The organism is Paenibacillus sp. FSL R7-0198, from assembly GCF_038000415.1.
Taxonomy (GTDB): Bacteria; Bacillota; Bacilli; order Paenibacillales; family Paenibacillaceae; genus Paenibacillus.
This window is the reverse complement of record NZ_JBBOCB010000001.1, coordinates 692056-807398: the sequence shown is the minus strand read 5'-3', so window position 1 is coordinate 807398 and position 115343 is coordinate 692056. Positions and strand designations below refer to the sequence as shown.

General features: G+C 44.3%; 109 protein-coding genes and 3 riboswitches (1 of these 112 running past the window's edge). Of the genes, 89 read left to right on the top strand and 20 right to left on the bottom strand.

All coding sequences use genetic code 11. The features are described 5' to 3' along the window. The first annotated feature begins 478 nt into the window (after positions 1-478). Positions 479-1780, top strand: a complete 1302-nt coding sequence (locus MKY87_RS03325) for an aldehyde dehydrogenase (RefSeq protein ID WP_340962917.1) — start codon at positions 479-481, stop codon at positions 1778-1780. Between the two features lie 105 nt (positions 1781-1885). Here MKY87_RS03325 and lexA read toward each other — a convergent pair whose 3' ends face one another. Beyond that, positions 1886-2512 (bottom strand): transcriptional repressor LexA, encoded by a 627-nt coding sequence (lexA, locus tag MKY87_RS03320; RefSeq protein WP_017688034.1) that lies wholly within the window; start codon positions 2510-2512, stop codon positions 1886-1888. A 306-nt stretch (positions 2513-2818) separates the two neighbouring features. On the opposite strand from lexA, the gene MKY87_RS03315 reads away from it, so the two are divergent. The 8 genes from MKY87_RS03315 (at position 2819) to MKY87_RS03280 (ending at position 9828) form a co-directional block, all read left to right on the top strand. Then, on the top strand, positions 2819-3196 hold the full coding sequence (locus MKY87_RS03315) for a LysM peptidoglycan-binding domain-containing protein (RefSeq protein ID WP_091020706.1): 378 nt from the start codon (positions 2819-2821) through the stop codon (positions 3194-3196). A gap of 95 nt (positions 3197-3291) precedes the next feature. After that, entirely contained in the window at positions 3292-3501 is a 210-nt protein-coding gene (locus MKY87_RS03310; RefSeq protein ID WP_017688036.1) for a DUF896 domain-containing protein, read from the top strand. A 125-nt stretch (positions 3502-3626) separates the two neighbouring features. Continuing rightward, positions 3627-4136 (top strand): hypothetical protein, encoded by a 510-nt coding sequence (locus MKY87_RS03305; RefSeq protein ID WP_017688037.1) that lies wholly within the window; start codon positions 3627-3629, stop codon positions 4134-4136. Between the two features lie 28 nt (positions 4137-4164). Continuing rightward, positions 4165-4956, top strand: a complete 792-nt coding sequence (locus MKY87_RS03300; protein ID WP_091029314.1) for an HAD family hydrolase — start codon at positions 4165-4167, stop codon at positions 4954-4956. 589 nt (positions 4957-5545) lie between these two features. Continuing rightward, positions 5546-6475, top strand: a complete 930-nt coding sequence (locus MKY87_RS03295; RefSeq protein ID WP_371129062.1) for an ABC transporter permease — start codon at positions 5546-5548, stop codon at positions 6473-6475. Positions 6476-6487: 12 nt separating this feature from the next. Beyond that, positions 6488-7360, top strand: coding sequence for a carbohydrate ABC transporter permease (locus MKY87_RS03290; protein ID WP_036613592.1), 873 nt, complete (start codon positions 6488-6490; stop codon positions 7358-7360). Positions 7361-7416: 56 nt separating this feature from the next. Next, entirely contained in the window at positions 7417-9051 is a 1635-nt protein-coding gene (locus MKY87_RS03285) for an ABC transporter substrate-binding protein (RefSeq protein ID WP_340962915.1), read from the top strand. A 102-nt stretch (positions 9052-9153) separates the two neighbouring features. Beyond that, the gene (locus MKY87_RS03280; protein WP_091020712.1) at positions 9154-9828 is read left to right on the top strand and encodes a GntR family transcriptional regulator; all 675 of its coding nucleotides are present in this window, start codon (positions 9154-9156) and stop codon (positions 9826-9828) included. A 96-nt stretch (positions 9829-9924) separates the two neighbouring features. Here MKY87_RS03280 and MKY87_RS03275 read toward each other — a convergent pair whose 3' ends face one another. Then, positions 9925-10470: a cupin domain-containing protein gene (locus MKY87_RS03275; protein WP_047843398.1), complete on the bottom strand. Its 546-nt coding sequence runs from the start codon at positions 10468-10470 to the stop codon at positions 9925-9927. A gap of 179 nt (positions 10471-10649) precedes the next feature. On the opposite strand from MKY87_RS03275, the gene metH reads away from it, so the two are divergent. The 26 genes from metH to MKY87_RS03145 all read left to right on the top strand — a co-directional run bounded on the left by metH (position 10650) and on the right by MKY87_RS03145 (position 37977). After that, positions 10650-14090, top strand: a complete 3441-nt coding sequence (gene metH / locus MKY87_RS03270) for a methionine synthase (protein WP_340962914.1) — start codon at positions 10650-10652, stop codon at positions 14088-14090. Between the two features lie 77 nt (positions 14091-14167). Next, positions 14168-15106, top strand: coding sequence for a ribonuclease Z (rnz, locus tag MKY87_RS03265; RefSeq protein ID WP_340962913.1), 939 nt, complete (start codon positions 14168-14170; stop codon positions 15104-15106). Between the two features lie 356 nt (positions 15107-15462). Then, positions 15463-16272 (top strand): TIGR01457 family HAD-type hydrolase, encoded by an 810-nt coding sequence (locus tag MKY87_RS03260; protein WP_340962911.1) that lies wholly within the window; start codon positions 15463-15465, stop codon positions 16270-16272. A gap of 6 nt (positions 16273-16278) precedes the next feature. After that, positions 16279-17100 (top strand): Fpg/Nei family DNA glycosylase, encoded by an 822-nt coding sequence (locus MKY87_RS03255; RefSeq protein ID WP_338587270.1) that lies wholly within the window; start codon positions 16279-16281, stop codon positions 17098-17100. Further along, complete coding sequence (locus MKY87_RS03250) at positions 17090-17938, top strand: deoxyribonuclease IV (protein WP_339783253.1); 849 nt, start codon at positions 17090-17092, stop codon at positions 17936-17938. Before MKY87_RS03255 ends, MKY87_RS03250 begins: the two co-directional genes overlap by 11 nt. 19 nt (positions 17939-17957) lie before the next feature. Then, entirely contained in the window at positions 17958-18296 is a 339-nt protein-coding gene (locus tag MKY87_RS03245) for a cyclic-phosphate processing receiver domain-containing protein (RefSeq protein WP_017688046.1), read from the top strand. Further along, positions 18296-18613: a thioredoxin family protein gene (locus tag MKY87_RS03240; RefSeq protein ID WP_338587269.1), complete on the top strand. Its 318-nt coding sequence runs from the start codon at positions 18296-18298 to the stop codon at positions 18611-18613. Before MKY87_RS03245 ends, MKY87_RS03240 begins: the two co-directional genes overlap by 1 nt. 2 nt (positions 18614-18615) lie before the next feature. Continuing rightward, on the top strand, positions 18616-19389 hold the full coding sequence (locus tag MKY87_RS03235; protein WP_338594986.1) for an ABC transporter ATP-binding protein: 774 nt from the start codon (positions 18616-18618) through the stop codon (positions 19387-19389). A gap of 6 nt (positions 19390-19395) precedes the next feature. Continuing rightward, positions 19396-20445 carry an SAM-dependent methyltransferase gene (locus MKY87_RS03230; RefSeq protein ID WP_340962910.1) on the top strand — a complete coding sequence of 350 codons (1050 nt, stop codon included), beginning with the start codon at positions 19396-19398 and terminating at the stop codon, positions 20443-20445. Positions 20446-20672: 227 nt separating this feature from the next. Beyond that, positions 20673-22151, top strand: a complete 1479-nt coding sequence (locus MKY87_RS03225; RefSeq protein WP_340962909.1) for a serine/threonine protein kinase — start codon at positions 20673-20675, stop codon at positions 22149-22151. Between the two features lie 26 nt (positions 22152-22177). Further along, positions 22178-23197, top strand: coding sequence for an SAF domain-containing protein (locus MKY87_RS03220; protein WP_340962907.1), 1020 nt, complete (start codon positions 22178-22180; stop codon positions 23195-23197). A 77-nt stretch (positions 23198-23274) separates the two neighbouring features. Beyond that, entirely contained in the window at positions 23275-23988 is a 714-nt protein-coding gene (locus MKY87_RS03215; protein ID WP_340962905.1) for a hypothetical protein, read from the top strand. Further along, positions 23985-24815: a hypothetical protein gene (locus MKY87_RS03210; RefSeq protein ID WP_340962902.1), complete on the top strand. Its 831-nt coding sequence runs from the start codon at positions 23985-23987 to the stop codon at positions 24813-24815. The genes MKY87_RS03215 and MKY87_RS03210 overlap by 4 nt, the downstream gene beginning before the upstream one ends. Positions 24816-24822: 7 nt before the next feature. Next, complete coding sequence (locus tag MKY87_RS03205; RefSeq protein WP_340962901.1) at positions 24823-26649, top strand: ATPase, T2SS/T4P/T4SS family; 1827 nt, start codon at positions 24823-24825, stop codon at positions 26647-26649. Further along, entirely contained in the window at positions 26639-28705 is a 2067-nt protein-coding gene (locus MKY87_RS03200; protein WP_340962899.1) for a hypothetical protein, read from the top strand. Before MKY87_RS03205 ends, MKY87_RS03200 begins: the two co-directional genes overlap by 11 nt. Positions 28706-28767: 62 nt before the next feature. Beyond that, positions 28768-29253, top strand: a complete 486-nt coding sequence (locus MKY87_RS03195; RefSeq protein ID WP_062834890.1) for a hypothetical protein — start codon at positions 28768-28770, stop codon at positions 29251-29253. Between the two features lie 16 nt (positions 29254-29269). Then, the gene (locus tag MKY87_RS03190; protein WP_339783264.1) at positions 29270-29668 is read left to right on the top strand and encodes a hypothetical protein; all 399 of its coding nucleotides are present in this window, start codon (positions 29270-29272) and stop codon (positions 29666-29668) included. Then, entirely contained in the window at positions 29665-30216 is a 552-nt protein-coding gene (locus MKY87_RS03185; RefSeq protein WP_338587252.1) for a hypothetical protein, read from the top strand. Before MKY87_RS03190 ends, MKY87_RS03185 begins: the two co-directional genes overlap by 4 nt. Then, positions 30203-31186, top strand: a complete 984-nt coding sequence (locus tag MKY87_RS03180; RefSeq protein ID WP_338587250.1) for a hypothetical protein — start codon at positions 30203-30205, stop codon at positions 31184-31186. The genes MKY87_RS03185 and MKY87_RS03180 overlap by 14 nt, the downstream gene beginning before the upstream one ends. Before the next feature lie 138 nt (positions 31187-31324). Continuing rightward, entirely contained in the window at positions 31325-32875 is a 1551-nt protein-coding gene (locus tag MKY87_RS03175) for an ABC-F family ATP-binding cassette domain-containing protein (protein WP_133385194.1), read from the top strand. 75 nt (positions 32876-32950) lie between these two features. Next, positions 32951-33060, top strand: a riboswitch (TPP riboswitch). Positions 33061-33248: 188 nt separating this feature from the next. Then, positions 33249-33944 (top strand): thiamine phosphate synthase, encoded by a 696-nt coding sequence (locus MKY87_RS03170; protein WP_340962897.1) that lies wholly within the window; start codon positions 33249-33251, stop codon positions 33942-33944. A 17-nt stretch (positions 33945-33961) separates the two neighbouring features. After that, positions 33962-35134 carry a glycine oxidase ThiO gene (thiO, locus tag MKY87_RS03165; RefSeq protein WP_340962895.1) on the top strand — a complete coding sequence of 391 codons (1173 nt, stop codon included), beginning with the start codon at positions 33962-33964 and terminating at the stop codon, positions 35132-35134. Beyond that, positions 35131-35334, top strand: a complete 204-nt coding sequence (gene thiS, locus MKY87_RS03160; protein ID WP_091020730.1) for a sulfur carrier protein ThiS — start codon at positions 35131-35133, stop codon at positions 35332-35334. The genes thiO and thiS overlap by 4 nt, the downstream gene beginning before the upstream one ends. Positions 35335-35336: 2 nt before the next feature. Continuing rightward, positions 35337-36104, top strand: a complete 768-nt coding sequence (locus MKY87_RS03155; protein ID WP_340967371.1) for a thiazole synthase — start codon at positions 35337-35339, stop codon at positions 36102-36104. Then, positions 36101-37153: a ThiF family adenylyltransferase gene (locus MKY87_RS03150; RefSeq protein WP_340962893.1), complete on the top strand. Its 1053-nt coding sequence runs from the start codon at positions 36101-36103 to the stop codon at positions 37151-37153. Before MKY87_RS03155 ends, MKY87_RS03150 begins: the two co-directional genes overlap by 4 nt. A 119-nt stretch (positions 37154-37272) precedes the next feature. After that, on the top strand, positions 37273-37977 hold the full coding sequence (locus MKY87_RS03145; RefSeq protein WP_340962892.1) for a response regulator transcription factor: 705 nt from the start codon (positions 37273-37275) through the stop codon (positions 37975-37977). Positions 37978-38087: 110 nt separating this feature from the next. On the opposite strand, the gene MKY87_RS03140 is transcribed toward MKY87_RS03145, so the two are convergent. Then, the gene (locus tag MKY87_RS03140; RefSeq protein WP_340962890.1) at positions 38088-38588 is read right to left on the bottom strand and encodes a C40 family peptidase; all 501 of its coding nucleotides are present in this window, start codon (positions 38586-38588) and stop codon (positions 38088-38090) included. 296 nt (positions 38589-38884) lie between these two features. Then, the gene (locus tag MKY87_RS03135; protein WP_340962888.1) at positions 38885-39526 is read right to left on the bottom strand and encodes a thiamine diphosphokinase; all 642 of its coding nucleotides are present in this window, start codon (positions 39524-39526) and stop codon (positions 38885-38887) included. Positions 39527-39708: 182 nt separating this feature from the next. Between MKY87_RS03135 and MKY87_RS03130 the strand changes: the two genes are divergently transcribed. Together MKY87_RS03130 and MKY87_RS03125 are read left to right on the top strand one after the other, a co-directional pair. Further along, positions 39709-40410 carry a trimeric intracellular cation channel family protein gene (locus MKY87_RS03130; protein WP_074095468.1) on the top strand — a complete coding sequence of 234 codons (702 nt, stop codon included), beginning with the start codon at positions 39709-39711 and terminating at the stop codon, positions 40408-40410. A 1-nt stretch (position 40411) separates the two neighbouring features. After that, positions 40412-40882: a low molecular weight protein-tyrosine-phosphatase gene (locus MKY87_RS03125; RefSeq protein WP_340962886.1), complete on the top strand. Its 471-nt coding sequence runs from the start codon at positions 40412-40414 to the stop codon at positions 40880-40882. A gap of 166 nt (positions 40883-41048) precedes the next feature. Here MKY87_RS03125 and MKY87_RS03120 read toward each other — a convergent pair whose 3' ends face one another. Beyond that, positions 41049-41783: an alpha/beta hydrolase gene (locus tag MKY87_RS03120; protein WP_017688071.1), complete on the bottom strand. Its 735-nt coding sequence runs from the start codon at positions 41781-41783 to the stop codon at positions 41049-41051. Positions 41784-42039: 256 nt separating this feature from the next. Between MKY87_RS03120 and pdhA the strand changes: the two genes are divergently transcribed. From pdhA to MKY87_RS03075, 9 genes are all read left to right on the top strand, one after another. Continuing rightward, positions 42040-43107 (top strand): pyruvate dehydrogenase (acetyl-transferring) E1 component subunit alpha, encoded by a 1068-nt coding sequence (gene pdhA / locus MKY87_RS03115; protein ID WP_017688072.1) that lies wholly within the window; start codon positions 42040-42042, stop codon positions 43105-43107. A gap of 101 nt (positions 43108-43208) precedes the next feature. After that, complete coding sequence (locus MKY87_RS03110) at positions 43209-44186, top strand: alpha-ketoacid dehydrogenase subunit beta (RefSeq protein ID WP_074095465.1); 978 nt, start codon at positions 43209-43211, stop codon at positions 44184-44186. A 176-nt stretch (positions 44187-44362) separates the two neighbouring features. After that, positions 44363-45682 (top strand): dihydrolipoamide acetyltransferase family protein, encoded by a 1320-nt coding sequence (locus MKY87_RS03105; RefSeq protein ID WP_340962885.1) that lies wholly within the window; start codon positions 44363-44365, stop codon positions 45680-45682. Between the two features lie 3 nt (positions 45683-45685). Then, on the top strand, positions 45686-47101 hold the full coding sequence (lpdA, locus tag MKY87_RS03100) for a dihydrolipoyl dehydrogenase (RefSeq protein ID WP_036613658.1): 1416 nt from the start codon (positions 45686-45688) through the stop codon (positions 47099-47101). A gap of 484 nt (positions 47102-47585) precedes the next feature. Beyond that, the gene (gene thyA, locus MKY87_RS03095; protein ID WP_340962884.1) at positions 47586-48380 is read left to right on the top strand and encodes a thymidylate synthase; all 795 of its coding nucleotides are present in this window, start codon (positions 47586-47588) and stop codon (positions 48378-48380) included. 50 nt (positions 48381-48430) lie between these two features. Further along, positions 48431-48919 (top strand): dihydrofolate reductase, encoded by a 489-nt coding sequence (locus MKY87_RS03090; protein WP_340962882.1) that lies wholly within the window; start codon positions 48431-48433, stop codon positions 48917-48919. A gap of 616 nt (positions 48920-49535) precedes the next feature. Further along, complete coding sequence (locus MKY87_RS03085) at positions 49536-51023, top strand: glutamate synthase subunit beta (RefSeq protein ID WP_315935825.1); 1488 nt, start codon at positions 49536-49538, stop codon at positions 51021-51023. A gap of 231 nt (positions 51024-51254) precedes the next feature. Next, positions 51255-51746 carry a ferric iron uptake transcriptional regulator gene (gene fur / locus MKY87_RS03080; protein ID WP_036613667.1) on the top strand — a complete coding sequence of 164 codons (492 nt, stop codon included), beginning with the start codon at positions 51255-51257 and terminating at the stop codon, positions 51744-51746. A 125-nt stretch (positions 51747-51871) separates the two neighbouring features. Then, positions 51872-54211, top strand: a complete 2340-nt coding sequence (locus MKY87_RS03075; RefSeq protein WP_340962881.1) for a type IA DNA topoisomerase — start codon at positions 51872-51874, stop codon at positions 54209-54211. 28 nt (positions 54212-54239) lie between these two features. On the opposite strand, the gene MKY87_RS03070 is transcribed toward MKY87_RS03075, so the two are convergent. Both MKY87_RS03070 and MKY87_RS03065 read right to left on the bottom strand, forming a co-directional pair. Continuing rightward, positions 54240-55004, bottom strand: a complete 765-nt coding sequence (locus tag MKY87_RS03070; RefSeq protein WP_036613669.1) for an HAD family hydrolase — start codon at positions 55002-55004, stop codon at positions 54240-54242. A 49-nt stretch (positions 55005-55053) separates the two neighbouring features. Next, complete coding sequence (locus tag MKY87_RS03065) at positions 55054-55974, bottom strand: ArsR/SmtB family transcription factor (RefSeq protein WP_340962880.1); 921 nt, start codon at positions 55972-55974, stop codon at positions 55054-55056. 305 nt (positions 55975-56279) lie between these two features. On the opposite strand from MKY87_RS03065, the gene MKY87_RS03060 reads away from it, so the two are divergent. From MKY87_RS03060 to MKY87_RS03040, 5 genes are all read left to right on the top strand, one after another. Further along, positions 56280-57470, top strand: coding sequence for an MFS transporter (locus MKY87_RS03060; protein ID WP_338587221.1), 1191 nt, complete (start codon positions 56280-56282; stop codon positions 57468-57470). An 83-nt stretch (positions 57471-57553) separates the two neighbouring features. After that, positions 57554-58279 (top strand): phosphonate ABC transporter ATP-binding protein, encoded by a 726-nt coding sequence (locus MKY87_RS03055; protein ID WP_340962878.1) that lies wholly within the window; start codon positions 57554-57556, stop codon positions 58277-58279. A 16-nt stretch (positions 58280-58295) separates the two neighbouring features. Further along, entirely contained in the window at positions 58296-59621 is a 1326-nt protein-coding gene (locus MKY87_RS03050; protein ID WP_124115250.1) for a hypothetical protein, read from the top strand. Then, entirely contained in the window at positions 59614-60312 is a 699-nt protein-coding gene (locus MKY87_RS03045) for a response regulator transcription factor (protein WP_017688086.1), read from the top strand. The genes MKY87_RS03050 and MKY87_RS03045 overlap by 8 nt, the downstream gene beginning before the upstream one ends. Next, positions 60309-61808, top strand: coding sequence for a sensor histidine kinase (locus MKY87_RS03040; protein WP_338587216.1), 1500 nt, complete (start codon positions 60309-60311; stop codon positions 61806-61808). The genes MKY87_RS03045 and MKY87_RS03040 overlap by 4 nt, the downstream gene beginning before the upstream one ends. A 123-nt stretch (positions 61809-61931) precedes the next feature. Here the strand turns inward: MKY87_RS03040 and MKY87_RS03035 are convergent, their stop codons facing one another. Beyond that, on the bottom strand, positions 61932-63158 hold the full coding sequence (locus MKY87_RS03035; protein WP_340962876.1) for a glucose-1-phosphate adenylyltransferase: 1227 nt from the start codon (positions 63156-63158) through the stop codon (positions 61932-61934). 193 nt (positions 63159-63351) lie between these two features. Between MKY87_RS03035 and glgB the strand changes: the two genes are divergently transcribed. Beyond that, positions 63352-65358: a 1,4-alpha-glucan branching protein GlgB gene (gene glgB, locus MKY87_RS03030; RefSeq protein WP_340962874.1), complete on the top strand. Its 2007-nt coding sequence runs from the start codon at positions 63352-63354 to the stop codon at positions 65356-65358. Then, positions 65355-66797, top strand: coding sequence for a glycogen synthase GlgA (gene glgA, locus MKY87_RS03025; protein ID WP_338587212.1), 1443 nt, complete (start codon positions 65355-65357; stop codon positions 66795-66797). The genes glgB and glgA overlap by 4 nt, the downstream gene beginning before the upstream one ends. Positions 66798-66936: 139 nt before the next feature. Here glgA and MKY87_RS03020 read toward each other — a convergent pair whose 3' ends face one another. Further along, on the bottom strand, positions 66937-68703 hold the full coding sequence (locus MKY87_RS03020; protein ID WP_340962873.1) for an alpha-glycosidase: 1767 nt from the start codon (positions 68701-68703) through the stop codon (positions 66937-66939). Positions 68704-69121: 418 nt separating this feature from the next. Further along, positions 69122-70297 carry a M20 family metallopeptidase gene (locus MKY87_RS03015; RefSeq protein WP_340962871.1) on the bottom strand — a complete coding sequence of 392 codons (1176 nt, stop codon included), beginning with the start codon at positions 70295-70297 and terminating at the stop codon, positions 69122-69124. 185 nt (positions 70298-70482) lie between these two features. On the opposite strand from MKY87_RS03015, the gene MKY87_RS03010 reads away from it, so the two are divergent. The 3 genes from MKY87_RS03010 to MKY87_RS03000 all read left to right on the top strand — a co-directional run bounded on the left by MKY87_RS03010 (position 70483) and on the right by MKY87_RS03000 (position 73745). After that, positions 70483-71946 (top strand): ABC transporter substrate-binding protein/permease, encoded by a 1464-nt coding sequence (locus tag MKY87_RS03010; protein ID WP_340914289.1) that lies wholly within the window; start codon positions 70483-70485, stop codon positions 71944-71946. Continuing rightward, a complete protein-coding gene (locus tag MKY87_RS03005; protein ID WP_091020754.1) occupies positions 71933-72655 on the top strand; it encodes an amino acid ABC transporter ATP-binding protein in 723 nt (240 codons plus the stop codon). The genes MKY87_RS03010 and MKY87_RS03005 overlap by 14 nt, the downstream gene beginning before the upstream one ends. A gap of 216 nt (positions 72656-72871) precedes the next feature. Then, a riboswitch (cyclic di-AMP (ydaO/yuaA leader) is annotated at positions 72872-73068 on the top strand. 2 nt (positions 73069-73070) lie between these two features. Further along, positions 73071-73745: a 3D domain-containing protein gene (locus tag MKY87_RS03000; RefSeq protein WP_340962870.1), complete on the top strand. Its 675-nt coding sequence runs from the start codon at positions 73071-73073 to the stop codon at positions 73743-73745. A 108-nt stretch (positions 73746-73853) separates the two neighbouring features. On the opposite strand, the gene MKY87_RS02995 is transcribed toward MKY87_RS03000, so the two are convergent. Continuing rightward, entirely contained in the window at positions 73854-74645 is a 792-nt protein-coding gene (locus MKY87_RS02995) for a polysaccharide deacetylase family protein (RefSeq protein ID WP_339783288.1), read from the bottom strand. A gap of 154 nt (positions 74646-74799) precedes the next feature. Here MKY87_RS02995 and lpdD point away from each other — a divergent pair, with 154 nt between their 5' ends. From lpdD to MKY87_RS02970, 5 genes are all read left to right on the top strand, one after another. Beyond that, positions 74800-75141: a prenylated flavin chaperone LpdD gene (gene lpdD, locus MKY87_RS02990; RefSeq protein ID WP_051447323.1), complete on the top strand. Its 342-nt coding sequence runs from the start codon at positions 74800-74802 to the stop codon at positions 75139-75141. A 112-nt stretch (positions 75142-75253) separates the two neighbouring features. Beyond that, positions 75254-75925, top strand: coding sequence for a PspA/IM30 family protein (locus tag MKY87_RS02985; protein ID WP_074095448.1), 672 nt, complete (start codon positions 75254-75256; stop codon positions 75923-75925). A gap of 95 nt (positions 75926-76020) precedes the next feature. Next, positions 76021-76422 carry a DUF350 domain-containing protein gene (locus tag MKY87_RS02980; protein WP_036613690.1) on the top strand — a complete coding sequence of 134 codons (402 nt, stop codon included), beginning with the start codon at positions 76021-76023 and terminating at the stop codon, positions 76420-76422. A 23-nt stretch (positions 76423-76445) separates the two neighbouring features. Then, the gene (locus MKY87_RS02975) at positions 76446-76952 is read left to right on the top strand and encodes a DUF4178 domain-containing protein (RefSeq protein WP_076317633.1); all 507 of its coding nucleotides are present in this window, start codon (positions 76446-76448) and stop codon (positions 76950-76952) included. A gap of 11 nt (positions 76953-76963) precedes the next feature. Further along, a complete protein-coding gene (locus tag MKY87_RS02970; RefSeq protein ID WP_338587201.1) occupies positions 76964-77713 on the top strand; it encodes a DUF4247 domain-containing protein in 750 nt (249 codons plus the stop codon). Between the two features lie 112 nt (positions 77714-77825). Here MKY87_RS02970 and MKY87_RS02965 read toward each other — a convergent pair whose 3' ends face one another. Continuing rightward, positions 77826-78116, bottom strand: a complete 291-nt coding sequence (locus MKY87_RS02965; protein WP_091029422.1) for an HNH endonuclease — start codon at positions 78114-78116, stop codon at positions 77826-77828. A 201-nt stretch (positions 78117-78317) separates the two neighbouring features. Between MKY87_RS02965 and MKY87_RS02960 the strand changes: the two genes are divergently transcribed. Both MKY87_RS02960 and mobB read left to right on the top strand, forming a co-directional pair. Beyond that, positions 78318-79607, top strand: coding sequence for a molybdopterin molybdotransferase MoeA (locus tag MKY87_RS02960; RefSeq protein ID WP_340967370.1), 1290 nt, complete (start codon positions 78318-78320; stop codon positions 79605-79607). 7 nt (positions 79608-79614) lie between these two features. Beyond that, complete coding sequence (gene mobB, locus MKY87_RS02955; RefSeq protein ID WP_340914290.1) at positions 79615-80148, top strand: molybdopterin-guanine dinucleotide biosynthesis protein B; 534 nt, start codon at positions 79615-79617, stop codon at positions 80146-80148. A 247-nt stretch (positions 80149-80395) separates the two neighbouring features. Here the strand turns inward: mobB and xerS are convergent, their stop codons facing one another. After that, positions 80396-81502 (bottom strand): tyrosine recombinase XerS, encoded by a 1107-nt coding sequence (gene xerS, locus MKY87_RS02950; RefSeq protein WP_074095445.1) that lies wholly within the window; start codon positions 81500-81502, stop codon positions 80396-80398. A gap of 178 nt (positions 81503-81680) precedes the next feature. On the opposite strand from xerS, the gene MKY87_RS02945 reads away from it, so the two are divergent. The 4 genes from MKY87_RS02945 to MKY87_RS02930 all read left to right on the top strand — a co-directional run bounded on the left by MKY87_RS02945 (position 81681) and on the right by MKY87_RS02930 (position 86016). Beyond that, on the top strand, positions 81681-82169 hold the full coding sequence (locus MKY87_RS02945) for a GNAT family N-acetyltransferase (protein ID WP_340962869.1): 489 nt from the start codon (positions 81681-81683) through the stop codon (positions 82167-82169). Positions 82170-82248: 79 nt separating this feature from the next. Next, positions 82249-83022 (top strand): SDR family NAD(P)-dependent oxidoreductase, encoded by a 774-nt coding sequence (locus MKY87_RS02940; RefSeq protein WP_340962867.1) that lies wholly within the window; start codon positions 82249-82251, stop codon positions 83020-83022. Positions 83023-83149: 127 nt separating this feature from the next. Next, a complete protein-coding gene (locus tag MKY87_RS02935) occupies positions 83150-84043 on the top strand; it encodes an aldo/keto reductase (protein ID WP_340962865.1) in 894 nt (297 codons plus the stop codon). A 626-nt stretch (positions 84044-84669) separates the two neighbouring features. After that, positions 84670-86016, top strand: a complete 1347-nt coding sequence (locus MKY87_RS02930; protein WP_036673805.1) for an amino acid permease — start codon at positions 84670-84672, stop codon at positions 86014-86016. Between the two features lie 56 nt (positions 86017-86072). Here MKY87_RS02930 and MKY87_RS02925 read toward each other — a convergent pair whose 3' ends face one another. The 6 genes from MKY87_RS02925 to MKY87_RS02900 all read right to left on the bottom strand — a co-directional run bounded on the left by MKY87_RS02925 (position 86073) and on the right by MKY87_RS02900 (position 92114). Continuing rightward, positions 86073-86834, bottom strand: a complete 762-nt coding sequence (locus tag MKY87_RS02925) for a YqcI/YcgG family protein (protein ID WP_338587192.1) — start codon at positions 86832-86834, stop codon at positions 86073-86075. Between the two features lie 82 nt (positions 86835-86916). Beyond that, positions 86917-87543 carry a LysE family translocator gene (locus MKY87_RS02920; protein ID WP_017688112.1) on the bottom strand — a complete coding sequence of 209 codons (627 nt, stop codon included), beginning with the start codon at positions 87541-87543 and terminating at the stop codon, positions 86917-86919. 139 nt (positions 87544-87682) lie between these two features. Continuing rightward, positions 87683-88291, bottom strand: coding sequence for an urea carboxylase-associated family protein (locus tag MKY87_RS02915; RefSeq protein WP_339783294.1), 609 nt, complete (start codon positions 88289-88291; stop codon positions 87683-87685). Between the two features lie 132 nt (positions 88292-88423). Next, complete coding sequence (locus MKY87_RS02910; RefSeq protein WP_340967369.1) at positions 88424-89920, bottom strand: amidase; 1497 nt, start codon at positions 89918-89920, stop codon at positions 88424-88426. A gap of 330 nt (positions 89921-90250) precedes the next feature. Continuing rightward, the gene (locus tag MKY87_RS02905; RefSeq protein ID WP_340962864.1) at positions 90251-91231 is read right to left on the bottom strand and encodes a DMT family transporter; all 981 of its coding nucleotides are present in this window, start codon (positions 91229-91231) and stop codon (positions 90251-90253) included. Between the two features lie 144 nt (positions 91232-91375). Further along, a riboswitch (FMN riboswitch) is annotated at positions 91376-91529 on the bottom strand. Between the two features lie 84 nt (positions 91530-91613). Further along, a complete protein-coding gene (locus MKY87_RS02900; RefSeq protein ID WP_340962862.1) occupies positions 91614-92114 on the bottom strand; it encodes a DinB family protein in 501 nt (166 codons plus the stop codon). Positions 92115-92258: 144 nt separating this feature from the next. Between MKY87_RS02900 and MKY87_RS02895 the strand changes: the two genes are divergently transcribed. The 7 genes from MKY87_RS02895 (at position 92259) to MKY87_RS02865 (ending at position 102595) form a co-directional block, all read left to right on the top strand. Beyond that, positions 92259-92810, top strand: a complete 552-nt coding sequence (locus tag MKY87_RS02895; RefSeq protein ID WP_340962860.1) for a CGNR zinc finger domain-containing protein — start codon at positions 92259-92261, stop codon at positions 92808-92810. A 120-nt stretch (positions 92811-92930) separates the two neighbouring features. Beyond that, the gene (locus MKY87_RS02890; RefSeq protein ID WP_445669408.1) at positions 92931-94301 is read left to right on the top strand and encodes an amidohydrolase family protein; all 1371 of its coding nucleotides are present in this window, start codon (positions 92931-92933) and stop codon (positions 94299-94301) included. A 529-nt stretch (positions 94302-94830) separates the two neighbouring features. After that, positions 94831-96267, top strand: coding sequence for an amino acid permease (locus MKY87_RS02885; protein WP_340962856.1), 1437 nt, complete (start codon positions 94831-94833; stop codon positions 96265-96267). A gap of 254 nt (positions 96268-96521) precedes the next feature. Further along, complete coding sequence (locus MKY87_RS02880) at positions 96522-97601, top strand: hypothetical protein (protein ID WP_340962854.1); 1080 nt, start codon at positions 96522-96524, stop codon at positions 97599-97601. A gap of 46 nt (positions 97602-97647) precedes the next feature. Then, entirely contained in the window at positions 97648-98580 is a 933-nt protein-coding gene (locus tag MKY87_RS02875) for a tyrosine-type recombinase/integrase (RefSeq protein ID WP_340962852.1), read from the top strand. Positions 98581-98746: 166 nt separating this feature from the next. Then, positions 98747-101323: a hypothetical protein gene (locus MKY87_RS02870; protein WP_340962851.1), complete on the top strand. Its 2577-nt coding sequence runs from the start codon at positions 98747-98749 to the stop codon at positions 101321-101323. A gap of 63 nt (positions 101324-101386) precedes the next feature. Further along, the gene (locus tag MKY87_RS02865) at positions 101387-102595 is read left to right on the top strand and encodes a hypothetical protein (RefSeq protein ID WP_340962849.1); all 1209 of its coding nucleotides are present in this window, start codon (positions 101387-101389) and stop codon (positions 102593-102595) included. A gap of 185 nt (positions 102596-102780) precedes the next feature. Here the strand turns inward: MKY87_RS02865 and MKY87_RS02860 are convergent, their stop codons facing one another. Continuing rightward, positions 102781-103710, bottom strand: coding sequence for an L-lactate dehydrogenase (locus MKY87_RS02860; RefSeq protein ID WP_338587177.1), 930 nt, complete (start codon positions 103708-103710; stop codon positions 102781-102783). A 336-nt stretch (positions 103711-104046) separates the two neighbouring features. Here MKY87_RS02860 and MKY87_RS02855 point away from each other — a divergent pair, with 336 nt between their 5' ends. From MKY87_RS02855 to MKY87_RS02785, 15 genes are all read left to right on the top strand, one after another. Then, positions 104047-105324, top strand: coding sequence for a WD40/YVTN/BNR-like repeat-containing protein (locus MKY87_RS02855; protein WP_340962848.1), 1278 nt, complete (start codon positions 104047-104049; stop codon positions 105322-105324). Positions 105325-105470: 146 nt separating this feature from the next. Beyond that, positions 105471-105680 carry a hypothetical protein gene (locus tag MKY87_RS02850; RefSeq protein ID WP_340962847.1) on the top strand — a complete coding sequence of 70 codons (210 nt, stop codon included), beginning with the start codon at positions 105471-105473 and terminating at the stop codon, positions 105678-105680. Positions 105681-105894: 214 nt separating this feature from the next. After that, positions 105895-106674, top strand: a complete 780-nt coding sequence (locus MKY87_RS02845; protein WP_340962846.1) for a phosphotransferase family protein — start codon at positions 105895-105897, stop codon at positions 106672-106674. Between the two features lie 208 nt (positions 106675-106882). Beyond that, on the top strand, positions 106883-107518 hold the full coding sequence (locus tag MKY87_RS02840; protein ID WP_340962845.1) for an SMI1/KNR4 family protein: 636 nt from the start codon (positions 106883-106885) through the stop codon (positions 107516-107518). Positions 107519-107581: 63 nt separating this feature from the next. Beyond that, entirely contained in the window at positions 107582-108007 is a 426-nt protein-coding gene (locus MKY87_RS02835; protein WP_340962843.1) for an NUDIX hydrolase, read from the top strand. A 119-nt stretch (positions 108008-108126) separates the two neighbouring features. After that, complete coding sequence (locus MKY87_RS02830; protein ID WP_340962842.1) at positions 108127-109197, top strand: CHAP domain-containing protein; 1071 nt, start codon at positions 108127-108129, stop codon at positions 109195-109197. A gap of 95 nt (positions 109198-109292) precedes the next feature. Beyond that, entirely contained in the window at positions 109293-109715 is a 423-nt protein-coding gene (locus MKY87_RS02825) for an NUDIX hydrolase (protein WP_340962841.1), read from the top strand. Positions 109716-109749: 34 nt separating this feature from the next. Next, positions 109750-110496 carry a class I SAM-dependent methyltransferase gene (locus MKY87_RS02820; RefSeq protein ID WP_340962840.1) on the top strand — a complete coding sequence of 249 codons (747 nt, stop codon included), beginning with the start codon at positions 109750-109752 and terminating at the stop codon, positions 110494-110496. 28 nt (positions 110497-110524) lie between these two features. Continuing rightward, positions 110525-111067 carry a GNAT family N-acetyltransferase gene (locus tag MKY87_RS02815; protein WP_338587172.1) on the top strand — a complete coding sequence of 181 codons (543 nt, stop codon included), beginning with the start codon at positions 110525-110527 and terminating at the stop codon, positions 111065-111067. Between the two features lie 35 nt (positions 111068-111102). Continuing rightward, entirely contained in the window at positions 111103-111597 is a 495-nt protein-coding gene (locus MKY87_RS02810) for an AAA family ATPase (RefSeq protein WP_340962839.1), read from the top strand. 43 nt (positions 111598-111640) lie between these two features. After that, complete coding sequence (locus MKY87_RS02805) at positions 111641-112183, top strand: GNAT family N-acetyltransferase (protein WP_340962838.1); 543 nt, start codon at positions 111641-111643, stop codon at positions 112181-112183. 43 nt (positions 112184-112226) lie between these two features. After that, positions 112227-112820, top strand: coding sequence for a C39 family peptidase (locus MKY87_RS02800; RefSeq protein WP_340962837.1), 594 nt, complete (start codon positions 112227-112229; stop codon positions 112818-112820). A gap of 316 nt (positions 112821-113136) precedes the next feature. After that, entirely contained in the window at positions 113137-114240 is a 1104-nt protein-coding gene (locus MKY87_RS02795) for a collagen-like protein (protein WP_340962836.1), read from the top strand. Between the two features lie 253 nt (positions 114241-114493). Further along, positions 114494-115063 (top strand): hypothetical protein, encoded by a 570-nt coding sequence (locus tag MKY87_RS02790; RefSeq protein WP_340962835.1) that lies wholly within the window; start codon positions 114494-114496, stop codon positions 115061-115063. 207 nt (positions 115064-115270) lie between these two features. Further along, positions 115271-115343 carry the beginning of a DUF2500 domain-containing protein gene (locus MKY87_RS02785; RefSeq protein WP_340962833.1) on the top strand. The gene runs 320 nt beyond the window's last position, so the window shows 73 of its 393 coding nt (coding positions 1-73); the start codon lies at positions 115271-115273; its stop codon lies off the right edge, out of view.

Below are 115343 nucleotides of genomic sequence, written 5' to 3'. Positions count from 1 at the left end.
CTGAATTATTCTTCATCATCCCACATAATATTTCCGTCTGTAACCAAGCTTACATATAACTAACAAAATACATTCGTTTACCGATAGATAATCGTAAAACTCTCTTCTCATCATTGAAAGAGGAGTTTTTTTGTATGGTAACTAAACTCTCTATGAACTTTAACACTTCATGTTAGTAATAAAGCAAGATCATTTTCATCATTTATCTAGTAACCTATGAAAAAGAAACTGAAAATAAAATTCTTTCTACAGTGCATCAAACTGGCGGAGGCAAAAGATCTAAATCAAGCCTCCTTAGAAATTCTAATAGCCACGACATAGTAGCAAGTACTATCATTCATTCTTTCAAAATTCCAACCATCGTCCAATATATACAAATGGATGTTTCATTTGTATGTTGAAAGTTTCATATAGAAGAGGTATACTTTAATTAAATTTTGAGCAATTTAATTTTAAATAATTAATTGGAGATGTTAATATGGATCAAGCAAAACAACTAGTGACAGAACAACGTACATTTTTTTATACAGGACAAACTAAAAATATCGAGTATCGGATTAATGCGCTTCAACAGCTTAGAAAAGGAATTGAAAAGTATCAGCAACGGATTCAAGATGCACTTCGGGCAGATTTGAACAAATCAGAGGCGGAAGCTTACGGTTCAGAGATTCGTATTGTTTTGGGTGAACTGGATTTTGCATTAGAACACCTGCAGGAATGGGCTTCACCTAAACAAGTCCCAACCAATCCGGCTATGCCGGATGGGGTGAGCACCATTTACCCTGAACCATACGGAGTGGCGCTTATTATTGCACCTTGGAACTATCCTTTCCAATTGGCCTTCGGTCCACTGATTGGAGCAATTGCAGCCGGTAACTGTGCAGTTATCAAGCCTTCTGAATTAACACCAGCCGTATCTCGTCTAACGTATGATCTGATTCAGGAGATCTTCCCTCAGGAGTATATCGCCGTTATGGAAGGGGAAGTCGAGGCCAGCACAGCATTGTTGAAAGAGAAGTTTGATTATATTTTCTTCACAGGAAGCACAGGTGTTGGTCGCATTGTTATGAAGGCAGCTGCGGAGCACTTGACTCCTGTAACTCTTGAGTTGGGCGGTAAAAGTCCTGCTATTGTCCATAGTGATGCAGATCTGAAGCTGGTGGCTCAGCGTATTGTTCGTGGTAAGTTCCTGAATGCAGGGCAAACCTGCGTTGCTCCGGATTACTTGCTTGTGCATGAACAAGTTCATGATGAATTGATCAATCTGATTGGCGCAAAGATCAAAGATAAATTTGGAGATGATGTGTTACAGAACACTGATTTCCCGCATATTGTCAATGCTCGTAACTTTGATCGGTTATCGAAATTCCTCACAGATGGCAAAACGCTGATAGGTGGACGATCTGTACGTGAGCAGTTGCTGATTGAGCCAACTGTACTTGGAGATGTGAACTGGGAATCAGCTGTAATGCAAGAAGAGATCTTCGGTCCGATTCTTCCTGTATTTACGTACAGTGACTTGAACACTATGCTGGATGAGATTGTTCGTCGGCCAAAACCATTGGCGTTATATCTCTTCACACAGGATGAGCAACTGCAAGATCAGGTTCTGAATCAAGTATCCTTCGGTGGGGGATGTATTAATGACACACTTTCGCATATGACATCACACTATCTCCCGTTTGGTGGTGTAGGAGAGAGCGGTATGGGCTCATATCACGGGCAACAGAGCTTTGATGTGTTCTCGCATCACAAGAGTGTTCTGAAACGCAGTGAATAATGAGCCGCTAAAATAACATAAACATGAAAAAAAGAGGTTGTCCTGTTCATCAGGACAACCTCTTTCGTATTTCATTACATCTAGTTTTGTTGCTCATGTTAAATATTAATGAATATCTCGGAAAAGGCCAATGACTTTACCCAGAATACTAACGTGTTTCAAACGTAAAGGTTCGAAGGTCGCATTCTCCGGTTGAAGGCGAATGTGATCTTTCTCTTTATAGAACGTTTTCACTGTAGCTTCATCGTCTTCAGTCATTGCAACAACGATATCACCGTTATCAGCAGTTTGCTGTTGACGGACAATAACGTAATCTCCGTTAACGATTCCAGCTTCCACCATACTATCTCCGACTACCGAAAGCATAAACACTTTCTGTTCGCCTACATAATGTGTCGGAAGAGGGAAATAGTCTTCAATGTTCTCGGTTGCAGTGATTGGAACCCCGGCTGTAACCTTACCAACGACAGGAATACGTGCAACGCTATGAGCAAATTGATGAGAATGCTCAGATTCTTCCTGGCTCAAAAGCTCAATGGCTCTTGGCTTGGTAGGGTCGCGTCGGATCAAACCTTTTTTCTCCAAACGATCCAAATGTCCATGTACTGTTGAGCTGGAAGCCAGTCCAACAGCTTCACCAATTTCCCGTACGGAAGGAGGATACCCCTTCAACCGGACTTCATTTCGTATAAACTCCAGAATAGCCTGCTGCCTGCTGGATATCTTCGACATACCGTATCAACCCCATTTTAGTAACGTTTGGGAAAATTATAACATAGAACCTCCGTTCGTACAAACATAAGTTCTAAATAAAATGGCATTAAATCAGTATTTTTTAACTTTTAGAACCGAATTTGTCCAAAAGGCAGAGCATAATACTGCAAATACTTTGCAAATGCTTTGCAAAAGAACTTCATTAAGATATTTCTCCTTCAAAAAAGAAGCGAACAATTGTTCTAAAAATATATTGAACAAAACAAGTGTTCGTGTTATATTGATTTCAACAGATAGGAACAAACGTTTGGAGGCGGGTATTTAATGAGATATTCTACTTATCAAAGCATTTATGAACCAATGAATTCGGAACTGGTGAAGTCTAACATAGGGAACTACAAGAAGGTTTTAGCACGTTTCAAGATTTCTTCATGGATGTTAAAGGTAGCCATTACTTCTTTGATTATATTTATTGGATGCAGCACTGTTTTAACTGTATTTGCTGGCAATGAGAATGATGTTCTACCTGGAGGAAAGATAGCCGTTTCACAAGGGGAAACATTATGGAGTATTTCTTTGGAACATAAACCGACGAATATGGATACACGTATTTATATAGAAGCAATTAAGAAAGTGAATCAACTTCATACAACTTCCATCCAAGTGGGACAAGTACTAGCTCTACCGCAATTTGCAGAATAAAATGCACATCAATGAGTGTTAACGCGTGTCAGCTTGACAAGCTGCCTTTATCATGGCAAAGTTAATATGACTTTGTATTTTTGGAGGGGACAAGCTTGGATATAGATAGTCTGGTAGCACGCATTAACGAATTGGCTCGTAAGCAAAAGTCCACTGGATTGTCGGAGGAAGAACTTGCTGAACGTGCCGAGCTAAGAGAGATTTATTTGAGTAATATTCGCAGCAATTTCAGACAACAACTGGATACCATTGAGATTGTTGATGATGAGAATGACAAAGGCCACCAAGGCAAACTCAAACACTAACGAAACCTAATGATATCATTATGATATTTAGGTTTCTTCCTGTTATTTTGAGTGTGCAATTTATAGGGGGAAATGTTGGTTTGCAATTATGTAAGCCGATACAAAGACACATAAGGGGGATTCTCATGTCGCGTTCGTTCGAGAGAACGGTTAAGAAAAATTCCAAGCAGTTAAATCAGCAACGCAAAAAAAGTGGTCAACCAATCACAGGTACACCAGGTGAAGAAGTCTTTAAGGGACGCAGTTTGTTGTTCCCAATATTTTTGATTGGTCTCGCCTTTTTGTATCTGTTTATGAGCACGTTCCTTGTGCAAGCTCCAATGACAACTTGGGACTGGGTGACCATGCTGCTTTATGTATTTTTGGCAGTCATCTTCATGCTTCGTCGTCCATACATCAAGATTAGCAGTAATCGGATTATAACGACGAAGGGTAATCGTGAACGTTCAATCGGGGTTGACGATATTGTCAAATTCAGAATTGAACCAGGTACAGTTGTTATCGAACATAACAGTCGCGGGAAAAGATGGGTGTTTACCAAGTTATTGAACCGTTACGATACAGATGCGATTGCAGAACGTTTGCTGAAGTTTGCAAAAGCACACCAGATCACCGTGGAAACCGTCGAAAAGTAATTATTGCATAAAGGGGTAGATGATCGGAATGGCATTAAAAGCGATTTTGTTCGACCTAGATGATACTTTATTATGGGATGAGCGTAGTGTTCGAGAAGCTTTTCATGAGACTTGTCTAATCGCAGCGAAAGAGACTGGGGTCAAACCAGAAGAACTTGAAGAAGCTGTTCGTAATGAGGCACGTGGACTGTATGAATCATATGAAACCTTTCCTTTTACCAAAATGATTGGAATCAATCCGTTTGAAGGCCTTTGGGCTAACTTTACTGGTGGGGATCAACCTGAGTTCCGTCAGTTGGAACAGCTTGCTCCAGTTTACCGTAAAGAATCCTGGCGTCGTGGCTTGTTGAAGTTGGGTATAGATCGGGAAGATCTTGCTGAACAACTGGCCGCACAGTTTGGAGTAGAACGGAGATCCAGACCACATGTATACGAAGAAACGATGGATACCTTGCGCCAGTTACAAGGAAAGTACAAACTTTTGTTGTTAACGAACGGTTGTCCTGCTTTGCAACAAGAGAAGTTGGATGGTGTACCTGAATTGACTCCTTTCTTTGATGAGATTATTATCTCGGGTAACTTCGGAAAAGGAAAACCAGATCCGTCGATATTTGAACATGCTTTGAATAAACTGGGTGTTAAACCCGAAGAGAGCATGATGGTTGGAGACAAGTTAACGACTGATATTCGTGGTGCTTTATCATCTGGTATCCAATCCGTATGGATTAACCGTGAGCATAAGACCAACAATGAAACGTATGCGCCAGACCATGAAATAACGCATTTATCGGAATTAAATCAGCTTATTGCTAATTTCTAAGCAGATCAGCTATAACATCTTTCCTCAGCACCCTGAAACATTGGAAGCTTCAATGAACGATGATGTCGTTCTTGAAGTTACCAATGTTTTTTTATTTGAGCTTGTTGACTGAATTACCTTGTTAAAAGAGATCTCCATTTTTTTTACTAAAAGTTATTGAAATTAGGGGGAAGCTGGATTAGAATATAACTAACATACTAGTATGACTAGTATTTAGATTGTCCTAAAGGAATTTCTTTTTGACTTACTTCATTAAAATGGAAGCAGGGAGTTATTGCTAATTATTTTATATTGATTGTAAGCGCTTAATATTTTGAAAAAGCTTCTTTTGATTTGGAGATCACACCACTTAGTAAGTGCTAATTAATGATGTGAAGCACCTTGGATTGTGTGATTCTACATAATACATCAAATTGATATCGCTTACATTTGGTAATTGTCTATTTCGTAGTGGGGGTGAAGTTGAAGGATTGGTTGTCTTCTACAAGAGGAGAAACGATGGGAGTTGTACATGAATTACTCTTACTTATCAAGTCCTGGATCGGAGTGAAAACACATGGAGTCGGAAACCGCTAAAACAACGTTAACCATGACATCTTTACGTAAAGAGAGCAGATTACGAACGGCAGCAACATTGTTCCGCAAAGACTGGCAGTTGTATTCACTATTAATCCTTCCCATCATCTATCTACTTATCTTTAAATATGGGCCGATGATAGGTAATGTGATTGCGTTCAGACGTTTTGTTCCAGGGGGAAGTATATTTGGAGAAACGTGGGTTGGATTAAGATACTTCAAAATGTTCATTGAGGACCCTACCTTCTGGAGAGTATTTGGTAATACGCTGATGTTAGGCGGACTTGCGTTGCTCTTTACATTCCCGGTTCCAATCATTTTTGCCTTGATGCTTAACGAAGTGAAGAGTAAACGATTCAAAAAGTTTGTACAAACCGCGTCTTATCTGCCTCATTTTCTGTCCATCGTTATCGTTGCGGGTATGATCCTGCAGCTGACAGCAGTGAATGGTTCCATTAATGGACTGGTGGCTTTCTTCACCGGAGATAATATTCCTTTTATGCAGCGGGCTGAGTGGTTCAGAACAATCTATATCACTTCTGAGGTATGGCAGGGTATGGGTTGGGGAGCGATTCTGTATCTGGCTGCACTGACAACCATTGATGATTCTTTGTATGAAGCTGCGCGTATTGATGGTGCCAATCGATGGAAGCAAACGATTCATGTAACGATACCAGGGATCTTGCCCACGATTGTGACGTTATTGATTTTGAACATGGGTAATTTCCTGGCTGTTGGATTTGAAAAAATCTTACTCTTGTACAATCCGCTGATCTACGAGACATCTGATGTGATCTCCACTTACCTGTATCGGGTCGGACTGGAATCCAGTAACTTCAGTTATGCTACCGCAATTGGCTTGTTCGAATCGCTGATCGGTCTGATTCTGGTGTTCTCCGTAAATGCCATCTCACGCAGACTGACACAAAGAAGCTTATGGTAAAGGAGGAGCATCATGCAGGAATCCAGATCTTACAAGGTATTTAAAGTATTCAATGTTATCTTTCTACTGTTCGTGGTATTTATAACGCTCTATCCATTTTTAAATGTCGTGGCACAATCCTTCAGCAGTGAGTCCTATATTAATTCGGGTAAGGTTAGTTTGTTCCCAAGAGGATTCAATGTGGAGACATACAAAACCATCTCACGTGACAGCATGTTCTGGACGAATTATAAAAATACGATTATCTACACTGTAGTAGGTACGTTAATCTCAATGTTCATGACGACCATTTTCGCATATGCCCTATCCAAAAAGAGGTTGATGGGTCGCAAGTTTCTGACGATGTTTGCCGTATTCACCATGTTCTTCAGTGGTGGATTGATTCCAAACTATGTGTTGATTAATTCCCTTGGGTTCAACAACACCATGTGGGCACTTGTTGTTCCTGGCGCAATTAGCATATACAACATGCTGATCATGAAGTCATTTTTTGAAAATATGCCTGAAGAACTGGAGGAAGCTGCCTCCATTGACGGTTTGAACACATACGGGATTTTGTTACGCATTATATTGCCGCTTAGTAAAGCAGTTATGGCAACCATGGTGCTGTTCTACGCAGTAGGTCATTGGAATTCCTGGTTCCCAGCCTTTCTGTATTTGGACAAAAAAGAACTGTTCCCGGTCACCATTTATTTGCGCAATATGATTGCAGGAGCGACAAGCGGGGCGTCTGCCGGTGCAACCTCAGCTGATAACCTGACACAGATTGCTGCCAATATTAAGTCAGTAACGATGGTATTAACCATCTTGCCGATACTCACCATCTATCCATTTGTCCAAAGATACTTTGTAACCGGTATCATGTTAGGGTCTGTTAAACAGTAATACGTAGCAGTTCTATGGCAAAGTCAACCTAAACCAAATTCAGGGGGATAACCTAAATGAATCAAAAGCCACGTAAGTTTGTTGGTAAAATGGTGTTGGCATCAATGATGACCGTTGTTCTGGCAGCATGTAGCAGCGGTACCGGAGCTGGAGGTGACGTCACAGAAGTTCAAACCAAGGCAGCGATGGAGACGTACAATGTAGGGGATACATTCAAGGCGACTGAGCCATTTAATCTCTCCATACTATATAGTGATCAACCTAGTTATCCGTATAAAAAAGACTGGTTACTTTTTAATAAAATTACCGAACTGACGGGTGTTACGCTTGAGCCAACGATTGTACCGATGAGTGATTACCCTCAGAAGAGATCTCTGTTGATTAGCTCCGGTGATGCACCTCTGGTTATTCCTAAAACGTACCCTGGTGAAGAGTCTGCATTTGTGTCCTCCGGTGCGATTTTGCCAATTAGCGATTATATCGATTTGATGCCGAACTTCAAGGATAAAGTGGAAAAATGGGGTTTGGAAGATGAACTTGAAGGACTTCGACAGGAAGATGGGAAGTACTATGTACTCCCGGGTCTGCATGAAGAAGTATGGCCAGATTACACACTACTCGTAAGAACGGATGTTTTTGAAGAAAATAACATCTCGATTCCAACCACATGGGACGAATTGTATGATGCAGCCAAAAAACTAAAAGAGATTTACCCGGATTCCATTCCGTTTTCGGACCGATTCCAATTTAATAGTACGTTGAACATCGCTGCTACTGGCTTTGGTACCAAGGCTGGATGGGGTTTTGGTAACGGATTGACGTATAAGGAAGATCAGGATGAATTTGTGTACACGGCTACAACACCAGAATATAAAGAGATGCTAACGTATTTTAACAAGTTGGTATCCGAAGGGCTGCTCGACAAGGAGAGCTTTACACAGGATGATGATCAGGCTGTACAGAAATTTGTATCCGGCAAATCATTCATGATTAATGGTAATTCCCAAACGGTGGTGCTGCACCGAAATGATATGAACAAAACGCTGGGAGAAGGTAAATACTCAGTTGCAAAGATTACAGTACCTGGTGGACCAAAAGGGCAATTAATGTCCGGCTCCAGACTTGAAAACGGTGTTATGATCTCCGGGAAAATTCAAAAAAGCGAAAACTTCAAAGCTATTATGCAATTTATTGATTGGTTATACTACAGCGATGAGGGTCAAGAGTTTGCCAAATGGGGCGTTGAAGGCGAAACATTTACCAAAGAGGGCGGAAAACGTAAATTGGTAGAAGACGTGAACTACAATGGCTTGAATCCGAAAGGAACGAAAGACTTGCGTATTGACTATGGATTCTCTGGTGGTGTATTTGCCTACGGGGGTACCACAGATCTGCTGCAATCGATGTTTAGTGAAGAAGAGTTGAAATTCCAGCAAGACATGAAGGATACCAAGGAAGTGATCCCGGCAGAACCACCGATTCCTTACTCTTCAGAGGACCGTGAACGGGTGACACTTCTGAGTACACCACTGAAAGACTATTCGGATCAAAATACACTTAAATTTATTTTGGGTGAGCGGAACTTGTCTGAATTCGATACATTTGCCAAAGAGCTGGAGAGTCAAGGTTTATCTAATTATCTGAAGCTGGCAAATGATACGTACAAAACCTACAAAGAAAACAAGCAATAATATAGTTGATGTTGGCCAGATTACCGTTTCACACCGATATATAAGTGGAACGGTAATTTGTGCTAAGATGAATGAATACGGCTGATAGAAAGAGGTCTATGCATGTCACTTAATCAAAAAATTAGAGGCTCGACCCGGGCATATTCATATAACCTGTTAAAAGAACGAATTCTTCACCTGGAACTTAAGCCGGGTACCAAGATTTCAGAGAAAGAGATTGCAGATGAACTGCAGGTGAGCAGAACACCCGTTAGAGAAGCATTCATGAAGCTTGCTGAAGAAGAACTGCTGGACATTATTCCCCAGAGTGGAACGATCGTCTCTCATATTAATCTGGAGCATGTGGAAGAAGGCAGGTTTATGCGGGAGAAGATGGAGAAGGAAATCGTGACTTTGGCTTGTGTTTCTTTTCCTGAAGAGTTCAGATTTCGACTTGAAACCAACATTGCAATGCAGGAAGTCTGTATAGGAAAAAACAATTTCTATCGGCTTTTTGAACTGGATGAAGAGTTTCATCAGATTTTGTTCCAGGGCACGGGTAAGCTGAGAACATGGAAAATGTTGCAACAACTGAATATTCCGTTTAATCGGTTGCGTTTATTACGTCTTGCGGAGGACTCCAACCTGGAGGTCATTATTTCCCAGCACAAAGAGATTTATCGGCTTATCACAGAGCGGCAGACTGAGCAAGCTGTTCAGGTGATGGAAGCTCATCTTAGACTAGTTGTTATTGAACAGGAATCGATTAAGGCGAAATACCCGCATTATTTTATATAATGCAACGATGCTGTATAATACTCTCCATATGCATATGCGAAAACCCCTGTTCAATTGAACAGGGGTTTTGGTTAAGCAAGTTGTAACACGAGAGTGTTAGGCTTGTTTGATAAAAGTAGGATCAGGGTATGGATCTGCAATCCAGCCATCTTTTTCGATGAACAGACGTACAGCAATAATTTGTTTATTCTCCATTAAAGTGAAGAAGTGCGGTGTATTTTCAGGTACAGAGATAACGTCTCCTGGAGACAATTCTACATTAAAGTAGCCTACATCGTCTGTAGCTTTGATAACAAAGATTCCTTTACCAGCGACAATTGCACGAATCTCATCTTCAGCGTGGGTGTGGATCTCTTCGAACTTGGCCAGCTTTTCTTCGATATCTGGTGTTTGTTCGGACAGCGTGATGACATCCCAGATCTGGTATCCACGACGTGCAGCCAAATCTCTGATTTCATAATCGTAAGTTTCCAAAACCTCGGTTTTCTGTTCATCAGTTAATCCAAAGTTATTTTGCAGATCAGTGTTCAGTTTGGATGCGTCCCACTTCTCATATAATACTTCGTATTTGTTCAAGAAATTTCGAACATTTTCGTCACCAGTGATGCGTTCGTTCGTATTTCGGATAACAATTTCAGCCATGTTCTTTCCCTCTTTTCCACTTGGTTTAATTGAATTATATCGGATTGCTCTGTTTTTGTCGATTCTCAAATTCCGTTCATATTCGTGCAAACCCGCCATCTTTCGGGACCAAACCCGATCTTTCACATTAAGTTAGTTTCTGTTAAACTAAGATTTAACGTTTTGCGGGGGTGAAGATATTGGATAAGATTAGTCTACACGATGCATTAAAACAACGAATATTAATCCTCGACGGTGCAATGGGGACCATGATTCAACAAGTTGATCTGACTGGCGAAGATTTTGGCGGCGAAGATTTGGATGGATGTAATGAAATGTTAGTGCTTACTCGTCCAGAGCTGATCCAGCGCATTCATGAAGAATATCTGGAGGCTGGCGCTGATTTAATTGAAACCAATACATTTGGTGCCACATCCGTCGTGCTTGCTGAATACGATATTCAGGATCGGGCACGTGAGATCAACCTGGAAGCAGCCAGAATTGCGAAAGCTGCGGTTGATCGTTTCTCCACACCTGAATCTCCACGTTATGTGGTAGGTGCGATGGGACCAACAACCAAAACACTGTCTGTAACTGGGGGAGTAACGTTCCAGGAACTTATCGACAGTTATTTGGAGCAAGCGCTTGCTTTAATAGAGGGAGGCGTTGATGCGCTACTACTCGAAACCTCACAGGATACCCTCAATGTAAAAGCAGGCAGCATTGGAATTCAGCAGGCCTTCGAACAGAGTGGCGTTACACTGCCCCTGATGATATCAGGAACGATAGAACCGATGGGTACGACCCTTGCGGGTCAGAACATCGAATCCTTTTATATATCCTTAGAACACCTTAACCCAATTTCGGTAGGACTAAACTGTGCTACGGGTCCAGAGTTCATGCGTGATCACATTCGTTCACTGTCCGGAATGGCATCGGTTGCCGTTAGTTGTTACCCGAACGCAGGGCTTCCGGATGAGAACGGTAATTACCATGAGTCACCAGACTCGCTTGCTCAGAAGATTGGTGCTTTTGCCGAACAGGGCTGGTTGAATATTGCTGGTGGATGTTGCGGGACAACCCCTGCACATATTCGGGCGATGCGCGATAAACTTGCCCAGTACCCCCCAAGAGAAATGAACGGAACACATCCACCTGCATTGTCTGGTATAGAACCAATCTACATTGAACAGGACAATCGTCCATACATGGTTGGTGAGCGTACGAATGTGCTGGGATCACGGAAATTCAAACGACTCATTGTAGAAGGCAAATATGAAGAAGCTTCGGAAATTGCTCGTGCTCAAGTGAAAAATGGAGCGCACATTGTTGACGTGTGTGTACAAGATCCGGACCGTGAAGAGTCTGAAGACATGGTGAAGTTCCTTGAACTGGTTGTGAAAAAAGTTAAGGTTCCTCTCATGATTGATACGACGGATGCTTCAGTAATTGATCTGGCCCTTCAGTACTCACAAGGTAAAGCGATAATTAACTCCATTAACCTTGAGGATGGCGAAGAGAAATTTGAGCTGATTACGCCGTTGCTTCATAAATATGGTGGTGCGGTTGTTGTCGGAACGATTGACGAACGAGGTCAGGCGATTAGTCGGGAAGACAAGCTTGACGTAGCCAAGCGCTCTTACGATTTGCTAGTGAACAAATATGGACTCAAACCAGAAGACCTGATTTTTGATACGTTGGTGTTCCCGGTTGGTACCGGAGATGAACAGTACATCGGTTCAGCCAAAGAAACCATTGAAGGTATAAGAGTTATTAAGGAAGCGATGCCTGAATGTCATACGATACTCGGTATCAGTAACATTTCATTCGGACTGCCTGAAGCAGGTCGTGAAGTGCTGAACTCTGTGTTCTTGTATGAATGTACCAAAGCAGGTCTCGACTATGCCATCGTGAACACAGAGAAACTGGAGCGTTATGCGTCCATTCCAGAAGAAGAGCGCAGGCTCTCGGAAGAGCTTTTATATAACACGAATGATGACACACTGGCGGCGTTCGTAGCGGCGTTCCGTAACAAAAAGGTTGAGAAGAAGGAAAAAATCTCGAACCTTTCATTAGAAGAGCGTCTCGCTTCATATGTAGTAGAAGGAAGTAAAGAAGGATTGCTGCCAGATCTCGAACAGGCACTTGCCAAATACACAGCACTTCAAGTGATTAACGGTCCACTGATGCGGGGTATGGAGGAAGTAGGTCGTCTCTTTAACAACAATGAGTTAATTGTAGCTGAGGTGTTGCAGAGTGCGGAGGTTATGAAGGCTTCTGTAGCATATCTGGAGCAATTCATGGAGAAGAACGAGACTTCGGTTAAAGGCAAGATCATTCTGGCCACGGTCAAGGGCGATGTGCATGACATCGGTAAAAACTTGGTTGAGATCATCCTGTCCAATAACGGTTACCGGATCATTAATTTGGGTATAAAAGTACCACCAGAACGTATCATTGAGGCATACCGAGAAGAAAAAGTCGATGCGATCGGTCTCTCGGGTCTATTGGTAAAATCAGCGCAGCAGATGATTCTTACCGCTCAGGATTTGCGAACAGCAGGTATTGATGTGCCTATTATGGTTGGCGGAGCGGCGCTAACACGTAAATTCACCAAAAATCGTATCCGTCCTGAATATAACGGAATGGTTGTATATGCGAAAGATGCGATGGATGGTCTGGATCTGGCGAACAAATTGATGAATCCCGTTACACGTGAAGTGATGCAACTGGAGATGGAAGCAGAAAAAGAAGCTGATGCTTCAGGTGCTGTAGCTGTTCAGGCTCTTCCAGAGCTTACGCGAGTGGAGCGTTCGGATATTGCTGTAGATAATCCGGTTCTTGTACCGCCTGATCTGGAGCGGCATACGATGCGTAACTATCCTTTATCACATATCCTGCCATACGTGAACATGCAGATGTTGCTTGGACATCATCTGGGGTTGCGCGGTTCAGTAGAACAACTGCTTGCTTCAGGTGATAAGAAGGCTACCGACCTGAAAGCAGTCGTGGATGATATTATGCAAGAAGCTGTTCGTGACGGGATTATTCAGGCGCATGCCATGTATCGTTTCTTCCCGGCTCAGTCCAGTGGTAACAGCGTCATTATCTATGATCCAAAGGACACCAGTAATATTTTGCATACATTTACGTTCCCACGTCAAAAAGTCGAGCCGTTCCTGTGCCTGTCCGACTTCCTGAAACCTGTTGAATCCGGTCAGATGGATTACGTTGGTTTCATGGTTGTTACGGCCGGACACGGTGTGCGTGAACTATCCACTGCGTGGAAAGATCAAGGGGATTACCTTCGCTCGCATGCTCTGCAATCCGTAGCGCTTGAAGTAGCAGAGGGATTAGCTGAACGTGTGCATCATATGATGAGAGATATTTGGGGATTCCCGGATTCTGCCCAGATGACCATGAAGCAACGTCACGGTGCACGTTATCAAGGGATCAGAGTATCTTTTGGATATCCGGCTTGTCCGGATCTGGAAGACCAAGGGCCGTTGTTCAAGTTACTACAGCCTGAGGATATCGGTGTGGAATTGACGGAAGGTTTCATGATGGAACCTGAAGCTTCCGTATCAGCTATGGTATTCAGCCATCCGCAAGCTAAGTATTTTAATGTAGAGAAGGCATAAATTCAGTAGAGTGTCAGGCAAAGCCCTCCGCATTGTCGGAGGTTTTTTGCTGGCAACAGAAAGAGGTGCGATCCAGAATGGAACTATATTTCCTGGGAACTAATGCTGGTGTACCTACGCTTCAACGGAATGTAACTTCCATTGGGCTACGCATGTTGGATGAGCGCAGAGCTTTGTGGTTGTTTGACTGCGGGGAAGGAACGCAGCACCAGATTTTAAGTTCTCCGCTTAAACTGAGCAAATTGGAGAAAATATTCATTACTCACCTGCATGGTGATCATGTATTTGGACTTCCAGGACTGCTTTCGAGCAGAGCCTATCAAGGTGGCACCACACCATTAACCGTGTATGGTCCGCCAGGTACGGAACGAATGATCAGTACAACAATGGAGCTGAGCCAATCCCGGGTTAACTATGATTTGAATATCGTGGAACATACGGGTGGCGTCCTGTTCGAGGATGACAGTTTTATGGTGGAAGCTGCTTTGCTTGAGCATCGGATTGATAGCTATGGATACCGGATCACAGAAAAAGATCGTCCAGGAAGCCTGGACCCAGCCAAACTGGCGGAATACGGTTTGAAACCAGGCCCATTGTTCGGCCGGCTGAAACGTGGAGAAACCATTACGCTGGATAACGGTGATTCGCTTCGTCCAGAAGATGTATTGGGAGCGCCAAAACGAGGCATGGTGATCACCATATTGGGTGATACACGTCCATGTGACAATGTACAGCCTCTTTCCATCAATGCAGATGTACTTGTGCATGAAGCTACATTCATGCATGATCTGGCCGATACAGCGCATGAGTACTATCATAGTACTTCTAAACAAGCGGCAGAAGCGGCTAGAGCAGCCAATGTAGGGCAACTAATCATGACTCACTTCAGTTCACGCTATAAGGATGAGGATCAACTTCAGCCACTTTTGGAAGAGGCGCAGTCCGTATTCCCGAATACCAGACTTGCAAACGAACACCAGCTTATTCCTGTCGTGCATCGCAAGCAAGAATCTTAACCCGGATTGCGAACCAGTGCACGGTTAAACACGTCATATAAAGATCCGGGTAATTGCACGGGACTGAGGGAGAGGAACTCCCGCGGTCCCTTTTGCAATCTGGTCAGAAAGCGTGTAGGATGGGCAATATGAAGAGGGAAATGATTCAAATTATTTTCCGGGAAAGCGCAGGAAATGACAAGCTTGTACAGAAGACGCGCGAGTTAAACCGTCGGTGTTCGATCCGGTTCGACTTGTTGCGTGCATATGTCAGCAAGCCATTATTTTTTGCCTGAATACATAGGTTCGCGGTCAAGTTCGAGGTAAATGATTAAGGGCATGAAACGTTAATGGAATGAAGAAAGGAAGTGCTATGTGTGATTAAGGCCTATCTGATTGACTTGGATGGTACGCTCTATCATGGCAGACATCGTATCGAAGGAGCCGATCAGCTTATTCGAACACTGCAAGAGCTAGGAAAGCCGTATTTATTCGTAACAAATAATTCTTCCCGTACACCACAAGGTGTGGCAGATCATCTGAACGGGATGGGCATACCTGCCGACGCGTTTCAAGTATGTACTTCTGCTGTGGCGGCTGCTGAATATGTTGCTGAAGAGTCCCCAGGTGCAAAAGTGGCATGTATTGGAGAAGCAGGACTGCTGGAAGCCATAGAAAAAGCAGGACTACAGCTGACGGAAGATGCACCAGATTACGTGATACAGGGGATTGACCGTGAATTTTCCTATCATAAGCTGACTAAGGCGCTAAGGTGGATTAATGCGGGATCAAAATTCATCATGACCAACCCGGATCTGCAGCTTCCTTCCGATGATGGACTGACACCTGGGGCGGGGACTATTGGAGCAGCAATTGAAGCAGCAACCGGAGTTCATCCTACCGTTATTGGCAAGCCATCGAGTGTTATAATGAAGTCAGCCATTAGCCGACTAAACCTGGCGTCTCATGAAGTGGCAGTGATCGGAGATAATATGCGAACCGATATTGCAGCTGGAGTGGCAGCAGGGTGTGAGACGCTGTTGGTACTTACCGGTGTGACAACACGGGATAATATGGATGGACACATTCAAGCAGCTAAGGCTCGACCTGATCATGTGTTTGAAGATTTGCATAAATTGATGGAGTGGCTGTCGCAAGAGGCAGACCAAGCTTCCAAAAAGGGGTAATGTACGATGCCGGAACTACCGGAAATGGAAAATTACCGGACCTTGCTGTCCGAGAAAATACTTGATCTACTGATTACAGGTGTTGTGATTAATCGCGATAAAACGATAAATACGGAGCCTGATCTGTTTATCAATGAACTTACAGGTAATCGCATCATATTTGTTGAGCGCCGAGCGAAGCATCTGATTTTCCACTTGGCTAATGGCAAACGTCTGGTGCTGCACCTCATGTTGGGCGGTATGATTTTCTGGGGTACGGAAGAGGAGCGCCCTAATCGTTCCACACAGGTGGAAATCCAGTTTGGGGATCACATTTTATTTTTTATTGGACTGCGCTTGGGTTATTTACATCTGCTTACTTCAAAAGAAACCGAAGAGGCGATGTCTGATCTTGGACCTGAACCTTTGGATCGACGGATGAACGTGGAACGTTTTGCTTCCCTGTTGAAAGGTCGTCGGGGTACCCTTAAGACAACGTTGGTGAACCAGCATATCATTGCAGGGATTGGCAACTGTTATTCGGATGAGATTGCCTTTGCTGCTGGTCTGAGACCAAGCTCCAAAACGCAGAACATCGCGACTTCACCTGAGTTGACGGAGCGCTTGTTCCATTCGATGCAGTCCGTGTTGCGCGAAGCAGCTTCTGAGGGTGGTTATATGGAAATGCCACTGATGCAAGGGGATACGAAGACCGGAAGTTTTGACGAGCAATGTCGAGTGTACGATCGGGAAGGCGAGACTTGTCCGCGCTGCGGGGGAACAATTGAACGAGTGGAAATTACGGGCAAGAAGGCGTTCTTCTGTCCGAAATGCCAGCATGAGGCCTAAAACCGGTATCGGGGCACATGTTAGCACCAGAGGTGGATTTCTTCAGGCAGCCAAGAGAGCGTATGAGATGGGGGCAACGGCGTTTCAGTATTTTCCGAAAAACCCGCGCAGTCTCAGCCTGAAAAGTCTGGATCTTAAGGATGCTGAGCAGTGCAGGGATTGGTGTGAACAGCATGGACTGGCTTCGATTGCACATTCACCCTATCCTACGAATCCGGCGTTGGGCGTGACCCGTGGAGAGGCGGGGTTTCATGCTACAATAGCTTCTATTCGCAATGATCTTGAAATTTCGAATGCTTGCGGTTCTGTTGGGACGGTAGTCCATTTTGGACATATCAAAACAAACGATCCGCTGGAGGGTTATCAGAACCTCATTCATTGTCTGGATACCGCCTTGGAGAATTGGAATGGACATTCGAAGGTGCTGATTGAAAATCAGGCAGGTGATCATGGCCCGATGGGCACGACAATGGAAGAAATGATACAAATTCGCAAATTAAGCCGATATCCGGAGCATATTGCTTTTTGTTTTGACACATGCCATGCTTTTGCTTCAGGTTTGTGGTTGTCAGGCAACGAAGCGGCGATGCTTGATAAGGGCAGGATGCTCGGATACTGGGATAATGTTGCTGCTGTACATTTTAATGATTCCAAATATGCATCTGGTTCGTGTAAGGATAGACATGCGAGGATTGGACAGGGATATATTGGAAATGAATCAATGAAAGTATTGTTAACTGCGCCTGAGTTCCAAAAAGCGGTTGTTGTGCTCGAGACAGAAACGGGCGAAGATGGAACGCACCGTGATGATATAGCGCTCATGCGTTCCTGGCTATAATGGGGAGAGGAGCGATTGTATGCATGTTTTTTTGGATGACTATCGGGCATGTCCGAAAGGATTTGTTCTGGCAACGAATGCAGAAGAGTGCCTTATGCTGCTAAGAGAAGGCGACGTGGACATTTTGTCTCTGGATTATGAGCTTGGTCCGGATTCGCCTAATGGCGGAGAGGTTGCGGCATCCATTGTACGAGAAGGTTTATTTCCGCGTGAGATTTATTTGCATACGTCCAGTATGTTTGGGAAACGCCAGATGTACGAGATGTTATATAGCAATAAACCAGATTCGGTAACCATTCATAATGGTCCTATGACGGGTGAGGTCATGCTGCGTGTTGCTGCGGGAGAAGAAAGTTAATGAAGCCAATTACATCCAAAATGTTAATGCGCGGCGTATGGGAAGGCATGCCACAGGCTGTGTTCATATATACCCCTTTATGTGGGACATGTGCGGCAGCACGGCGTATGTTGGAAGTAGTAGAGCACATGCTGCCAGAAGGTATTTTATCCGAAATGAACATCCATGACATTCCTGAACTTGTACAGCAATTTAAAATTTCAAGCGTACCAGCAGTGATGCTATTTGACGGCCAGCAAGATGTTCCAAAGATGGTTTATCGGATGAGCTCTGTGGAGCATTTGCTCTCGGAGATCCGGAAGGCGGTGCTGAAATGAGTATAATCTCGATGGAACATGTCTCACTTAGACGAGAAGAGAATCAGATTTTGGATAACGTGCATTTGCGCATTGAACAAGGCGAACATTGGGTTATTCTTGGTCGGAATGGTTCTGGCAAAACAACGTTGTTGGAAATGATGAACGGATATATGTTTCCAAGCCAGGGACGCATTGAAGTACTCGGTAATCTGTATGGACAATGTGACGTCAGGGAAGTACGTAAGGAAATCGGTTATATCAGCCAAACGTTGATTGAGAAACTTACACCCAGGGATCCGGTATGGGAGGTCGTCGCTACAGGAGCTTATGCTTTTTTGCGTTTTTATCAGACAATTCCGGATGAAGTCAAAGCAAAGGCAATGAGTTTGTTAGATGACATGGGCTTTGCCAATCTGGCTAACAACCCGCTTGGAACGTTATCCCAAGGGGAGCGCAAAAAAGTCATGCTTGCTCGTTCATTAATGGCTGAGCCTAAATTGCTGATTATGGACGAGCCTTGTGCCGGGCTAGACTTATATGAACGTGAGAAGATGCTGGCTGAGATTGATCGTCTGCGCCAGCGTAACATTACAGTTGTATATGTAACACATCATGTTGAAGAGATCGTACCTTTATTTACGCATGTGGCTTTGATCCGCGATGGACGTATTGCGGCGGCTGGCCCCAAGCATGAAGTTTTGACACAAGATACAATTAAGCATACGTACGATGTCCCGGTCGATATCCAGTGGGATGACGGTCGTCCGTGGATACGCGTACGTTCTGGAGGGTAACACAATTTGAGTACACAATCGTCTTGGGAAGAAGGCAACTTCTCCCGTTTTATCTGCACAGCCAATCATGGCTTTGCCCCTTATGCACAAGAAGAATTACGCCGTACGTTTGGTGCGGTTAAGAGCACAGTACTCGTACCAGGAGAAATTTTGCTTGCGGGTCTGCCTGTAGCAGAGGAAGAAGTTGCAGGTAAACTGTTGGAAGAGTATCCAACGTTTTTACGTCATATCCAACCTGTTCAGTTTCAAGAGAATACAGAAGATTCGGAGCAATCTATCGAGAGATTGATTGCATTTGTGTTGAATCATAAGGAACTGACCGGTGCCTCTGTCGTGCTACAGGTACGGAAGACAGAAGGGGCATTTTGGCAAGAAAATGCAGCCTCATTGAAGCAACTGGTGACTGAAAAGCTGGATGAACTGGGATGTGAATGGGTTGTACGTGATGCTGAATATGTCATTTCCGTATTTGCTGCGAATGATATGTTGTATGCGGGCGTATCCAGACCTGAACAGAACCTGTCAGACTGGAGCGGGGGAGCCGTACGTTTTCAAAAAGAAGATGGACAGATCTCACGTGCTAAGTTCAAATTGCTTGAAGCCGAGCAAACGTTTGGTATTGACTTTACTTCATTTCATAAAGCACTTGATATTGGTGCAGCACCAGGTGGATGGACCTCGTTCCTGCTTGAACGCGGGCTTGAAGTAACGGCGGTAGATCCGGCGAAGATGGATGCAACACTGCTGGCATCATCAAAACTGACTTTCTTGAAGAAAAACGCAGGGGATGTGCGCTTCCGCGAAGGAGAATTCGATCTGCTCGTATGTGATATGAGTTGGAGTCCGAAGCTGATGAGCCGACTTGTATCGGATCTTCTATATAGCCTTCAGCCTGGGGGGACAGCAATTGTTACCGTGAAATTATTGCATAAAAAACCGCTCGCGCTCATTAAAGATGTTATCGATACGTTTGAACGTTCGCGGATGCAGATTCAACGGTCCAAGCAGTTATTCCATAACAGGGAAGAGATTACGCTTTATATGGTCAAATATTAAGAGATCTATTCTTGATTAAAGCAGCTAAAGATATTATGAAATTGATTCGATGAAGCTCATTAAATTTTGTGCTTTACAATCTATTCCTGCCTGTACTATAATGATACCAATATTAACCATAACAAACCTGAGGGAAAGCATCCCGAAGTGAACGAAACCGGATATCCGGTCTGTTCTTCTTCGGTGAAGCTTTCCCTTTTTTGTTGTGTATTGAAGGAGGAATTGGTATGAGACATCCGGCCAGGCTGGAACGAGGAAGCCTGCTGGGAGGTAGATATCGTATCGTATCCATTCTGGGAACAGGCGGAATGAGCCATGTATACGAGGCGGAGGATTTGAAGTTACCGGGCAAGATATGGGCAATTAAAGAAAGCGTAACGATTATGCCATATGAAGGCAGTATGGAGAGCGAGGCCGCACTTCTGACATCACTTCGCCATCCAAGATTGCCGCAAATTGTTGATTTTTTTGTCCCGGATGAAGATGGGTACACATACTTGGTGATGGAATATATCGACGGGTTAACGCTCAGTGAGTATTTCAAGCAGTGTCGTGGGAAGATCCCGATGGAGCAGTTGACGGAGCTGATGCTTCAATTGCTGGATGTGTTGAGTTATTTGCATAATCTGAATCCACCTGTGATCTATAGGGATCTGAAACCATCAAACATCATGATCACGCCGGAACATGAAGTAAGATTAATTGATTTTGGCATCGCCAGAAGTTACAAACCGCAAAGTGCTGAAGATACTGTTAAGTTGGGAACAGCTGGTTTCGCCGCTCCAGAACAATATGGCTCGGGTCAGACTGATGCGCGTTCAGATCTATACGGACTCGGAGCATTGCTGCTGTATCTTATGACAAGTGGGGCCTATACGGAATGGATTCAGGGTGTGGAAAGCTCTATTCGGAGTGATGTTCCACGGACTTACATTCCTGTGGCAAGGAGACTGTTGAGATATAATGCCGAGGAGCGATTCCAATCTGCCGATGAGGTACGGAAAGAACTGCTCCGAATACCCGGTGGAATAACGCCTGGTGGAGATGCAACCATGACCTTGAATGGCGGAACAAGAGTTATTGCCTTGACTGGTGCTTCATCTGGTGTAGGGGTTACGCACACTGCTATAGCTATCAGTCATTATCTCGAAAGGCAAAACTTCAAAGTAGCTGTGATTGAAATGTCACCTCGCTCTCAATCCTTTGCAAGAATTCAACAAATCGCTCAAGCGGGTAAACCGGTGCCGGCAGGCAGACAGTTTGCAGTGGATGGTGTGCATTATTGGAAACAATCCGGGCGAGCGGATATTTTGTCTTTGCTTGGGGGGAGTTATCAGTTCATTGTGATGGATCTCGGTAGTGGTCAGGACCAGAACCGGCTGGAAGAATTCCTTCGTGCAGATCTGCCTATTGTGATAGGCTCAGGTGCCGAATGGAGACAGGCGGAGATTGGCGCTTTTGTTCGATCACATCATCGGTATCCACAAGAGAAATGGATATATTGTCTACCCCTGGCAGCAAGTGAAGCAGTTCAGCGCATTCGTAAAGCTTTGGATACATCGAGTGTATATAGTCTGCCGTTACATATCGACCCTTTTGACAAGGACGCACAGATGGATAAAGTGTTTTCTCATATTTTAATGCATATGATGGCACAGCAGCCCAAGAAACGTTCGTTCTTTTCACGAAGGAAAGTACATGATTAGAAGAGATTACGAAAGGAGAGCCTCTTTTGTCTAAATTAAGAAAACAAAGCCGTCAACTGATCTATGCCGGACTTATCGGAGCAGGAGCTGTAGGGTTGGTGTTCGGAGGATATGTTATTTACAATGTCAAAACGATGGGTGATGTCAGGTCAGCCGTAGAAGCCCGGTATTTATCGGCATATGAGGAAAAGGAAGCTGAGTTAAAGCAACAATGGGATTCGGGCGCACAAGGATGGGTTACGATTCGGGATATTGAAGCAGGTGAACCGATATTACCGGAGGATCTGAAGCTCATTGCTGTTCCGGATGCACAAGCACCACGAAATCTCTGGTCCAGTACCAAGCAAATGGAAGGCCAAATGGCCAAAATAGAGTTAAAAAAAGGAACAGCCATTACCACCGAGATGGTATATGAGGATACACCGGCTCCGCCCGATTTAAGAAATCGAGAGCTGCAAGTTGTATTACTGCCATCCTCACTCGTTAAGGGAGATATTATTGATGTTCGTATCCAATTCCCTACCGGACAAGACTATGTTCTTTTATCGAAGAAGAAAGTGGAACGACTCAATGCAGCTACCTTATGGATTACGATGACGGAGGAAGAGATTCTGTCACTCTCAAGTGCAATTGTAGATGCCTATTTACATAAAGCTTCAATCTATGCCTTAACCTATGTAGAACCACAGTTTCAGACACCTGCAATCGCGACGTATCCTGCCAATTCAGAAGTGTTAAAACTGCTGGAGAGTGATCCGAATATTGTTCGACGAGCCGAACAGGAGTTATCCAGACAGGTGCGAAGTTCGCTTGAAAGTTCACTGGCCGCCTCCGTGACAGCACCGTCAAAAGGAGTGGAACAGGATGTGGCCCAATCCTCAGTTACTTATAACAGTCGTCCATCTGCAAATAATCCGGTAACATCGGATGGAGTGATGTGGAATGATGGTTCAGGAAACGGGGCAGGAGCTAATTCTGGAAGCGTAAATGATCCTGCTGAAGCTTCACAAACAGAACAGCAGAGCTTGCTAACGGGTGGAGAGTAGAGATTAATCTAAGGTTTTCACATTAAGATAATTCAGATAACAAAGGTTTAAAGAAACAGAAAGGAGTTGTAACATCTATGCATACATGGATCTTTGCGGGTTTATGTGAGAAGAATGATCTGATGTTATATCTTTGCAAGATATTGGCTTCGACAGGCAACAAGGTCTTGCTCGTAGATGGAACCTTACAACAGAAGTATGGGTACGGTGTAGGTGACGGTCAGCAGTCTTTGCGAATTACGGAATTTGAAGGATTTGATATCGCTTGTCATTTTGTCACTTCGGCAGCTGTAGAGAATCATCTTGAAGTAAATGGAGAGCGATTGGACAGTTATGATTATGTGTTATATGACATGGAGACTTCACATTTTGCTTCACGTAATCTCTGGCTAACCGCTGATGTAAGAGTCTGGGTGAGTGATTATGAGCGTTACAATCTGGAACGTGGCAAGGGCTGGTTGAAGCGGTTGCTTGAAGAACAGTCATTGCCGGGTGAGCTGTCATTTCAGCGGCTCTTAATTAACGGGGTTGACTGCAAGCTTGAAGCTCGTTATCTGTGGGCGTATCTGGAGGGCAGTCCGTTTGTATGGACAGGAGAATTCTTAGTGCTTCCATGGGATGAGTTAACAGCGGCGGTTAAGCTTGAGAATGAGCATCATCGCCGAGTTCATCTTGGACCTTTGTCACGAAATTACAAAAAATCGTTGTGTCGCGTGGTCGAGCAGTTAACAGGTTGGGAAAATGTTCGTAGTCGCCGTGCGATGAAAGAAGCAGAGAGGATGAGAGCATGAGCACCATTACCTTTTGGAGTCCTTTTGCAGGAACAGGTTGCACATCAAATACATTAATTAGTGCTTATGCAATGGCACTTCACTACAGGACAAGAGTGTTACTTGTTAATGCAGGCCTTGCCGGAACTGGCACAGAAGCTGCCCTACCATCCAAAGATACGGATACAGCGGATTTTATGTTCTCCTTCGAAGAGGGTGGCTGGGATGCGATTGCACGGCTGCATTCGAGCGGAAGTCTGAATAAGCACAATCTCAGGGATTATACCAAGCCCCTTCTGAAAGAAAGACTTGATTTCCTAACCGGAAGAATGGATGAGATGGAACGTTCCCCGCAGGAACATGGTGAGACTGTGAAAAAGCTGCTAAATGTAGCTAACGAGTATTATGATCTGGTTCTTCTGGATGCGGATCATGCTGGTGTCGATTCACAGCTCAAGCTGCAACAGGCGGACTATGTTGTCATTAATCTCGATCAAAATATGCGAAATCTGGAGTTGTTCTTTGAAGAGATCCTGCCAAAACGAATGAACAATAAGAATATACATGTTGTAATTAACAAATACGATTTGCATTCCCGTGCAACGCTTTCCAATATTCGGCGCCAGTTCAAATACAAAGGCACGATATCTGCGATCCCGTACACAACCGGATACCTGGATGCAATGAATCGGCGAGATGTTGCTAGATACTTGCAGTTGGAAAGTTTGACTGAGGATAAGGATATTCGTAAAGGGAGCTTTGCTGCAAGCATGAGTGAACTCGCTCGCCTGATTATGGACGGTGCAGGTATGCGCACAGTTCTGAAGAGGCTGGAAAGGGGAGCCTGAACCTCCGATGCTCTGGAATACCATATGGATAAGTTTAATTTTGATTCTATGCCTGACTTATATCTGGTTCAAGTATAGAACGTTTCTTCGTGAAAAGAATGCTCGTGTTCCTGAACAGGAATCATTCACGATAGACATGTTGATTGAGAAGGTGAAGAACTCACTTCATGAGCTTAGTCATAGTCAGCTCGCGGATGCGGGTCTGCACGAAGAAGAATATCGTCGAAGAATTAATCAACGTGCCGAGATGAGAAAAGCACTGAAGGGCTGTGTCTCAGGCAGCATCAGCGACAAAACGTATGTCAAAAATCTGATAGGGGACCTGCTGACCCGAAGCATAGGACTGAACAAATCAAATGTAGATGAAGTTATTTTGTTTGCAGAACCAGATTTGTTGACGATCCAGGACCGATTCGAAATTGTGTTTTATCTGTACCGACAGCAATTCGGTGTAGATGCACTCTCCCGCATGATTGATACCTACGATCTTGACAGATTAAGAATGGAGGAAGGTACGGACGATGGAGGAAGTTATTATATCTCTGAGGAGGATATTCAGTATGTTTTTGAGTGCGAATATCGAGAGCTTGGATTCAGAGAAAAGACGGATATCATCGTGCAACGTATTTACCAACATTATAAAGGATTCTCGGTTGTTGATGAGATAAGGGACCAGCGTATTGATGGTGTTAGTGGTGGTGTCAGCGGTATGCTTGATGCTGTTCATAATATGGGACTTCGAAAACCGGCATCATGGAATGATTTGCTGGATCAAGGACTGGAGGATGATGCACATGAAGAACCGCTTAGCGGCATGGAAAGTGTCTGGATTTTCTATAAAGGTAAGTCCATTCATCTATCCTTTCTGTCATTCGGAAGCATCCGTGAACTAAAAAGGGTATGCCAGAATATATACAAATACAATTATCCCGGACAGTTGTCGGAAGCAAGTGGATACAAGGTGAACGAGATGAAAGACGGCTCCCGTGTCGTTGTTGTTCGTCCTCCTTTTGCAGAATCATGGGCGTTCTTCGTCCGGAAGTTCGATATTCCGAATGCTTCACTTGAACAGTTGATTACGGGTAACAACGCAGATCTGCCAATAACACTGCTTCAATACCTGATGAAAGGAAGCCGGATCACAGCTGTAACCGGGGCACAAGGTTCTGGTAAAACAACGTTGCTTATGGCTATGGTCAAACACATCTATGCATCGTACACCCTTCGGGTACAGGAGATGGCGTTTGAACTTCAATTAAGACGGATCTATAGCCGACGTAATATTTTGAGTTTCCGAGAGACTGAACACATTTCAGGTCAACAAGGACTTGATTTGCAGAAAAAAACGGATGGTACTGTCAATATTCTTGGTGAGGTTGCGAGTGATGAAGTGGCTGCGTGGATGATTCAAATGTCTCAGGTTGCCAGTCTGTTCACCCTGTTTACCCACCATGCCAAAACGTTCCGTGATCTGGTTTTCTCCCTGCGTAATTCCTTGCTCAAGACAGGTATGTTCCAGCATGAGCATATTGCTGAGGAGCAGGTTGTGAGTGTCATCAATTTCGATGTTCACATGAAAAAAGATGCTGAGGGACGAAGATATATCGAACGTATTACGGAATGTCTTCCTCGTGCGAATCAAGGTGATAGCGTGGAAGAGAGGGCAGGTTTTACATTTCATAATGTTGTGGAGTACAGAGATGGAGCGTATGTTGCAACAGCTCCAATCTCCTCTGGAAGCATGATGGATATGCGAGAACAGATGACATTACAGGATGCTGAGAGATTTGAACAGTTTATGAAGCAACACTGGGGTGATCAGCATGACAATTAAATGGATTTTGCTCCTCGTATTAAGTATTTGTGCAGGAGGTTTGCTGATCACACTTCTGGTTTTAAGTGTGTTACGTCACAGAGGAGGTGGTTCAACAAGTCAATCCGGCGTGATTTTTGCTCCTAGCGGGAAGGGATTCAAGGGACTGGGATCAATCTTGTTGCAGTCCTACCGTCTTGGAATGAAAGTGCCACTGCTATCAGCTTATATTCTACAGGTGCAGAAACGTATTTCATTCCGCCATGTTGGGGATGAACCTTCACTTCGCAGACTAACGATGACAGTGGTTCTGATTATTCTTGGAGGTTATGGAGGCATTAGTGTCATTCTGTTTTTTCTGCAGCCCGGTATCGCTTTTGTAATACTATCCATTCTCTGTGCTGTGGTGTTAAACAGTCTGGTATTGGATATGTGCCTCAGTCGTATGGAGAAAAGGTTGCTGGTGCAGATGTTGGATCTCTTTGCGGATGTAAGGCATAGGTATCATCAACATGGCATGGTTGAGGAAGCGCTCTATGAAGCTGCTGAAGCAGGTACAGGAGAAGCAGCAGAACAAGTAAGACTGATCTACGAAGCTCTAACTTCTCCAGATCCGAATGAAGCACTTGAGCGTTATTATGAGGTGGCTCCCAACCGTTTTCTCAAAGGATTTGCCGGCGTTTCCTATATGGTCATGGAGTTCGGGGATAAGGACAGAGCACAAGGTTCTATTTATCTCAAAGGACTTGGTAACCTAACTCAGGAGATTCATTTGGAGATTTTGCGGCGTGATAAATTGGATTACCTGCTCAAAGGGCTTAATATTATCGCTCTTGCTCCGGTATTGTTCACCGCTCCAATCGAACGTTGGGCCAGAGTCAGTTTCCCAACGATGGATGAATTTTATCGCAGCAAAATCGGTTTTGTTACCAAAATATCGATCTATGTCATCATCATCCTTGCCTATTTGCTTCTGCAAAGGCTCCAGCAATACGATGAGACCCGTTACCGGTCAGGGCATAAGCATTCATGGTTGGATCAGTTTCTGTACAGGCAGACCTTCATACGGAAATTGGCGATGTTGTTTGCAGCGAAACCTGGCAGTGCACAGTACAGTCAAACGATACGGCTCATGAGGGAGAGCAGCTCGGAGTTGAAATATGAATGGCTTGCCATTCGTAGAGTGATGTTATTCGCAGGTTGTTTGGTCCTTACAATGGGTTGCATCTTGCTGTTGCATCAGGTTGAACGTAACCACATCTTGTATGATCCAATTCGCGATGATCGAATGTTTGGTGCAATGGCTGAAGCGGATCTCAGGAAAGCTGAGGAAAAAACAGCATTGGATCAATCCGTGCTGGAAAGTGTAGAAATGAACCGAGGAGCTACATACGAAGAAGTCGCCAACGCGTTACAGCAGTTATCTCCCGTTCAGATGGACCTTGATACCCAGAATGAGACCATCACGCGCATTATGCAGAAACTTGAGGTGTATAACAAGCAATATGTACGTTGGTGGGAAATGATTATAGCCATTCTTATGGGTGGAGCTGGGTACTACATGCCCGTATGGCTCATGTTATTTCAGCGGAAAATGCGAAGGTTGGATATGCGACATGAAATCTACCAATTCCAGACAGTGATTTCCATTTTGCGTGAGATGGACCGGATGTCAGTCGAGGAGATATTGGAGTGGCTTAATCGATTTGCCGTCATTTTCAAACGCCCGCTGCAAAAATGTTTGTTGCATTTTGAACATGGACCAGAGCTTGCACTTGAACAATTAAAGGAAGAGGCGGGCTTGCCCGAGTTCCAGCGACTGGTTGATAAATTACAGCTTGCCCTTGGCAAAATCTCAATACGTGAAGCCTTCGATGATCTCGAGAGCATGATGGAATTTTATTTTGAACAACGCAAGCAGGAGTACAGCAAAATGATTGATGTCAAAGCATCATGGGGCAGAACCATCGGATTTACACCCATGTATGCCCTTATCTTTCTGTATCTGGTCATTCCATTGGTTGGTATGAGCTTCTTGCAGATGAACATTTATTATGAGCAAATTCAGAAACTGTAGCACAATTTATCTGTGTGACAGTCTGAAATAGTTTAATAACTTATAACTTGGGAGGATTTATCATGAACAATGCATCAAGCGCTTTAAAGGTGGCAGCAGGGATATTCTTAACAATCGCTCTGATCACAATTGTAGTTCTGTTGTTTATTTCGGCTCAGGAGGCAACCAAGACGGCCCAGAACAATTTTGCTGATATCCAAACCGAGTTGTCCCAAGCCGCATTTACGGTGTATGACGGAACAACCATCAGTGGATCACAGGTAACGAATGCGCTGCGTAAATACGCGGACAAAGATCAGTTCGGTATTCAAGTTATTACAGGTAAAAATAAAGCGGGTCAATGGTATGGCAATCAATTGAACATTTCACAGGATCTCAATAATGCCGACTACGGCTCGGTTATTGCTCCTGACGATAAAGTGGGGATTATTAACCAGACCATGAGTGAAAAAGACAATCAATATGTCAATCCAAGTGGTAAATTCAAAGCCATTATCGTAAAAGACCGTTCCAACGTGGTAAGAGGGCTGATCTTCCAGCAATCCTGACAGGAGTTGGTTTAACATGTCCCGGAATACCCAGCATCTCATGTTGTTTTGTACGGCGGTTGTCCTGTTTGTGACAGCCTGCCTGTACGGGCAACAGAATGTTAAGATCTTGTCTGCGGCCTTGACCGACAGAGTACAGACAACAGCAGGCATGGAAGGTCGGCTGACAACAACACTGCATACCAGCAATTCCTATCAATATAGTGGTGCGGAAGTGTTGCATACCGTGAGGCAGATGACAGGCACAGACATCCCTGTGGAGGTAGATGGAACTTCGTATGTGATCGATCCACTTGTCAGCAAAACAGCGACGATTCCTGTCCAGCTCGATGCCACCTACAGACCGGAGTTTATACGAAATGAAACTGGAGAACTGCTCAAGATTGTTTTTTGGAAGGAGACCAGTGTGAATTGATTAATGCCGCATCCAAGCTGCTTGCCGTATTGCTCGCAGTCCTTTTGCTCTATGTGTACCCAGCTGCTGAAACAGCCGATCGGCAGGATGATATAGCACGTATGACGGCTGTTCAGAATGTAACACGCTTTGTTGATGCTGTCCGAACGAAAGGATATATTTCACCTCGAATGTTGGCTGAGTTTGAGGAGCAACTGGCCCAGACGGGCAATCTGTATGAGGTGTCGATGGAACATTTGCATAAGAAATATGTACCTCATTATACAGACCCGATGGACCATAACAGTTTTAACGGGACCTATGAGGTAGTGCAGGATGGATATTATGCAGCTCAGATTCGAGAAAGACTATTCCCATCCTCAGGTGTGATACCGGTTGATGATCCTGGCCGAAGATATACGTTGACGACAGGGGATTTTTTCACCGTGACGCTCCAAAATACAAATCGTACACCTTCCATGCTCATCCGTGAATGGTTAAGTGGTACGGCTCAGGCTTCAGCGGTATTTGTAACATACGGAGGTATGGTCCTCAATGAAGATTACTGAGCTATCCATTGTATTCGTGCTGATCTTCTTCCCGCTCTTCTGGATCATCTCACTCCATACCCAAGATGCCGAAGAGGCTCAATATCTTGGTCATCGATACAGATCTGCACTTCAAACTGCAGTCATGGATGCAGGTGCAGTGATGCATCAGAATGAGAAACAAAATGATGAAGCAGGTTACGATTCAACCAAGTTTGTTAAAGCCGATAAGGAGCTTGCCTTGTTGACATTTACGCAGACGATGGCTTTGAATATGGGCATTCAGGATGATCCCGCAGCTATTCGAAACATGTTTAATTACATTCCTGCCGTAGTTATTCTGGATTATGATGGCTATTATATGTTTTCCACGGAAACAGAGATGACGGGTAACCTTGAAGATTCTTTCCGGCAAGTATGGAGCCCCAAGAAACCTTATACATATTCAGATTCTAATGGTAACAGTATTAACTTTACACTGGACGACTACGTATATGCCTATGACGCAAGCGCAGGGAAATGGATTGAAGGATTTCAAAAAGAACTGGCTTCAACCACACAGATTCCTTTACTTCAGGATACCCACGTATTTGAACAAGTTAGACGAAGTCGGATTGTGACTACTGTGCAGGATAATCTGGCTGATGTGATTAACCGCCATAATGAGTTTGCCAGAAAGAACGGTATTTCCTATACATTTACGATGCCCCTGATTGCCCAGGAAGATTGGTACAACTCCATAAATGATACAGGGATTATGGCTTTTATCCAAGGTATAGGTGTGGGTGACCAGAAGATCAACAATTACGCAATTGGTGGAGGCAGACTTGTGAAGAAAACGGCGATAGTAGGTGGGGTAGATCCTTTAACGGGTATCAAGTACTACTACCCCTCCACATGTGGTAATGGTTACCGTGCTGAAGAGGTGTTCACAGACGCGAGACAAGCAGCTGCACAAGGCTATTTCGAATATAAATGCTCTAACCGTTAGGGTACCCTGTATGACAAAATTATGGAAGAGGTTCCTGATATGTTTACATTACTTTCAGAAAAGACGGGACCTGTGCTAGAATAGGGTTTCGGAACAATCACAAAAGTAATGTCTAATAGATAGGAGCAACCTCATCTTATGAGTTTATTGTCAGTAGAGAACGTAAGTCACAATTTTGGAGATCGCACGTTATTTAAAAATGTATCGTTTCGTTTACTTGCCGGAGAGCGCGTAGGGCTTGTTGGTGCCAATGGTGTAGGTAAATCCACATTAATGAACATCCTTACCGGTAAATTGCTTAAAGATAGTGGAAAAGTGGAATGGACACCTAAGGTCCGTTATGGATATCTGGATCAGCACACGAAGCTTACGCCAGGTAAAACCATTCGTGACGTGCTTAAAGATGCATTCCTTCCGTTGCTTGAATTGGAAAAAGAAATGATGAATATTACGGACCAGATGGCAGATGCAGATCCAGATAAGCTGGAGCAGTTGCTGGAAGAGATGGGCGATATTCAGGAACAACTGGAACAGGGCGACTTTTATCTGATTGACGTAAAAGTGGAAGAGATGGCTAATGGTCTTGGTTTGTCCGCAATTGGTCTTGATCGGGATGTCGCAGCTCTAAGTGGTGGACAACGTACCAAGGTGCTGCTTGCCAAGCTTCTGCTCGAGAAACCTACAGCTCTGTTACTGGATGAGCCGACCAACTATCTGGATGTAGAGCATATTGAATGGCTGTCACGTTACCTGAAGGACTACCCGCACGCGTTCCTCTTAATCTCCCATGACACGGAATTCATGAATGAAGTCGTAAATGTCATTTATCATTTGGAATTTGCCAAATTAACGAGATATGCAGCGAACTATAACAAGTTCCTCGAGATGGCTGATATGAATAAAGCCCAGCATATTGATGCATACGAGAAGCAGCAAGAGTACATCAAGAAGCAGGAAGATTTCATTCAGCGTAACAAGGCACGTGCTTCAACTTCAGGTCGAGCGAAGAGTCGGGAGAAGCAGTTGGACAGAATTGAACGTATTGATCGCCCAGATGAAGCGGCCAAACCAACGTTCAAATTTAAGGATGCCCGTGCGAGCAGCAAAACGGTCTTTGAGGGCATTGATTTTGAAATTGGATATACGTATCCTTTGCTGCCTAAGATGACAATGACAATCGAACGTGGTGAGAAAATTGCCATCGTAGGTTGTAATGGTGTGGGTAAATCGACGCTGTTGAAAACCATCCTGGGAAAAATATCTCCACTCAGTGGAAAGACTTTCTTAGGAGATTATCTCGAAACGGCATATTTTGAGCAGGAGGTTCGTGCTGGGAATATCACGCCGATTGAGGATGTCTGGAATGAGTTTTCACATTTGACCCAAAATGAGGTCCGAGGTCATCTCGCTCGCTGTGGGTTGAAAAATGAGCACATTACTCGTCCGCTTAATATGCTGAGTGGTGGAGAACAAGCCAAGGTTCGTTTATGCAAACTCTTGATGCGTGAAAGCAACTGGATTCTATTTGATGAGCCGACGAACCATCTGGATGTCACAGCTAAAGCGGAGTTGCAGCGTGCTTTGAAAGAATTCAAGGGAACGGTGTTACTGGTATCTCATGAACCTGATTTCTACGAGGGTTGGGTTACCAAAACATGGAATGTCGAAGAATGGTCTGAGAAAAACTAGACGATTTAAGACAATGTTTAACAGAAATGACGGTGACAAAAAAATCCGTCTATGGTAACATAGGCTACAACTTCATATGAACACTAGGGGGGCCGCACGATGCGGCTGAGATGGAAGAATGCGATTCCGGACCCTTTGCACCTGATCTGGATCATACCAGCGTAGGGAAGTGGCGAGCGCGTTTCAGTGAATGACGTGAGCAAACGGCAACTCAAAAGGACCGTCTGCTTAACGAATTGAAACATGCAGTTGCGTGTATAACGTTATGGCTATAAGGTCTATAGCTTTATTGCACGAAATGAACTGTATGCTTCAGTCAGTCATCTGGTTCAATAATTAATACGCAGCCACTCCCCTACGGGAGTGGCTTTTTTTGTGTTTTCATAGCATTCACGCATGGAAGGAGAGGGATGGTACGGTAATTTCTCATGAACATGTACACAGATCATTTGAATTGCATGTTGTATCTACGGGTGCAGGGGATCAAGCATCTTTTGTAAAAGCTGCAAAGGACGTTTGGCCATCAGTGGACTATATTCATATACGAGAAAAACAACTCACATGGCAAGACAAGATCGATTGGGCTGAAAGTCTGCGCAGCGTTGGCGTTCCATCTTGTCGCATCGTTATCAATGGTTCAGAACTGCCTTTACAGAATGACATCTGTGGCGGTGTACATTGGGGGCAAGATGCGATACGCAACTGTAACCCTGCTGTCATGAGCAATGTGCAGCGCCTTCGTCTGGGTGTATCTGTTCATTCAATCGATGAGGCAAAAATCGCTGAAGAACGGGGAGCCGATTATCTTTTCTTCGGGCATGTCTACTCAACCAACAGTAAGCCTGATCTTGACCCCAGAGGATTACATGCTCTTGCTGAAGTGTGCAGGCGTGTCTCCATTCCTGTCATGGCGATTGGGGGTATCGGACCGGGAAACATTCACGTTATTCGCTCTGCAGGGGCACAGGGAGTCGCCGTGATCTCTAATGTATGGGCGAGCGAGTCACCGGATCGGGCGGCTGCATTATTAAGGCAGGCTATCGTTGCTACAGAAAGTCTGAGTCCCTGAATCAAGGAGATGAGAGGATGAAAGAGATCGTTATTGATAAACCGGATAAGTTTCATGCAGAAACGATTATTGTAGGTGGAGGCGTTGTTGGTTGTGCTATCGCTTATGAGCTTGCTTCCCGTGGACAGGATGTGCTGTTGCTGGAGCGTTCGGCGATTGCAGGAGGCACTTCTTGCGCGGCGGCTGGAATGCTGGCGGCAGACAGTGAGGATTTTGCTCATCCTTTGATGGCTAAGCTTGCCAGACAGAGTAGACAGTTACTTATCGAGCAACAGGTGCTAATGGCTACACTCAGTGAGGTAGAGACTGGCCTGCAATGCCAGGGATTCCTAACTCCTTTTCGTTCATACAGTGAATTAAGTAGTTATAAGGACAATCGGAAGTCTGCGTTGTCTGCTTCTGCTGATGAGGTATGGTGGGATCGTTCCGTTGTGCAACAGGAGGCATCATGGCTTAACAGAGATACGTATGGAGCCTACTACAGACCTTACGAGAGTGAGATTCTTCCAGTCCATCTAACGAAGGCATATGCTGAATCCGCTCAAGCATTTGGAGCACGGGTTATGGAGGACATACAGGATATACGTGTGCAAGCAAACGAACATGGCGTGCAGGGAATCACCACATCGATCGGTGAGATGAGATGTAAACATGTCATTATAGCGGCTGGATTACAGAGTGAAGAGTTGATGAGACATGTGAATCTGAGCATGCCTGTGTGGTCGGTAAAAGGAGAAATAGCCGCCGTTCAGTTCTCAGATGAACATGCTGGGTACAGACCTGACAGAACGGTGTATGCAGAGGATATCTATATTGTTCCCAAAGCTAATGGCGAAGTTTGGCTCGGGGCAACCAGTCTGCCAGGCAGAACCGATCTGAACGTTTCTGTACAGGGTGTTCAGAAGCTGCTAACAGCAGCTACCCACTGGGTGCCTGGGATGAAAGAAGCACAATTTATACGAGCGTGGGCAGGCGTAAGACCGGCAACTCCAGATGGATTGCCTTATATAGGTGCTTGCAAGAGTATAACAGGGCTGTTCGCCGCCTTTGGGCATTACCGCAACGGTATCTTGCTTAGTGCGATAACAGGAAGACTTATCGCTGAGTTGCTCGCTGGCAAAAGCTCAGAAGAACTCGGAATTGAGGCGCTGAGTCCGGAGCGATTGAACAGAAAGGGAGTGGTGCAGTGAATATCATCGTTAATGGTCAACGGATGGAGATTGAAGACAGATTGAATCGTGTGGATAAACTGCTTAAATCTTTTGATCTGCAAGTCAAGACTGTAGTTGTAGAGCTGAACAAGCATATTTTAACCCGTGAGTATCATGAAACGACGGCATTAAGAGAAGGCGATCGAATCGAGATTGTACATTTTGTAGGAGGCGGTTGATGATGTTGAACATTGGTAAATATACGTTTGAGTCCAGATTGTTGCTCGGAACAGGCAAGTTTTCGGATCTGGAAGTGCAAAGTCAGGCTGTGGAAGCATCTGAAACGGAAGTTTTAACCTTTGCTGTTCGTCGTCTGAATCTGGAGGAGCGCAACCAGAAGCATTTCCTGGATACATTGGATCTGGACAAATACACTCTTCTTCCGAATACGGCTGGAGCTTCCAATGCGGAAGAGGCGGTGCGAATTGCCGAGCTTGCGCGGGCTTCAGGACTTTGTGATATGATAAAAGTCGAAGTCATCGGAGATGGAATTACGCTACTCCCAGATCCGATTGAAACGTACAAGGCTTGCGAAAGTTTGCTTGAAAAGGGCTTCACGGTATTGCCTTATATTTCAGATGATGTCATTCTGGCCAAAAGGCTGCAATTGCTTGGCGTACATGCTGTAATGCCTGGCGCTTCTCCCATCGGAGCTGGCAGAGGCATCATCAATCCCTATAACCTTGAGATCATCATTGAGCAGGCCGTTGTACCTGTGATTGTGGACGCAGGATTGCGCTCCCCCAAAGATGCTGCTTATGCGATGGAACTTGGTGCCGATGGCGTATTGTTAAATACAGCCGTATCCGGATCAGGGGATCCAGTGAGCATGGCTAAGGCGATGAAATTGGGGGTAGAGGCAGGTAGGCTGGCTTATGAGGCAGGCATGATTCCCGTAAAGCGTTATGCAGCAGCCAGTAGTCCGGTGGAAGGAATGGTTCATACATGATAAATCAACAATCAACATCCTCGGAGCAGGCCGATCGGTATTCCAGACAGGAACGTTATGCGCCGCTGGGCAAGGAAGGTCAGGCGAGATTAAAGGGCAGCAGAGTTTTAATCGTTGGTGCTGGCGCACTGGGAACAGGGATCGCAGAAACGTTAGTTCGTTCAGGAGTCGGACACTTGACGATTGTGGATCGTGATTATGTGGAGTGGAGTAACCTGCAGCGACAGCAATTATATGTAGAACAGGACGCGATTGAACGGATGCCGAAGGCGATGGCGGCGGAAAAACGGTTATCTGCCATTAATTCCACGGTTCATGTGGAAGGGAAAGTGTTGGATGTCAGAGTAGATGAGTTGGAAGAACTCGTTCAGCATGCAGACTTGATTATGGATGCAACGGATAATTTTGATACCCGACTACTCATTAATGATATGGCACAGAAGCACCGTATTCCCTGGATTTATGGTGGATGCGTAGGTAGTTACGGCATCACCTATACGTTTATGCCCGGAGATACGCCATGTTTAAATTGTTTGTTGGGTGAAGTCCCTCTGGGTGGAGATACTTGTGATACATCTGGCATCATACCCCAAGCGGTACAGATGGTAACGGCGAATCAGACAGCAGAGGCGATGAAATTGCTTAGTGGCAATGCAAATGCATTGAGACGTAAGTTGTTGTCATTTGACGTTTGGAGGAACGAATACATATCCATCAATGTGGATGGTGCGAAAAAGCAAGACTGCCCTTCCTGCAGCGATTCGGCAACGTATCCATATCTTTCTGCGTCCAATCTGGAGAAAACCGATGTGTTATGTGGCAGGGATACCGTTCAGATCCGGCCTGCACGGCGTATGAATCTGGATCTTCAACAAACGGCGGATCGTCTGGATAGACTTCAAGAAGGAAAAGTGGAATCCAATCCGTTTTTGGTTTCTTTTACAACAGGAGTCCATAGAATGGTTATTTTCCAAGATGGACGTGTCCTCGTACACGGAACAAACGACACAGCTGAAGCACGTACGCTCGTCCATCGCTACTTTGGTTAAAGCAAGAAAGAAGCAAAGTCTGTTCCCTTGAGGGAATGGACTTTTTCATTTTACGGCATGCTATCTGTACCAACCATTGCTGCGAGCAGTGGGGATAGAGACAGGCCGGGTGAAAAAGAGTGAAAACAGCCATTTTGCTGATTGGAGCAGGAGAGCAGGTCAGCCTTATTCAGGATGTTTTATGTAGCGAAGGGTATGAGGTGCAACGAAAGGAAGGACCTGAACTAGACCAATTCGCCAAGAATTTGTTATCACACATCAACCTGATCATTCTGGTAGACCGAAGTGAGGGGGAAGCACATCATGACCAGGATCAGAAATTAGAGTTGAAACGATGGATAGATAAAGGTCAGGTTGTACCTCTACTGGTTATCACGTCTAACGCATCTCCTCAATTCATCGTAGAATGGCTGGATTACGGAGCTAATGATGTAATGGAGGAACCTGTTCACCTGAACGTGATGCTCGCCAGAATACGAAACTTATTGCGTGTTTTTGCGAATGCAACACAAGAGGGTGAAGAAGTAATTATAGTTCATGATCTTAAAGTGAATTTACGTTCAAGGCGGGTAAATCGTGCGGGTGAATACCTGACATTAACGCCAAAAGAGTACGAATTGCTGGAATTTCTGGCCTTGCATGTGAATGAAGCATGTACAAGGAGTGATATTTTGCGGGAGGTATGGGGATATGAGTATGCGATGGATACCAACGTTGTGGACGTATACATCAAACATCTGCGGGTTAAGGTGGATAAGGGAAGAAGTGTGAAACTGATTCATACTGTGCGTGGGATCGGTTATATGCTTCATGATAAAAATTAGATTACTAAAGTTAGTTCCATGAATCACCAGTTTAGAGTGTGGCAAAAAGAGGGTAAAAATAAAAGACCGGATAGTAACCTCCGGTCCTTACTGATTAGCAATATATAATTCTAAAGTACACGACGAGCTTTAACATACGTTCTCTTCCAAGTACCAGAGTCCAGATCAGAGAGGGTTACGCCTGGAGATCCGTACGTATGCAGAATCTTACCATTTCCCGCATAAACGCCTACGTGAGTGACATTGGAACCGGTAGAACGGCTACCGCTGGAGAAGAATACCAGATCTCCGACACGCAGATTAGCTTTGGATACAGCTGTACCTTCTTTGGATTGGTTCACGGAAGTGCGCGGCAAGTCTACACCATACTTTTTGAAAATATATTTCATAAAAGAAGAGCAGTCAAAAACTTTGGTTGTTGAGGTTGAAGCACCAAATTTATATGGAGTTCCAGTAAATTGTTTACCATAGTTAACAATCTGTTGACCTGTGGATACAGAAGCAGTTGCTGCCTGTGCAACAGGTGCGTTAGTCATTAATACAGCTCCAAAACCTAGTGTAGCGCACAACCCGACGGTTACGGCCTTTTGGACAAAGATGTTTGTTTTCATGTTAGTTAGTACCTCCAAAATTCGTTTTCGTTAAGTTGCTAGAGCGAGTATAACAGCTTTGTAACAACCTAGAAATTGGATAGGGAAGTGTAATCCCTTGGGCCACAATGGTTTGGGGATGTTTATTAAAATATGATTAAAAATGTCAAAAAATTAATCATTGACGGATGGACAATAAAGATGAAATAGCAAAGACCCTTGAATATCAAGGGTCTTTATTATGTGTGAACCTATTTTCTTCGTTGAATCACTGGTTACAAAAACGTAATAAATAATTATGAAGCATACGAATGGATTCAATCTTTGCTCTGAATAATCAGTAATAAGCCGCTATCGATAGTGACTGTACCGGAGGAGCCTAAGAGCTGGTTGCTTACACCCAAGGATTGTCCCATGCGAATGGTGGCTTGATCTAGCGGATACATAAAACCATCTAAAGTTATTCCTGCAACTTCATGAGTCAAGGGAAGCAGAGAAACATATTTATAGTCACGGTGCTCAACCACAGCTTTGGATGTGGTCAGTGTCATGTAGTTGTGCTTGTCCTGAATGGCACAGGAGATATGATGCTGCATCGCGCGAACCATGATATGTACATTAGCGAGGGTGTGATCCATACGTGTACCTGTAGCACCTAACATTAAGATGTGAGAAGGTTCGTAATCTAGCGCTGTCTCAAAAGCCATTTCTGTATCAGTAAGATCCTTATGAACAGGGTCACATGTAATGAACCGAATGCTATTGTTGCTTACAATGATACGTTCATCTTCGGTAATGGAGTCGAAGTCTCCAACTGCAATGTGAGGCTGAATGCCGTGTTCAATTAAAAATAATGCACCGCGATCGGCCGCGATGATCATATCATCTTCTCGTATTTCCTGAAGTAATTCTACAGATAAGTTTCCGCCTGTAAAAATAACAATCCGTTTCACCGTCATTTTATTTCATCCTTCCTAATTCAGAGAAAAATAGTTCATTGTTCAAATATAATGTTGGAACCTGTACAAATATATTCACCAAACCAGTATAATCCACAAAATGTGGTTGCACAATTTCAGTCCTCGCGGATACAATGGGTAGAGCGACATGGAGATGACTTGAAAAGTGAGGTTTGAACAGGTTGGACTTACACATTTTTGAAGTATTCAGCATTATAGGCACTATCGCATTTGCAATGTCCGGTGCCTTCGTGGCAATGGAAGAGGAGTATGACATTTTGGGTGTACTGGTGCTTGGACTTGTCACTGCATTCGGAGGCGGAATTATCCGGAATGTACTTATAGGTATACCTGTAACGACATTATGGAGTCAGGGATCACTTATTATGTTAGCCTTAGTATCTGTAGCAGTTGCGTTTATATTGCCTCTCAAGTGGATTAGTCACTGGAAGCGAACAGAGGCGTTATTTGATGCAATCGGACTTGCAGCATTTGCAATTCAAGGGGCACTGTACGCGGCGAACATGGGACATCCTATTAGCGCAGTTATCGTTGCAGCAGTAATGACCGGTATTGGTGGAGGCGTTATTCGTGATGTGCTCGCTGGACGTAAACCGCTTGTATTGCGTGATGAAATCTATGCTGTATGGGCAATGACAGCCGGTTTTGTCATAGGTATGGGCTGGTTAACAACGAATACCGGATTATTGCTAGGTTTCGCGGCCGTTGTGTTTTTCCGGATGTGTTCTGTACATTATAAATGGAAACTGCCACGTCGTTCGTTGGTGCCATCTGAGACGGGCAACGTCAGTCCTCAGCCGGAGAGCATTGTGACACAGCCAACATCGTCGGTACTTCAAGGTACGTTAAGCAAGGGGGATTAATATGATTAATGTTTTGTTTGTATGTCTGGGCAATATATGTAGATCACCAATGGCTGAAGCCGTTTTGCGTCACAAAGTCCTGGAGAAGGGGCTTGAACACCAGATTCGTGTGGACTCAGCGGGAACAGGGGACTGGCACGTGGGTAAACCTCCGCATGAAGGGACTCGAAAATTGCTGGATTCGTACCAGATTTCTTATGCCAACATGGCAGCGAGACAATTCGCCAGCGAAGACTTTACTCAATTTGATTACATTGTATGTATGGATAATTCAAATGCAGATAATGTACGCAACGTTCCAGGCGGAGCTGAGGCGGACATCATCAAGTTTATGGACATGCTTCCAGAGGAAAAACTCAGGGAAGTACCTGACCCGTATTACACAGGCAATTTTGAAGAGGTATATGAGTTGGTTAACGCAGGCTGCGATGTTCTGTTGAGAAAGATTGAATCGGAACATTCCTTATCCTAGTAAATAAACATGATCTGATATGTAATTTGTAACCGGGCAAAGAAGCAGGATTAGAGCACTTAAAGCAAGCAGGATATCCTGCTTCTTTTTCAGGTTACAATTGTAAGCGGTATCATTGGAATGAAAAACAATAGCGGCATTTCAGCCGCCTGTTAATGTGGTCCTTTTATCTTTCCTGGAGAAAATAAAGTAATGCTTCGGGCAATTCCTTCTGCCAAAAACCCCATTGGTGCTTCCCGTCTTTCTCTTGATAGGAGACGAGGGCACCACGTTTTTCCAGCAATTCTCGAGTATCCCGATTTAATTGAACAAAATTATACGTACCCGTGTCTGCCTCGAAATCAGTCTCCTGCAAACCAACGATCATCCAGATCGAGAGCCAAGACAGATCTTCAGCTGCGGCATAGATTTCCTGAGAAGCAGAGTAGAAGGCGCCAGACATGCTAATAACACGTGTGAACAGATCCGGATATAACAGAGCAAGATGAAGTGAAACACTGCCACCGAGCGAGTCTCCGGCAAGAATACGTTCCTGCGGAGAACGGCGCACAGGATATTTCTCTTCTATATAGGGAATAATCTCTTCAGCGAAGCAAGCGGTATATGCCTTGAACCGATCTCCAAATGGAGCATATTCCTGTGTTCTCACAGACACATCGACCTGAACCCCTACAATAATGAAAGGTTCGGCTCCTTCGTCCAGAATAATTTGGTTAGCTGTTGTAGCAATTCGTCCGAAATTAAAAAATTCTTCGCCATCCTGACAATAAACGACAGGGTAGCTAAGTAATTCGTTATAGCCTGGAGGAAGGTAAATACGGAGCGTTCGCTTCTCTCCAAGATAGCGACTTTCAATCTCTTCCTTCACAATCGTGCGTTTCAAATAGCGGGAATCCGTCATAAAACGTCACCTTTCTCGGTTAATTTTTTGCATTCGACCGCGCAATACGGTAAGATTACCCTTGTGCGGGGTTAGGTCAAACACGCAATCATGTATTATGCTGTTATACCAATATTAAGCCCCTGTTATACATACAATCCGGCAGGAAACATAAAAAAATTACGGATTTCTTTGACGTATGGAGTGAAACAGGTGTATAATAATATTATAACAGCGGAACTTGATATTCAAATTTTTTGTTGAGGTGAAGAAAAAAATGAGCAAGGTTCCTTATGAAGTGTATACAGAGGATGTAGAAGCTCTGTCCGTGCTGTCTCCTGACGGCGAAATTGTTAACAAAGACATGATGCCTACACTTTCCGATGATCAATTAAAAGAAATTATGTACCGCATGGTATTTACCCGTACTTGGGATGACCGTGCAGTAAACCTGGGCCGTCAAGGTCGTCTTGGTTTCTATGCTCCAGTATCTGGTCAAGAAGCTACAATGGTTGGTAGTGAATTTGCAATTGAAAAAGAAGACTTTGTATGTCCTGGCTATCGTGACATTCCGCAACTCGTATGGCATGGACTTCCTCTTTATCAAGCATTCTTGTACTCCCGTGGACACCAACATGGTGGACAAATTCCAGATGGCGTTAATGTATTGATGCCACAAATCATCATTGGTGCACAAATTCTGCATGCAATGGGTATCGCTATGGGTTACAAATTGAAGAAACAAAAACAAGTTGTTATCACGTACACAGGTGATGGCGGTTCTTCTGAAGGTGACTTCTATGAAGGTCTGAACTACGCTGGTGTATACAAACTGCCTGTTATCTTCTTCGTACAAAACAATGGTTATGCCATCACAACTCCTTTTGCTAAACAAACAGCAGCTCTGTCCATCGCTCACAAAGCGGTAGCAGCAGGTATCAAAGGTGTTAAAGTTGACGGTATGGACATCTTCGCTGTTATCAAAGCTGTTCAGGAAGCTGCTGAGCGCGGACGTAACGGAGAAGGCGCAACATTGATCGAAGCAGTAACATACCGTTTCCGTCCTCACTCCCTTTCGGATGATGCTTCCAAGTATCGTACAAAAGAAGAAGAGGCGGAATGGTCTGCTAAAGATCCTATCGCACGTTTCGCTAAATATCTGGAGAAAAAAGGTCTTTGGACTGAAGAAGATACAGCACGTGTGAAAGAAGAAGCAAAAGCTAAAGTAAATGAAGAAATCAAAAAAGCGGAAAAAACCGAGAAAATGACGATTTCAGGCTTGATCGACAGCATGTTCGAACAAACGCCTAAGCACTTGGAAGAGCAAAAAGCTGATTTCCAATAAGTTTTTTCCGATAAAGCATAAACATCCGCGACTTTAATGTCCCGGTATACATGTACGAATTCAAATGTGAACTGTCAATGTTTAAGGAGGAAATGAAGCAAATGGCACAAATGAACATGAAAGAAGCAATCCGTGATGCGCTTCGCGTGGAGTTGAAACGTGATCCTAACGTTCTGCTCTTCGGTGAAGACGTAGGTAATGTAGGCGGCGTTTTCCGTGTAACGGAAGGTCTGCAAAAAGAGTTTGGCGAAGAGCGTGTATTTGATACACCACTGGCTGAGTCCGCTATTGGTGGTCTGGCTGTAGGTCTGGGTGTACAAGGCTTCCGTCCGGTTGCTGAGATCCAATTCGTTGGTTTTATCTTCGAAGCCCTTGACCAAATGGTAGTGCAAGCTGCTCGTATGCGTTTCCGCTCTGGTGGAAAATACAATTCTCCAATCGTATTCCGTACACCATTCGGTGGCGGTGTAAAAGCGGCAGAATTGCATACAGATTCCCTGGAAGGTCTGCTCACGCAAACACCAGGTATCAAAGTCGTTGTTCCTTCTAACCCTTACGATGCAAAAGGTCTGATGATCGCTTCTATTCGCGATAACGATCCTGTATTCTTCATGGAGCACTTGAACCTGTACCATGCTTTCCGTGCAGAAGTGCCTGAAGAAGATTATGTTGTTGAATTGGGCAAAGCGAACGTTGTTCGTGAAGGTTCCGATGTAACGATCATTACTTACGGTATGATGGTTCACACTTCTGTGAAAGCAGCAGAAGAACTCGAAAAACAAGGAATCAAAGTTGAAGTTATCGACCTTCGTACGGTTAGCCCGATCGACATCGATACCATCGTTGCTTCCATTAAGAAAACAAACCGTGCAATTGTTGTACAGGAAGCTCAAAAGAGCGCAGGTGTTGCAGCTGAAGTCATTGCCCAAATCAATGAAAAAGCAATCCTGCACTTGGAAGCACCGGTTCTGCGTGTAGCTGGTCCGGATACTGTATATCCTTTTGCACAAATCGAAGATTCTTGGCTGCCTAACCCAGCACGTATCGTTGCTGCGGTTAATAAAGTCGTAAATTTCTAATTTAATCATCTGACATGCCGCAAGGCGCAGTATGGTGATTCACACCGCAGCGCAAGCTGCACTGTAAACAGCCATTAGCCCCTTGAGTAACAGTTATTTGCATTAGCAGTAACAGTTGTTTCTTGGAGTTAAGGGTTGTTTTCAGGATTGAGCACATAATCAAGGAGGTTTTTCAGTTGGCTAAATTTGAATATAAATTCCCTGAATTGGGCGAAGGCCTGCACGAAGGCGAAATCATCAAGATGCACATCAAAGTCGGTGACAAAGTAACTGACGATGACATCATCATGGAAGTACAGAATGACAAAGCGGTTGTAGAAGTACCTTGTCCGGTTAACGGAACAGTTACAGAAGTATTCGCTAAAGACGGTCAAGTCTGCCACGTTGGTGAAGTTGTAGCGATCATCGATGCAGAAGGCGAACTTCCTGAGCAAGACGACGCTCCTGCTGGCGATCAAGGCGAGCAAGAGAAAGATGCAGCTCAAGGCGGAGCTGACACAAGCGGTTCTTCTGCAGCAGCTTCCAGCACGGATGCAGCTAAAGAAGGCGGCAATAACAGCGTTCCGGCAGTACCTGCCAAAGACGTTCTGGCAACACCAAGCGTGCGCAAATTTGCTCGCGAACAAGGTGTAGACATCGCTCGAGTTAACGGCACTGGCAACAACGGTAAAGTAACCAAAGAAGATGTTGAATCCTTCAAAAACGGTGGCGGTTCTTCCGCAGCGGCATCTTCCGAAGCTCCGGCTCAAGAAGAGAAAAAATCCGCAGCACCAGCAGCAGCAGCTGATCAATACCTTGAAGAAGAGCGCGTACCATTCAAAGGTATCCGTAAAGCGATCTCTAATGCAATGGTTAAATCGGCTTACACAGCACCTCACGTTACAATCATGGACGAAGTGGACGTAACTGAATTGGTTGCTTTCCGTACTCGCATGAAACCAATTGCAGAGAAAAAAGGAACAAAAGTTACTTATCTGCCATTCATCGTTAAAGCACTGGTTGCGGCTTCCCGCCAATTCCCGGCTCTGAACGCTATGATTGATGAAGAAGCTAACGAAATTGTTTACAAAAAATACTACAACATCGGTATCGCTACAGATACAGACAACGGCTTGATCGTTCCTGTTATCAAAGATGCTGATCGTAAATCCATCTGGATGATTGCTGATTCTATCCGTGATCTGGCTGCTCGTGGTCGTGAGGGCAAATTGAGCGCGAATGAAATGAGAGGAAGTACAATCTCCATCAGTAACATCGGTTCTGCTGGCGGTATGTTCTTCACTCCAATCATCAACTTCCCTGAAGTTGCTATTCTCGGAACAGGACGCATCAGCGAAAAAGCAGTGATCAAAAACGGCGAAGTAGTTGCAGCACCTGTAATGGCTCTTTCCCTGAGCTTTGACCACCGTATCATCGATGGCGCAACAGCACAAAACTTTATGAATTACATTAAACAGCTGCTCGCTAACCCTGAGCTGCTTGTTATGGAGGTGTAAGATATGGTAGTAGGCGACGCTTCTCTCAATATCGACACATTAGTAATTGGTGCGGGTCCTGGCGGCTATGTAGCTGCCATCCGCGCTGCTCAACTGGGCCAAAGCGTATTGATCGTAGACAAATCCGAACTGGGCGGTGTTTGTTTGAACCGTGGATGTATTCCATCCAAAGCCCTGATCTCTGCTGCACACCAATATGAGTCTGCACTTCACGGTGAAGCTTTTGGTATCTCTGCTGAGAACGTAAAAGTGGACTTCAGCAAAACTCAAGAGTTCAAAAACGGCGTTGTTAAGAAAATGACTGGCGGCGTAGCTGGTTTGCTTAAAGGCAACAAAGTTGAAGTTTTCAACGGTGAGTGCATGTTCATCAACGAAAACGAAGCTCGTGTATTCAATGACCACGAGTCTCCGCGTTACAAATTTAAAAATGCAATTATTGCAACAGGTTCCCGTCCAATCGAACTGAAACCTTTCCCGTTTGGCGGACGCATTCTGTCTTCGACAGAAGCTCTGAACTTGCCTGAAGTACCAAAAAGCATGATCGTTATCGGTGGCGGATATATCGGTGCTGAGCTTGGTCAAATGTACTCCAAATTCGGTGCAAAAGTAACAATCATCGAAGGTTTGGATACAGTACTGCCAGGTTTCGATAAAGACATGACTAGCCTTGTGGCTAAAAACATGAAGAAAACAGGCATCGAAATCGTAACGGGTGCAAAAGCTGAAAGTGCTGAGCAAACGGACAAAGATGTAACTGTTAAGTACTCTGTAAATGGTGAGTCCAAAGAAGTAACTGCAGATTACCTGCTGGTAACTGTTGGACGTCGTCCAAACACGGATGGAGAACTTGGTCTTGACATGATTGGTGTTGACGTTGACGAGCGTGGCTTCGTTAAAGTTGACCACCAAGGTCGCACAAGCATTCCGCACATCTTCGCTATCGGTGACATCGTATCTGGCTTGGCTCTGGCACACAAAGCTTCTTATGAAGGTAAAGTGGCTGCTGAAGCAATCGCAGGACAACCATCTGTAGTTGACTACAAATGTATGCCAGCTGTTGTGTTCACAGATCCAGAGTGTTCCAGCGTAGGTTACACTGAAAAAGAAGCTAAAGAAAAAGGTTACAAAGTAAAAGCAGGCAAGTTCCCTTATGCGGGTAACGGCCGTGCTGTATCTTTGAACCACGCTGAAGGCTTCGTGAAAATCGTAGCTGACGAAGAAAGCGGCCTTGTATTGGGTTGCCAAATCGTAGGTCTGGAAGCTTCCAACTTGATTGCTGAGCTTGGTTTGGCAATTGAGATGGGCGCAACTTTGGAAGATCTGGCTCTCACAATTCACGCTCACCCAACTTTGGGCGAAATCGTGATGGAAGCTGCGGAATTGGTTATGGGTCACCCGATCCACATCATCTCCCGTTAAGATTCTCTAAGCTTCGGATCCGTCCGGCATTATACGTATATCAGAAGAGACGAATGACGTTAACGCGTTATTCGTCTCTTTTTTCTGAGCAAGAGCCGAGAAATTAAGATGCTCGTGTATGTGACATGATGAAAAGTTACACGCTCATAAGTTTTAGTGAATTGATTTTATCCAACAACTCAATTGTGGTACACTGTAGTAATGATCAGTCATGATGTGGCTCCAAGCCAATCACGGTCTATGTATTTAGTATTTAAGTTAAACTAATCTTTTACACGAGAACGTAGAGGACAGAAAGAACCTGAAGAAGCGGAGCTAAAAGCTTTCTGAAGGAAAGCTGCATCGGAAGCATACGCTTCGCCTTTATCCCCGGATTTTACCTTTGGAAAAGGAAATCAAAAAAATCTGGGGATAACAGCGATCGGAAGGTTGTTCTGTCATCGGAGTGGTAAGTGTAAATATTCTTTAGTGAGGGGATATCAACATGAAAAACTATCTCGATTTATTACAGGATATTCTGAACAACGGCGTGCATAAAGGAGACCGTACAGGAACAGGAACACAATCTGTATTTGGCAGACAGCTCCGTTATGATCTGTCCGAAGGATTTCCGCTGGTAACAACGAAACGAATTCATCTCAAATCGGTTATTCATGAACTGTTGTGGTTTTTGAGTGGCGATACCAATATATCTTATCTGAAAGAAAACGGTGTGAAGATCTGGGACGACTGGGCGGACGAAAATGGAGATCTTGGACCGGTATATGGCTCGCAGTGGCGCACATGGGAAGCACCAAACGGAGAAAAAATTGATCAGATCGCCGCAGTTATTGATTCGATCAAAAATAATCCGGATTCACGTCGTCACCTTGTCAGCGCATGGAATGTGGCTGAGATTAATAATATGAAGCTTCCACCTTGTCATTTTGCGTTTCAGTTTTACGTTGCAGAGGGTAAATTATCATGTATGCTTACGATGCGTTCCGTGGATACGTTCCTCGGGTTACCGTTTAACATCGCGAGTTATGCGCTCTTAACTCATATGATCGCTCAGCAATGTAATCTTGAGGTGGGTGACTTCATTTGGTCTGGAGGGGATGTTCACATCTACTCTAACCATGTTGATCAGGTTAAAACTCAGCTGGAGCGTGAACCTTATGCTTTACCTAAGCTGGTAATCAAGCGTAAGCCGGATTCTATTTTTGATTATAAGTTTGAAGATTTTGAGTTTGAGAACTACCAGCATCATCCGGGCATTAAAGCTCCAATTGCAGTCTAATTATGTGTTCAATCTCGATAAGAGACTTGGATTGAAGGAGTGGATTACCCTTGAGTATTGAACTAGTATGGGCAATGGGGGAGAACGGTGTGATCGGATTAAACAATTCGATTCCATGGCGTTTACCCAAGGATATGGCCTTTTTCAAACAACGTACGTTAAATAAAACGATTATCATGGGACGTAATACGTGGGAATCCTTTGGTGGTAAGCCGCTTCCTCAGCGCCGTAATATTGTGGTGACTAGAGATCTGAACTACAAGGTGAAACAAGCTGAAATCGTACATACGATTGAAGAGGGTCTGAGTGTAACCAAAGGTGAGGAACTGTGTGTAATTGGGGGTTCCCAAGTGTATCGCGAATTTTTGCCACTTGCAGATCGTCTAGTGGTGACCAAAATTCATGAGAATTTTGAAGGAGATACGTTTTTCCCCGAAGTGGATTGGTCCGAATGGCAACTGATTGAACAGATTGAAGGCGAACAGGATGAAAAAAATGTTCATGCGTATACATTCGAATTTTATGAACGTAAACGGTAAATATGGCATAAGAAATTCCTGACTTCGGTCGTATTTGTATGATAAGAGACGCTGATTGCGAAATATTCGTGAACAGCGTCTTTTTTTATATAAAAAAATGAGTCACTTGTTTAGATTGGGATACATATAACATAAATATAACATGAGTAATTGGTATTTATGTATAATATACATGTGGGCAAGCATTAAACAGTAAAAAAGTGTAAAAGTTTTGAGGTTTTAACGTTGTGAAGCCCTAAAACAAGTCTGATATTCGAAATTAAGAACGATTTATAGCAGAATATGCTGGATTTCATGACAAATTATCTAACATTCACTTAACGTTTCGACCTTTTATTTCTTCAACACACACCAGATTTCGCAGTTCAAAACCACATTTAACACCAAAATAAGGGTATTGACCATGGGTAGACTTGAAAGATATGATGTATAAAATACAAATAATTATGCGGATAATCCATTTAATATTCAGTACAGTAAATGCTACTATAATTGAAATATCTTCGAGAAGATTTTGTGATACAATAGACAAAAACTCAAGTAATGAGTAATCCATTTCATATAGAACCATGCACATGAAGGGATTAAGACAAGAACGGATGGGGGAAAACGTAAGATGTCTACACCTACTGGATTTATGGAATACAAACGTCAACTGCCAGCAGATCGTGAGCCAGCGGAGCGGATTAAGGATTGGGAAGAGTTTCATAAACATATGGCTGAAGAAGAGCTCAGAACACAAGGTGCACGATGCATGGATTGTGGTACCCCGTATTGCCATACAGGTATAGATATGATTGGCGGCACGTCAGGTTGCCCCGTGCATAACCTGATTCCAGAATGGAATAATCTTGTATATCGCGGACTGTGGAGAGAAGCACTTGAGCGCCTTCACAAAACGAATAATTTCCCAGAGTTTACAGGTCGCGTCTGTCCAGCTCCTTGCGAAGGTTCTTGTACAGTTGGCTTAATCGGTCAGCCTGTAACCATCAAAACGATTGAAGAAGCAATTATTGAAAAAGGTTTCGAAGAAGGATGGGTAGTTCCCCAACCTCCTGAAAAACGTACGGGTAAACGTGTAGCTGTGGTAGGTTCAGGTCCAGCGGGATTGGCTACTGCGGCTCAGTTGAATAAAGCAGGCCACTCGGTAACCGTATATGAGCGTTCGGACCGTGTCGGTGGATTGTTGATGTACGGTATCCCAACGATGAAATTGGATAAAAAGGTAGTTCAACGTCGTGTTGATCTGCTTGAAGCAGAAGGCGTTCAATTCATCACGAATACCGAGATCGGTAAGGATATTGCAGCACAACAACTCGTAGATGATTATGATGCTGTTGTATTGTGTGGTGGTGCAACGAAGCCGCGTGAATTCAATATTGAAGGCAGTGACTTGAAAGGCGTTCATTACGCCATGGATTTCCTGAATGGTAGCATTAAGAGTTATCTGGATTCCAATCTGGAAGATGGTCAATATCTGTCCGCTAAGGATAAAGATATCATCGTCATTGGTGGCGGTGATACAGGATCTGACTGTGTAGCTACATCGCTGCGTCATGGTTGTCGTACGATTACTCAATTCGGTACGCATACACAAGCGCCTATGGAACGTGATCGTATTAACAACCCTTGGCCGCAATTCCCGAACGTATACACACTTGATTATGCGCAAGAGGAAGCCAAAGCGTTGTTTGGTCAAGATCCGCGTGAATTCTCCATCATGACAACAAAATTTGTCGGAGACGATGAGGGGAACCTCAAAGAATTGCATACCGTACAGATCGAGCGTATTGTGGATGAGACTGGTCGCAAGATTTATCAGCCGATTCCAGGTACAGAGCGTGTATTCCCGGCTCAGATGGCCATGATTGCCATTGGTTTTGATGGACCGGAACAAACGTTGGTAGAGCAACTGGGACTTGCAACAGATCGTCGCACAAATGTTAAGGCACGTTACGGCAAATACAACACCAATGTGGATAAAGTATTTGCAGCAGGTGACATGCGTCGTGGTCAAAGCTTGGTTGTATGGGCAATTAATGAAGGTCGTGAGGCTGCTCGTGAAGTGGACAAATACTTGATGGGTGCTTCGGTTCTGGTGTAAAAGTATAGAACAAGATATAAACGACAACCTTCGCGATCAGCGAGGGTTGTTTGCTGTTATTTTAACCAATTTGACTACATATTTCATGTAAGTGTGAGCAATATCATTGCTTTTTAAGTGATAAAGATTTATTATTATATTATAATAATTATAAATAAGGATTAACTGAAACCATGAATCCGTACGATAAAAGTAAATTTCAATGAATATAAATCGGAGGTGCGACCTGCTATGGCAAGTAACCGGGACAAGTCCATTTCAGAACAGATCTTTCACATTAAAAATCAATTGGTTGAAAAAGGATATAAGTTAACACAACAACGGGAAGTTACTGTACGTGTATTACTTGAACATGAAAAGGATCATTTTAGCGCAGAGGAAGTATTTCTCCTGGTTAAGGAGCAGTTCCCTGAGATTGGATTGGCTACCGTATACCGCACTCTCGAACTGCTGAGTGACCTTCAGGTCGTTGAAAAAATTAACTTTGGTGACGGCGCTGCACGCTTTGATCTGCGAAGTACAGACGGTTCCCATCACCACCATCATTTGATCTGTACCGAATGTGGTAAAGTGGAAGAGATTATGGAAGATGGGCTGCTTCGTTTGGAACAACAAATCGAGCGTCAGTATGGCTTTGCTGTTACGGATCATCGTCTGGATTTCCAGGGTGTATGCAAAGAGTGCAGACAAAAACATGTATTAAAGGAACAGGCAGCAGGATAATTCATTTCGGGAAGGTGCTCCCGAATCCAAAATCTGATATAATGAGTTTCAGAAGCAAGGGGCTTCCGTCGGCGGAATGCCCCTTTTTGCCGTCATGCGGACGGTGAAGGAGGAGAGATGGACGGATGAAGACACTGGTTATAGCGGAAAAACCCGACATGGGTCGAACCATTGCCGCCGTCATAGAACCAAAGGCCAAGAACAATCGCACGTATCTGGAGGGTGAGCATTACATCATCACTTGGGCGATAGGGCATTTGCTTGGACTGGCTGAACCGGATGCCTATGATACGAAGTACAAGCGCTGGAATATAGCGGACCTGCCGATCATACCCGATCAGTTCAAGATTGTACCCAATCCGAGGACAAAAGATCAGCTTAAAATGATTGGAGAACTGGCGAAACGGGCTTCAGCGATCGTTAATGCTTGTGATGCAGGGAGAGAAGGGCAGTACATCTTCGCCCTCATACAACAGCAATTGAAGCTGCGTCAGCCTGTAAAGCGATTATGGATATCGGATTTGACGGCAGAGAGCATTAGACGTGGTTTTGATGGTCTGAAGGATGCCTCTGAATTTGAAAATCTGACCCATGCTGCTCGCGCCAGAAGTGAAGCCGATTGGCTGATCGGCATGAATGCCTCACGGGCGTTTACAACCCGCCATAATGCATTGTTGTCTGTAGGCCGTGTGCAGACGCCGGTACTCGCGCTAATCTACGATCGGGAAATAGAGATTGAAGCGTTCCAGTCACAGACCTTTTATGAAGTAGCCGCCTGGTTTCGGCAGGAAGGTGTCGAGTACCGAGGACTGCGTCAGGGAGATAAGTTGACCGATGCGGAGGCAGCAGAGGCCATTGCAGCCAGTGTGAAGGGCAAGACAGGGCAGATTACCAAATACGAAGCGAAGCAGACGAAAGAGTATCCGTATCGTTTGTATGACCTGACCCTTTTACAGCGTGAAGCCAATGCCAAGTTCGGATATGGTGCCAAAAAAACACTGGATATCGCACAGGCCTTGTATGAAAAACACAAGGTAATTTCGTATCCGCGGACAAACTCCAACTATGTTACTGAACAGAATATTGAAGGTATGCACAAAACGCTAAACCTGCTTAAAAATGGTACCTATAGTGAGCTTGCGCAAGGGGCCAAGCCGGAGCTTGTTCATAAGAATAATAAAGGGGTATGTAATCCGAGCAGGGTTGAGGATCACCATGCGATCTTACCTACATTAAAGCGACCAGGTACCTTATCCAAGGATGAGCAGAACATCTATGATTTGATTGTAAGACGTTTCTTGTCTCACTTTTATCCTCCGGCGGAGTATAAGCAACATACCGTGCTCACCGAAGTGGAGAAACATCAGTTTAAGACATCTGTCAAAGAGCTGCTGTCCCTCGGATGGAAAGTGGTTCTCGGTTCTGGAGATCAGGAACAGGGCGGTGCAGGCAAGAAGAAGAGCAAGAAAAACGGCAATGAGGAAGAGGAAGCTGAAGAGTGGACGGACAAGGCTTTTAGTGTACAACCTGAATTGCCTGTTCAATGTACGAAAAGTGAGTTCAAAGAGAAGGCGACTCAGCCTCCCAAAAGTTATACCGAGGGAACATTGCTCAAAGCGATGGAAAGTGCAGGCAAGCAGATCGAGAATGAAGAGCTGCGAGATGCGATGAAAGACAGTGGTTTGGGTACTCCGGCTACACGTGCTGCTACGATTGAGCGCCTCAAAAACGTAGGTTACATTACGCTACAGGGAAAAAAAATGCAGTTAACGCTCAAAGGCAGAACGGCTATTGAGTTGATTCGTCGCGCGGGTGTAGATCTGTTAACCTCACCTGAGATGACCGGGCAATGGGAAAGAAGGTTATATCAGATTTCCAAAGGTGAGGCGGGGCAGGACAAGTTCATGGAGAACGTTAAGAAATTCACGTTGTCCATCATTGAGAAAGTACGTGTGCAAGCTCCGGCGCCGGCAGATGCTTTTGGAGAAGACTCACGGGCAGGCAGGGGGAAAGGCAAGGGAGCCAGAACCCAAGCAGGGAATACAAGGACATCTGCCAAGGCATCCAGTGGCAGTTCGGCTGTAAAAACGTCCCGTCAGACTTCGGCATCTTCATCGAGAGCTGGCAGTGGGAAAAGCACGACCACCAAGACGCCATCTTCAACTGCGAGCTCATCTGGAGTGAGAGAGTTACTGGCACCCTGTCCTTCCCCCGGCTGTACAGGCCAGATCATAGAGGGCAAGAAGGGTTATGGATGCTCACGTTTCAAGGAAGGCTGTTCATTTGTGGTCTGGAAAGAGTATGCGGGCAAAAAAATCACCAGTACGATGTTAAAATCATTGATTGAGAAGGGGAGTACTCAAGTTCTGTCTTTCAAACGAAAAGACGGGAGTACGGTGAAGGCACGTATTATTTTGCAAGACGTGGTAACAGGCAAGTTATCTGGTGAGAAACAGGATGCTTGATCTTATTCATCATAAAGTAAAAGGACCCTTATCCAAGGGTCCTTTTCTGTTGCTGCTGTTGTATATTTTCGTGTATTACTTTTGGTACCTCTTCCAGTGCAGTGATGGTATACATCGACGTTTCCGGATTAGGCTGAAGTTCTACGATGTTGTATTGCCATTCATTCGGTTGTTTGATGTAGATGCTGTGAATTCCGGCTTTTACCGCGGGCATAATATCTGTCCGCAGTGAGTTGCCAATCATCCATGTTGCACGACGATCAAACGGACCATTAGACAGAATGCCTTCCAGTGCCTCGACGTTTTTGTGTTGTCGGATATAGATCCGATCATCAAAATAAGCCGAGAGTTTCATCTGATCAATCTTACGTTGCTGTATCACGGTTTCGCCGCCGGTATATAAGTAGAGGGAATGTCCAGCACCTTTGAGGTTCTCAAGCGTTTCAACCATATGAGGATAGGGTTCAACCTCCTGATCGTACACACTCATACCCAACTTGCTCAGATAAGACTCTTCTCTGGGAGAGGTTAACCTGGCGAACTTGCCGGAAAAATAACGATAGGTATCAATCAGAGATTGCGGGAAATGATGACTTGCAAAACCAAGCTTGTTCACTCCGGTTACATCGATCTCCAGCTGTTTTTCGCGAATCTCTTGCGTTGTCAAAGAATGTCCATCAAACCACTCTTGCATATTCTCAAAGAATTCACCCAAAATCAGGTTGAAGTACTTGTTGCAATATACGAGTGTATCATCAAGGTCAAATAAAATATGTTGTTTCATTATTTTCATGATCTAACTCACTCCTTGTAGCCAGTAACTCCACAATGGTTCAACTAAATTAAATGCGAATGTAGGATTCCAGGAACATATTCAATTCAGATACGCCATCCGGCCGAATACTGTATTTCTCTTTACGGTTACTTCCAAGCAGATGGGTCCGTAGCAGACCTGCGATGCGTAGCGCCATTACCTGATCTTTGACGGTGTCTTCGTCTTTACCCAATTCTTCACACATCTCAGCAAGGGATTTGGGTTCATCCGAAACGTAACGAAGCAGGCGAAGTCTTTCGGGATCAGCCAGTGCATGGGTGAAACGTAAAAGACATGTTGGCGGCTGGTCTTCGTTCTCTTCTGGTGCATCTACGGGATACTGCATGATCATCATACCCTCATAGAAGCAGTACATATTAATAGGGCGATTGTGTACCGTTGGAAACAGGATGACTTCGTTCAGTCCAGGCATCGGTTCAACAAGAACGCCCGCTGTAGCATATTCAATAAGCAGTTCTGGGCCCATTTTATCAAGCAAAATGCGTTTTTCTTCGGCATCTTCTTCCAGCCAAACACGCTGATCTTCGCTCATATTCTGACAGTAGTGTTCATCCCATAGTCGCAATAATGGGACATAACTGTTCCGAATGCGCGTAGATTCTTCTATTGAAAGAGCGGGCAGAAGAGGAGACACACGCGCAAACAGGTCTTCCGCTGTCGTTCCGGCAAGCATGTCCAGGAAATCACGATTCTCCGATGTATCATTTTGATATGCTGCCCATGCAAACAAAACATCAAAATCATCAAAAGGCCAAGTGGCAGCAGGTGCGAGCGCAGCTCGTACATTGGAACTTAGTTTGCCTTCCACTTCAACGATCCATTCAGGACCAATATCCAGATGCTGAATCCATTTTTTCGTGACATAAACCAGAAAGCTGTTAAGCATTTCATATATCGGTGAAACATCAATTTTCACATGATAAGCCATAATGTTGCAGAATCCTCCCGTCACATCTAAATGTACGCAGCGACTTAAGTACGATTAGTGCGTGTTCAAAAAGTCTGGTTTTCATCTTCGAAGCTGATGATGCCACTAGGCATGATTCGTAATCAAAAGTGAACTTTTTGAACAACCTCTATTATGGCTTGTTTTGCAGGGCGTTGTCCACTATAATGTTCAAGTCCGGGGCAAAGCCCCGATCTTTAAATAGCAGTTTAAAACCATATGTATAACATACAAAAGTCGTCAGCGATGGCGATTTTTCTTTGTGTGCTCGCAGGAGGAATGAATTCGTGTCATTGATTACTCGCCTCAAACTATCACACTCGACAGCCAACTATCTCATTTTGATTGCGGTTATTGTGGTGGCGGGAATAAGTCAGGGGCTTTTGCTGCCTGTGCTTTCGATTTTTTTGGAGCAAAAAGGGGTTTCACCAGGTTTAAACGGATTAAACGCCGCCGCGTTGTACATTGGCTCTTTTGGCATGACTCTCGTTGCGGAGCGACTACTGGGTGCATTCGGGTTCAAAAAGCTGATTGTAGGTGGCCTGATATTAGTCATGGTCCCTTTAATACTATTTCCGTATTTACCAGATATTAAAATATGGTTCATTTTGCGTCTAATCGTTGGAATAGGAGACAGTGCACTTCATTATGCGGCCCAGCTCTGGGTACTGCTTGTAACCGCACCTGAAAAACGTGGACGCTACATATCACTATATGGCATGTCCTACGGGCTGGGATTCAGTATTGGACCGCTGGGAATCAAGCTGCTTGGTTTCGGTGATGCTGTCCCTTTCTGGGTCTTGTTCATCTGTATTGCAGCAGTGCTTATGCTGGTATTAATGAAGCTTCCGGATACAAAACCGGAAAAAGCAGAGCATGGCCAACTGCCGGAACGTCGCTTCCGTCGTAGTCTGGCATGGGCCTGGTATGCACTTTTACCAGCACTCTTATACGGATATATGGAAGCAGGTATGAATAGTAACTTCCCTGTGTATGGGCTGCGGATTGGATTCGATACCAATCAGATTTCGTCGTTGCTTCCTTTTATCGGGATTGGAGGTTTGTTCCTTCAATTGCCTCTCGGAATGTTGAGTGACCGGTATGGGCGTAAGAAGATATTGATGTTTGCGGGTATCAGCGGGGGAATAATCTTCATGCTGGTTCCAGTCTCAGGTACACATTTCTGGTGGACGCTTGTATTGTTAACCATCGCAGGTGGCCTGGTCGGTTCCTTTTTCTCACTGGGCCTGGCCTATGCCGCAGACATTTTGCCTAAAGTGTTGCTGCCTGCAGCCAACGTTGTGGCATCCTTCCATTTCACGATTGGAAGTATTATTGGACCGAATCTGGGTGGTCAGATGATCAACTGGATTTCACCCGGAAGCATGTTCACCTTGCTCGGAATCCTGTACCTTCTTTTCGGCGTGGCAGGTATATTATTTCGTCGTAAACCTGAGTTCGAATCTGTGTTAAAATAGAAGCTGGTGTTCGCATGGAAATTGATGTCCATTTCCGAGTACACTAGTGGTAGGGAAAAACATGGACAAGAGGAGACATCGCGATGATCAGAGTAGAGAACTTGAGTAAATCCGTTGGCGTGGACCGCGTTCCTGTTCTACGGGATATTCGATTTGATATGCAACAGGGTGAAATGATAGCTGTAGTTGGCTCAAGCGGTAGCGGTAAAAGCATGTTGCTTAAATGTTTGGCCATGATGGAAAAATGGGATTCCGGCCGGTTTACGGTGGATGGTGCCGAGATTTTGAAAGAAGGCTGGTCCGGAAAACGGAAAATTAAACGGGAATGGGCATACTTGGAACAGAATCCAGAATTATTTCCCAGACGTACGGCTCTTAAAAATGTATTAATCGGACGATCGGGTCAGACTCCCGTATGGAGAATGATAACCGGTATGGTACGTTCCGATGATTATATGGGTGCGATGGATTATCTCGAAGGATTGGGATTACTTGATAAAGCACATCAAATAGCAGAGAAGCTCAGCGGTGGCGAGAAGCAGCGTGTTGCTATTGCAAGAGCACTTGCTCATGGTGCCAAAGTGGTTTTGGCTGATGAACCAGTGATTGGTCTTGACCCTCACACAGCAGATTCGGTGCTGGAAACGCTGCGCAAATTATGTGAAGAAGAACGCGCAACTGTCATTGCAGTATTGCCTATTGAACTTGCCGAGAAACATGCCACACGGATCTGGGGATTGGCAGAAGGCAAGATTGCTTTTGATATTCGTGGACGAAGACTTACACAGCAAGAAAAAAACCAGATTTAAACTATTGAAAAGAGTGATGAGATTGTTTAATTCACGGTGGGGACGCTTTGTAGCAGCAGGAACTATGGCGATTATGCTTGGTTCTGTTCTAAGCGGATGCACAGTCATAAGTGACCCCAAGGGTTTGATGAGAAAACCAATGATGTCCACCGATAAGGAGAAACTGTACAACGTGGTTCAGGTTAAACTGCCGCCAGAGAGCACGTTGATTCGTCCCAAGGATATGAATAATACCAGCATGATTCGGGTGGAAGACCTGAACGGGGATGGAACTCGGGAAGCGATTGTTTTTTATGAGACGCCAAATGAGAATGTGCGAATCCATGGCATGATTTTGGAAGAGCAGGGAGGCACATGGGTTAAAAAGCTTACATTTGATGTGCCGGGAAATGAGCTGCAATCCTTTAAAGTATTGGATATTACGAATGACGGAAATCCGGATATTATTCTTGGTGTAAGTCTGCAGGAGCAGAAAGCCCTGACTGCATATTCCTACAAGGGCGGGGCACTGGAGCAGGTATTGGGTGGAGTTCCGTATAATCAATATATCATTGATGATGCGCAGGGGAACACGCTGGATTTGAGCGGAGATGGTAAGAGTGATTTTGTTATCATTTCGCTGAACAACAGCGGCTTTGCAACGATTGCGTTATACCAGTACGAAGATGGCAGCTTCAAGGAAGTTGATCGGGTGCAGACCGATTATACCGTTAAAGAAGTTTATAATGCTCTGGGCGGAGAGATCGCCAAAGGACAGATGGGCATTGTACTGGATGCCGAGCTGGATGATCGGAGTTCCTTCTCGCAAATTATGTATGTTAAAGATAACAAGTTAGTCAATGCTTTCAAATCACCGGATCAAACGTATAGAGATGACAAAATTTTAAGCGGTGATGTTGATAATGATGGTATTATTGAGTTTGGACTTAAAGAGACTCCAAAAGGTTGGGAGCATTACGTATTTGACTCTCGGTTGTGGTTTTACACCTATTATCAGTGGGATGGCAAAGACAGTAAGAAATTTGTCTCATTCCAATTCCGGGATGATGCTGATTTATTTCACCTAAATCTCAAACCAGAGTGGTACGGTAAGATCACTATTGACACCAAATCGGAGAAGGAAAAATATATTCGATTTAAAATGATTGATACGGACGAAACCGTGGCAGAGATCAAATATTTCACCCTTTCCAAGTGGGAACAGGAGAAGGGTAAAAGCTGGAAGGAAATTACGCGTACCAAAGATCGGGTTATTGCTTCACGAGTAGCACAATCAGAGGCGGGTAAAGATGCACTGAGCAATACTTCCCAGCTGAATAGAAAGGGAGAACTTAATGAGTAAAGTACTTATTCTTGAGGATGAAGAATCCATCCGCAGTTTTATAGTGATTAATTTAAAGAGAAACGGATTCGAAGTGCTTGAAGCGGGTGACGGTCATGAAGCGCTTCGCATACTACAGACGGTACCGGATATTGATCTGGCTCTGCTGGATGTTATGGTACCAGGTATTGATGGATTCGAGGTGTGTCGACGGATCCGTGAAACCAATGAACGTCTGGGCATTATCTTTTTGACCGCGAAAGTTCAGGAACAGGATAAAGTGTACGCACTCTCCGTTGGTGCAGATGATCACGTTAGCAAGCCTTTCAGCCCAACAGAGTTGATTGCACGTATTCAGTCATTGTTACGCCGTGTGAACGTGCATCGGGAAACTGCGGCGAAGGTTACGTTCCAGTCTGGGCCATTTTCACTGGATCTGATCTCGAAGCAATTCAAGAAACAGAATGAAGCCATTGAGTTGACTCCAACGGAATTTTCCCTGATTCAGTTTTTCCTGGAAAAAGAAAATACACCGCTTAGCCGCGATGTGTTGTTAGATCACGTATGGGGAAAAGAGTACATGGGTGATCCCAAAATTGTGGATGTCAACATTCGTCGTTTGCGTCAAAAAATTGAGAACAATCCTTCCGAGCCCGAATACCTGCAGACAGTTTGGGGTCACGGGTACAAATGGAAGGGCCGGGAGCAATGATTAAAAAAGGCATTACTCGGCAGATCGTACTACATTATTTCTTTGTAGTTTTTCTCGCTCTGCTGTTGGTCGAATTCGTATTTATGTTGGCAGTACAAAGGTATTATTATGAAAGTATCTACAATACGATCAGTACCCACATTTCTAATTCAAAGGACTTTTTCGAGCCGATTGCCCGTGAAAATAATACGGAGGATGGCAATAATCTGTCCAGACTTCTTGTGAACTTGGCATTGTCCAATACTGAATTGGAAATTTTGGATCTGAACGGGCGCGTATTGGCGAGTTCGACTGCTTTTGAATCTGACCGTGCTGTGCTGCAAACCAGTGATATTATGCAGGCTCTGAATGGGGATATGGGACGCTGGATTGGAAGACAACCAGGTACTGGAGAATCCGTCATGGCCGTTTCACACAAGTTTGATCTGGGCGGCGAAAATACTTATGTTATTCGATATCTGACTTCACTCGAAGATGTGAATTCAAAGCTGTTGAATATGGGACTACTCGCCGCTGCGGTCGGTGTTGGCGTGCTTGCTATAGTGTTGATCATCAGTATTGGTATGGCAAATTCCATTGTACGTCCAATCAACAACATCACGGCAGTATCTGCCCAAATGGCCAGAGGACGGCTGGATGTCAGGGTTAAGGGGAATTATAAGCACGAACTGGGCGAATTGGCATCAACACTTAACTTCATGGCACATGAGATTGTGCGCAGTAATCAGATCAAAGATGATTTTATCTCTTCGATCTCACATGAATTAAGAACACCTCTGACCAGTATTAAGGGATGGAGCGAGACACTGGATTCAGGCGGTTATGATCCGGAAGAAACCCGTATCGGTATGGGTATCATTTCCAAGGAAACCGAACGACTGATTGGACTTGTTGAAGAGATGCTGGATTTCTCCAAATTGCAGCAGAATCAGATGAAGCTGGTCAAAGGAACGGTCAACATTCGTGAAATTGTACAGGAAACGATGTTGAATGTCTGGGCCAAAGCGGAACAAAAACAGGTCCATCTCAAGTTGGAAACGGACGAGACTCGTGCTTATAATGTCCATGGAGACGGCAATAGACTAAAACAAGTCTTCTTAAACGTTGTGGATAATGCGATCAAATTTTCACATGAGAATTCCTGGATCTTCTTGTCCGTCAAAGAGGAGAATGGTCAGATCATTGTAGCTGTTCAGGACACCGGTATCGGAATTAGTGAAGAACACCTAATTAAAGTACGGGACCGCTTCTTCCAGGTAAATCATCAAAATGGGGGAACGGGATTGGGTCTTGCGATTACGCAAGAACTGGTAGAACTGCATGAGGGAACGATCACGATGCAGAGTGAACTTGGATCTGGTACAACCGTTACGGTTACATTACCAGCTGTGTCTGAGGAGATGGTTCCAGAAGAATCTGTAACACAATCTGGGGATGCTGAAGTCACAGATGAGCGAACAGCAAGCGAGGCAAAATCGGATTTAGAAAAGTCTTAAGGTTTTATAAAATAAGAGACTTTTCTAACTGATGATCGAGCATGTACGCTTTATAACATCCATATCAACACCAAAAAAGGCGAGCCATCTGAGGCTCGCCTTTTTCATATTATGTTTACTTCATTATGAAGACAGTTCACCAGCGCGCAAGCGCCCACTTTTCTCATATACTTCTTTCAACATACGAACAGGTTGCGTACGGACAGCCGGTTTGGCAGAGACGATCTCGTTAGGTCCAACGACCACAATTTCATCTGCCGTACCTTTAACGATTGCACCGTCCTTGATTATTGCACCTTCACCGATGATGGCGCGTTCGATGTGAACCCCACGGCCTATGCGTGCGTTAGGCATAACGACACTGTCTTTAACTTCAGAGCCTTTACCCACTTCTGCGCCGCAGAAGATAACGGAACGTTCTGAACGACCTTCGATTGCACAAGAGTCGTGAATCATGGAAGTAACATGTTCGATCTTTGTATTTCTTGCTTTGTAAGCACTTGGTTTGGAGCGCCAGTCGCGAGTAAACATCGGCCAGTTTTCTTTTTGAAGACTCCAGTCTTCATCGTTATAGAGCAGATCCATATGTGCATCCCACAGACTTTTAACTGTACCTACATCTTTCCAATAACCATTAAAGTTATAGACAAAGAGGGGATTGTTTTCATTCAACATCTGTGGAATAACATCTTTACCGAAGTCATGGCTGGACTCAGGATTAGCAGCATCTTCCAAAAGATGGCGCTTCAGATACTCCCATTTGAACATGTAAATGCCCATTGAAGCCAGATTACTTTTTGGTTCAGCCGGTTTCTCGGCAAACTCCGTTACACGCAGATCAGCATCGGCAGCCATAATCCCAAAGCGATGTGCTTCGTCCCATGGAACTTCCATAACTGAAATCGTTGCTGCTGCGTTATTAGCCTGATGAGCCTCCAACATATCACGATAATTCATATGATAAATATGGTCACCCGACAAAATTAGAACATTTTCGGGGTTTTGTTGATCAATATAGTCGATATTTTTATAAATAGCATCCGCCGTTCCCAAGTATTCGTCATTTCCTGTATGATAAGATGGAAGTAAGGAAATTCCTGCCTCACTTGAGTTGCCATGTCCCCATGGTTCTCCTCCACCGATATGATCGTGTAACGATTCCGCTTGGTACTGCGTCAATACTCCTACAGTATCGATCCCTGAGTTTACGCAGTTACTGAGAGGAAAATCGATGATCCGGTAGTGCCCGCCAAACGGTACAGCGGGTTTTGCGATACTCGAGGTTAAAGGGGCTAATCGCTTCCCTTCTCCTCCCGCCAACAGCATAGCGATGCAATCTTTATTAAACATAATCGTTTCCCTCCCAAAATATTGTGCATTGTAGTACATCATTAACGCAAAGTAGAGCAAATGAAACTATTGTTACTGTAAAAATTCAGAAAAAAGACAACATTTTCTAAACCACCGCATTTTTCTTTTCAACTTGGCTAGAATGGGGTAATGGTAACTGTTATATCTATTTTCTTGAGAAGAAGGTGATCTCTTGGCCATTCAACCGTTAGCACACCCGGACTTATTGCCGGAGCATATTTATTTATTTCATGAAGGTAACCTTCATCACAGTTATCGAATGTTGGGCGCGCAACCTGAGACTTGCGATGGCCGTCAGGGGTATCGCTTTACCGTATGGGCACCAAATGCCGCAGAAGTAGGACTGGCTCTGGACCGCAATGAATGGAAAGGCGAAAAGGAACCTTTATATAAGATACCCGAATCAGGATTTTGGAGTCGTTTTTTTCCGGAAATCAGTGAAGGAACTTTATACAAGTTCCGTATACTAACGGAAGATGGTACAGAATTGCTCAAAGCGGACCCATATGCGTTTCAAGCGGAGGTTCGACCTCAGACAGCTTCTGTCACCAGTTCAATCGAAGGGTATAAATGGAATGATGGAGCCTGGAGACGCAAACAACGTGCCATGTATAACAAACCTCTACATATTTACGAAATGCACATTGGAACCTGGAAGCGCAAAGAAGATGGAAGCCTCTATAGTTATCGCGAGATAGCTGATTTGCTTATTCCTTACTTATTAGAAATGAAATATACACATGTTGAGATGATGCCCCTCAGTGAGCATCCCTATGACCTTTCGTGGGGATACCAAAACACAGGCTTTTACGCGCCAACCAGTCGTTATGGGCATCCAAAAGATCTGATGTACCTGGTGGATACACTACATCAGGCTGGAATTGGCGTATTGCTGGATTGGGTTCCTGCACATTTTGCCAAAGACGCTCATGGGTTGCGTATGTTTGATGGTACGCCTTTGTATGAGTATGCAGACCCGATGTTAGCAGAGAAGCCGGGTTGGGGTACACTCAGCTTTGATTACTCGAAACCTGAGATTCGTTCATTTCTGATCTCCAATGCGTTATATTGGATGGAGATGTATCATTTTGACGGACTCCGTGTTGATGCGGTTACGAGTATGCTTCGGCTTGACTTTGAGAAGCAGCCAGGACAATATCGTACCAATGATGAAGGAGGTCTTGAGAACAAGGAAGCCGTAGCCTTTTTGCAGCAGCTGAATGAGACGGTGTTCAAGTATTTCCCTTATGCATTGATGATGGCTGAAGAATCCAGTGCATGGCCAATGGTGACTTTACCTGTAGATGAAGGTGGTCTGGGTTTCAATTACAAATGGAACATGGGCTGGATGAACGATACGCTTGATTACATGGAATCTGATTTTCATGAGCGTCCTTCCAAACATCATTTGCTGACTTTCCCGGTCGTATACTCCTTTGCTGAAAATTATGTGCTACCTCTGTCACATGACGAGGTTGTTCATGGCAAAAAGTCGCTCCTCGACAAGATGCCAGGAACCTATGAGCAGAAATTTGCCGGCATGCGTGCTTTTCTGGGCTATTTTATGACTTTCCCAGGGAAAAAGCTGTTGTTTATGGGTGGAGACTTTGGCCAGTTCATCGAATGGAAAGATGAGGATCAACTGGATTGGTTCTTGCTGGATTATGACAGTCACCGCAATTTGCATAAGTTTGAGCGTGAGCTGTCTAACCTTTACTTGAGTGAAAAAGCTTTGTGGGAGCTTGATCATTCCTTGGACGGTTATGAATGGATCACTCCGGATGATCAGGACCAGAGTGTCATTTCATACGTACGCAAAGGAAAAAAACCTGCGGATACACTCCTTGTGCTCATTAACTTTCAGCCGGTCAAGCGGGAGCGTTACCGGATTGGTGTCATGCGTCCCGGTATGTATACCGAAGTACTGAACAGTGACCATTCCGTTTACGGCGGTTCAGGCATTACTAATGATATGCAACTGCCTACCGAAAAGATTCCTTTTCATGGGCATCCGCATAGTCTCGAATTGGTTTTGCCTCCGCTGAGCATCGTGATTCTAAAAAAGAACACGCGTCGGAAAACGGATGAATCACCTGCGAGTATCACTTCCGTCAGTTCAAAAACGAAGAATAAAAATGAAAGCAACACGCTCAAACCGAAGAGGAGGACAAAGGCATGAATATTCTATTTGCTGCTGCTGAAGTACATCCATTTATCAAAACAGGAGGCCTTGCTGACGTAATCGGTGCTCTCCCGTTTGCATTGAAGAAGAGCGGGGCAGATGTGCGGGTGATTATGCCTAAGTACAAGGGGATTCCCGATGAGTATAAAGACGCGTTACAGCCTGTAATTACAACGGATGTGCCTCTTGGCTGGCGCAGACCCTATTGTGGGATTGAAATGCTGGTTCATGATGGAATTCCAGTGTATTTTGTGGATAATGAGTATTATTTTGGGCGTGATGGAGTGTACGGGTATATGGATGATGGCGAGCGTTTCGCCTTCTTCAACCGTGCGGTTCTCGAAGTGTTGCCACAGATTGAGTTCAAACCTGACGTGCTGCACAGTCATGACTGGCATGCAGGAATGATTCCTTTGGTGCTTGAAGCCCATTACAGACACGATTCATTCTACAGTGATATTCGTACGGTATTCACCATACATAACTTGTTGTACCAAGGGGTATTCCCGCATGAGTTATTCAGTGAAATCCTTGAGCTGGACGATCGATATTTCACCGTGGATGGAGCCGAATATTATGGTAATGTCAATTTCTTAAAAGCAGGAATTGTGTATGCTGACCATGTGACAACCGTAAGCCCAACATACGCACAGGAAGTGCAAACGTCTTATTATGGATACGGCCTGGACGGACTGCTCAGTTCACTTGGAGATCGTTTCAGCGGGATTGTGAACGGAATTGATACCAAGAGTTACAACCCGGCAACGGACACCAAAATTCCAGTGAAATACAGAACAAGTCTGTCCAAGAAAACGGAGAACAAAATTGAGCTGCAAAAGGAACTTGGACTTCCTGTTCGTCCTGATGTACCACTCATGGTGATGGTGACAAGGCTCGTGGACTCTAAGGGGCTTGATCTGGTCTGCCGTATCCTTGATGAATTGCTGTACTATGATGACATTCAATTCGCGGTACTGGGAACAGGAGAGCCTATGTATGAACACTGGTTCCGTGAAGCCGCTAATCGTTATCCGCTCAAAATGTCTGCCCAGATCACCTTTAACGATGGATTATCCCGCCGTTTCTATGCAGGCAGTGATATCTTCCTGATGCCATCGAGGTTCGAACCTTGTGGTATTAGTCAGCTGCTGGCTCTGCGATACGGTAGTGTGCCTCTCGTAAGGGAAACAGGCGGTCTGAACGATACTGTGCAGGCATACAATGAGTTTACTGGAGAAGGGAATGGTTTCTCATTCACAAGCTTTAATGCACATGACATGATGAATACCATTCGGCGTGCTGAGGAGATCTACAAACAGCCAGAACACTGGAAGAAAATTGTGAAAAATGCAATGGGCGGAGAATACAGCTGGAATGTCTCAGCTGAAGAATATATGGACATTTATCGTCGGATCACACTTGAGCCTGTAAACTGATGGACTTCTGAATAAGTCGCAGCATATTATGCTGTGGCTTTTTTTTATCAAATAAACAAAACACTTCCAAAGTTCAGAATGAAGTATCATCTGAGACGGTGGAAGTGTTTTTCTTTTATATGACTGCTGAATTTAAACCTCAGTTGTGTTGGATAGTTGCCGGATCAAGTTGTCTGTACAAAATGCGGTACCCATAGGGGTCAAGCTTAATATTCATCATTCCATCGGTTGGAAACACAGGATCTTCAGTTAATGCATCCTTCCAGTCTTTTGTTTCCATGGGATGAGAAAGCGTTCGATCTTGAGGTGTATTGTTCATCCATACGGTAAAGTGGAGGTTGTCATCTACACGTTCGTAAACGATACAAGGATCATTATGATCAGCCTTGAGGAAACGGAAGCGTCCTTTGCGCAGCGCTTCATTGCTTTTGCGTAAATCGATCATCAGACGATAAAAATCATAAAGTTCTCTGTCTTGCTTGGCCGGGTCCCATTCCATACATTTTCGACAATCCGGGTCAGCATCACCACTAATCCCAACTTCGTCGCCGTAGAAGATACAAGGTGTTCCGATATAGGTGAAAAGAAATACAACCGACAACTTTAATCGGCGTTTGTCTTCCCCTAACCGGGTGAGCAGGCGAGGGGTATCATGGCTGCACAGCATATTAAAGATGACCTCATTCGTTTGTTGTGGGTATCGCATAATCAATGAACCCATCTCGTTGGCAAAATGATAACCATCCATTGATCCACAAAAGAACTGAAGCACTTTGTCGGCAAATGGATAATTCATGACCGAATCGAATTGATCTCCCATAAGCCAGGTCAAGGAGTCGCTCCATACTTCACCAACAATATAGGCTTCGGGATTGGCTGCTTTCACAACCTTGCGAAAATCACGCCAGAAATGGTTGTCCACTTCATTCGCTACATCCAGCCGCCAGCCGTCCAGCTTGATTTCCTTAATCCAGTACTCTGCTACATCGAGCAGGTAAGCCTTAACCTCAGGGTTCGCTGTATTAAACTTGGGCATGTTGCCATAGAAACCAAATGTATCGTAGGTAGGTATACCGTCCTTTATCTGAACCGGGTATTCATTGATGTGGAACCAACCGGCATACTTTGAGTTTTTTCCATTATGGAGCACGTCTTGAAAAGGAGGGAAGTCTTCACTGCAATGGTTAAACACAGCATCCAGCATTACTCGGATACCCAGGCGATGACATTCTTCTGTCAAATGTTTGAGCAGGGCATTATCACCGAAATGGGGGTCGACTTTTTTATAGTCAATCGTGTCGTATTTGTGGTAGGAATTGGCCTGGAATAACGGGGTAAAGTAAATGGCGTTCACGCCAAGTTCAGTTAGGTCATACAAATGATCCAGCACACCTTGCAGATCTCCTCCAAAATAATTGTCCAACTCCGGTTTGCCACCCCAGTCATGGGTTTCTTGTGGATTCAGCTTGGGATCTCCATTAGCAAACCGTTCAGTCATGATCTGATAAAAGACGGCTTCTTTGGCCCACTCGGGTACCTTAAACACATCGATTTCATGTATATACGAGAACTCATAATATCCTCCGGTTGGATAGGGGGCCTCATAATGAATTCCGTTATCCGCAAGAAAAACATCTTCCGAACCAGCGGTTATTCGAAATATATAAGTGAGACGTTTAAATTGTGGCTTGACGGCAGCTTCCCAATAATCAAACATGTTATCTGAAGCAGCCTTCTCCAATTGAATTTCCTTGTACGTTCCATTCCAATCGTACTTATCTCCGGTCAGTGCAGTCACGTATTGCACATCATTACGTTTGGTTCGTACGCGCAGATGTATGGTAGAAGAATTATAGGCATAAGCCCACTTGTCACGAGGAACATGATACATGGCTTCGAGCAGCATGACAGCACCTCCTGAATATAGGATAAGTTATAAAGGTTGTTCAAAAGCCCGCTTTTGATTACAAGTGATGCCTATCGGCATCATTGGCATCGAATATGGAATTCAGCCGAAATGTCCGTTGCTCACGTAGTTTTGACTACGCTCCGCTACTCCATTTCTAGCTTCATCCCATCTTCTCGGTACTGAAAACCGGTCTTTAGAACACGTACTTATAGTTATATTTAACCAAGTTAGCCAGCAAAGAATCATATTTACTGTAATAAAATGCATTATTTTCATCGTTTTCAAAGGTTTCTTTCACAGCATTTCCAGCTTTGTGCTGATTATACTTACTGCTAATTTAGAAAAAGGGTGCCCTGAACAACTTGAAATTCAAGATTGTTCAGGGCACCCCTATATAACATGTTGAAAGTGAATTTTAGCGAATAGCTTGCTCGAACTCCGTGCGGATGGTTTGAAGCAGCTCTGGCTGGCTCAGTACGTCATAGGCTGTTGTAGCAAGTGCCTTTGCTCCCAGAATCATGCCATCCAGCGCGCTCTCCTGTAATGCAAGGTCACGGAAGGCTATGGAGTGCAGGGTATGCACCTCGTCTACAACACGAATGTAGGGATGGATTGCAGGGCATTTCAGGGAAACGTTACCGATGTCCATGGAGCCATGATCATTACCACTTACAATCTCTTCTTGCGGGATGCCAAGTTCCATCAGATTCTGACTAAACGCAGCTGAGAATGTTTCATTGGTAACCATCTCATCATAGGACGTTTCATAGTTGGATGTCACGAGCTTGCATCCTGTCTGCAAAGCAGAGCCTTCAGCGATCTGAATCACACGTTCTGTGAGGATATTCAGTTCTTTGCGAGTTGCTGCCCGTACATAAAATTGCGCAGAAGCATAGTCAGGAATGATATTTGCTGCCTGACCTCCGTTGTTGATCACACCATGAATCCGAACGGTGCTTTTCACTTGTTGCCGGAATGCGTTGATTCCGTTAAACGTTTGAATGACGGCATCAAGAGCATTAATACCTTCGTGCGGACTTGCAGCAGCATGTGAAGATCGGCCATGGAATTCAAATTGCACTGCATCAATAGCCAGTGAGCTGCCGGACTTTTCGTAGGCATAATACGGATGCGCCATGAGAGCGACATCACAGTCATCGAACAAACCTGCTTCCGCCATCGGTACTTTGGCACCACGTGTCTCTTCAGCGGGGGTACCAAACACTTTAATGGTTCCACCTACTTCATCCAGAATGGATTTCAGCCCAACAGCAGCTCCAAGACTCATCATACAGATCAGATGGTGACCACAAGCGTGACCGATCTCCGGCAAGGCGTCATATTCACACAATAAAGCAATGGTAGGGCCGGGTTTGGCGGCTGAATAGGTTCCGATAAAGGCTGTCTCCAGTCCAAGGATTGGAGCCTCTACAGTGAAACCGTGGTAGACCAGTTCTTCTTTTAGACGAGCAGAAGCAAGGAACTCTTCATTTCCCAGTTCGGGATTGGCACCGATATATGATGAAATGGCTTTAAAACGGGAAGCATATTGATCAATAACCGTCAGTATCTGTGATTTGTTAGATGTCATTAGTAAACTCCTTATGCAAAAATGAAAATAATTCATTGATTATATCATGTTTGCTTTATTTTTTCAGAAACAAGTCAAGATTTGTAATGTCAAAATGCATTGCATAATCATGCATTGTACTTTATAATGACTCAGTCATCAACATGAGAGAAGCATACAAAGTATTGTAAGGGGAGAGAAAAAGGTTGAAATTAATAAGTCGTTACACCATGATGCTGTTGACCTTTGTTATTCTGCTGACGACTGCCGTTCCTGTGGCACTTGCAAGTGGAACTACAGATAATTCAAGCAGTAAAAAACTGGTGCTCGGTACAAGTGCCGATTTTGCACCATACGAATTCCATAAAGTGATTAATGGCAAAGATGAAATTGTGGGCTTCGATATTGAGATCGCCAAAGAGATTGCCAAAGATCTTGGCGCTGAGCTTGTGATTGAGGATATGGGCTTTGACGGTCTTCTGCCTTCATTGCAGAGCGGGCGTGTTGATCTGGTGATTTCAGGTATGACGCCGACGGATGAGCGGAAGAAAAGTATCGATTTTTCCGACACCTATTATAAATCAAAACAAGTGATTATGGTTCGCAATGTGGATAAAGACAAATATCCAACCATGGCAGAACTTGAAAATGCGAAGATTGGCGTTCAGAAAGGCTCCATTCAGGAAACGATCGGACAGAGTATTCCAGGAGCGAAGCTTACTGCGCTGGATAAAATCTCGGATATCGTGCTTCAACTGCAAACAAAACGCATTGACGCGGCAATCGTTGAAGATACCGTTGCTGCAGGTTATCTGGACGATATCATTGGACTTGCTGCTGCTGTTCCGGACGAAGAGCAAGCAGAAGCGGCAATCGGGATTCGTAAAGGTAATACCGAGCTGCTAGCTGCAGTAAATGGAACACTGGAGCGACTGAAAAGTGAAGATAAAATCAATCAGATGGTGACGGACGCCAGCCTCTTGATGGCGGATAAAGCGAACAAATCACAAAATATTTTCCAAGTATTCTGGGAGTACAAAAGTTTCTATGCTACAGGTGTAGGATACACACTTCTGTTGTCTGCACTTGGGGTTATCTTCGGGGTAATTATTGGATTGATCATCTGTTTGTTCCGTTTGCATGACGCCGCAATCTTGCGCTGGATTGGTACAGCTTACGTTGAAGTGATTCGTGGCACACCGATGCTGGTACAATTAATGATTATTTACTATGGTTTTTCTCTGAGCTTTGGCATTAACTTTACTGCACTTCAGGCAGGTATCATTACACTTTCAATCAATAGTGGTGCCTATCTGGCGGAGATTTTCCGTGCAGGTATCCAAGGTGTGGATCGTGGTCAGTTGGAGGCAGCTCGTTCCTTAGGTATGGGAAGAGGCGATGCGATGCGTTATATCATATTGCCACAGGCCTTCAAAGCTGTATTACCTGCGATCGGTAATGAATTCATTACCATCATCAAAGAATCCTCCATTATCTCGGTTATCGGTATGGTGGACATTATGTATCAGGCAAGTGTGGTCAAAAACATTACGTATCAAGGCTTGAGTCCATTTTTGATTGCGGCAGCCATCTACTTTGTATTAACGTTCATTTTGTCCAAGCTGCTGGGACGACTGGAAAGGAAGTTGAGTGCAAGTGATAGACGTTAGACAATTACACAAATCTTATGGAAATAACGATGTGCTTAAGGGCATTAACGTGACGATTGGTAAAGGTGAGGTAGTCGTCGTCATCGGTCCTTCCGGTTCAGGTAAAAGTACTTTCTTGCGTTGTTTGAACCTGCTGGAGAAGCCCACCTCAGGAGAGATTGATTTTGAAGGCGTGTCAATCACGGACCCCAAGCACAACATTAACGCAACTCGTGAGAAAATGGGCATGGTGTTTCAGCACTTCAACCTGTTCCCGCACAAAACGGTACAGCAAAACATTACGATTGCCCCGATTAAAGTAAAGAAACAATCCACTCAGGAAGCGGAGAAAATTGCTGCTGATCTGCTGAACACCGTGGGCTTGTACGATAAAAAAGATACATTCCCGAATCAGCTGTCCGGTGGACAGAAGCAGCGGATCGCCATTGCTAGAGCATTGGCCATGCAGCCGCATGTCATGCTGTTTGACGAGCCTACTTCGGCACTGGACCCCGAGATGGTCGGCGAAGTGCTGGATGTCATGAAACGTCTTGCAGAAGGCGGGATGACGATGGTCATCGTAACACATGAGATGGGTTTTGCACGTGAAGTGGGAGACCGAATCCTGTTCATGGATGGCGGGGTTATTGTGGAAGAGGGAACACCTGATGAGGTATTTGGAGCTCCAAAAAATTCACGTACACGTGATTTTCTTGCCAAAGTACTCTAAATGAAGTGTCAAATAGCGTTACTGACTTAGAGTCGGTAACGCTATTTTTTTGTGCGCATTAATCACTTATAGATTTGAAAAGTAACTTTTCTGTTACCAAATGTAAAGGAATCAGGTCGTCCAACATTTCTAAAGTATCCTGTATTCTTACATATGCTTACATGTTAAAACCATTTGGTAAGAATTACTACAAGTTAAGGTTACAAAATTGTGATATATTGAACTCTGCCGAAACTTCCGGACAGGGAGTGCGGGGGATGTAACGATGCAGATTGTGCAGGGGGAAGATCTACAGCACACTGCTTGGGGTGAATTAGGGGTACATAACGTTTCAAATGTAATGAAGAACCTATAGGGTGGGCTCCTCATCCGAATCCGACAACTAACTTCGCAGGCACAATGAGGGAGGAAGACCATGATTAACAAGAAACGTATAGCCAAAACAGCAGTAGCATTATTGACAACAGCAATGCTCATTCAAGCCGTTCCGGCTCACGCCGATTCAGTTCATGTGGCCAAAGAAGGGGATACCTTCTACACCTTATCAAAACAATATGGAGTAGCAATCAACACGTTGGTTAAAGCAAACAACGACATTTCGCCTTACAACATTTATGATGGTTTGAAAATTACGATTCCCGGTAAGGCAAACAATGTAGCAGCAGCTGCGGCAACGGAGAGCAAGACCCAAGCGAAGACTGTTACTACAGCAAGCTTGGACGTTAACACAGATAACAAAGTTGTTCAGGCTTGGGGTAAAACATTCGATTACAGCAAAGCTGTGAACGTAAAAGCAACGGCATACTCTGCAGATCCGTCTGAAAATGGAGGATGGGGTGCTGTGGATTACTTCGGCAATGATCTTGAACTGGGTACGATCGCAGTTGATCCAAGTGTGATTCCACTCGGAACCAAAGTACTGGTAACCGGTCACAGCCATCCGGGATTGCCAAAACAGGCTTTTGTAGCTACAGCTCGTGATGTGGGCGGTGCAATCAAGGGTCACCGGATTGATATCTTTATCCCGGGTAGCAAACAGTCTGTAAGCACATTTGGTTTTCAGGATATCGAGCTGTACATTCTGAAGTAGAGAGATCATAACATTTAAAATGAATTCAAACAGGGTGTCTGCCAGTCGCTAATCTGCGATTGAACAGCACCCTTTTAATATTCGCATTTATTTGTTATCACGGTCATCCTAATCTTTGGCCTTTGGCAATCCCAACATCTCGTCCAAGGTGACCAGTTCATATCCCCGGTTACGCAGTTCTTCAATGATTTCAGGCAATGCCTCAATCGTACCGTTCAGGTTAGATCCCACACCGCCTCCTGCATGTTGCAGAACGATGGAGCCAGGTTTCACGGCAGATAGGATGTTATCCTTCACCTCTTCCTTGGAGAGGCCTTTCCAGTCCAGTGAGTCAACGTTCCAGTTCACAATGCTATAGTGTTGTCTAGCTGCCCATTGCAGCTGTTCTTCATTAATGTCTCCATAAGGCGGCCGAATCATCTTGGGCGTATATCCCGCTAAATGTCGAATAATATCCCCGGTATGTAAAATTTGTTTGCGAAAGGCATTCATCGACAGCTTACTGAATTCAGGATGATTGTAGCTGTGATTACCAACCAAATGCCCTTCCTTAACGATGCGTTTCACCAGATCCGGATGTTTCTCAGCACGACTACCCACGATGAAGAATGTAGCTCTGACATTGTATTTCTTCAATACATCCAGCACTTGTGGAGTAAACCGTGGATCAGGTACATCATCAAAAGTCAGTGCAACCTTCTTTGTTGAAGGACCATTGGTTTTGAACGTATCGGCATATTTTTGACGTAACTGTCCCAATGTCAGTTGTTCTTCTTCAGCAGAATCCGAACCTGATACTGATTCAATTGACGGGCTTGAGACATCCCGCGATGAAACTGGAGCATGATATCCCCCGAGAAAAATAACGATAACCATCAGCATAATGAGGCGTACGCGCATAATAACGGCCTCCTTTTCCAAAATGACGTTCTCCTTGGTATGCCCGGGGGTTCCATAAAATATGCGTAGTGTGAGAAGTTTCATTGCGGATTTAGCTTATGACAGCCATAATTCCTCCATATATAACATATAGAAAAGGATAGGTGGATAGGATATGAGTACATATGATTTGAAATCCATACGTTTACAGGTGATTGAAGCAGGAGAGGATAAGGTTTTTCTCGTTACCGGAGGAAAGGCGCATATTGGCGCCGTAGCCACGTTCTACGTGGATCATGAGCGCGTAAGCGGGACGACGGTACATATTCCTGGGCATAAGGAACAAGAGCTGTGTGAGCGACTTGCCCGAAAGGCTGCCCTGCAGCTGAAAGTAACCGTTACGGTGATCATGGGTATCCATTTTGATTCCATCACGCGGATGCAGATCGACGAAATCGTGCAGACTGCAGAGAGGCTGATGGAGGATCATCTGAACAAGGATAAACGATCTTCCTAACATAAAGAGCAATCGCATGTTTTGATTTTATTTGCTAAAATTGAAACGAGTTGTAGATTGTTACGTATGTATGTTTATATACGATGTAATATCGACTAGGAGGAATAACATAATGTCCATTTTCAAACGATTGCGTGATTTAACAATGTCTAACGTTAACGCCATTATTGACAAGGCGGAAGATCCAATCAAGATGACGGACCAATATATCCGTGACATGCAAGAGGACCTGGAAGATGCGGAGAAAGCAGTAGCTCAACAGATCGCCATTGAGAAGAAATTCAAGCAGTTATTCGAAGAGCAGGAAGCACTTGTGAAGAAACGTGAAGAGCAGGCGCATACGGCGGCACGTGCTCAGAATCTGGATTTGGCTCGACGTGCTCTGGAAGAGAAAAAGGCTGCTGAAGAGAAGATGGCTGAGTACAAAACCAGCTATGACCAAAACAAGGCTTCTGCAGATAACCTGCGTGGCAAGCTCGACGAGATGCGTAAGCAACTGACTCAAATGAAGAACAAACGCGAAACACTGGTAGCCCGCTACAATGCAGCAAAAGCCCAAACGGAAATCAACAAAGCGTTGAATGGGTTTGGCTCTGATACTGCAAGTGCTGGTATGAAGCGTATGGAAGAGAAAATGATGCAGATGGAAGCACAGGCAGAAGCAAGCAACGAAATGTCTTCCAAAGGCAAGTCTTTGGATGAAGAGTTCGAGAAGTTGGGTAAAGATCAGGCTGTTGAAGATGAACTCGCAGCATTGATGAAACAGTACGATAATAAGAACTAATACCTTGGTTGTCAGCAGGGTTAACCAGCGGAGGAGAAGAGTATTTCTCCTTCGCTTTTAAATGCGGTTCATGTTGATATGTGGGGGCTGTGTAAATGGATTTGAATATTTTGGCGATGCTGGTCTGGACCGGTTCTGGTTCGGTTTTGCTGTTTGTCTTGATGTATGTAGATTCACTGTTCACGAAATATAAGGATTTTGCTGAAGTTAAGGCTGGCAATATGGCAGTAACCACACGTATGGTGATGAAATTATTTGCACAAGGGTATGTACTCGCTACGTCCATTTCTACGGCTGGTCATCTTGGAGAAGCATTGCTGGTCTCCGTTGTATCCTTTATCATTTTGTTGATTCTGGAGAGTGTTGTACACTTTATGATTCGCAAATGGGCCAATCTGGATCTGGATACGGGAATTCAGCAAGGGAAGACAGGATACGGGTTGTTCTCTGGCGCTTTACATATCGTGGGCGCACTGATTATTGCAGCTTGTTTATAAGATAAGGAACAGGAGTAATTCTCATGAGTGTATGGAAACGAATTAAAGGAATACTAACGAAACCTGAACCACCGCAGGCAGAGAAAACGATGCTTCAGCTTGCACCTGGTGATATCTGTGAGGTTTCTCTGGTCACTTATGAAGTTGTTGGTCGGGTACAAAATCGTGCTCGAAATGCAGTTGTGCTCACGCTGCAGGATGGTACCGCATTTCGATATTTGCATATCGAAGAACGGGAACTCACACGTTACGCTCTATATACACCAATTGATGGCAGGCTTGATGCACCTGATGAGGTGCCCACATTGCTGGACCTGGATGGACGCGCATATCATCTGGAGGAAGAGTATGGAGGCATGGTATCAACGGCAGGTAGAACTCCATATGGCCAGGCTGGAGAACAATTGGTATGGCAGTATCAGTCGGATGATAATATGCTTCTTCGGGTGGAGTGGCAAGACAGAAGATTTACACTGTATGAGGGTGAGTCCATTCTTCCTGCGGATATCAAAGTGATTCGTTCGAGCTAGGAGAGGTTCCAATGAAAAAACGCTTGGCACATGGATTAAAATTAATGCTGGTCCTCAGCCTTGTGATGTCTCTATTGTCCGCGTGCGGAGCAGCACCTTCTGTTCAGGACACATATCCGCTTGAATCGGTTAACGGGAGTGGTAACTCAACGTCCTATGTGTACCGGGCTTCGGACCGTACCGTTCCGGAAGTGGCTCAGGATTTGTCTGACCAGCGGCAACCGGATCAGATCTCGGCAGAGAACACAGAGCGTATGTTCCTCGTGTATCAGGACGAGTATTATCACCTGCAACAAGACCCGAACAAGCCGGAGGATACATTGGTTGAGGTGGACTCCAAGGAATATGTTCGGCAGAACTACGATTCATCTTTTTTACAAGGTTACCTCACTGCTACATTAATTGGTAATCTGTTCGATTCTTTTGGCGGGCGAGGTTATGGCAACTATCGAGGATATACCAATAAAGATACGTATAAACCGAGTGCAGGATCTTATCGTACACCAACAAGTAATGACAAGAAGCTTGCTCCGCCTATTACTGTTGATCGGAAAGGTACGATTACAAGGCGCGGAAGCGATAAAGATTCAAGCGTGGGATCTGGCGGAGGATTATTCAACCGCAACAAGGATCAGAGCAAGGGAACCATTGATCGTAACAAAAGCAGTGGTGGCCTGGGCGGGTTGTTTGATTCACCTAAGAAATCCTACAAAAAACCAAAAACCAGAGTGGGCGGCGGCCGAATTAAGAGGCGAAGATAATAAACATCTAATCATAAGGATGGCTGCCAATCGCATAGTTCATTTAAGAACAGTGAAAAGGGAAGGCGGATTCACCTCGTCGGCACATGACCTTGGAACTGTTCTTTTTGGTTTACGATTTTCGAACATGATTGGATTTGCGTACACGGGGAATCGTTGAAGCAGGCTGTTTACGAATCCAGCGGATAAATGGAATCATTCGTTCATCCTGTCTCAAGGATTGCAGGTCCGTGAGTCCAAGCGTTACAATGTCGCGATTAGTATATAGCGAATGAATCTGTTTGTGACAGGGGATGCACAGGTTGGCCGTTGGCAGAAATGTTCCTCCCATTTCTTTGGGTGTCAGATGATGAACAGTCGTATTCACAGGTTCTCTTCCGCATAATTCACATCGTTTACTCATGATCATCGCCTCCCTTTGTCAATTATATTATGGGCAGACAAGATGCCTTTCATGTTGAACAAAGGTCAAGGAATGTTACACCTGTAAGGAATAAGATTTTGTCACAGGATTCAATAAGTGATGTACTTGTTATCTTACAGTATTCGGGCTACACTTTCTTAAAAGATGATATGTCTCTAGGAGGTAAGAATACTTTTGAAAATGAACTCACATTCACATGATATGACAACTGCCAAATTCAATCGTACAGCTGTACAGGTACCGGATGCCCAGGCCAAAATAGCTGCAAGAGTTACTGTTGGCTCCATAGAGAAAGTTCATCTTGAATCTGCTTATGGCCGCACACTTGCAGAGACCATTCAGGCACCTCATCCGTATCCATTCTTTCGGAGATCGGGTATGGATGGATTCGCGATTATAAGTACAGATACCATAGATGCTTCGAGCGATCATCAAGTTTGGTTTCGAGTAATTGACGAAATTCCATGTGGCTACACCTCGGACCACACCATTGTTTCAGGTACGACGGCTCGAATAATGACCGGTGCACAGGTTCCAGAAGGTGCAGATGCGGTAGTCATGATGGAGATGACCGAGAGCAAGGTAGAGAACGGAGAACAATGGATTGCATTGAAACGGCACATATTGTCGGGTGCTAACATCACCCCAATCGGACTGGAAGTCCAAGGGGGACAGCAACTGCTCGAAGCAGGAACGATCATCAGGGCAGGAGAGCAGTCCGTGTTAGCTACTTTTGGCATAGCAGAAGTTCCCGTATTTCAACGTCCAAAGGTGGCGATATTCGCAACCGGCACGGAATTGCTTGATGTAGATGAGCCATTGCAACCAGGTCGGATTCGAAACAGCAACAGTTACATGCTGCGCTCTCTGGTTGTTGAAGCAGGAGGAGAGCCTGTGATGTATGGTTCCATTGCAGACGATGTGAATACAGCAAGGGCCAAACTGGAAGAAGCCATTCAAGATAATGATATCGTGGTGACCACAGGTGGTGTATCCGTCGGGGATTATGATATTATGGGCGAACTTGTGCTGGAAGAACATGTGGAGATGTTGTTTAACAAAGTGACGATGCGACCAGGCAGTGTGACCACAGCTGCTGTATATAAAGATAAATTGCTATTTGCACTTTCCGGTAACCCTGGGGCTTGTTTTGTGGGCTTTAGTTTGTTTGTTCGTCCAACCATTCGTTCCATGCAGGCGGATGCTCATCCTTATTTGGAAGAATGGACTGCGATCTTGGAAGAAGAGTACACCAAAGTGAACAATTTTACACGGTTCGTACGTGGACGCACAGAGATCCGCAACGGCATGGTGTACGCGATACCGGCTGCCGCCCGTGTAGATGAATCCAGCGTGATGATCACCATTAAGGACAGTGATTGCCTGATTGTTGTTCCACCTGAGAAAAAAGGTATTCCTGCGGGTGAGCAGGTACGTATTATTAAACTCCCCACAGGTCATGTGAGGTAGTTGGTAGATGACTACAATGAGTGATACAAAACCACATATCATACAGATTGTTGGATACAAGAACACGGGCAAGACAACCCTGACAGCCGCGTTGATCGGGCACTTTTCTTCCTTGGGACTTAAGGTAGCTGCGATTAAGCATGATGGACATGACCATTTTGAGATGGATCAAGAAGGAACGGATTCGTATCAATTTGGAGAGGCTGGAGCCTCGGCGGTGGTTGTCATGTCAGAGAAACGTACTGCGATTATGGAGCGACAGGCAACCAAGTTGGAGGATATGTTAAGTCATCTGTCCGGTTATGATTGGATTGTCATTGAAGGATTTAAGGATGCTTCTTATCCCAAATTCGTGATGGTTCGAGAAGAGGAAGATCTGACCTTGATTGATCAGCTTGAAGGGGTAGTGGGGATGATCTCATGGTTACCATCAGAGCAGTTTATAGAGCGGAGCACCGTAAGCAGAGATATAACATGGTACTCGGTTCATGAAACGGAGGATATAGCCAAAGCGTTGTTAGCAATGGTTGCGAGCGAGTGAAGGCAGAATCGTGAATTCGAATCGTAGAAACGTCAAGAAGTGGGATATTATGGTGGCTAGACATGATTGAATGTACAGAGAGCGTAATTGATTCTTTTTTAAATATAACGTAATATTTATTATGTAAACTATAATCTTTTCTACTTATGCTTTTCTTCTTGAATGATGCAAAAAAACAAAAAAGCAGCAGACCTTTCTCGGATCGAAATCCTTGATGTGGCTTGCTGCTTTTATTCTGTTCGGGATGTTACATCCCGTCATCAGTACGACGTTCGATGGCTTCGGACATCGTTTTGTCGGTAAGGTGAGCATAGATCTCGGTTGTTTCCGTAGAAGCGTGTCCAAGCTGCTCCTTCGTTTTGTAAATATCATTTTGCAAATAATAGTCGGTTGCAAATGAATGGCGTAATTTGTGCACGGTCAAGTAGGGTTTGCCAAAGCGCTTGGCGTATTTCATGATCATGGCCTGGATCGCTCTTTTGGTCATTCGACTTCCTTCTGAATCTCCGTTACGCAAAGCAATGAACAGACCTTTCTCACGCTTGGGCGTACGGTAACGTGATTGCCGCAGGTTCATATAAGTTGCGAGTTCATCCTTGGCTTGCTCCCTGAAATAAACGGGTGTTTTGTACGTCTCATCATTGTTACCTTTGCGATAAACATACAGGAGTTTGTTGTTCAGATCGAGATCATCGACGTTCAGGTTCACAACTTCCGACACCCGTAAGCCGGAATTCAGAATCAGGCTGGCAATACAGGCGTCCCGTTCTTTGTTGATTTCATGGGAGTACAGTGCCTGTTTGTTCTTCTCCATATCAACAGCGTAACCTTCAAGGATATAGCCGATAAATTCCAGCAGTTCCTCTTCCTCCAGAATTTTACCTTTGAGTTTGGCAGCGGTGTCCTTGGGTTTATGGGTACGCTTGATCTCGATTTTGGCCATAATATTCCGCTTCAGCAAAGGATAAAAGTCTTCATCTTCCGCAATCTGGCTCAGGTAATGGAAAAGAGAGCGAAGGGAAGAGAGTTTGCGAGAGACGGTAATTCTGGAGTTTGTTCCTTCCCGTTTGGTTGTGAGAAATAACCGATAGGCGGTAACTGAATCCATGCGTAGGACTTCCAGTTCATTCAACGTTACTTCTTTATTAGAACTTGCCTCGGACAGCCCTTCTGCTCGCAACCAACCGAAGAAAGCTTCGTAATCTCTCAGATATTCGAGCAGGGTAGAGGGGGACAGGTCAGGCAGCTTGTAGTCCATGAATTGCTGAACGAACCAAGGCATGGAAGGTAGTTTGTCATCCAGCTTGCGTCGATCAATCTCTTTTTGCACGTTGGTCAAGTTCGACACCTCCATGTGAAAAACATATAAAATTAATATTTAATGAATTAGTATTCTATGCTCTAGTGTACCATAATTTACATGCTCACAGCTTGTTCACCAAAGCAGGCAGTAAGTAGGGTATGCTTCCTTGCCCTTCGGCGCGTAAACCTTTAAAGTAATCAGTATACGTAGAGCAGAGGAGGTGAACCGGATGAATATGAAAATAGAACTGGTTCCCCGGGAACGCAGTCAGGTGATTCGGCATTTAATGCAATTTTATCTATATGATTTTACCAAATACCTGAATATTGATGTGGACAGTAACGGCATTTTTCCGGAATATCCGGGTCTGGAGGCATTCTGGGCAGAAGAGGACCGCAAGTTTCCTTTTTTGATTACAAGTGAAGGGGCACCTGCAGGGTTTGCTCTGGTGGAGAAATTGGAGCCTGGAAGTAAGGATAACGATTACTATTTGACTGAATTTTTTGTAATGCAAAAATATCGGCGCAGTGGCGTGGGCACTCGGGCAGCCTATGAGCTGTTTAAACGTTTTCCAGGAAGATGGAAAGTGACCCAGGTTCGTAACAATGTCATTGCCCAAGCGTTCTGGCGAAAAATTATAGGGGACTATACCGGAGGCCGTTTTCGAGAGAAGTTCCATCCGGAACTGGGCAATCCAAGCCAGTATTTTGTAACCTGATTCCAATCGGGGCCTCACTTACATATAAAGCATTCTGCTTGAATACTGAAATAAAGAATCTGATGAAGGAGTGAGTAGCATGAACGTACCCACATTCCATCTCGATGGACAGACAGCACTGGTGACAGGTGCAGGGAGAGGGATCGGAAAAGCAATTGCCATTGGAATTGCCCAGTCAGGCAGTGACGTTGTACTTGTATCCCGAACAATGAAAGAAATTGAGGAGACAGCCGCCTATATCTATGAACAGACAGGGCGTAAAGCGCTAGCTCTGACGGCGGATGTGACATCAAAAGAACAAATGGAAGAGACGTTTCAAGAGGCGATATCGGAGATGGGTAGTCTGGACATTCTGGTGAATAACGCAGGTATGAACATACGGACACCAGCACTTGAAGTAACGGACGAGCAGTGGGAGACCATCATGCAGACAAACTTAAAATCGGCTTTCTTCGCTTCGCAATTGGCGGGTCAGCATATGAAAGAACGTGGGACTGGGAAGATCATCAATATCTCTTCGGTAGGCGGACACACGGCTCTTCGGACAGGGGTTGTATATGGTGCGACCAAAGCTGCGTTAATTCATATGACCAAAGTGCTCGCATTGGAATGGGGCAAGTATGGAATCCGTGTCAATTCAGTAGGGCCATGGTATTTCCGAACCCCTCTGACTGAAAAGCTGTTGGATGATCCCCAGTATTTGCAGGAAATTGTAAGCCGCACACCGCTTCAGCGCGTTGGAGAACTGGAGGAAGTGGTAGGACCGGTCGTGTTCCTGGCATCGAATGCAGCCGGATACATAACGGGTCAGACATTACTGGTTGACGGTGGAATGTCCATTTATGGCTTCTAAATAAATGAAGTTGGTTGCAGTGGAAAAGTGGGTGGCATAACCAACTCTTTGGTAATAACATAGGGAAAAGTTAATCTGTATTTCTATTTATCTGTACCCAATTCACCGAACTTGGAGGAAGATAACCATGGAAACGCGCAAGTACGGTAATACTGGCATGAACGTAAGTACACTTGGATTTGGCGGAGCGGAAATAGGCAAAAATGTATCCAAAACGGATGTAGCGACATTGCTGAATAGTGCCCTGGATGCGGGATTAAACGTAATTGACACGGCTGAATGTTACGGTGACAGCGAGGAATTAATCGGTGAGGTGCTGTCACATCGGCGTGATGACTACTATTTGTTCACCAAATGTGGACATGCTGCCGGGGTCGAAGGTCCGGATTGGGATGCCAAAGTACTGGAGCAAACAATTGACCGTAGTCTGAAACGGCTGAAAACGGACTATGTGGATGTTATCCATTTGCATAGCTGCTCCGAAGAAGTACTCCGACAAGGAGCAGTAATCGAAGTACTACAGCGTGCCAAGGAAGCAGGAAAGACCAGATTTATCGGATATAGTGGTGATACAACAGATGCGCTATATGCGATTCAGACCGGAGTATTTGACAGCCTGGAGACTTCATTAAATATCGCAGATCAGGAAGCAATTGATCTTACGTTGCCTGAGGCAAGAAAAAGAAACATGGGGGTAATCGCCAAAAGACCTATTGCCAATGCGGCCTGGACGTATGAAACACTTTCGGAAGAGGCTTATCCCTTTATATACTGGAAGCGCTTAAGCGAACTTAACTATGGTTTTCTGGGTGAAGATGCCCAGGCAGCAGTGGAGACAGCACTGCGATTTACACTAAGTACCGAAGGTGTAGATACGGCTATTGTAGGAACAGCCAAGCCCAATCGCTGGCAGCAAAATGCCGACCTTGTGGCTAAAGGGCCACTTCCGCAGGAACTGTATGATGAGATTAGAGCACGATGGAAAGAAATCGCCGGAGCAGATTGGACTGGCCGGACTTAATTTGGAAATATTAGCGAAGCCGCCATATGGCGGTTTTTTTTACGACAACATAAAATATTTTCAACATATGAAAAATTCACAACAACGATTGGAAAAGAGGCTGTGAAAAATACTAGAGAATAATGCCTATACGTCAGCCTAGTCCGAAAACGGGCGAAAAAAGATGAAAGAGGAAAAATCCCAGGAAGTAGCCCTTCTTTAAAACAACTAAATTTATAAAAAATGACGAAGCTATTGAGATAATACGAAAAAGAGGCATTCTACGTTCAATTTAAAAGAAATAACGACTTATTTTATAATATTTCAATATATGAAAAATTCACAATAGAAAGATCATTTTCTCACCCTAGTTACCATCTCTTATATAGTCACATTGACGCACCACCAAGTTTAAAAGGAAAACCATTTTAAGCAATTGAAGTCAATACTTTTTTGTGCGGATTTTAAATAGGATTGGGAATATATCTTTATGAATGATGCGTAAAAGCATACAGCTTAAATTCATTATCAGAATAATATTAACATATTAATTATTATGTAAACCAATAACAATTCTTTTGGCAATACAGACATAAAACCTCCATGACCTGTAAATCGTAAGGGGATAAGGCAGAAGGAGGAGCTTCATGAAAAGTCAGCAACACCGTAAAAACGACGACGAAAAACTAAGTTGGGTCAGTCTATCCTTGTTTGGCGCGGGTTGCACACTGGGAACGGGATTTTTTCTAGGGACCAGTCTGGCGATCCATTGGGCCGGCATATCCGTACTTATATTGTTGGTGCTGGCGGCAGCAGGTACTTACTTTGTATTTGGTGCGCTGGCACAGATGACCGCAGATGATCCTAAGGAAGGCGCTTTTCGAACGTACGCGGGCGAAGCATTCGGACCTTGGGCTGGTTTTGGTAGTGGATGGATGTACTGGTTCTCTGAAATGCTCATCATGGGCAGCTCATTAACGGCACTTGGGCTGTTCTCTCAATTCTGGTTTCCCAAGTTTCCGCTTTGGGCATTTGTCGCGATCTATGCCGCTATAGGTCTGTTCATTGCTGCACTGGGAGCGAAGGGATTAACCAAAACGGAGAATATTCTTGCTGTAATCAAACTTGCTGCAACGGTTGCATTTATAGCTATAGCAGGAGCGGCTTGTCTGGGTTGGTTACCTGTAAAAGTGACACCAGAGCAATTGAAGAATGAATGGTTCCCGCATGGAGGTAAAGGGGTATGGACCGGTTTCATCTATGCATTTTTTGCTTTTGCCGGGATCGAGGTTATGGGCTTGATGGCTGCTAACCTGAAAGAACCAAAAGATGCAGTGAAATCAGGTCGAGTGATGCTATTATCGGTGAGTACACTCTACGTCATTTCAATTGCGTTGATCCTGTTGCTTGTGCCTTCAGCTCAGTTAACTCCAGATGAAAGTCCGCTTGTCAAAGCCATGTCAACTATTGGATTCACCGTTGTGGTCCACATTCTCAATGGAATTCTGATTATAGCCGGATTCTCGACGATGGTGGCTTCGTTATATGCCATTACGTCCATGTTGGTGAAACTCGCAGAAGATGGAGATGCACCAAAGCTGTTCACGAAGACCTGGGGGAAAAAGGACATGCCACTTCAGGCATTGTGTTGCACAGCGGCCGGATTACTCCTGTCTACGTTGATGGCATTATGGATGCCCAAGAGTCTGTTTGAATATGTGACGACAGCAGGTAGTCTGGTATTAATGTATACATGGCTACTCATCTGCATCACGTACATTAAGAAAATGAAGCCCGTGAAGTGGAATCGCATCAAAGTGTGGATTGCCATAGTATTAATTGTGGCTGCTGTGGCTGGGACAGCGATGGAAAAAGCCAGCAGAACGGGTCTGCTGGCAAGTGTGGGACTTTTGGTGTTCCTTGGGATCATCACGTATGTTGTTCATAAGGTACGTGGCTCGAAACCACCGCAGTCAGCACCATCCAAACCATAAGCAACTCTCAGCAACTTTTGTGGAGGTAGTACAACGGATTAATGAGTGCTTTAAGATTATTTCGTCAACTTGCCTAAGGCTTGCTTCATCCGCATGAATGGACATTTGGAAGGTGTCTGCTCATCATCAGGCAGGAAATACTGTTTCCATTCCAGATTATCCTGCTGACCATACCACATCAGCGAAGGGTGAGCAGGTACAGCATCATACGCAGCGAGACGTTTGCGAATCAAGGTTTTCATTTTACGGCCAAGAGGGGTGTTATCATTAATGGATTCGAATACCCAACGTGGTTGAAAGGCAAACATGAGATATGGAAAATGTCGGCTGGCTCGGAGTTCATGTGCAGGAGTAGCACAGAAACAAAAGTAAGGCTCTCCGCCAAAGCAAAACTCCCATGTTGAATCATGAGGATCCGTTGAAATATGTTCCGGCCACGGCTCGGTATCGTGTGAAGTCACCCGATTAAGCATTTGCCAGAATAACGTCTGATATTGCTCTACCGTTGTGTGATCTTTCAGATCGCTTGGTGTCTCACAGATTACCACCATGGAAGCGTAATGACCGGTGTCTCTGGATACAGGACCATATTGTCTAAGCAGATCCGCCATATCTTCGGCAGCCTGTTCTGATCGGGGGTCACACGTAAAGCCATACCTTAAATGTCCTGACAGAAACCCCATTCGTCCAGGTACACATGGATACGTATTATCTTCGTCGGCGATCATTTTACCAAATTGCGAATAAGCGTCCTGCTGCCAAGATGGAAGACGCTCAAACAAGGTGTTTATTTCGTCGGCACTATACAGCTCCGCCATTGATTCCCAACTCCATTCCACATGATACCGTTACAGTATTAATGTGGGGGAAGTTGGGTGACTGTCCAGCCTGATTTTGTTGTCAGAAAAAAATGGAACGTACAGCTTCGTACCCAAAATACAAACCAAATCCGATCAGGCAGATTCCCGAAATGATAGAGATCCAGCGCAATACATTCTCACTGCTATGTTTGTGGAATCGACTGGCCATGCCAGCCATAATGACATCCCACACCAGAATACCAATGAATATGCCTGAACTGTAGAGCAGCAAATGAGCCGTGTCCGTATGTTTCACAGTTGTCGCGAGAATAGAGCCATAGATCCCAAGCCAAAATAAAATATTCAGTGGATTGGACAGGGCCATCAAAAATCCGGATATAAATGATTTTCGAACAGTCGCTTCCGCAGTAGATGTACCTTGAATGCCTTGCTTCAGCTTCGAGAGCGTTTCCACTCCCGTGTAAATCAGAATAAAACTGCCAAATGACCAGAGAAAAGAGCGCATGAACGGCGTGTCCAGAAAATGGGCAACTCCAAAATAAATCAGCAGCATATACACCAAATCTGCAAACATAGCGCCGAGTCCTAGAATCCAGGCATGCATGAATCCGTGGCGGGCTCCACGGTCGAGTTGGGCGGCGTTAATCGGACCGATTGGAGCGGACAATGATATTCCCAGAATGATATAACTGAACAGTACAGACATAAACACGTTCACTCCTTAACGGGTTCGATGAATTGTACCAGTTGTCACAGAAAATGGGTACAAGTCATCGTATTCCCGCAAGGAGTGAATTAGAACAAACTACTTTTATCTCATACTGCGTCAAGGCCTTGTTATTCTGTTAAAGTTCCACATCCAATTGAATTGGGGTGCAGTTGTAGCCGTTGCATGAGCTTTCTTCACAAGGACAGGCGGAGAGCCCAATTGTGAGATCCATTAATGCCTCCATCTCGATATAATCACCTGCTCGAGAGTCGGGAGCTACAACATCAATTTTGCCTTCACTGTCTACAACGGACTTCATAAACAGGTTAAATGGGTAGTGTTGATCTGGTGGTAGAATCCCGAAGGGTTCCAGTGCCGTGTTCAGATTGTGATAACAACTGGCGTGATCCTTTTTGTCGTATAACACCTCATACATCTCTGGACGACAAGCGGAGTTGAAGAAATCATGTACCCCAACGGTGTCACGGACAATCTTGAGTAAAGGTTGATATTGATTGGAATACACAAACTGTCCCGGTTTAATTCGGTAAGTACGCAATACGTCCATTGTCACGCCGGGGTCCAAGCGATGGTTAGCATCTCTAGCATCGTATGCCACAAAATCAATGACTTGCTGTCCCTCCAAATCCGTTATGCGTAGTAAAGAACCTTTGCTTACTTTCAAGGCATATCCCGTTTTGGCTGGGATACGATAAGACTGTTTATGGCGCTGATTCGTATTCATCTGTCACATTCCTCCGCTACTGTTTGCTTTCAGTATGCGGAGCAGATGAAGCTTTCATGCACGGTTATGGCGACGCACTCTACTCAGGCAGGAACATCCAATGGTAAATTTAACACACCACATAATACGCCTTTATGCTGGAAATAGTGGATTACCTCTCATCCCAATCCAGAGGTCTGATTGTTCAAGCTGTGCAGCCAGATGTAATAACCAATCTTCGCGTCCTTTGGTTGCCATCACTTGAACACCCATTGGCAAACCTTCAGGTGTCATATGCAGAGGTACACTTATCGCAGGCTGGCCTGTCAGATTTGCAAGCTGGGTGAAAGGTGTAAACGTAAGACTTGGCTCAAACATTTCATAGATGAGTTGCTGCTGCTGGGTCTTGTCCAATTCACTAATTCGCAACAGATTACGGATCTGTTCGTCATGAGGTGTTAATTCACCAATCTTAGGCGCAGGAAAAGCATTAACAGGTGTGACGTAGAAGTCATAACGCTCGAACAAAGTGGACATCTGAGCTGCAGCTACATCCCATTCAGCTAAGCTATGTACAAATTCCGCAGCGGACACCTTTTTGCCTGCTTCAGCCAGAACCCAAGATTCAATCTCCATATCATCGGAGGTCGGAGCCCGGCCCATGGATCGTTCCATGGAAGAGATCATCGCGGCCATCTCACCACTGTTCATCATGTAATAGTTCTCCATCAACCGAACTCCATTGACTGGACTAAGTTTTTCTTCAACATGATGTCCTTGATCTTCCAACCAGCGAACGAGCTTGTATACAGACTCTTTGGCTTCTGCGCTGACAGGTGTTCCCACGGGCGAATCCGTTGTGTATGCAATTTTCAGTTTGCGTTGATGTGGATAGCTCATATCAGCCAAGTAACTGCCTGGAAAGAGTGGAGCATGGAACGCAGCTTCGGGCTGAATGACTTGTAACGTATCAAGCAATGCAGCACTGTCCCGAACCGAGCGAGAGAGGGCAAAATCAATCGATGCGCCTTGCCATTGACGACCAACTCCCGGTCCTACAGGTGTGCGCCCGCGGGTTGGCTTTAATCCAAACAATCCGCTAAAGGAAGCGGGGATACGAATCGAACCTCCTCCGTCACTGGCTCCGGCAAGAGGAACAATACCCGAAGCTACAGCGGCAGCGGCACCCCCACTTGAACCACCCGGGGAGTGATTGATATTCCATGGATTGCGAGTTGGACCATGAAGACGGGGCTCGGTAATATTTTTCAAACCAAATTCAGGCGTATTGGTATGTCCTATGAAGATAAAACCTGCATCACGGAGTCGAGTGACAAAATTGGAATTGCGTAATGCACGATGCTCGCTGAACAAACGGGAGCCTGAAGTCAGAAATTCACCTTCCAAGGATTGCGAGATATCTTTCAGGAGCAGGGGCACACCGGCAAAAGGTTGTTCTCCAGGGCGAACCAAACCGGCTTCCTCACGTGCGCGAGATTCATATGTACGAATAACCGCATTAAGTTGCGGATTCACTTCTTCAAGGCGTGCAAACGCCGCTTCCAGCATTTCAACCGGGGATACTTCCCGGGATCGGATCAGTTCAGCCAAACCTACGGCGTCGTAGGAGGTATATGAGAATGAAGACATCATGATCGTTCCTCTCTGAATATAATTCATCTGTTTATTCCATATGTCATCGTACCACCGGATTAGACAAAAGACAAAACATAGAAGAGACTTAGCGCGATGATTTTGATATTCGGTGTGAGAGGAGGGAAAAGAGGGGCATTTGCATTTGCGATATAGAAATAAAGCACAGGGTTAATAGCTCATATTGCATATTGAGAAAATGATCGAGTAATATCGAGTAAATTGTGTAATGGAAATAAAAAAACCACTGCTCATCTAATTTGATGTGCAATGGTTTTATTTTTATATTTGACTATTGGTTTATATGTGAGCCTCAGATATATCCACTTACTCTGTACGCAGCTTTGGTGCCGCATCGGCCGCAGTTGATGATCTTTCCTGTTGTCTGGAAATGGCGAAGAGGGCCACCCAGATCAGGATAAAACCAAGCAGCTGCTCCCATGTAATCAGTGTACGGAAAGCAATCCAGTTCACCAACACACCCGCCATCGGGAAGCTAAGTTCTGCAAGTGTTGCAACAGATGCTTTGGTTGACGACAGACCTTTGTAATACAACAGAAGACTGAGCAAACCTGGTAACAATGCCTGACCGAGAATGTTGAGGATGACAGCAGTCTGTTCACCCGTTCCGGACGGAAACGTCCATGCCGCACCTTCGTTCCACGTCATAAAGATCAGGAGCGGGAGAGCAACGACAAAGCGCAGGGAGGTGACCGTTTCATAACGCGCCTGCCCCAGCATTAATCGGCCCATAACGGTTGAACCTCCCCATAAGGCAGCGGCCCCAAGGGATAACAAGCTTCCAGCATGAATCCAGTTGTCCCAGTTACCTAATGGCAATGTGAAGCCAAATGTAAGCAGGTAGGTTCCTGCTAATGCTATGAAGAACAATCCACCGAAGCGACGTGGTAATGTTTCTTTCAATAACAGTTTAGCCAGCACGATAGCGAAGAGTGGTTGCATTTTTTGCAATAATAGCACCGTATTCGGATCGTTATGTGTAAGCGCCATGGTGAACAATACCGTTGCGAGTGCTGATCCTCCCCATGAGATAAAAATCACGGCAATCCAGTGGCGAGCGCGCAGGTTTTTCAGATCAGCCCGAAATTTCCACAGCACGGGTATGGCAATAAGACTGACGATGATGTGTTCCACCAGTACAATCTGCGTGGATGTCATCGTGTTTAGCAAAATAATGCGGAAGAGTGGGTCTACACCCCATAAGGCGGCGCCGAGAACTACAAGCCAGAATCCGGTATTACTTCGTTCCTTGCGGTAAACAGGTGCTGCTGCTGATGTCTTTTCCATATTCAGGACTCCTTCGTCAGAACACGGAATCTTCAGTTGGCAAAATCGACAAAAGCCCCCGTTTTGGTATATACCAAATAAACGGGGGCTCATCCAAGGACATGCGTCAGGAAAGAGGCCTTCCCGTGAACGGCATGTCAATGTGTTGATCTTCTCTCATCCGGACTGTACCGTCGGCCTTGGATTCACACCAAGTCAGTCGCTAGATGTCCTTCGTTAAGAACAAATAGCGAGTCGCGGGCTGGTTCCGAAGAACATCACCGCCGGTTGGGAATTGCACCCTACCCCGAAGATCCTATTCAATTATATAGTGTGTTGAACAAGCTGTAACATTAATAAGTTCATCTTATTCCTGTAAGCGCTAGCAGTTCAAGCATTTTTTTTAGAAAACGATTTTCCAGCTTCCTTGCTGTCTGCGAAGGAGCACGATCTGACCTGCGTGATACGCATCATGGAGTACCCAGCGAGCCAGTTCGTGTGCCCATTTCTCTTCGGAGTCCATATATGCGGCTTCAAGATCTGACTCTTGTAGTGCAGCCAATTGATCTCGCAACTGTTGGGCTAATCGAGTTGTACCCTGTAGCAGTGTATTCCATCCGACTGCGTCCGTTGGATCTCCGGAATTCCCAAATGTGTATTCATTGGAGTCTACAGAAGGAAGGGTAGGCTCTTTACCTTGCATGCGACATAATAAGCGATGGTTGTAATAATACATATGGTTAACCAACTGCCAGATGCTTAATCCCCCTGAAGGTGGAATCCAGGCTGCTTGATCTGCTGTAAGACCCTCCAAGGATTTCGACAAAGGTACAATCCAATTACATTGATCCCAGGTATCATCCTTTTGAATAAGTAACACATCTAGTGCTGTTGTTTTTGTCATTGCCGTTTTCCTCCTAGCGTAAAATTGTGATTTTTGATGTAACTAGCTAAAACTGATTAATAAGGTTACACTCAATATAACACATCAAAGATGAGTTGTAACCTTCTTTATACAATTAGATGGTTACACTGAACGGAGGTATATATGGACAGGTTATGGACCGATTTTGTAAACAGCGATTATCACGACTGGCGTGGGGGAGATCGATCGGAGGACAGACTGGGGAAGGCGAGCTGGCAGCAAGACTTTCTGGAACGATGGCAACTTAACGCTTCTGTTCCTGCATCTCCGGAAGATGAGTTGTCGATGAGAAACTTCAGGAATGAATTGATGGCTCTTGGAGCCCGCTTGTCTTCTGGAGCATCATTAACAGATATAGAAAAACAATGGTTGAACGGCGTTATGGAAGCAGGGCATGTGAGAAGAACATTGACTACAATTGATCAGGAACTGAAACTCCAACTGGTAGCTGTAGAAGCACATTGGCATCAGGTTATGGCTGAGGTGGCTGCTGACTTTGCTTTGACTTTGGTGGAGGGAGAAGCGGGGAGGATTCGGGTCTGTGATAATTCGGATTGTCGCTGGATGTTCTATGATGATACCAGAAGCAGAACACAGAAGTACTGTGATGATAAGATGTGTGGCAATCTGATGAAGGTTAGAAGATTTCGGGCGAAACGCAAATCCCAAAATTGATAAATACTAACAATAACTATATAATGTATATATACTAGTGAAAAAATAGTCAGAAGCAGTACAGATTCGTAAGCAGGATGTGATCGTCTTTCAAACCAAATTAGATGGGAGATGTGTCTTGTGCGGACAAGTTATCTGTTGAAAAATGGCTGTGTGTTGTCGATGGATGCTCGAATTGGACAGTATAAGCGGGCGGACGTTCTGATTCAGGATTCGCTGATCATGGCGATCCAGCCCGACCTGGATATTCCGGATGCGGAGGTCATTGATGCTTCATCGATGATTATTATGCCTGGGCTGGTGGACACGCATCGGCATATGTGGGAATCACTGGTCAAAACAGCGGGAACCAACTGGTCGTTACCAGTTTATTTGCAAAATCTCTATTATGGTGCGATGGGAAGCAAGCTCCGTCCACAAGATAGTTATATTGCCAACCTGCTCGGTTCCTTGGAAGCGCTTAACGCAGGAGTGACGACAGTAATGGATTGGAGCATGCCGTATTCCCCTGACCATACGGATGAACTGATTCGCGGACTTCAGGATGCTGGCATTCGGGCGGTATTTGCTCATGGAGTCCCTGGTGAGACGGACTACTGGAATCGGGATAGTCAACTCACGTATTCGAATAATGATGTGAGAAGAGTCAAAGAACGTTATTTTTCATCACGGGATCAATTACTTACCTATGGGCTTGCCATTCGTGGCCCAGAATTCAGTCATTGGGATACAACCGTGAAAGAGATCGAACTAGCACAAGAACTGGATGCGATCTGTTCCATGCATGCCGGATTTGGCAGTTGGGGATCTGTGGATCGCTCGATTAGTCACTTGTACGAAGCGGGACTGTTAAGTCCACGGGTGAATATCGTTCATGGTAACACCATGGGCATGGATGAATACAAAATGCTGGCAGATAGTGGCGCTTCCTTGTCGGTAACACCTGAGATTGAAATGATGATGGGTCATGGATATCCAGCCACCGGCTATTTTCTTGAACATGGGGGAACCCCTACACTTGGTGTAGATGTAGTGACGTCCACAGGCGGAGATATGTTCTCGCAGATGAAGTTTGCACTTCAGGCTGAACGATCCAGAGCTAATGAACAACTTTTGCAGCAGGGTGAGATGCCTGGTGAGTTGAACTTGCAGTCCAGCCAAGTGCTGAGATTTGCTACTTCAGCTGGTGCCCAAGCATTGGGATTGGAGCAGAAGGTGGGTACGTTGACCCCAGGGAAGGAAGCGGATCTGATCATGATTCGTACCACCGATCTGAATATGTTCCCCGTTCATGATCCAATCGGCGCTGTTGTGCAATTTGCCAATCCATCCAATGTGGATACGGTCTTTGTGGCAGGTAGACTCGTGAAGCGAGAGGGTAAGCTGTTGAATGTTGATCTGGATGCGATTCGTCATGCGGCGATGCAGAGCAAAGATTATTTGTTATCCCAATACCGGATGTCAGATGCAGAGAGAATTGCTTTCGCATAATTTACTTTTTCATAAAAGCCTATATAAGATCAGTTCGTATTTTCATATACACCTCTAGCTGTATAAAGAGGAAAGGAAGAGCCATATCATGCGATGTGGCTCTTTACATGCTTGAATATAGTCCAATTAGACAGGATAACGGATGAAGGGACAGCGGAAAAAGACGAAAAGAGCTCTCTTTTTCTAAACTTCGGATAACAAGGATGATAAGGTGTTTTTCACGAAAATTAAGGCTCATAAAAACTGCGCATAATATAAATTATACGCAGTTTTGTTTTAAATCCATTTTCATATTCAACCACGTGCAACAGATCATGATAATTTTCGCGATAAAAGAACAAAATAAGTGATCTCTAAAAATAAATTTAACCAAGCAACGCGATAACGTGTAGAATTCGATAGGTTTTTATAGGTGATCGATAAGATAGAACAAATGACTTTTTCATAGAACAGATGGGAAGCCATCAATCTCTGCTACATCCATAGCACATATTGCACATTCAAGATTCATGACGAGAGGAACATGACTATGCGTGAGAACGAACAACGATCTTCATTATTTCGTAAAAAACCAATTGCCTCCGGGGGCGATAACAACAGTGCATTGAAACGGGCGCTTGGTCCATTGGACTTAACCACACTTGGCGTAGGAGCTATTATTGGTACCGGGATTTTTGTGCTGACCGGTGTAGCTGCCGCAACGTATGCTGGCCCTGGCCTTGTACTGTCATTTTTACTGGCAGGTATCATATGTGCATTCGCAGCATTGTGTTACTCGGAATTTGCATCAAGCATACCGGCATCGGGTAGTGCGTACACGTATAGTTATACGGCTTTTGGCGAAGTGATTGCCTGGATTCTGGGATGGGATCTGATATTGGAGTATGGATTCGCAAGTGCGGCGGTAGCCAGTGGGTGGTCAGGATATTTCCAGACGTTATTGTCCGGATTCGGGCTGGAGTTACCCCATGCGCTTACGAGTGCATTCAGCCCGGAAAAGGGAACCTATTTTGATATCACGGCTGCGGTCATTACGTTAATTATTACCTTCCTGCTAACCCGAGGGGTGAAGGAGGCGGCTCGTGCGAACGGCATCATGGTAGCGATTAAAATTATCGTGGTGTTGATCTTTATTGGTGTAGGTGTCTTCTATGTAGAGCCAACCAACTGGCAGCCATTCTTGCCTTTTGGTATCTCAGGTGTAACAGCTGGAGCAGCAACCGTATTTTTTGCTTACATTGGATTTGATGCGGTCTCCACTGCGGCAGAAGAGGTTAAGCGGCCACAACGGGATTTGCCGATTGGAATTATTGCGTCACTGGCGATCTGTACTGTTCTATACATCGTTGTATCATCGATCCTCACAGGGATCGTGCCGTATAACATGTTGAATGTAAGTGATCCGGTTGCGTTTGCATTTGAATTTGTCCAGTTGAAGGGATTGTCCTGGATTGTATCTCTTGGAGCGATTGCCGGCATTACGACCGTATTGCTGGTCATGATGTATGGTCAGACACGTTTGCTCTATTCCATGTCTCGTGACGGACTGCTGTCACCTGTCTTCTCCAAGGTTAGTGGCAAAAGTCAGACACCAGCGGTAGGGACTTGGGTTGCGGGCATTATCGTGGCTTTGTTCTCCGGGTTCATCTCGTTGGGACATTTGGCGGAGCTTACGAACATCGGAACGTTGTTCGCTTTTGCAGTTGTAAGTCTGGGCATTATTGTGTTGCGTAAAAATAACCCGGATCTCAAACGCGGATTCCGCGTTCCACTTGTGCCACTGATTCCGATTCTGAGTGCATTGGGTTGTGTATACTTGATGACACGCCTTGCGGCTCTGACATGGATTACGTTTTTTGCTTGGTTGATCATCGGATTGATCATTTACTTTGCGTATGGACGGCATTACAGTCATCTGAATCCGGCACGCCGGATCTCGAGTGCTTTCAGAGCGAAGGATAAATAGATTAGTCGAGTCTTTAACCGAGACATCTTCATTTTTCCTCATTTCGTATCGCTTAGGCGAAGCGGGATGGGGATTTTTTTTATATAGAAAGATAAAGGATGATAACAGCAGGGGAAGGTTGGAATTTTCTTCATATATGGGTAAGTAATAAGGGGCGTGACGAACTTAATCACGGGGCGGGGTTGCGGCTAAGACAAATATGAAATATATTTGGGGATGTGACATGCCATCAGACATAAGAGAGGGGATGTATCATGAACACACCATTACATACGAATTCAGATCATCAAAATGCAGCTTTTGGATTTGCACTCGCTGACTCAGCTGTACTTGCCGAGGCGCAATTAATTGTTTCACAATCAGGAGGTGCTGGTGACCTACAGTTGGATATTGATCCGCAGCGCCTTCTGAAGGATGGACGTAAAGTATCGGTCATTGCACAACAGTTGGATTCACCCGTCAATCGTCAGGATGCCGATATCATCTATGGTCAGGAGCTCGCTTATGTACAATATGCTGTTAACCTGAAACCGGATAGCACAATCTCCATTGCATCTATTGAAGGCGTTGAACAGTCTGTTAATCTTGGTTGGGCAGCATTTCCAGAGGGGGAATACGAACTTCGAATTTCCCTGCATATGAAAACACCTCGTATTGCCGAAGGCACACTCGAACCTGAACAACTTGCAATGGTTAAGTATGCGCAAGTTATCACCGTATATATATCGCTTTTCCCGGCAGAAGCAGCGTCGTTGAGTTCACCATCTCAAGCTGTGTGGAGCAGAAACCATCATGTATTTGACTCCTATGGCAGAGGGGGATTCATTCTCGCTGACCTGCCTCGTCTCGCTAAGCGTGTGGAGGAACTGATGGGACCAGGTAACCATAATCTGATCGAACAATTTGCGGAAGGAGAGCTGTCGGATACGTTGCTGGAAGAGGGGCTGATGGCGATTGCCTGGGGCGTGACTCCGTGGTGTTATTCACTCTATTCTGCACCAGATGAGCAGTCGGCTGGAATACTTGCCGTGGACAAGCTGGGCGATGAACCTGAACGGAAAGGGATTTACCGTCTTGATCAGTCCATTCAGCAATTAAGTATCGTACCCGCGAATGAGCTGGCTTACTGGCCTGCCTGCGTTCAGAACGATTGGCCTGTCATTGATGTGGCGGGTGAAGGCGAGACGTTGCATATGGATTTATATACTCAGATTTGTGAATCCGTGAATGGTCTGCACGAGAATCCATTGCCATCGTTTGTACTTACTCGTAGTCAGGGTAAACCTGAGGCGATCATTCCGCTGATTGACGTTGTCATTGTGGATGAAGCTTAGAGCACTGTTTAACTTATAAAGAACCGAATCGAGGTGACGTAGACAGATGATGACTGAGGAGATCCAGGAGCAATATGCGGACGAGCTAGAAGCTTTTCACATATGGATGAAGGACGCCGGATATACAGGCCATACGGTAAAATCATACACGGGTGACGTGGTGGAATTCCTGGTCTCCATTCAAGGAAAGTCACTGGAGCAGGTCAAAAAGCTGCATGTGTTGTCATTTCTGTCCCGCGCTCGGGAGCGTGGGGTTAGTGATGCCACGAGAAATCGCAAACATGCGGCGGTGAACTGTTTTTACAAGTCCCTCATTGAACTTGAATTGTTAACCAATAATCCGGCGTTTGGGATCAAGAAATCCAAAACCGAGAAAAACCGTGCGCCCGTTTTCCTTGATGAAAATGGGCTGACACGTTTCCTCGAGTCGGTAGAAGGCAAGTATCGCACACGTAATCTGGCTGTTTTTCTACTGATGGGATATATGGGATTACGGGTTGGAGAAGTGCATGCGTTGGATTGCAAGGATTATAATGCGGAGCGGCGTACATTGGACGTATTCGGTAAAGGTCGTAAATGGCGCTCGCTCCCTGTACCAGAGACCGTGGCAAACGTGTTATCTCAAGCGATGGCTGAGCGTCTGGAACCTTGGCGGCCGAAAGAGGAAGCGCTATTTGTCTCGCAAAAAGGGAAAAGACTGTCGATTCGCAGCATCCAGCTCATATCTACAGAAACCTTTGAACGTTTCCAGAAGGAATCACCAGTCAATCAACGTCAAAACTACTCCAGTCATAAGCTGCGTCACTCCTTCGCGACCATGATGTTACGGCGTGGAGCCGACCTGCGTACCGTGCAGGAGCTACTTGGTCACGCATCGATTCAAACAACAACCGTGTACACACACGTCACCAGTAGGGAGAAAGAAGAGGCTATGGCTCTGCTGGACATTAAACTTCCCGCATTTGGGTTGAACAATTAGCTATTGAATAATTAGATTTAGAGAAGCCTGTCCAAGTGACAGGCTTTTTGAGTTCTCAAATACTGAATTATGCGATACCTCTCACCCCTGGCATGAATTGGAATACTTTATGTAAAGAAGTTAGGGGATGCCAAAGATTAAACTGCATGTGAGGGGAGGGGATAACATGGCTACTTTATCAACTGGACCGATTGAGAATAATCCAGTTAGTGGCGTAAGGCCAACACAACAGTTGACGATTAAGATCGATAATAGAGATCTGGTCAATAATGCGAGTATCTTAATTCAAGGTTATTATCTGAATGGAATCAGAACTCTATACGCACTTGAACTTATTAGTATAAATCCGAATCAAGCAATAACGAAGAACTACTTTGCAAACCTGGATGTATTTGAATTTATCTTTACAACAAGTGGTCTCGCAGAGCAGCAAGTAGAAATATCAGTTTGGGGAAAAAATTCTGCCGGGCAGCTTGTAACGCCCCATCGTATTGTATCTTCAGAACTGTTAGGTGCAAACGAGTCCACGGGAGTTACCGGGGTGACTGGTGCAACTGGTGTAACCGGAGTAACTGGAGTAACTGGAGTTATTGGTGCGACTGGAGTGACTGGGGCAACTGGAGATACAGGAGTAACTGGTACAACAGGAGTCACTGGTGTAACTGGAGCAACAGGAACCACTGGAGAAACTGGAGCCACAGGAGCAACTGGGGCAACAGGAGTAACTGGAGTAACTGGAGTTACTGGAGCTACTGGAGCTACTGGAGTAACTGGTGTAACTGGAGCAACAGGAGTAACTGGAGTAACAGGAGCAACTGGGGCAACAGGAGTAACTGGAGTTACGGGAGTTACTGGAGTAACCGGAGTAACTGGTGAAACTGGAGCAACCGGGGAAACTGGAGCAACTGGAGCCACAGGAGCAACTGGGGCAACAGGAGTAACTGGAGCTACTGGAGTAACTGGTGTAACTGGAGCAACAGGAACCACTGGAGTAACTGGAGTAACCGGAGCAACTGGAGCCACAGGAGCAACTGGAGCCACAGGAGCAACTGGGGCAACAGGAGTAACTGGAGTTACCGGAGTAACTGGAGCTACTGGAGTAACTGGTGTAACTGGAGCAACAGGAACCACTGGAGTAACTGGAGAAACTGGAGCAACAGGAACCACTGGAGTAACTGGAGAAACTGGAGCCACAGGAGCTACTGGAGTAACTGGAGCCACAGGAACCACTGGAGAAACTGGAGCCACAGGAGCAACTGGGGCAACAGGAGTAACTGGAGTTACCGGAGTTACTGGAGTAACTGGTGTAACCGGAGTAACTGGTGAAACTGGAGCAACAGGAACCACTGGAGCCACAGGAGCAACTGGAGCAACTGGAGTTACCGGAGCAACTGGAGTTACCGGAGTGACTGGAGTGACTGGTGCAATTGGAGATACTGGAGTAACTGGTACAACAGGAGTCACTGGAGTTACTGGTGTAACCGGAAATACTGGTGTAACTGGAGCAACCGGTGAAACTGGAGCTACTGGTACAGTAGACCCTACCGTAACTATAGTGGGAGTAGGCCCAAATGTTAGTTCTGAATTTAGTGAATTAAGAACAAGTGAAAAAACACCGATTATTGAATTAACTTCGGTATATGGCCTATCTAATCTAAGAGACATCGTCTCTACTTTGGGTGCTGCAACGGTTGGAACCAACAACACAGAGTTTCAACTAACCACGACAGCATCTGGAGCAGATACGGCAATACTTCAAAGCTCAGAACGGGGAAGGTATGAGTCAGGGTATGCTGGAGAAGCGGGAATCGGTGTGCGATTGCCTGTTGCCCCTACAGGAACACAAGTGGTAAGATGGGGGCTTTTTGATGACCAAAATGGTTTGTTTTTTGGCCAGAGTGTGGCAAACGGAATTTTTGTAGCAGTCAGAAGAGCAGGAACTGACACGATTATTCCTCAAGCTTCCTGGAACGTTGATAAATTAGATGGAACCGGTCCTAGCGGAGCTACACTTAGTCTGGCTAAGGGGAATATATTTCAAATTTTATTTACTTGGTACGGTTATGGAGTCATTGAGTTTAGAGTTGTTATTCCTGATCCTACGACTTTAGCGCAGGAAGTAATTACCGTTCAACGATTCTCACCAAGCGGGCAAACAAGCTTGGCCGACCCTAATCTTCCTCTTCGTGCTGAAATCTCGAATAATGGAACAGCATCTGCACTTAATTTATTTGTTGGAGGAAGACAATATAGCATTGTGGGCAGATATAGTCCGGTATTCAGAATTACTTCTGAAAGAAGAACCGTAACTGCAACCGGGACTCTTACACCAATTTTGTCCTTCCAAAGAAAAGCAACTTTCCCGGCAGGTTCAGGCCGAACGAATTCAGTCAGTGTAAAACTTGAAGGGATCGACCTTGTAACCTCAGACGATATATACTACCAGATCATATTAGGCGGAACCATTAATGGAGCCTTTGCGACGTATCCAACGGCAACGACGAATATTCCAAACTCGGAGACAGGTCTGTTAGTAAATAGCACGCTAACGACAATTACTGGAGGTCAGGTACTACTACAAGGCTTAGCAGCTGGCGTAGAAGGCAGTGCCAGAATTTTAGCTTCTGCGTCATTATTGGATTTTCAATTACCAGACACTGAATTTGTCACGCTGGCTGTAGCTAACTTAAGTGGTGGTACGAATTCTGTCACCGCAACCTTTAGTGTCACTGAAGAATGGTAGTTAATAAAAGCGGGGAGAAGAATATTTACTTCTTCTCCCTCTTTCTGCAAAGGAGGAGAAACATTGTCAGATATTATCATCTCCAATATTGGGCCAAATGTCAGTTCGCAATTCGATGAGTTGCGTGTAGCACAAAAAACTCCAATTGTGGAGCTAACCTCTGTGTATGGTTTATCGATCCTTAGAGATGCAGTTACGATTACTGGTGCTGGCACGGTTACAAATAACGCGACTGAGTATAATTTGAGCAACTCTGCCAGTGGCGTAGACTCAGCCATTTTAGAAAGTGTATTGCGAGGACGATATGAACCGGGTTATGCAGGAGAGGCGGGGATAGGGGTTCGAATTCCTTCTCTGCCAATAGGTAACCAAGTGGCGCAATGGGGATTATTTGATACTCAAAACGGAGCCTTTTTTGGAGTGAACAGTACTACGGTGTTTGTAACCGTGCGTAGAGCAGGAGTTGATACGACAGTTCCTCAAAGCTTATGGAATGTAGATCCATTAAACGGGACAGGACCAAGCGGAGCTACACTAAACTTATCAAAAGGGAACATATACCAAATTGTGTTTACATGGTATGGTTACGGAGTGATTGAATTTAGAGTGGTTATCCCTGATCCCGTAACGTTAGCCCAAGAGGTAATTACCGTTCATCGATTCTCCCCAACAGGGCAAACAAGCTTTGTTGATCCAAATCTTCCGTTAAGAGCACAAGTTGCTAATAATGGAACCGGTGCTGCTTATAGTATATTTGTGGGTGGAAGACAATATAGTATTATCGGCAAATATGAACCAACCTATAGAGTCACTTCCGAAAGAAGAAGAATAACAAATGTTACATCAACGTTAACACCCGTAATTTCATTTACAAGAAAAGCTGTGTTTCCAGCGGGTTCGGCTAGAACGAATTCGGTTCAGGTGAATTTGGAAGAAATCAATGTTATTTCATCCGTAGATCTAAGTTACCAAGTGCTTGTGGGAGGGACGTTAAATGGAGCTTTTGTTAATTTTCCCACAGCTACAACGATTATTCCTGATAGCGAGACCGCACTACTAGTCAACAATACCTCTACAACAATTACAGGTGGAGAAGTGGTGTTTCAAGGCATTACAGGAGGGGGAGCAGGGAATACCAAAATATTGGCCTCTCAAGAACTTTTGGATTTCACTCTTCCGGAGAATCAGGTTGTAACTTTAGCCATATTGAATATTGGTGGTCCAGGCTCGAACACAGTTGATGTGGTATTTAGAGTAACTGAGAGTTGGTAATTAGTAATTAGTAATACCCTGTAGCTGTAGACATTGAATGATTCAAAATCCAGAAATCAAAAAAATGTTCAAAGATTAGAATTGACGGAATAAATGTTATGTAAACTAAATAAAAATTAGAAAAAAAATAACCCCCTGAATACTCCTTAATACAGGAATACAGGTGGTTATTTTTTATACGTGGATTACTCCAATCCAGCGATCTGTTCTTTTAATTTGTTAGCAGATGCCTGGAAAGCCACTTTCTCGGATTCATTCAACGGAAGAGGCAGAATCTCGCGCACACCGTTGCGATCGACTACACATGGAACACCCAGATAAACATCCGATACGCCATTGTAATCTTCAAGCAACGTGGATACGTTCAGAACGGAGCCTTCGTTGCCGAGAATTGCAGCTACAATGCGGTCCAGAGCAAGTGCGATTGCATAGGAAGTTGCTCCTTTGGCATTAATAATCTCATACGCTGCATTTTTGGTACGGTCGAAGATATCCTGTTGTGTTTCTTCATCCAATTCCAGATCTGTTCCTGCAACGTTAGCCAGGCTCCATACCGGTACTTCGGAATCTCCATGCTCACCAATAATATGTGCGTGAATACTACGCGGGTCGATCCCTTTATTCTTACCAATCAGGTAACGGAAACGTGCGCTGTCGAGCAATGTACCTGAACCGATGACACGGGAAGCAGGCCATCCACTTTGTTTCCATGAAGTATAGGACAAAATATCTACAGGATTGGTTGCAATCAGTAAAATACCATGAGAATTCACTTCAGTAATACGTTCAATGATATCTTTGAAAATGCTTGCATTTTTCTTCAGCAGATCAATCCGGGTTTCGCCCGGCTTCTGGGAAGCACCCGCTGTAATAATAATGATATCTGCATCTTTGCAGTCGGAATAATCGCCAGCCCATACTTTCACGCCTCCCGTAAATGGAAGACCGTGGTTCATATCGAGCATTTCTCCTGTTGCTTTATCATGATTCACATCCACAAATACCAACTCGGACGAACGCTGTCTCAACATTAGCGTGTATCCCGTTGTTGTTCCCACCGCACCCATGCCTACAATCACGACACGACTTGGTTTCAGAGCTGCACTATTTGTCATGTTCATATCCTCTCCTTTTTGGTTTATACTCCCATCCATATTAAGGGATTAGAGAGTATAAAGCGAGTGTTGTCTATAAAATAGTTCACATTTCATGTCTTTTTACCAATTATTCCGTCGAAAAACAGTTTAGGATAAAATTAATGGTAATAAATGTGCGACATCTAGCCTAGAGCATCAGCTGGAAAAAGGGAGCGGGCAGCGCATACGTAGCCAATGAGCCTTTTACATAAGGTTTGTGGTAGAATAGGAGCAGTGGATTCTGATGAATCGTAAATAAAACGCCATAGGACAGGCATGCGCGCCTGTATATTGGATGAGAGAGGTGGAACCCACTTGCGTTCGCAATGGATTAAAATCGCGCAGACAGCATTGCTGTCTATAGGTATAGCAGCTGTATTGGCTGCATGCACCGACTCAGATCAACCTCCGGTAGCAGAACCTCCGCAGCAGCAGGAGGACGCCGGGAATACAGGGCAGACATTAACTGTCGTTCCCCCTGTGAACAGTACAGAATCTGCAGATATGGCCAAGTACCAAATACAGACCCGTTTGACCGATTTTCAGTTGCTCAATGACAACGGAGGATTGGCGTGGGGTGTGACGCGGAATGCGCTGCGTCTGTACTACACTCAGGATCAGGGAAAGACCTGGACCAATATTTCACCTTCGGAAAATGTACAATTTCCGGCTAACCCTAAATATGGACAAAGCATTTATTTTGTAGATCGTGCACATGGTTGGATTGTTCGTGAAGGCATGGGTGGAACAGATACCATGGTGCTTCGCACCAACAATGGGGGCGTAACTTGGAGCCTGTCTTCTCTGTCCAAAACGGATAAAGTGACCGCGATCTCATTTGTATCTCCTGAGAAAGGCTGGATTCTCACCACGGTTGATACCGCTATTGGTAAACAGGACAAGAAACTTCACTTCACCGAGGACGGTGGAATCACTTGGAACCGCATGTCATCCAGTGATGAAGACGGCAAACAGGAAGCAGAAGAGATTTCCAAACGTGGATACACAACGGGGATGACTTTCTCCGATCCAAAGCATGGTTTCTTAACAGCGCTTGAGTTCGGTACACCGAAGTTGTATGTAACATCAGACGGCGGAGAGAACTGGGATACTGGACCATCCTTTTTTGATCGAAACAAATTCAACGGGTGTGGTAATTTCAGTGTTAGTTCACCACAATTTTTTGGACGTGAAGCGCAGTCAGCCTGGATATCAATGTCCTGTTCCCAAGGGGAGAGCACGACATTCAATGGATTCTTTACCACCGATGGAGGAAAGAGCTGGAAGCTGTCCAATTTCACTTTAAACAAACAAACGGGTCCGAATCGTAACCTTTCACCGGTATTTCTGAACGCTTTAGAAGGTTGGGCGATGCAAAAGGGCATAACCTACTACACCAAGGATGCGGGAAAAACATGGAGCGCTCTTCCTTCAAGTAGTGTACTGGAGAAAATTCTCGAAGACTATCCTGAAATTGTGAAGATGCAGATGGTTACCTCCAAGCTTGGCTGGATACTGGTTGAAAATACAGATGCTAAAAGATCGTTGTTATTGCAAACGGTGGACGGCGGTGTACATTGGAAAGTGCTTTAAAAGTAGAGTGTTGTAGATGTGAATAGATAAGGAAAGTGAGGAGCCAGAGGGTTCCTTTTCTTTTTTTGTTTAGTTTGTGAAATAAATCACAAATAAATCCACTAGAAGGTGATATATTTAACTCAACAAGAGAAGGAGTGATGAAGATGATAACCAACGGTCAAACTCAATTCACGCAGGCGGATGAATTAACCAGATATATGCTTCAATTATGCTACACATGTGACGATGCGAATCGTTGTACCACAGAGGAAGCAGTGAAGGCTTGCATGGCAGAACACGCACAGGCAGACCAGCCCGAACCAGCCGAAGGTGAAGATGTAACTCGCGGGTTTATGGATCTAATGTACGCATAGGCTTATGATTCACGGATCATTCACAGAGAACGCTCCTGCGGGAGGGTTCTTTTTGATTTGTAGAGAAATGTATGCGCTTTTAAATGTACTACGCAAATATTGCAGTATGGGTTATTATAGAAATAATTAAGGTAAATCACTCAAAATGTGGATTTTTTTGACTTTATCTGAAAGAGAAAGGGCATCAGAGAGTAGAAAGGATGAAACCATGAACGTGAATATTCAGGATCTCCCAAATGAAATAAAAGAACATATAGGGAAAGTTCAGAAAATCACTTTTACTAAGCAAGGTCATACTTCTACTGTGGCTATACTGGATACGTTTGATCAAAAGTACGTCATCAAGAAGACAGAAAACGATCTTTATAATGAATGGTTATTAGATGATTATAAGGTGCTCCAATACCTTTACCATACCGGACTCCCTGTTCCAAAGGCATATTTATTTCATATTGAGGACACATCGAGATGGCTTCTGATGGATTACATTGATGGAATAAGTTTAAGAGAATTTCTCTCTACGATGCCTGACCTCCAAAGTAAAGAAAAAGCGATTTTTAACTTTGGGCTTTGTTTAAAGAAAATACATGAATGCTCTTGTCCTGTTGAATTATTGAACAATGACACTCCTTGGTTAGAGACAATGCTTAATAAAGCAGAATATAATCTTACTCACTTTGCTGTAGACGGATCAGAAGAACTACTTCAACAGTTGAAAGAAGGAAGACCAAAACCAATAGATAACACTTTCATCCATGGAGATTTTACTATAGATAATGTGCTAGTTAATGATTGCAATATTGTTGGAGTTATTGACTGGGCAGGAGCAGCTTATGGCGATCCAAGATATGATGTAGCGTTAGCCATTAGACCGAAACATAATGCTTTTGATAATGAAAGAGATAGAGAAATATTTTATAAAGGGTATGGAAAGTTAAGAATAACGGACGAAGAATACAATTATTTTGAAGATGGGATATATAACTTCTTTTAGTCTGGCTATAAATCATGTTCTTTCAGATTAAAAAATGTACCGTTTCAGTCATTTGAATCTTGATCTGTTGAGTGCATTAGAGAAGTAAGTTCACACGAACACAACCGCACGCACTATCCACATAGCAACTAGCGATTGAGCTTAATTCGGAGGAAGTCGTGAACTCAAGACCTGTATACGATAACTTTAAGCAAAGGGATGAAATCTTATGGAATCTTCGGAAATCTTCAATATAGTTGAGTTAACTTTAGAGGGTTTGAAGAAAAGATTAGATAGTAATAATTCATTATTAATACAAGGTTCAACTGGTTATAGTGAGCCTGCAAGATTTACGTTTTATCCGGGTTCATCTAATCAGGAGATCGATTCTTTATTTGAAGAGTTAAATTTAGTTATTCCTTGGGACTATAAAGCTTTTTTACTAAATCATAATGGAGCAGATCTATTCGTGCATCCTTTTTACGGAGGGGGGATCCAATTGTATAGCTTAAGCATGATTCGACAGGTGTACATTGATTATGATTATGTTAGCATGATACCGCAGGGTTGGATTCCAATAGGTTCGGATAATGGAGATATGCTTTTTATAAATACGAATGAATGCATTGATAGATTTTCTAGCTATTTGTATTGGACTGAAATGTTGTTCATTGATAGCGTAATTAAGGTAAATATGAATTTTGAGAGATGGTTTGAAAGACTAATTATATGTAATGGCGCGCATTTCTGGAATTGGAATAATGAAAATTCTGAACGTTATTATAGGCATTTACAAGGACACATTGAAAATGTAAATAATTATGATGGCAAGAACTATACGCTCACTTTGTCAAAGAAGGATTAATGGCTTCGTATTAGAATAAAGAACTTCAATTCATATCCAATCTCTTTATAAGGAGTCGAATAAATGAGCCCTCCAAAACATATCTTATCTGCCGCTGCAATTGTGATCAACGAACAAAATGAATTATTACTTATTAGAGGACCGCGAAGAGGATGGGAAATGCCAGGTGGTCAAGTAGAAGAAGGAGAATCCCTAAGTCAAGCTGCGATCAGAGAAACAAAAGAGGAGTCCGGAATCGACATCGAAATCATCAAATTCTGTGGAATATTTCAAAATATCGAGAATTCAATATGTAACACATTATTTCTAGCCAAACCATTAGGAGGAGAATTAATCACATCAACGGAGAGCTTAGAGTCTGGTTTCTTTCCGATTGAAGAAGCCATTTTAAAAGTCGAATGGAAAAACTTCAGAGAAAGAATAGAGTATTGTTTAAAACCTGAGATGCAACCTTTTTGCATTGAGTTCAGTGATAAGAATAATATTTAAGCGTGTTACATATTACAGTGTATTCTCTAATATTACTTTTAATTGCAGATTCATCATAGATATGGGTCTAGGAATAAAGCCGAATATGACCCAGTCAAGAAAGGTAGGGAGGCCAAAGTTTGAGTTCAGGAAAGAAATCTAAACGGCTGGACACTGTTCGTAGTCTCGTTCATGAAATGCTTCTTGAGGAAAGTAATAACAAGGAAGGTATGTTGGTTCATCTTTATGGGGTTTCTAATTTTGCTTCCATGCTTGCTATGAAAAGAGTACAGGATTCGGAAATTACTGCGATTGCAGGGTTACTCCACGGTTTTTATTTCTACAAAACAGGAATTGAAGACTTTCCTGGTCCTAATAGTGCGGATGCTGTTAGACCGATATTACGCAGTGCTGAAATTTTTACAACAGATGAACTGTCTATCATACTTAAATCAATCTTTTATCAGGAAGATACACATCTAGTTCATGGCCCATATGAAGAGATTATTAAAGATGCCATACTGTTTCAGATGTACTTCCAGAATCCAGGTAGAAGCTTATCAAAGATAGAGATAAGTAGATTAGAGAATGTATTTACTGAATTGGGGATATCGAAGGAGAACATAAAAGCAGACGTTAATGTTAATGTGCAAACAGTTCACATAAATACTGAAGAGCGGCGTTCCAAGTTAGCTGATTTAGCAGAAACGCTGGCAAGGCAAAATATTATTGGTACTTCAGGGGATCAACGATATCAGGAAATTTGCAGGTATTGGCCGGATTCTGATATCTGTAAAGTACTTGAAGCCAATTGGTGTGCCGCATTCGTATATCATTGTTGTATGAAAGTTGGAATAAAACTCCCTATTAGATATCCTAATCGAATGTATAGATTAGCTGGGGTGGGTGCTTGGTTGGACTGGGCTCAGCTAGCTGAAACAGAATTCTTTTATCAGGATATGCAAGAAGGATTTGAACCAGAGCGTGGTGATATAGTCATTTATGAGAAGCTCTTAACGGATAATTCTCACGATCACATTGGAATTGTTTTGGCCTGTGACGGTGATCAATTATTGGTTGCAGAGGGGAACACAGACAATAAAAACTACTCTAGCGTTTTATACAGAGAAAGAGGACATTGTATTCTCGGATATATCCGTGTAGATGAAAGCTATCAATTTAATTTTCAAGGAGAGTATAGACCAACTTAGTTGATATACATGGGTGTGCTAGTTTATGTATCTTGAGGTTATGAATTTTATATCAAAAACATAGGAAGATCAATATCAGAAAGGAAGTTCAATCAATGAAACGAGTCGATGTTGTATACTCACTACTAACCAATCCATCCAAATCTAAAGTGCTTGCAGTAAGAAATGTAGGACGTTCAAGCTGGTCACTGCCTGGCGGAGCTGTTGAAGCCGATGAATCATGGGAACAAGCAGCAATCCGGGAAGCCAAAGAAGAAACAGGACTTGATGTTGGCGTCCAGGGTATTGTAGCAATAAACGAGTGTAAATTTGAAGAAGTTAAAGAACATGCCATTTTTATCACCTTCAGAGCGGAAATCGTCGGAGGGAGAGAAGAGATATCAAGACCAGACGAAATCTCTGAGATTGCATGGTTGGATATAACACAGGCAGATGAGCTTATGCCTTATTACAAGAACGGCTTTAAAAGCTTACTTTATGGCAATGAGATTACATATTTCAACGAAGGTAACAAGTAATGTTCTGAATGTAGTGTATAAAGGAGGCTATCAGATGAACAAGCACAGTGTTTATGAAACAAACAGCTTTTATTGGGATACAAAAGGGAATGACTTTTTGAGAGCAATCGTGCTTCCACATTATGGAGCATTTATTTCAGAAAAAAAACACCAACTTTTTGGTGATGTCTCAGGATTAAAGATGTTAGAGGTGGGCTGTGGAAATGGTCAATCCTTGCGGTATCATGGAGACCGCAAAGCTGGTGAACTATGGGGTATGGATATATCCCAGAAACAGATAGAAAAGACAGAACATCACTTGAGGACATACGGCATTTCTGCAACATTGATATGTTCACCCATGGAAGAGGGATGTGGTATTCCTACTAATTATTTTGACGCTGTGTATTCGATTTATGCCATAGGTTGGACAACCGATCTTGAAGTTACTTTCAGCCGAATCGCTTCTTATTTAAAGAAAGATGGCATTTTTATTTTCAGCTGGTCTCATCCAATTCATAGATGTGTCGTTGAAGAAAATGATAGATTTGTTTTCAATAAGTCATATTCTGATGAATCTTGGTATGCGGTGTCTCCTGATTTTTGTCAGGGAGAATTAGTTTTAGCTGATCGTCAAATATCAACCTATGTCAACGCGTTAGCAAAAGCGGGATTTGTCATTGAACAAATGATAGAAGAATCCGATGAGGAAATCATGCAATTACATAATCATAGCGATAGTCTCCTTAAAAGAGCGAAGATGTTACCTGTATCCTTTGTGATTAAAGCAAGAAAACGGTGATTAAATGAAATGAATCGGAGAGTGGGTTATGTTTAAATATCAAATGGATACTGCTACCTATATATCGCTATTGGCAATGAAAGATGCACCCCAATTATATAATTTGATCGATCGAAACAGGGATCATATAGGAGCGTGGTTGAAGTTCCCCAGTATGACATTAACAGAAGATGATTCAAGAAATTTCATCAAGGGAACACGTATACGCTATGCTCAAGATGATGGTTATTGGTTAGGAATCTGGTGTGGAGACGAGCTTGCTGGTTCTATTGGATACTTATACATTGATCAAGAAAACAAGAAGACTGAAATAGGATATTGGCTAGGTCAGGAATATGAGGGTAGGGGACTTATTACAAAATCGATTAAAGTGTTAATTGCTCACGCATTTGATGAACTTGAATTAAATAAAGTTGAAATTGGCATAGCAACAGACAACTTCAAAAGCCGCGCAATTCCTGAAAAATTAGGCTTTCAACGTGAAGGTGAATTAAGAGATTACGAATATATTAATGGTGCATATTTAAACAGGATTATTTATGGCTTGAAAGCAGATCAATGGAGAACGTAATAAATCAAAATTTATTTTAACTAAAGGGGCTTGTTATGAGAAAATTACCGCTTTTTGTAGTGACAGGCGCAAGTGGAACAGGAAAAACAACGATCTCTTCGCTTGTTCGCAAGCAACTTCCCGAATTTGACGTCTTTGATATGGATATCATCGATAACGTGGATTGGCAGATTGCCAAAGAGAATTGGTTAAGGATTGCGTATAACATATCGCTAAGTGGACGAGGGACTGTTTTATGCGGAACGATGGTGCCGGAAAATATTACATCATCCGATTACATAGATCGATTTGATCGAATTCTATATATGAATTTACATTGTGACGATGTTACACGCGAGACACGTTTAAGAGCCCGTGGGTGGGACGAGAACTCGATCGAAGATCACAAGAATTTTGCAAATTGGCTACTCCAGAATTCGAAAACTGCATTTGACCCGCCAATGCAAACAATTGATACGACAGAACTTACAGCAGTGGGAGTAGCTGAACAAGTTAAAGAATGGGTTTTAAAGAACTGGTGCGAGGAATGAACACCTAAAATAACCTGATAGTTAGATTGAGTGGAGGAACAGGATGCTACCTTTACAAGTGAATGAATCTATTGTATTAAAGCTGATCCAATCTCAAGATAGAGATGAGTTGTACGCGTTGATTGATGAGAATAGAAAGTACTTGAGAGCGTGGTTACTCTGGGTTGATAAAAGACAATCGCCCAGCGATTTAGATTCTGTAATAGAAGTATGGACACATAATTATGAAGAGAGGAACGGTTTTGATTCCGGAATATGGTTCAATGAACAATTGGTCGGGATGTTAGGATTGCATTATATTGATTGGAACAATAGAGCAACGAGCATTGGATATTTTTTAGCAGAGTCAGCACAGGGCAAAGGAATCATCACCATATCAATAGAACAATTGCTTAAATATCTCTTTAACGAGTTGAAGTTAAATCGTGTAATCATTCAATGTGCAGAAAACAATTTTAAAAGCAGAGCAATACCTGAGAAAATCGGATTTACAAATGAGGGTACATCCAGAGAAGCTCAATGGGTCTATGACCATTATGAGAATGTTGTGACTTATAGTTTATTGTCTAGTGAATGGCATACTTAAACGGTAGAGTACGTCATCTTGGTGAGACGAAGGAGGTCACGAATTGTTTCTCAATGTATTACTTTGGTTGATTATTCTCTGGGTGATCTCCCTTTATTTCAGTTTCCCTAAGAAAGATCGCATATACACAGTCAATGTGCCGAGCACATATTACATTCAATCTTCAAATCGGTTGGATATTCAGAAAAACTACGAATGCGCTGCATTTTCCAGTGCGTTTGTCTTGAGACATTTCGGGGTGGAGTCCAACGGAACAAAGATTTATAAAACCTATCCTCGCAAATTACTGGATGGAACCGTATATCCCAAAGCGGTCGTTGTTTTTTTCAGGAAGCTAGGATATCAGGTAATGTACTTACGTGGTAATGAGAATACGTTGAAAAGACAGATCAGCCAGGGTGTGCCTGTTATTTTATTTATTAGAGTACATCCCAAACAACGTTATTTGCATTTTGTTCCCGTCGTTGGTTATGATGAAACGCATTTTTACTTGGCAGAATCGTTAGACCACAAGATTAATTGTGATGAAGAATATTACAATCGAAAAATCAGCATTAGTGAACTGAACACATTATGGAGGTCATGGTTGCCCTTTTGTCAAAACTCATATATCGTCGTCCATCCGACGCAGATTTAAGACGGCTCTCTTTCAATGGGCATGATTTATTAGCTTTAAACGAACTAATCGGCATTATTCGGAACGTCTGCGTGGTTAAATCATGAAACTCATGCCCAAATGGCATGAGTTTTTTTGAACAACTATCGTTACGTAAACCAGCTCGACTCAATTAATGGTTATGAACAAAATAGATCAAACGTATAGGCAGTTGCTACTGATTTTATTGTTTTACCAGATAATTAGCGGAGTTTTTTAGTTAAAATGGTTGTTCGTCCACGCATCTTTTCATCTACATACGTACGTTAAACCATGTCTATAGGGAGGTGTCCACACTGTGAGTCATTCAGAAGTGAAGAAACGTATGAAGAGAAAAAAGGCAATATTACATCCGTGTAAAGTTAAAAGAAAAGAACGCCGATTAAAAGTGGTCAAAAAGTTTGTTCGAGTAAAATGTCCGCCTCCAGAAGTGAATATATCTACCCCTACTGTTGTTGGCCCAACAGGACCCCAAGGTATACAAGGCGTACAGGGCGTACAAGGTATTCCAGGTAGACAAGGGGTTGAAGGGCCACCTGGAGCTCAAGGACCAGCGGGGGGGCCACCTGGACCACAAGGACCTCAGGGACAGCCTGGTCCTGCTGGAGCGGTAGGCTCTCAAGGTCCGGTCGGACCTGCTGGACCTATGGGAGCACAGGGGATTCCGGGAGAAGCAGGGGCTGTAGGGCCACAAGGTCCGCAAGGTAATCCCGGACCTGCCGGAGCAATTGGACCTCAAGGTTTTCCTGGAGCTGTTGGGCCGACGGGTGCGACAGGAGCTGCAGGAGCAGTAGGCCCGGCAGGCCCGGCCGGTGCAGCAGGAGCGGTAGGACCCGCTGGAGCAGTAGGCCCGGCAGGCCCAGCCGGTGCAACAGGAGCGGCAGGTACTGCTGGAGCAGTAGGCACGACAGGTGCGACAGGAGTAGCGGGTCCTGCTGGAGCCACGGGAGCTACAGGTGCAACAGGAGCAGCCGGAAGCGTACTGGGATTCGCTGACTTTTTCGCGCTGATGCCACCTGATAATGCAGCAACGGTTGCTCCCGGTACAGATGTAAGCTTTCCTCAGGATGGGCCAACAAGTGGAACAACTATCTCACGCACGGGTCCTAGTTCCTTCAATCTGGCAGCTATTGGTACGTATCAGATTTTGTTCCAAGTGAGCATCGATGAAGCGGGTCAACTAATCTTAACCCTCAATGGGGCAGATCTGGCTCCCACAGTAGTTGGGCGAGCAACGGGAACGTCTCAGATTGTTGGTATGGCTTTGGTGCAGACAACCGTAATTAATTCTATTCTGACCGTGCGGAACCCGGCTGGTAATGCTACTGCATTAACAATTACGCCACTTGCAGGCGGAACTAGACCTGTATCGGCACATCTTGTGATCACACAATTAGCGTGAATCCGGTAATAGGCTAGGCTAATTGTCCTCAGCTTTATTAAATATGCATCCACAATGGTAACATGGGTTTGCTTGAACTGAGATAACAGTATTTCCTTGAAGCTGTTATCTCAGTTGGAGCGGATAATGGTACAGGAGTAACTACATATCGGATACCCTTTTTGTTTTGTGAGGAATGGTGAAAACGTCACCACTAATTATTTTTTCAGTTGTTAATATGATAAAATATTGGAAAAACCTCAGAGGTGAGTACATGAAGAATGGACACTGGAGAAAAATAACATGGGTTGTTGCGGCATTATTATTAATCATGATCACGGCTTGCAGCAATAGCAAATTCAATCCAAACGAATTTTCAGAACAGGATCTGGCCGTGACAAAGACCGACAGTGAGGATAAGATTACGTATGGAATGAGTCAGGAAGAAGCGGAGAAAATTCTTGGTGAGGGAACATCAACCGGTGTGGGTCAATCCTATCAATACAATAACGGGATCACGATTGGTTATAGGGATGCCAAAGTCGTTAGTATCATCTTGAATAAGGACTCGAAAGGGTACTTTAAGACGGCTCGCGGGGCAGAGGCGGGGATGACACATCAAGAGATTCTCGATCTGTATGGCAAGGAACATGTTTTGGTCGAATCTGAACGTAATATTGATTATGCCTATCATATTCAGAAGGAAACATTCCTGGATGAGAAGTCGCTGCAAGCGGAAAAAGATGATTTGGCTATCTATCGTGCATCGTTCATGCTGACAAAAGAGGGACAGGTTAATCAGGTTATATTGTCGGATCAACGATTTGCAACAACCTTTAAGTAAAACATGGCTGCTAGTCAGTAGAATATTAGATAATGAAATAGTACTTATTTTCGTATGAGGCAACCCTTCGGTATTCTGCCGGAGGGTTTTCCCCTCACACGGTTCGATTTCAATCCGGATAACAAGTTCTTTGTTTACGTGCATATACATTACAGGAGACGGGTCAAGACTCCGGCTGTCCTAAGTTGTATGAACGGAGGGAGAGACATGGGCATTGAATCATCTTGGATGTTTGATTTGTTTGGAACCGTCTTTCCGGTTGTATTTGTTCTGATTATAG

Bases quoted from the DNA above. Each gene is read 5' to 3' on its own strand.
- MKY87_RS03325 (WP_340962917.1), top strand. From the start codon at position 479: ATGGATCAAGCAAAACAACTAGTGACAGAACAACGTACATTTTTTTAT.
- lexA (WP_017688034.1), bottom strand. From the start codon at position 2,512: ATGTCGAAGATATCCAGCAGGCAGCAGGCTATTCTGGAGTTTATACGA.
- MKY87_RS03315 (WP_091020706.1), top strand. From the start codon at position 2,819: ATGAGATATTCTACTTATCAAAGCATTTATGAACCAATGAATTCGGAA.
- MKY87_RS03305 (WP_017688037.1), top strand. From the start codon at position 3,627: ATGTCGCGTTCGTTCGAGAGAACGGTTAAGAAAAATTCCAAGCAGTTA.
- MKY87_RS03300 (WP_091029314.1), top strand. From the start codon at position 4,165: ATGGCATTAAAAGCGATTTTGTTCGACCTAGATGATACTTTATTATGG.
- MKY87_RS03295 (WP_371129062.1), top strand. From the start codon at position 5,546: ATGACATCTTTACGTAAAGAGAGCAGATTACGAACGGCAGCAACATTG.
- MKY87_RS03290 (WP_036613592.1), top strand. From the start codon at position 6,488: ATGCAGGAATCCAGATCTTACAAGGTATTTAAAGTATTCAATGTTATC.
- MKY87_RS03285 (WP_340962915.1), top strand. From the start codon at position 7,417: ATGAATCAAAAGCCACGTAAGTTTGTTGGTAAAATGGTGTTGGCATCA.
- MKY87_RS03280 (WP_091020712.1), top strand. From the start codon at position 9,154: ATGTCACTTAATCAAAAAATTAGAGGCTCGACCCGGGCATATTCATAT.
- MKY87_RS03275 (WP_047843398.1), bottom strand. From the start codon at position 10,470: ATGGCTGAAATTGTTATCCGAAATACGAACGAACGCATCACTGGTGAC.
- rnz (WP_340962913.1), top strand. From the start codon at position 14,168: ATGGAACTATATTTCCTGGGAACTAATGCTGGTGTACCTACGCTTCAA.
- MKY87_RS03255 (WP_338587270.1), top strand. From the start codon at position 16,279: ATGCCGGAACTACCGGAAATGGAAAATTACCGGACCTTGCTGTCCGAG.
- MKY87_RS03250 (WP_339783253.1), top strand. From the start codon at position 17,090: ATGAGGCCTAAAACCGGTATCGGGGCACATGTTAGCACCAGAGGTGGA.
- MKY87_RS03245 (WP_017688046.1), top strand. From the start codon at position 17,958: ATGCATGTTTTTTTGGATGACTATCGGGCATGTCCGAAAGGATTTGTT.
- MKY87_RS03240 (WP_338587269.1), top strand. From the start codon at position 18,296: ATGAAGCCAATTACATCCAAAATGTTAATGCGCGGCGTATGGGAAGGC.
- MKY87_RS03225 (WP_340962909.1), top strand. From the start codon at position 20,673: ATGAGACATCCGGCCAGGCTGGAACGAGGAAGCCTGCTGGGAGGTAGA.
- MKY87_RS03215 (WP_340962905.1), top strand. From the start codon at position 23,275: ATGCATACATGGATCTTTGCGGGTTTATGTGAGAAGAATGATCTGATG.
- MKY87_RS03210 (WP_340962902.1), top strand. From the start codon at position 23,985: ATGAGCACCATTACCTTTTGGAGTCCTTTTGCAGGAACAGGTTGCACA.
- MKY87_RS03205 (WP_340962901.1), top strand. From the start codon at position 24,823: ATGCTCTGGAATACCATATGGATAAGTTTAATTTTGATTCTATGCCTG.
- MKY87_RS03200 (WP_340962899.1), top strand. From the start codon at position 26,639: ATGACAATTAAATGGATTTTGCTCCTCGTATTAAGTATTTGTGCAGGA.
- MKY87_RS03195 (WP_062834890.1), top strand. From the start codon at position 28,768: ATGAACAATGCATCAAGCGCTTTAAAGGTGGCAGCAGGGATATTCTTA.
- MKY87_RS03190 (WP_339783264.1), top strand. From the start codon at position 29,270: ATGTCCCGGAATACCCAGCATCTCATGTTGTTTTGTACGGCGGTTGTC.
- MKY87_RS03180 (WP_338587250.1), top strand. From the start codon at position 30,203: ATGAAGATTACTGAGCTATCCATTGTATTCGTGCTGATCTTCTTCCCG.
- MKY87_RS03175 (WP_133385194.1), top strand. From the start codon at position 31,325: ATGAGTTTATTGTCAGTAGAGAACGTAAGTCACAATTTTGGAGATCGC.
- thiO (WP_340962895.1), top strand. From the start codon at position 33,962: ATGAAAGAGATCGTTATTGATAAACCGGATAAGTTTCATGCAGAAACG.
- MKY87_RS03155 (WP_340967371.1), top strand. From the start codon at position 35,337: ATGTTGAACATTGGTAAATATACGTTTGAGTCCAGATTGTTGCTCGGA.
- MKY87_RS03150 (WP_340962893.1), top strand. From the start codon at position 36,101: ATGATAAATCAACAATCAACATCCTCGGAGCAGGCCGATCGGTATTCC.
- MKY87_RS03140 (WP_340962890.1), bottom strand. From the start codon at position 38,588: ATGAAAACAAACATCTTTGTCCAAAAGGCCGTAACCGTCGGGTTGTGC.
- MKY87_RS03135 (WP_340962888.1), bottom strand. From the start codon at position 39,526: ATGACGGTGAAACGGATTGTTATTTTTACAGGCGGAAACTTATCTGTA.
- MKY87_RS03125 (WP_340962886.1), top strand. From the start codon at position 40,412: ATGATTAATGTTTTGTTTGTATGTCTGGGCAATATATGTAGATCACCA.
- MKY87_RS03120 (WP_017688071.1), bottom strand. From the start codon at position 41,783: ATGACGGATTCCCGCTATTTGAAACGCACGATTGTGAAGGAAGAGATT.
- pdhA (WP_017688072.1), top strand. From the start codon at position 42,040: ATGAGCAAGGTTCCTTATGAAGTGTATACAGAGGATGTAGAAGCTCTG.
- MKY87_RS03110 (WP_074095465.1), top strand. From the start codon at position 43,209: ATGGCACAAATGAACATGAAAGAAGCAATCCGTGATGCGCTTCGCGTG.
- lpdA (WP_036613658.1), top strand. From the start codon at position 45,686: ATGGTAGTAGGCGACGCTTCTCTCAATATCGACACATTAGTAATTGGT.
- thyA (WP_340962884.1), top strand. From the start codon at position 47,586: ATGAAAAACTATCTCGATTTATTACAGGATATTCTGAACAACGGCGTG.
- MKY87_RS03085 (WP_315935825.1), top strand. From the start codon at position 49,536: ATGTCTACACCTACTGGATTTATGGAATACAAACGTCAACTGCCAGCA.
- fur (WP_036613667.1), top strand. From the start codon at position 51,255: ATGGCAAGTAACCGGGACAAGTCCATTTCAGAACAGATCTTTCACATT.
- MKY87_RS03075 (WP_340962881.1), top strand. From the start codon at position 51,872: ATGAAGACACTGGTTATAGCGGAAAAACCCGACATGGGTCGAACCATT.
- MKY87_RS03070 (WP_036613669.1), bottom strand. From the start codon at position 55,004: ATGAAAATAATGAAACAACATATTTTATTTGACCTTGATGATACACTC.
- MKY87_RS03065 (WP_340962880.1), bottom strand. From the start codon at position 55,974: ATGGCTTATCATGTGAAAATTGATGTTTCACCGATATATGAAATGCTT.
- MKY87_RS03055 (WP_340962878.1), top strand. From the start codon at position 57,554: ATGATCAGAGTAGAGAACTTGAGTAAATCCGTTGGCGTGGACCGCGTT.
- MKY87_RS03050 (WP_124115250.1), top strand. From the start codon at position 58,296: ATGAGATTGTTTAATTCACGGTGGGGACGCTTTGTAGCAGCAGGAACT.
- MKY87_RS03045 (WP_017688086.1), top strand. From the start codon at position 59,614: ATGAGTAAAGTACTTATTCTTGAGGATGAAGAATCCATCCGCAGTTTT.
- MKY87_RS03040 (WP_338587216.1), top strand. From the start codon at position 60,309: ATGATTAAAAAAGGCATTACTCGGCAGATCGTACTACATTATTTCTTT.
- MKY87_RS03035 (WP_340962876.1), bottom strand. From the start codon at position 63,158: ATGTTTAATAAAGATTGCATCGCTATGCTGTTGGCGGGAGGAGAAGGG.
- glgA (WP_338587212.1), top strand. From the start codon at position 65,355: ATGAATATTCTATTTGCTGCTGCTGAAGTACATCCATTTATCAAAACA.
- MKY87_RS03020 (WP_340962873.1), bottom strand. From the start codon at position 68,703: ATGCTGCTCGAAGCCATGTATCATGTTCCTCGTGACAAGTGGGCTTAT.
- MKY87_RS03015 (WP_340962871.1), bottom strand. From the start codon at position 70,297: ATGACATCTAACAAATCACAGATACTGACGGTTATTGATCAATATGCT.
- MKY87_RS03000 (WP_340962870.1), top strand. From the start codon at position 73,071: ATGATTAACAAGAAACGTATAGCCAAAACAGCAGTAGCATTATTGACA.
- MKY87_RS02995 (WP_339783288.1), bottom strand. From the start codon at position 74,645: ATGCGCGTACGCCTCATTATGCTGATGGTTATCGTTATTTTTCTCGGG.
- lpdD (WP_051447323.1), top strand. From the start codon at position 74,800: ATGAGTACATATGATTTGAAATCCATACGTTTACAGGTGATTGAAGCA.
- MKY87_RS02985 (WP_074095448.1), top strand. From the start codon at position 75,254: ATGTCCATTTTCAAACGATTGCGTGATTTAACAATGTCTAACGTTAAC.
- MKY87_RS02980 (WP_036613690.1), top strand. From the start codon at position 76,021: ATGGATTTGAATATTTTGGCGATGCTGGTCTGGACCGGTTCTGGTTCG.
- MKY87_RS02975 (WP_076317633.1), top strand. From the start codon at position 76,446: ATGAGTGTATGGAAACGAATTAAAGGAATACTAACGAAACCTGAACCA.
- MKY87_RS02970 (WP_338587201.1), top strand. From the start codon at position 76,964: ATGAAAAAACGCTTGGCACATGGATTAAAATTAATGCTGGTCCTCAGC.
- MKY87_RS02965 (WP_091029422.1), bottom strand. From the start codon at position 78,116: ATGAGTAAACGATGTGAATTATGCGGAAGAGAACCTGTGAATACGACT.
- MKY87_RS02960 (WP_340967370.1), top strand. From the start codon at position 78,318: ATGAACTCACATTCACATGATATGACAACTGCCAAATTCAATCGTACA.
- mobB (WP_340914290.1), top strand. From the start codon at position 79,615: ATGACTACAATGAGTGATACAAAACCACATATCATACAGATTGTTGGA.
- xerS (WP_074095445.1), bottom strand. From the start codon at position 81,502: ATGGAGGTGTCGAACTTGACCAACGTGCAAAAAGAGATTGATCGACGC.
- MKY87_RS02945 (WP_340962869.1), top strand. From the start codon at position 81,681: ATGAATATGAAAATAGAACTGGTTCCCCGGGAACGCAGTCAGGTGATT.
- MKY87_RS02940 (WP_340962867.1), top strand. From the start codon at position 82,249: ATGAACGTACCCACATTCCATCTCGATGGACAGACAGCACTGGTGACA.
- MKY87_RS02935 (WP_340962865.1), top strand. From the start codon at position 83,150: ATGGAAACGCGCAAGTACGGTAATACTGGCATGAACGTAAGTACACTT.
- MKY87_RS02930 (WP_036673805.1), top strand. From the start codon at position 84,670: ATGAAAAGTCAGCAACACCGTAAAAACGACGACGAAAAACTAAGTTGG.
- MKY87_RS02925 (WP_338587192.1), bottom strand. From the start codon at position 86,834: ATGGCGGAGCTGTATAGTGCCGACGAAATAAACACCTTGTTTGAGCGT.
- MKY87_RS02920 (WP_017688112.1), bottom strand. From the start codon at position 87,543: ATGTCTGTACTGTTCAGTTATATCATTCTGGGAATATCATTGTCCGCT.
- MKY87_RS02915 (WP_339783294.1), bottom strand. From the start codon at position 88,291: ATGAATACGAATCAGCGCCATAAACAGTCTTATCGTATCCCAGCCAAA.
- MKY87_RS02910 (WP_340967369.1), bottom strand. From the start codon at position 89,920: ATGTCTTCATTCTCATATACCTCCTACGACGCCGTAGGTTTGGCTGAA.
- MKY87_RS02905 (WP_340962864.1), bottom strand. From the start codon at position 91,231: ATGGAAAAGACATCAGCAGCAGCACCTGTTTACCGCAAGGAACGAAGT.
- MKY87_RS02900 (WP_340962862.1), bottom strand. From the start codon at position 92,114: ATGACAAAAACAACAGCACTAGATGTGTTACTTATTCAAAAGGATGAT.
- MKY87_RS02895 (WP_340962860.1), top strand. From the start codon at position 92,259: ATGGACAGGTTATGGACCGATTTTGTAAACAGCGATTATCACGACTGG.
- MKY87_RS02885 (WP_340962856.1), top strand. From the start codon at position 94,831: ATGCGTGAGAACGAACAACGATCTTCATTATTTCGTAAAAAACCAATT.
- MKY87_RS02880 (WP_340962854.1), top strand. From the start codon at position 96,522: ATGAACACACCATTACATACGAATTCAGATCATCAAAATGCAGCTTTT.
- MKY87_RS02875 (WP_340962852.1), top strand. From the start codon at position 97,648: ATGATGACTGAGGAGATCCAGGAGCAATATGCGGACGAGCTAGAAGCT.
- MKY87_RS02870 (WP_340962851.1), top strand. From the start codon at position 98,747: ATGGCTACTTTATCAACTGGACCGATTGAGAATAATCCAGTTAGTGGC.
- MKY87_RS02860 (WP_338587177.1), bottom strand. From the start codon at position 103,710: ATGACAAATAGTGCAGCTCTGAAACCAAGTCGTGTCGTGATTGTAGGC.
- MKY87_RS02850 (WP_340962847.1), top strand. From the start codon at position 105,471: ATGATAACCAACGGTCAAACTCAATTCACGCAGGCGGATGAATTAACC.
- MKY87_RS02840 (WP_340962845.1), top strand. From the start codon at position 106,883: ATGGAATCTTCGGAAATCTTCAATATAGTTGAGTTAACTTTAGAGGGT.
- MKY87_RS02835 (WP_340962843.1), top strand. From the start codon at position 107,582: ATGAGCCCTCCAAAACATATCTTATCTGCCGCTGCAATTGTGATCAAC.
- MKY87_RS02825 (WP_340962841.1), top strand. From the start codon at position 109,293: ATGAAACGAGTCGATGTTGTATACTCACTACTAACCAATCCATCCAAA.
- MKY87_RS02820 (WP_340962840.1), top strand. From the start codon at position 109,750: ATGAACAAGCACAGTGTTTATGAAACAAACAGCTTTTATTGGGATACA.
- MKY87_RS02815 (WP_338587172.1), top strand. From the start codon at position 110,525: ATGTTTAAATATCAAATGGATACTGCTACCTATATATCGCTATTGGCA.
- MKY87_RS02810 (WP_340962839.1), top strand. From the start codon at position 111,103: ATGAGAAAATTACCGCTTTTTGTAGTGACAGGCGCAAGTGGAACAGGA.
- MKY87_RS02805 (WP_340962838.1), top strand. From the start codon at position 111,641: ATGCTACCTTTACAAGTGAATGAATCTATTGTATTAAAGCTGATCCAA.
- MKY87_RS02790 (WP_340962835.1), top strand. From the start codon at position 114,494: ATGAAGAATGGACACTGGAGAAAAATAACATGGGTTGTTGCGGCATTA.